General features: G+C 70.5%; 99 protein-coding genes, 2 tRNA genes and 1 pseudogene (2 of these 102 running past the window's edge). 42 read left to right on the forward strand and 60 right to left on the reverse strand.

Annotated features, from left to right (window positions below; translation table 11 throughout):
• The 4 genes from ACWCPY_RS08480 to ACWCPY_RS08495 form a co-directional block, all read right to left on the reverse strand.
• Positions 1-338: the 5' portion of an LCP family protein gene (locus ACWCPY_RS08480; RefSeq protein WP_451263579.1), read on the reverse strand. It extends 1420 nt beyond the left edge of the window; only the first 338 of its 1758 coding nucleotides appear in the window; the start codon lies at positions 336-338; its stop codon lies off the left edge, out of view.
• A gap of 19 nt (positions 339-357) precedes the next feature.
• Complete coding sequence (nadD, locus tag ACWCPY_RS08485) at positions 358-975, reverse strand: nicotinate-nucleotide adenylyltransferase (protein ID WP_124717753.1); 618 nt, start codon at positions 973-975, stop codon at positions 358-360.
• 38 nt (positions 976-1013) lie between these two features.
• The gene (locus tag ACWCPY_RS08490) at positions 1014-1178 is read right to left on the reverse strand and encodes a hypothetical protein (protein ID WP_329821051.1); all 165 of its coding nucleotides are present in this window, start codon (positions 1176-1178) and stop codon (positions 1014-1016) included.
• Between the two features lie 84 nt (positions 1179-1262).
• Positions 1263-1415 (reverse strand): hypothetical protein, encoded by a 153-nt coding sequence (locus ACWCPY_RS08495; protein ID WP_177328010.1) that lies wholly within the window; start codon positions 1413-1415, stop codon positions 1263-1265.
• A 111-nt stretch (positions 1416-1526) separates the two neighbouring features.
• Between ACWCPY_RS08495 and ACWCPY_RS08500 the strand changes: the two genes are divergently transcribed.
• Positions 1527-2672 (forward strand): M48 family metallopeptidase, encoded by a 1146-nt coding sequence (locus ACWCPY_RS08500; protein ID WP_451263580.1) that lies wholly within the window; start codon positions 1527-1529, stop codon positions 2670-2672.
• On the opposite strand, the gene ACWCPY_RS08505 is transcribed toward ACWCPY_RS08500, so the two are convergent.
• The 5 genes from ACWCPY_RS08505 to proB all read right to left on the reverse strand — a co-directional run bounded on the left by ACWCPY_RS08505 (position 2584) and on the right by proB (position 7885).
• Entirely contained in the window at positions 2584-3726 is a 1143-nt protein-coding gene (locus ACWCPY_RS08505; protein WP_451263581.1) for an SCO2583 family membrane protein, read from the reverse strand. The genes ACWCPY_RS08500 and ACWCPY_RS08505 overlap by 89 nt on opposite strands.
• 360 nt (positions 3727-4086) lie before the next feature.
• Positions 4087-4686 carry an SCO2584 family spore wall biosynthesis protein gene (locus ACWCPY_RS08510; protein ID WP_451263582.1) on the reverse strand — a complete coding sequence of 200 codons (600 nt, stop codon included), beginning with the start codon at positions 4684-4686 and terminating at the stop codon, positions 4087-4089.
• Between the two features lie 88 nt (positions 4687-4774).
• Entirely contained in the window at positions 4775-6058 is a 1284-nt protein-coding gene (locus ACWCPY_RS08515) for a glutamate-5-semialdehyde dehydrogenase (protein ID WP_451263583.1), read from the reverse strand.
• A gap of 97 nt (positions 6059-6155) precedes the next feature.
• A complete protein-coding gene (locus tag ACWCPY_RS08520; RefSeq protein ID WP_329821046.1) occupies positions 6156-6656 on the reverse strand; it encodes a hypothetical protein in 501 nt (166 codons plus the stop codon).
• Between the two features lie 143 nt (positions 6657-6799).
• A complete protein-coding gene (gene proB / locus ACWCPY_RS08525; RefSeq protein ID WP_451263724.1) occupies positions 6800-7885 on the reverse strand; it encodes a glutamate 5-kinase in 1086 nt (361 codons plus the stop codon).
• A gap of 392 nt (positions 7886-8277) precedes the next feature.
• Here proB and ACWCPY_RS08530 point away from each other — a divergent pair, with 392 nt between their 5' ends.
• Positions 8278-10317: a glycosyltransferase family 2 protein gene (locus tag ACWCPY_RS08530; protein WP_451263584.1), complete on the forward strand. Its 2040-nt coding sequence runs from the start codon at positions 8278-8280 to the stop codon at positions 10315-10317.
• 86 nt (positions 10318-10403) lie between these two features.
• Positions 10404-11003, forward strand: coding sequence for a dTDP-4-dehydrorhamnose 3,5-epimerase (gene rfbC / locus ACWCPY_RS08535; protein ID WP_329821044.1), 600 nt, complete (start codon positions 10404-10406; stop codon positions 11001-11003).
• Positions 11004-11070: 67 nt separating this feature from the next.
• On the opposite strand, the gene ACWCPY_RS08540 is transcribed toward rfbC, so the two are convergent.
• The 23 genes from ACWCPY_RS08540 to folC all read right to left on the reverse strand — a co-directional run bounded on the left by ACWCPY_RS08540 (position 11071) and on the right by folC (position 42002).
• Positions 11071-11865: a class I SAM-dependent methyltransferase gene (locus ACWCPY_RS08540; protein WP_451263585.1), complete on the reverse strand. Its 795-nt coding sequence runs from the start codon at positions 11863-11865 to the stop codon at positions 11071-11073.
• 156 nt (positions 11866-12021) lie between these two features.
• Positions 12022-12906, reverse strand: a complete 885-nt coding sequence (gene rfbD / locus ACWCPY_RS08545; RefSeq protein ID WP_451263586.1) for a dTDP-4-dehydrorhamnose reductase — start codon at positions 12904-12906, stop codon at positions 12022-12024.
• Positions 12903-13889: a dTDP-glucose 4,6-dehydratase gene (gene rfbB, locus ACWCPY_RS08550; protein WP_124717742.1), complete on the reverse strand. Its 987-nt coding sequence runs from the start codon at positions 13887-13889 to the stop codon at positions 12903-12905. Before rfbB ends, rfbD begins: the two co-directional genes overlap by 4 nt.
• The gene (locus tag ACWCPY_RS08555) at positions 13886-14956 is read right to left on the reverse strand and encodes a glucose-1-phosphate thymidylyltransferase (protein ID WP_397802757.1); all 1071 of its coding nucleotides are present in this window, start codon (positions 14954-14956) and stop codon (positions 13886-13888) included. The genes rfbB and ACWCPY_RS08555 overlap by 4 nt, the downstream gene beginning before the upstream one ends.
• 138 nt (positions 14957-15094) lie before the next feature.
• Complete coding sequence (locus ACWCPY_RS08560) at positions 15095-16321, reverse strand: glycosyltransferase family 2 protein (RefSeq protein ID WP_451263587.1); 1227 nt, start codon at positions 16319-16321, stop codon at positions 15095-15097.
• Between the two features lie 141 nt (positions 16322-16462).
• Positions 16463-18493: a hypothetical protein gene (locus tag ACWCPY_RS08565; RefSeq protein ID WP_451263588.1), complete on the reverse strand. Its 2031-nt coding sequence runs from the start codon at positions 18491-18493 to the stop codon at positions 16463-16465.
• A gap of 146 nt (positions 18494-18639) precedes the next feature.
• Entirely contained in the window at positions 18640-20139 is a 1500-nt protein-coding gene (locus ACWCPY_RS08570) for a D-ribitol-5-phosphate cytidylyltransferase (protein WP_451263590.1), read from the reverse strand.
• Positions 20140-20427: 288 nt separating this feature from the next.
• The gene (gene obgE / locus ACWCPY_RS08575) at positions 20428-21864 is read right to left on the reverse strand and encodes a GTPase ObgE (RefSeq protein ID WP_451263592.1); all 1437 of its coding nucleotides are present in this window, start codon (positions 21862-21864) and stop codon (positions 20428-20430) included.
• A gap of 178 nt (positions 21865-22042) precedes the next feature.
• Positions 22043-22300 (reverse strand): 50S ribosomal protein L27, encoded by a 258-nt coding sequence (gene rpmA / locus ACWCPY_RS08580; protein WP_018103204.1) that lies wholly within the window; start codon positions 22298-22300, stop codon positions 22043-22045.
• A 14-nt stretch (positions 22301-22314) separates the two neighbouring features.
• Positions 22315-22635, reverse strand: a complete 321-nt coding sequence (gene rplU / locus ACWCPY_RS08585; RefSeq protein WP_030921216.1) for a 50S ribosomal protein L21 — start codon at positions 22633-22635, stop codon at positions 22315-22317.
• A 362-nt stretch (positions 22636-22997) separates the two neighbouring features.
• Positions 22998-27053: an Rne/Rng family ribonuclease gene (locus tag ACWCPY_RS08590; protein WP_451263594.1), complete on the reverse strand. Its 4056-nt coding sequence runs from the start codon at positions 27051-27053 to the stop codon at positions 22998-23000.
• A gap of 231 nt (positions 27054-27284) precedes the next feature.
• A complete protein-coding gene (locus tag ACWCPY_RS08595) occupies positions 27285-28067 on the reverse strand; it encodes a TIGR03936 family radical SAM-associated protein (protein ID WP_451263595.1) in 783 nt (260 codons plus the stop codon).
• Between the two features lie 122 nt (positions 28068-28189).
• Positions 28190-29380, reverse strand: coding sequence for a hypothetical protein (locus ACWCPY_RS08600; protein WP_451263596.1), 1191 nt, complete (start codon positions 29378-29380; stop codon positions 28190-28192).
• A gap of 83 nt (positions 29381-29463) precedes the next feature.
• Positions 29464-31389 (reverse strand): TIGR03960 family B12-binding radical SAM protein, encoded by a 1926-nt coding sequence (locus tag ACWCPY_RS08605; protein ID WP_451263597.1) that lies wholly within the window; start codon positions 31387-31389, stop codon positions 29464-29466.
• A gap of 50 nt (positions 31390-31439) precedes the next feature.
• Positions 31440-32960 (reverse strand): CYTH and CHAD domain-containing protein, encoded by a 1521-nt coding sequence (locus tag ACWCPY_RS08610; RefSeq protein ID WP_451263598.1) that lies wholly within the window; start codon positions 32958-32960, stop codon positions 31440-31442.
• 51 nt (positions 32961-33011) lie between these two features.
• Positions 33012-34202 carry a rod shape-determining protein RodA gene (gene rodA, locus ACWCPY_RS08615; RefSeq protein WP_451263599.1) on the reverse strand — a complete coding sequence of 397 codons (1191 nt, stop codon included), beginning with the start codon at positions 34200-34202 and terminating at the stop codon, positions 33012-33014.
• The gene (mrdA, locus tag ACWCPY_RS08620; protein WP_451263601.1) at positions 34202-36367 is read right to left on the reverse strand and encodes a penicillin-binding protein 2; all 2166 of its coding nucleotides are present in this window, start codon (positions 36365-36367) and stop codon (positions 34202-34204) included. Before mrdA ends, rodA begins: the two co-directional genes overlap by 1 nt.
• A 61-nt stretch (positions 36368-36428) precedes the next feature.
• Entirely contained in the window at positions 36429-37091 is a 663-nt protein-coding gene (gene mreD / locus ACWCPY_RS08625; RefSeq protein WP_451263602.1) for a rod shape-determining protein MreD, read from the reverse strand.
• Positions 37092-37102: 11 nt separating this feature from the next.
• A complete protein-coding gene (mreC, locus tag ACWCPY_RS08630; RefSeq protein ID WP_451263604.1) occupies positions 37103-38155 on the reverse strand; it encodes a rod shape-determining protein MreC in 1053 nt (350 codons plus the stop codon).
• A gap of 132 nt (positions 38156-38287) precedes the next feature.
• The gene (locus tag ACWCPY_RS08635; protein WP_124717728.1) at positions 38288-39307 is read right to left on the reverse strand and encodes a rod shape-determining protein; all 1020 of its coding nucleotides are present in this window, start codon (positions 39305-39307) and stop codon (positions 38288-38290) included.
• A gap of 289 nt (positions 39308-39596) precedes the next feature.
• The gene (ndk, locus tag ACWCPY_RS08640; RefSeq protein WP_072483627.1) at positions 39597-40010 is read right to left on the reverse strand and encodes a nucleoside-diphosphate kinase; all 414 of its coding nucleotides are present in this window, start codon (positions 40008-40010) and stop codon (positions 39597-39599) included.
• Positions 40011-40106: 96 nt separating this feature from the next.
• Complete coding sequence (locus tag ACWCPY_RS08645; protein WP_451263605.1) at positions 40107-40466, reverse strand: DUF4233 domain-containing protein; 360 nt, start codon at positions 40464-40466, stop codon at positions 40107-40109.
• A gap of 3 nt (positions 40467-40469) precedes the next feature.
• On the reverse strand, positions 40470-42002 hold the full coding sequence (gene folC / locus ACWCPY_RS08650) for a bifunctional tetrahydrofolate synthase/dihydrofolate synthase (RefSeq protein WP_451263607.1): 1533 nt from the start codon (positions 42000-42002) through the stop codon (positions 40470-40472).
• Between the two features lie 116 nt (positions 42003-42118).
• On the opposite strand from folC, the gene ACWCPY_RS08655 reads away from it, so the two are divergent.
• From ACWCPY_RS08655 to ACWCPY_RS08665, 3 genes are all read left to right on the forward strand, one after another.
• Positions 42119-42838 (forward strand): response regulator transcription factor, encoded by a 720-nt coding sequence (locus ACWCPY_RS08655; RefSeq protein ID WP_451263608.1) that lies wholly within the window; start codon positions 42119-42121, stop codon positions 42836-42838.
• Positions 42839-43039: 201 nt separating this feature from the next.
• A complete protein-coding gene (gene wecB / locus ACWCPY_RS08660; protein WP_451263609.1) occupies positions 43040-44206 on the forward strand; it encodes a non-hydrolyzing UDP-N-acetylglucosamine 2-epimerase in 1167 nt (388 codons plus the stop codon).
• A gap of 39 nt (positions 44207-44245) precedes the next feature.
• Positions 44246-45616, forward strand: coding sequence for a glycosyltransferase family 2 protein (locus tag ACWCPY_RS08665; protein WP_451263610.1), 1371 nt, complete (start codon positions 44246-44248; stop codon positions 45614-45616).
• A gap of 72 nt (positions 45617-45688) precedes the next feature.
• Here the strand turns inward: ACWCPY_RS08665 and ACWCPY_RS08670 are convergent, their stop codons facing one another.
• The gene (locus ACWCPY_RS08670) at positions 45689-48310 is read right to left on the reverse strand and encodes a valine--tRNA ligase (RefSeq protein WP_451263611.1); all 2622 of its coding nucleotides are present in this window, start codon (positions 48308-48310) and stop codon (positions 45689-45691) included.
• Between the two features lie 140 nt (positions 48311-48450).
• On the opposite strand from ACWCPY_RS08670, the gene ACWCPY_RS08675 reads away from it, so the two are divergent.
• On the forward strand, positions 48451-49476 hold the full coding sequence (locus ACWCPY_RS08675) for a hypothetical protein (RefSeq protein WP_451263613.1): 1026 nt from the start codon (positions 48451-48453) through the stop codon (positions 49474-49476).
• 72 nt (positions 49477-49548) lie between these two features.
• Here the strand turns inward: ACWCPY_RS08675 and clpX are convergent, their stop codons facing one another.
• The 5 genes from clpX to ACWCPY_RS08700 form a co-directional block, all read right to left on the reverse strand.
• Positions 49549-50847 (reverse strand): ATP-dependent Clp protease ATP-binding subunit ClpX, encoded by a 1299-nt coding sequence (clpX, locus tag ACWCPY_RS08680; RefSeq protein WP_072483632.1) that lies wholly within the window; start codon positions 50845-50847, stop codon positions 49549-49551.
• Positions 50848-51004: 157 nt separating this feature from the next.
• Complete coding sequence (locus ACWCPY_RS08685) at positions 51005-51685, reverse strand: ATP-dependent Clp protease proteolytic subunit (RefSeq protein WP_403771998.1); 681 nt, start codon at positions 51683-51685, stop codon at positions 51005-51007.
• Positions 51686-51765: 80 nt separating this feature from the next.
• On the reverse strand, positions 51766-52371 hold the full coding sequence (locus tag ACWCPY_RS08690; RefSeq protein ID WP_177328013.1) for an ATP-dependent Clp protease proteolytic subunit: 606 nt from the start codon (positions 52369-52371) through the stop codon (positions 51766-51768).
• A 265-nt stretch (positions 52372-52636) separates the two neighbouring features.
• On the reverse strand, positions 52637-54034 hold the full coding sequence (gene tig, locus ACWCPY_RS08695) for a trigger factor (RefSeq protein ID WP_451263615.1): 1398 nt from the start codon (positions 54032-54034) through the stop codon (positions 52637-52639).
• Between the two features lie 150 nt (positions 54035-54184).
• Positions 54185-54261, reverse strand: a tRNA-Pro gene (locus ACWCPY_RS08700).
• 165 nt (positions 54262-54426) lie between these two features.
• Between ACWCPY_RS08700 and ACWCPY_RS08705 the strand changes: the two genes are divergently transcribed.
• Positions 54427-54500, forward strand: a tRNA-Gly gene (locus ACWCPY_RS08705).
• Between the two features lie 121 nt (positions 54501-54621).
• On the opposite strand, the gene ACWCPY_RS08710 is transcribed toward ACWCPY_RS08705, so the two are convergent.
• The gene (locus ACWCPY_RS08710; RefSeq protein ID WP_072483636.1) at positions 54622-54816 is read right to left on the reverse strand and encodes a hypothetical protein; all 195 of its coding nucleotides are present in this window, start codon (positions 54814-54816) and stop codon (positions 54622-54624) included.
• A 467-nt stretch (positions 54817-55283) separates the two neighbouring features.
• Here ACWCPY_RS08710 and ACWCPY_RS08715 point away from each other — a divergent pair, with 467 nt between their 5' ends.
• Entirely contained in the window at positions 55284-56435 is a 1152-nt protein-coding gene (locus ACWCPY_RS08715; RefSeq protein ID WP_451263616.1) for an acyltransferase family protein, read from the forward strand.
• 18 nt (positions 56436-56453) lie between these two features.
• Here the strand turns inward: ACWCPY_RS08715 and ACWCPY_RS08720 are convergent, their stop codons facing one another.
• From ACWCPY_RS08720 to ACWCPY_RS08730, 3 genes are read right to left on the reverse strand one after another with little or no spacing between them, the layout of a single operon-like run.
• Complete coding sequence (locus ACWCPY_RS08720; protein WP_451263617.1) at positions 56454-56960, reverse strand: HD domain-containing protein; 507 nt, start codon at positions 56958-56960, stop codon at positions 56454-56456.
• Positions 56961-56969: 9 nt separating this feature from the next.
• Positions 56970-59444: an ABC transporter permease gene (locus ACWCPY_RS08725; protein WP_451263618.1), complete on the reverse strand. Its 2475-nt coding sequence runs from the start codon at positions 59442-59444 to the stop codon at positions 56970-56972.
• Positions 59444-60289, reverse strand: a complete 846-nt coding sequence (locus ACWCPY_RS08730) for an ABC transporter ATP-binding protein (RefSeq protein ID WP_451263725.1) — start codon at positions 60287-60289, stop codon at positions 59444-59446. Before ACWCPY_RS08730 ends, ACWCPY_RS08725 begins: the two co-directional genes overlap by 1 nt.
• Before the next feature lie 293 nt (positions 60290-60582).
• On the opposite strand from ACWCPY_RS08730, the gene ACWCPY_RS08735 reads away from it, so the two are divergent.
• Complete coding sequence (locus ACWCPY_RS08735) at positions 60583-61779, forward strand: cation:proton antiporter (RefSeq protein ID WP_451263726.1); 1197 nt, start codon at positions 60583-60585, stop codon at positions 61777-61779.
• Positions 61780-61962: 183 nt separating this feature from the next.
• On the opposite strand, the gene ACWCPY_RS08740 is transcribed toward ACWCPY_RS08735, so the two are convergent.
• Positions 61963-63108, reverse strand: coding sequence for a PP2C family protein-serine/threonine phosphatase (locus tag ACWCPY_RS08740; RefSeq protein ID WP_451263619.1), 1146 nt, complete (start codon positions 63106-63108; stop codon positions 61963-61965).
• 105 nt (positions 63109-63213) lie between these two features.
• Here ACWCPY_RS08740 and ACWCPY_RS08745 point away from each other — a divergent pair, with 105 nt between their 5' ends.
• Positions 63214-64446: a GNAT family N-acetyltransferase gene (locus ACWCPY_RS08745; RefSeq protein WP_451263620.1), complete on the forward strand. Its 1233-nt coding sequence runs from the start codon at positions 63214-63216 to the stop codon at positions 64444-64446.
• A gap of 7 nt (positions 64447-64453) precedes the next feature.
• Here ACWCPY_RS08745 and ACWCPY_RS08750 read toward each other — a convergent pair whose 3' ends face one another.
• Positions 64454-65263, reverse strand: coding sequence for an Fpg/Nei family DNA glycosylase (locus tag ACWCPY_RS08750; RefSeq protein ID WP_451263622.1), 810 nt, complete (start codon positions 65261-65263; stop codon positions 64454-64456).
• A gap of 80 nt (positions 65264-65343) precedes the next feature.
• Complete coding sequence (locus ACWCPY_RS08755) at positions 65344-65832, reverse strand: ribose-5-phosphate isomerase (protein WP_072483643.1); 489 nt, start codon at positions 65830-65832, stop codon at positions 65344-65346.
• Between the two features lie 283 nt (positions 65833-66115).
• Here ACWCPY_RS08755 and ACWCPY_RS08760 point away from each other — a divergent pair, with 283 nt between their 5' ends.
• Positions 66116-67615 carry an amino acid permease gene (locus tag ACWCPY_RS08760; protein WP_451263623.1) on the forward strand — a complete coding sequence of 500 codons (1500 nt, stop codon included), beginning with the start codon at positions 66116-66118 and terminating at the stop codon, positions 67613-67615.
• A gap of 72 nt (positions 67616-67687) precedes the next feature.
• Positions 67688-68992, forward strand: coding sequence for an FAD-binding oxidoreductase (locus ACWCPY_RS08765; RefSeq protein ID WP_451263624.1), 1305 nt, complete (start codon positions 67688-67690; stop codon positions 68990-68992).
• On the opposite strand, the gene ACWCPY_RS08770 is transcribed toward ACWCPY_RS08765, so the two are convergent.
• Positions 68973-69569, reverse strand: coding sequence for a biotin transporter BioY (locus ACWCPY_RS08770; protein WP_362445302.1), 597 nt, complete (start codon positions 69567-69569; stop codon positions 68973-68975). The genes ACWCPY_RS08765 and ACWCPY_RS08770 overlap by 20 nt on opposite strands.
• Positions 69570-70024: 455 nt before the next feature.
• Here ACWCPY_RS08770 and ACWCPY_RS08775 point away from each other — a divergent pair, with 455 nt between their 5' ends.
• Positions 70025-71443: an amino acid permease gene (locus ACWCPY_RS08775; RefSeq protein ID WP_451263625.1), complete on the forward strand. Its 1419-nt coding sequence runs from the start codon at positions 70025-70027 to the stop codon at positions 71441-71443.
• On the opposite strand, the gene ACWCPY_RS08780 is transcribed toward ACWCPY_RS08775, so the two are convergent.
• Together ACWCPY_RS08780 and ACWCPY_RS08785 are read right to left on the reverse strand one after the other, a co-directional pair.
• Complete coding sequence (locus tag ACWCPY_RS08780) at positions 71433-72065, reverse strand: histidine phosphatase family protein (RefSeq protein ID WP_451263627.1); 633 nt, start codon at positions 72063-72065, stop codon at positions 71433-71435. The two genes, ACWCPY_RS08775 and ACWCPY_RS08780, sit on opposite strands and share 11 nt — an antisense overlap.
• Positions 72066-72100: 35 nt before the next feature.
• Positions 72101-73528 carry an FGGY-family carbohydrate kinase gene (locus ACWCPY_RS08785; RefSeq protein ID WP_451263628.1) on the reverse strand — a complete coding sequence of 476 codons (1428 nt, stop codon included), beginning with the start codon at positions 73526-73528 and terminating at the stop codon, positions 72101-72103.
• Between the two features lie 156 nt (positions 73529-73684).
• Between ACWCPY_RS08785 and ACWCPY_RS08790 the strand changes: the two genes are divergently transcribed.
• Genes ACWCPY_RS08790 through ACWCPY_RS08825 form a run of 8 tightly spaced genes read left to right on the forward strand, consistent with a single transcriptional unit; the run spans position 73685 to position 82451 of the window.
• Positions 73685-75112, forward strand: coding sequence for an ABC transporter substrate-binding protein (locus ACWCPY_RS08790; protein WP_451263629.1), 1428 nt, complete (start codon positions 73685-73687; stop codon positions 75110-75112).
• A 3-nt stretch (positions 75113-75115) separates the two neighbouring features.
• The gene (locus tag ACWCPY_RS08795; protein ID WP_451263630.1) at positions 75116-76090 is read left to right on the forward strand and encodes a carbohydrate ABC transporter permease; all 975 of its coding nucleotides are present in this window, start codon (positions 75116-75118) and stop codon (positions 76088-76090) included.
• On the forward strand, positions 76087-76917 hold the full coding sequence (locus ACWCPY_RS08800; protein WP_451263631.1) for a carbohydrate ABC transporter permease: 831 nt from the start codon (positions 76087-76089) through the stop codon (positions 76915-76917). The genes ACWCPY_RS08795 and ACWCPY_RS08800 overlap by 4 nt, the downstream gene beginning before the upstream one ends.
• Positions 76914-78035 (forward strand): ABC transporter ATP-binding protein, encoded by a 1122-nt coding sequence (locus tag ACWCPY_RS08805; protein ID WP_451263632.1) that lies wholly within the window; start codon positions 76914-76916, stop codon positions 78033-78035. The genes ACWCPY_RS08800 and ACWCPY_RS08805 overlap by 4 nt, the downstream gene beginning before the upstream one ends.
• Positions 78032-78850 carry a DeoR/GlpR family DNA-binding transcription regulator gene (locus tag ACWCPY_RS08810; protein WP_451263633.1) on the forward strand — a complete coding sequence of 273 codons (819 nt, stop codon included), beginning with the start codon at positions 78032-78034 and terminating at the stop codon, positions 78848-78850. The genes ACWCPY_RS08805 and ACWCPY_RS08810 overlap by 4 nt, the downstream gene beginning before the upstream one ends.
• Positions 78851-78886: 36 nt before the next feature.
• On the forward strand, positions 78887-79963 hold the full coding sequence (locus ACWCPY_RS08815) for an ABC transporter ATP-binding protein (protein ID WP_451263634.1): 1077 nt from the start codon (positions 78887-78889) through the stop codon (positions 79961-79963).
• Positions 79960-81021 (forward strand): NAD(P)-dependent oxidoreductase, encoded by a 1062-nt coding sequence (locus ACWCPY_RS08820; RefSeq protein WP_451263635.1) that lies wholly within the window; start codon positions 79960-79962, stop codon positions 81019-81021. Before ACWCPY_RS08815 ends, ACWCPY_RS08820 begins: the two co-directional genes overlap by 4 nt.
• Positions 81022-81035: 14 nt before the next feature.
• The gene (locus ACWCPY_RS08825; RefSeq protein WP_451263636.1) at positions 81036-82451 is read left to right on the forward strand and encodes an FGGY family carbohydrate kinase; all 1416 of its coding nucleotides are present in this window, start codon (positions 81036-81038) and stop codon (positions 82449-82451) included.
• Positions 82452-82453: 2 nt separating this feature from the next.
• Here the strand turns inward: ACWCPY_RS08825 and ACWCPY_RS08830 are convergent, their stop codons facing one another.
• Positions 82454-82786: a hypothetical protein gene (locus tag ACWCPY_RS08830; protein WP_451263637.1), complete on the reverse strand. Its 333-nt coding sequence runs from the start codon at positions 82784-82786 to the stop codon at positions 82454-82456.
• 124 nt (positions 82787-82910) lie between these two features.
• Here ACWCPY_RS08830 and ACWCPY_RS08835 point away from each other — a divergent pair, with 124 nt between their 5' ends.
• Positions 82911-83552 (forward strand): superoxide dismutase, encoded by a 642-nt coding sequence (locus tag ACWCPY_RS08835; protein WP_451263638.1) that lies wholly within the window; start codon positions 82911-82913, stop codon positions 83550-83552.
• Between the two features lie 123 nt (positions 83553-83675).
• Here the strand turns inward: ACWCPY_RS08835 and ACWCPY_RS08840 are convergent, their stop codons facing one another.
• Both ACWCPY_RS08840 and fabV read right to left on the reverse strand, forming a co-directional pair.
• Complete coding sequence (locus ACWCPY_RS08840; RefSeq protein ID WP_451263639.1) at positions 83676-84548, reverse strand: alpha/beta fold hydrolase; 873 nt, start codon at positions 84546-84548, stop codon at positions 83676-83678.
• Positions 84549-84615: 67 nt separating this feature from the next.
• Complete coding sequence (fabV, locus tag ACWCPY_RS08845; RefSeq protein ID WP_451263640.1) at positions 84616-85827, reverse strand: enoyl-[acyl-carrier-protein] reductase FabV; 1212 nt, start codon at positions 85825-85827, stop codon at positions 84616-84618.
• Positions 85828-86101: 274 nt separating this feature from the next.
• On the opposite strand from fabV, the gene ACWCPY_RS08850 reads away from it, so the two are divergent.
• Entirely contained in the window at positions 86102-87022 is a 921-nt protein-coding gene (locus tag ACWCPY_RS08850) for a hypothetical protein (protein ID WP_451263641.1), read from the forward strand.
• Positions 87023-87141: 119 nt separating this feature from the next.
• Here the strand turns inward: ACWCPY_RS08850 and ACWCPY_RS08855 are convergent, their stop codons facing one another.
• Positions 87142-87810 (reverse strand): O-methyltransferase, encoded by a 669-nt coding sequence (locus tag ACWCPY_RS08855; RefSeq protein WP_451263642.1) that lies wholly within the window; start codon positions 87808-87810, stop codon positions 87142-87144.
• A 76-nt stretch (positions 87811-87886) separates the two neighbouring features.
• Between ACWCPY_RS08855 and ACWCPY_RS08860 the strand changes: the two genes are divergently transcribed.
• From ACWCPY_RS08860 to ACWCPY_RS08880, 5 genes are all read left to right on the forward strand, one after another.
• Positions 87887-88546 carry a CatB-related O-acetyltransferase gene (locus ACWCPY_RS08860; RefSeq protein WP_451263643.1) on the forward strand — a complete coding sequence of 220 codons (660 nt, stop codon included), beginning with the start codon at positions 87887-87889 and terminating at the stop codon, positions 88544-88546.
• Positions 88543-89382, forward strand: coding sequence for an MOSC domain-containing protein (locus ACWCPY_RS08865; protein WP_451263644.1), 840 nt, complete (start codon positions 88543-88545; stop codon positions 89380-89382). Before ACWCPY_RS08860 ends, ACWCPY_RS08865 begins: the two co-directional genes overlap by 4 nt.
• Before the next feature lie 45 nt (positions 89383-89427).
• The gene (locus ACWCPY_RS08870; protein WP_451263645.1) at positions 89428-90048 is read left to right on the forward strand and encodes a DJ-1/PfpI family protein; all 621 of its coding nucleotides are present in this window, start codon (positions 89428-89430) and stop codon (positions 90046-90048) included.
• Between the two features lie 261 nt (positions 90049-90309).
• Positions 90310-91008 carry a tectonin domain-containing protein gene (locus ACWCPY_RS08875; RefSeq protein ID WP_451263646.1) on the forward strand — a complete coding sequence of 233 codons (699 nt, stop codon included), beginning with the start codon at positions 90310-90312 and terminating at the stop codon, positions 91006-91008.
• A 196-nt stretch (positions 91009-91204) separates the two neighbouring features.
• On the forward strand, positions 91205-91858 hold the full coding sequence (locus ACWCPY_RS08880) for a TOPRIM nucleotidyl transferase/hydrolase domain-containing protein (protein ID WP_451263647.1): 654 nt from the start codon (positions 91205-91207) through the stop codon (positions 91856-91858).
• 88 nt (positions 91859-91946) lie between these two features.
• Here the strand turns inward: ACWCPY_RS08880 and ACWCPY_RS08885 are convergent, their stop codons facing one another.
• Complete coding sequence (locus ACWCPY_RS08885; protein ID WP_451263648.1) at positions 91947-92858, reverse strand: hypothetical protein; 912 nt, start codon at positions 92856-92858, stop codon at positions 91947-91949.
• A gap of 225 nt (positions 92859-93083) precedes the next feature.
• Here ACWCPY_RS08885 and ACWCPY_RS08890 point away from each other — a divergent pair, with 225 nt between their 5' ends.
• Entirely contained in the window at positions 93084-93533 is a 450-nt protein-coding gene (locus tag ACWCPY_RS08890; RefSeq protein ID WP_451263649.1) for a nuclear transport factor 2 family protein, read from the forward strand.
• 322 nt (positions 93534-93855) lie between these two features.
• Positions 93856-94950 (forward strand): serine hydrolase domain-containing protein, encoded by a 1095-nt coding sequence (locus ACWCPY_RS08895; protein ID WP_451263727.1) that lies wholly within the window; start codon positions 93856-93858, stop codon positions 94948-94950.
• Between the two features lie 61 nt (positions 94951-95011).
• On the opposite strand, the gene ACWCPY_RS08900 is transcribed toward ACWCPY_RS08895, so the two are convergent.
• Positions 95012-95881 carry a LysR family transcriptional regulator gene (locus ACWCPY_RS08900; protein WP_451263650.1) on the reverse strand — a complete coding sequence of 290 codons (870 nt, stop codon included), beginning with the start codon at positions 95879-95881 and terminating at the stop codon, positions 95012-95014.
• Between the two features lie 117 nt (positions 95882-95998).
• Here ACWCPY_RS08900 and ACWCPY_RS08905 point away from each other — a divergent pair, with 117 nt between their 5' ends.
• Positions 95999-96598, forward strand: coding sequence for a short chain dehydrogenase (locus tag ACWCPY_RS08905; protein ID WP_451263651.1), 600 nt, complete (start codon positions 95999-96001; stop codon positions 96596-96598).
• A 44-nt stretch (positions 96599-96642) separates the two neighbouring features.
• On the opposite strand, the gene ACWCPY_RS08910 is transcribed toward ACWCPY_RS08905, so the two are convergent.
• Positions 96643-97287, reverse strand: a complete 645-nt coding sequence (locus ACWCPY_RS08910) for a hypothetical protein (RefSeq protein ID WP_451263652.1) — start codon at positions 97285-97287, stop codon at positions 96643-96645.
• Between the two features lie 347 nt (positions 97288-97634).
• Here ACWCPY_RS08910 and ACWCPY_RS08915 point away from each other — a divergent pair, with 347 nt between their 5' ends.
• Genes ACWCPY_RS08915 through ACWCPY_RS08925 form a run of 3 tightly spaced genes read left to right on the forward strand, consistent with a single transcriptional unit; the run spans position 97635 to position 101643 of the window.
• Complete coding sequence (locus tag ACWCPY_RS08915) at positions 97635-98060, forward strand: DUF6507 family protein (protein ID WP_451263653.1); 426 nt, start codon at positions 97635-97637, stop codon at positions 98058-98060.
• The gene (locus ACWCPY_RS08920) at positions 98057-100780 is read left to right on the forward strand and encodes a hypothetical protein (protein ID WP_451263654.1); all 2724 of its coding nucleotides are present in this window, start codon (positions 98057-98059) and stop codon (positions 100778-100780) included. The genes ACWCPY_RS08915 and ACWCPY_RS08920 overlap by 4 nt, the downstream gene beginning before the upstream one ends.
• Positions 100777-101643, forward strand: a complete 867-nt coding sequence (locus ACWCPY_RS08925; protein ID WP_451263655.1) for an immunity 49 family protein — start codon at positions 100777-100779, stop codon at positions 101641-101643. Before ACWCPY_RS08920 ends, ACWCPY_RS08925 begins: the two co-directional genes overlap by 4 nt.
• Positions 101644-101704: 61 nt before the next feature.
• Here ACWCPY_RS08925 and ACWCPY_RS08930 read toward each other — a convergent pair.
• Both ACWCPY_RS08930 and ACWCPY_RS08935 read right to left on the reverse strand, forming a co-directional pair.
• Positions 101705-101835 (reverse strand): annotated as a pseudogene (locus tag ACWCPY_RS08930) (DNA-binding response regulator); the annotation flags it as partial.
• Positions 101836-101846: 11 nt separating this feature from the next.
• Entirely contained in the window at positions 101847-102824 is a 978-nt protein-coding gene (locus ACWCPY_RS08935; protein ID WP_451263656.1) for a winged helix-turn-helix domain-containing protein, read from the reverse strand.
• 61 nt (positions 102825-102885) lie between these two features.
• Between ACWCPY_RS08935 and ACWCPY_RS08940 the strand changes: the two genes are divergently transcribed.
• On the forward strand, positions 102886-104136 hold the full coding sequence (locus ACWCPY_RS08940) for an MFS transporter (protein WP_451263657.1): 1251 nt from the start codon (positions 102886-102888) through the stop codon (positions 104134-104136).
• Positions 104084-104668 (forward strand): NUDIX hydrolase, encoded by a 585-nt coding sequence (locus tag ACWCPY_RS08945; protein WP_451263658.1) that lies wholly within the window; start codon positions 104084-104086, stop codon positions 104666-104668. The genes ACWCPY_RS08940 and ACWCPY_RS08945 overlap by 53 nt, the downstream gene beginning before the upstream one ends.
• Here ACWCPY_RS08945 and ACWCPY_RS08950 read toward each other — a convergent pair.
• Positions 104631-105278 (reverse strand): mycothiol-dependent nitroreductase Rv2466c family protein, encoded by a 648-nt coding sequence (locus ACWCPY_RS08950; protein WP_451263659.1) that lies wholly within the window; start codon positions 105276-105278, stop codon positions 104631-104633. The genes ACWCPY_RS08945 and ACWCPY_RS08950 overlap by 38 nt on opposite strands.
• 133 nt (positions 105279-105411) lie before the next feature.
• Here ACWCPY_RS08950 and pepN (ACWCPY_RS08955) point away from each other — a divergent pair, with 133 nt between their 5' ends.
• The 4 genes from pepN (ACWCPY_RS08955) to ACWCPY_RS08970 all read left to right on the forward strand — a co-directional run bounded on the left by pepN (ACWCPY_RS08955) (position 105412) and on the right by ACWCPY_RS08970 (position 113988).
• Complete coding sequence (gene pepN / locus ACWCPY_RS08955) at positions 105412-108027, forward strand: aminopeptidase N (RefSeq protein WP_451263660.1); 2616 nt, start codon at positions 105412-105414, stop codon at positions 108025-108027.
• Between the two features lie 207 nt (positions 108028-108234).
• On the forward strand, positions 108235-109260 hold the full coding sequence (locus ACWCPY_RS08960; RefSeq protein WP_451263661.1) for a hypothetical protein: 1026 nt from the start codon (positions 108235-108237) through the stop codon (positions 109258-109260).
• Between the two features lie 197 nt (positions 109261-109457).
• A complete protein-coding gene (locus ACWCPY_RS08965) occupies positions 109458-112769 on the forward strand; it encodes a S8 family serine peptidase (protein WP_451263662.1) in 3312 nt (1103 codons plus the stop codon).
• Positions 112770-112959: 190 nt separating this feature from the next.
• Complete coding sequence (locus ACWCPY_RS08970) at positions 112960-113988, forward strand: aspartate-semialdehyde dehydrogenase (protein WP_451263663.1); 1029 nt, start codon at positions 112960-112962, stop codon at positions 113986-113988.
• Positions 113989-114058: 70 nt separating this feature from the next.
• Here ACWCPY_RS08970 and ACWCPY_RS08975 read toward each other — a convergent pair whose 3' ends face one another.
• Positions 114059-114406 (reverse strand): type II toxin-antitoxin system PemK/MazF family toxin, encoded by a 348-nt coding sequence (locus ACWCPY_RS08975; protein ID WP_403771847.1) that lies wholly within the window; start codon positions 114404-114406, stop codon positions 114059-114061.
• Positions 114399-114623, reverse strand: coding sequence for a ribbon-helix-helix domain-containing protein (locus ACWCPY_RS08980; protein WP_403771844.1), 225 nt, complete (start codon positions 114621-114623; stop codon positions 114399-114401). The genes ACWCPY_RS08975 and ACWCPY_RS08980 overlap by 8 nt, the downstream gene beginning before the upstream one ends.
• Positions 114624-114722: 99 nt before the next feature.
• Between ACWCPY_RS08980 and pepN (ACWCPY_RS08985) the strand changes: the two genes are divergently transcribed.
• On the forward strand, positions 114723-115343 hold the 5' end (the start) of the coding sequence (gene pepN / locus ACWCPY_RS08985; protein ID WP_451263664.1) for an aminopeptidase N. It continues 1956 nt past the right edge of the window; 621 of the gene's 2577 nt are visible here — the first part of the coding sequence; it begins with the start codon at positions 114723-114725; its stop codon lies off the right edge, out of view.

The following is a 115343-nucleotide window of genomic DNA, read 5'->3' on the forward strand; positions in this document are numbered from 1 at the left end:
GGCTGCCCGCCGGTGTCGTAGCCGTATGCGTCGTAGCCGCCGTATGCCTGCTGCTGGGACTGCTGCGGCTGCTGGGCCTGCTGAGGCTGCTGCGCATACGGGTCGTACGCCTGCGGCTGCTGCGGATGGGTCCGGGGCTGGGCGTACGGGTCGTAGCCGTACTCCTGACCGGCCTGCTGAGGCTGCTGGGCCTGCTGAGGCTGCTGCGCATACGGGTCGTACGTCTGCGGCTGGGCCTGCTGCGGCTGCTGGTACACCGGCTGCCCGTACTCGTCGTAGCCGATGATCTGCGGCTGCTGCTGGTAGTACGGGTCGTACGGGTTCTGTCGGTCGTTCACCGGTGCCCCTCTGCGTCGCTCATTCGCCGCGGTACAGCTGGCGCTTGTCGATGTAGCGGACCACGCCGTCCGGCACCAAGTACCAGACCGGATCCCCCTGCGCGACCCTCTCACGGCAGTCCGTGGACGAGATCGCCAGCGCGGGAACCTCCACGAGGGAGACCCCGCCCTCCGGCAGCCCGGCGTCCGTGAGCACGTGCCCCGGGCGCGTCACACCGATGAAGTGGGAGAGCGAGAAGAGTTCGTCGGCGTCCCGCCAGGTGAGGATCTGGGAGAGCGCGTCGGCGCCGGTGATGAAGAAGAGGTCCGCGTCGCCATGGATCGCGCGCAGGTCCCGCAGCGTATCGATGGTGTACGTGGGCCCGCTGCGGTCGATGTCGCTCCGGCTGACCGAGAACTGGGGGTTGGACGCCGTCGCGATGACCGTCATCAGATAACGGTCCTCGGCCGGGGAGACGTGCTTGTGGCTCTTCTGCCACGGCTGCCCGGTCGGAACGAAGATCACCTCGTCGAGGTGGAACTGGGCGGCCACTTCGCTGGCCGCCACCAGGTGTCCATGATGAATCGGGTCAAAGGTCCCGCCCATCACGCCGAGTCGGCGCTTTCCGCGGCCGGTAGGCACTTCCTGCTCTCCCATGCGTGCAGAGCCTACTGGCACAGGTGTACGCCTTCGCCTCAGCGGTCGCGGTTGAAGCGAGTGGTGATCCAGAGCAGGAGCAGCAGCACGACGAACGCACCGCCCCCGGTCATGTACGGGCTGAGGCTTTCGTGGTTGCCACCGTGCTCGCCGCCCTCGGAGGCGAGAGTGACCAGCTGGTGTGCGGTGCTCGTGAGGCTCATCTTCGGCAGGACCTATCGATCGGGAGTCGGAAGGAAGACGTCGCGCACATCGTATGCGGGAGCCCTGGGCACGCTCACGCCGACTCAGTCGTTGTTGTCGTCGTTGCGGTATCCGCGGAGCAGGAACCAGCCGAGCAGCACGGCTCCGACGAGCGAGGCGAGCAGCACGATGCGAAGCGTGTTGCCGGGCCCCTGTTCCCCGGACGCGGCGGCGAGCAGAGCAACGGTATGCGGCATGTCGGGCGTCTCCTCAGTTGTCCACAGCCCCCCGCACACCGTAGCCCCAGCGCCTAGGCTGGGATTTGTCAGGGGGGCGAGCGACATCTCGTACGAACAGGGGGCCCATTCATGACCGAACGCAGCCACGAGAGCCACGAGAACGTGCCGAGCAGGCAGCGCAGGCGTTTCGCGGGCATCTCCTCCCGGGCCTACGAACACCCGGCGGACCGCTCGGCCCTGGTGGCCCTGCGCAAGCTGAGCGGTTTCGACACCGTGTTCAAGACGCTGAGCGGCCTGCTGCCCGAGCGCAGTCTGCGGCTGCTCTTCCTCTCCGACTCCGTCCGGGTGAGCGACGCCCAGTTCGCCCATCTCAACGACATGCTTCGGGACGCCTGTTACATCCTGGACCTGGAGAAGGTCCCGCCGATGTACGTCAACCAGGACCCGCAGCCCAACGCCATGTGCATCGGCCTCGACGAGCCGATCATCGTGGTCACGACCGGGCTGGTGGAACTGCTCGACGAGGAGGAGATGCGGGCCGTCATCGGCCACGAGGTGGGACACGCGCTCTCCGGCCACGCGGTGTACCGCACGATTTTGTTGTTCCTCACCAGTATCGCGTTGAAGGTCGCCTGGATCCCGCTCGGCAATGTCGCGATCATGGCGATCGTGACGGCGCTGCGCGAGTGGTTCCGCAAGTCCGAGCTGTCGGCCGACCGGGCCGGGCTGCTCGTCGGCCAGGATCTGCAGGCGTCGATGCGCGGTCTGATGAAGATCGCGGGCGGCAATCATCTGCACGAGATGAATGTGGACGCCTTCCTCGCCCAGGCCGACGAGTACGAGAAGGGCGGCGATCTGCGCGACTCGGTGCTCAAGATCCTCAACCTGCTGCCCCGCTCGCACCCGTTCACCACGGTGCGCGCGGCCGAGCTGAAGAAGTGGTCCGAGACCCGCGACTACCAGCGGATCATGGACGGTCACTACCCGCGGCGCGACGAGGACAAGGACACCTCGGTGACCGACTCCTTCCGGGAGTCCGCGGCCCACTACGCGGACACGGTGCGTTCCAGCAAGGACCCGCTGATGAAGCTGGTCGGCGACATAGCGGGGGGCGCCGGGGACCTGGGCGGCAAGCTCCGCGACAAGTTCACCGGCCAGGGCGGGAGCCCGGCCGGCAAGGGCGGCGCTACGGACGGCTCCGGGGACTCGGCGAGGCGGAATGAGCCGGGGGACCCTGAGGGGCCGGGGACTGAGCAGGGGCCGTCGGGGAGCTGATCGCCAGGGTCCCGCAGAGCGCCGCCGTGGGCCGGCCCGTCGCGTACGGGTCGGTGCCCGCGGGGCCCCGGGGGACGGCGCGCTGCCCGGCGAGCAGCGGCCGCAGCGCGCCGGTGCTGTCCGCCTGGCACGCCTGCGGCCCGGCCTGGACGTAGCTGGTGCGCAGCTCCAGCCGGTGCAGCCGCAGGTCATCCCGGTCGAAGCGGAAGTGCAGCTCGCGCCGTACGGTGAAGAGCGAGGCGTCGCCCGCCTGTTGGGGCCCTGCGACGGCCGGGCGGAGCGTGTAGGTGAAGGTGTGGTCCGACACCACCTCCAGCGTGTCGGACCCCTCCTCGGCGTAGCTCAGGGTGCCGCGGACCCTGATGTCCGAAGCGGCCAGCGCCACCTTCGCCGGGTCGAACCGCACCAGCCACCCGGTCGCGGCATGACGGCCGTCGTCCTGCGGCCGGTTCATGCTCTGCTCGAACTGGGCCGTCTGGTCCGGGTCCAGCAGCAGCTCCACCGGGCGCACCGCCGCACCGGTGAGTACGTCGGGGTCCAGCGAGGAGGCGACGAGATAGTCCTTGGCGGTGGTCAGGGCGGCCGCCACCTGGCTGTCCGAGAAGTTGTCCGTCCGTCTGATCGCCGGGAGATTGATGCCTGCGGCACCTGTTGCGAAGTGTGCGGCGGGGCTCTTCGCGAGGAGGGCCGCGGCCGTTCCGCCCGGCACGACACCCTGGGGAGCCAGGGGTATGACGGTGGACCTCAGCGGCTCGGCCCGTCCGCCGACGGGTGCCTCGTAGGGGTGGCGAAGGCCCATGTAGACGGCCATTCCGAAGGCCAGGGCGATCAGGAGCACCAGGGCCACGGCGGCTTTGGGCCCGTTGCGCAGGCGCCGGGAGGGCAGGCTGCGTACGGCAGGGGCGTGGTCACGCATGCGCTCCTGGGCGGAGAATTCCTGCAGCCGGGCAGCGCGCACGAACGACTCGTCGAAGACGAGTGAGCGGTACTCGTCCTCACCGCCGCCCGCCGGGCTCTCGGACGGGCCTTCTGGTGGTTCTCCGCGGTCTGCCATGACTTCTCCCGACTCCACGTCACCGACCGGGGCCGTAACGCTTCGCTCTGCTTCGGCCGAATGGCTTCGGACAGGGCCTGCCCGTCATGAGTTCGTATGACGTCGCACGACTGCGCATGTACGGACGAGTGAGAAGCCCCCTCGGGAAGAGGGGTCACACTTTCAGGGTAGGTCGATCGGGACCGGGGTAAACGCCCGGCCGCGAGAGAACCGAGGGAGAACTGCGGAAGAACCGGACGGAAGTTCCGCCACAGCCCGCTCGCACGCCTTCGGGGCGTGCGAGGAAGACGGTGCGAGGAATGCCGAGAGAGCGGGACGTACCCGGGCGTACGCAAGGAGTCCGGGAGCCCGGCTCGCTTCTCAGTCCGTGCGGGGGATCGCGGACACCGTGGGGCGCGGATAGCCGGTGGCGGCCGGTGGAGTGGCGTCGGGGACGGTGCCGGGAGCACTGTCCACGCCGGTCGTGGCGGGCGGCGGGACGGGGTCCTGACTGCTGCCCGAGGAGTTGCGGTAGACGGCGCTGAAGGCCAGCGCCACCATCCCGATGCCCATCAGCACCGCGAGCAGCCACGCCACCGGCCGGTGCCAGCGCGCGGCGCCCCGGTAGGGCCGCAGAGCGCCGCCGTGGCGCCCGTAGGGACTGCGGTCGTACCCGTCGTCGTCGAGGTCCAGCGGGTCGTCGAAGGCACCCTCACGGCCGTACGCGCCGGGGCCGTACCCCTCTTCGTAGAGGTCGTCGTCCAGGGGGCCGCCGCCCGATCGCGCCCGCGAGGCCTCGGCCTCGGCACGTGCCTGGGCGGCTGCCAGAAGCCGCTCGACGGCGGTCGGCTCATGGATCTCGGCGGCCCGTACGAAGTCCTCGTCGAACACCACGGAGGCGAAGTCCTCGTCCGCGCCCCCGCGGTCGTCGTCGGGCTCCCAGCCGTCCGGGAACGGCCTGCCCCCCACGTCGTCCGGCACCGTTCCAGACTAGCCCCGCCGGGACGTTCTGGGCAGGGAGCCCGCAACATTCACCGGCCCCCGAAGGTCACCGAAGGCCGTTCCGAGGTCACCGCACGTGGCCGTCGCCCGTGACGATGTACTTCGTCGAGGTGAGCTCCGGCAGGCCCATCGGGCCCCTGGCGTGCAGCTTCTGCGTGGAGATGCCGATCTCGGCGCCGAAGCCGAACTGACCGCCGTCGGTGAAGCGGGTGGACGCGTTCACGGCCACCGTCGTGGAGTCCACCAGCTGGGTGAAGCGGCGGGCCGCGGCCTGGGAGGTGGTCACGATCGCCTCGGTGTGGCCGGAGGACCAGAGCCGGATGTGCGCGACGGCCGCGTCCAGCGACTCCACCACGGCCGCGGCGATGTCGTAGGAGAGGTACTCGGTCTCCCAGTCCTCCGGCGTCGCCGCCACCACGGTGGCCTCGGACCCCTCGGCGTATGCGAGCACCCGCTCGTCGCCGTGCACGGTCACGCCCGCGTCGGCCAGCGCGTCCAGAGCGCGCGGCAGGAACCGCGCGGCGACGTCCTGGTGGACCAGGAGCGTCTCGGCGGCGTTGCAGACGCTCGGGCGCTGCGCCTTGGAGTTGATCAGGATGTCCACGGCCATGTCGAGGTCGGTCTGCGCGTCCACGTACACATGGCAGTTGCCGGTACCGGTCTCGATGACCGGCACGGTGGATTCCTCGACCACCGTACGGATCAGTGAGGCGCCGCCGCGCGGGATGAGGACGTCGACCAGGCCGCGGGCCCGCATCAGTTCCCGTACCGAGTCACGGCTCTCGCCCGGGACCAGCTGCACCGCGTCGGCCGGGAGTCCGGAACCGCCGACCGCGTCGCGCAGCACCCGTACGAGCGCGACATTGGAGGAGTGCGCCGAGGACGAGCCGCGCAGCAGGACGGCGTTGCCCGACTTCAGGCAGAGGGCCGCGGCGTCGACCGTCACATTGGGCCGGGCCTCGTAGATGATCCCGACCACGCCGAGCGGCACCCGGACCTGTCGCAGGTCGATGCCGTTGGGCAGGGTCGAGCCGCGGACGACCTCGCCGACCGGGTCGGGCAGCGCCGCCACGTCCCGCACATCGGCGGCGATGGCGCGGATCCGCTCCGGGGTGAGGGTGAGCCGGTCGATGATCGACTCGCTGGTCCCGGCCTCGCGGGCGCGGGCGACGTCCTCGGCGTTGGCGGTGACGATCTCGCTCGTCCGCACCTCCAGCGCGTCCGCGATCGCCAGCAGTGCGTCGTCCTTCGCCGCGCGCGGCAGCGGCGCGATGTCGGCCGCGGCGGAGCGTGCCCGGTAGGCGGCCTGGGCGACCGGGGACATGTTGTCGTACGGCGAGAGCGTGGTCATGCCCGCAGGGTAGTGCGCACACTGCGGGCATCCGTCACTTATCCCGTGATGCGAGACGACCGCGCCCGGGACGGCCGTCCCGGGCGCGGTCGCCCGCTCAGTACGGGTGCACTCCGACCGGAGCGGCCGGCGGCGGCCCGTACCCCTCGGCGACGCGCTGGTGGTACGTCTCGCGGTCGATGACCTCCAGGCCGACGATCTCCCAGGGCGGAAGCCTGGCCGTGGAGCGGTGCTCGCCCCACAGCCGCAGCGCGACAGCTGCCGCGTCGTGCAGATCGCGGGCCTCTTCCCAGTAGCGGATCTCCGCGTGGTCGTTGGCGTACCGGCTGGTCAGCAGGAAGGGATGGTCGTGCGCGAGCTGTTCGAGTCCGCGTCTGATCTCCTTCAGGGGAGTGTCGGCTCCCGAGACGCTGAGCGTGATGTGCCACAGCTTCGACGGGGTGCGTTCCTCCCTCACCGCCGTCTGCTCGGGCCGGGTGGTCCGGTCGTCCCCTCGCTCCGTGGTCCGGCTCCCGTCGAAGCCGGCACCTGCTCCGACACTGGTCAGGGCCCGGCCACCCGTTCCTCGGGGCGGCGCCCCCGGGCGCGCTCGTCTCACCGGCGGCCTCCTGTGAATGCGTTTACTGTGCTGTACCCCGCTGTTTCCCCGTTACAAAGTTGACCAGTCCGCGGCCGGGGATGGGGCGGTTTTCGTGAAGGTCTCTGCCCCGAGACTGGACTTTCAGCCGTTTCAGGGGTTTGTCAGGTGTGCAGTACGACCAGATCGTCCCTGTGTACGACCTCGCGCTCGTAGGCCGGACCGAGTTCCCGCGCCAGGTCGCGGGTGGAGCGGCCGAGCAGCTGCGGGATCTCCTTGGCATCGAAGTTGACGAGCCCGCGGGCCACGGGCCGGCCTTCGAGGTCGCGCAGTTCCACCGGGTCGCCGGCGGTGAACTCGCCCTGGACCGAGGCGATCCCGGCGGGCAGCAGCGAGCTGTGGCGGTCGACGACGGCCCGCACGGCCCCGTCGTCGAGGGTCAGTGAGCCCTGCGGGGTGGAGGCGTGGGCGAGCCAGAGCAGCCGGTCGGCCGAGCGGCGCCCGGTGCGGTGGAAGTACGTACCGGTGTCGCGTCCGGCCAGGGCGTCGGCGGCCCGGCTCGCCGAGGTGAGGACGACGGGGACGCCGGCGGCCGTGGCGATCCGGGCGGCCTCGACCTTGGTGACCATGCCGCCGGTGCCGACGCCCGCCTTCCCGGCGCTGCCGATGGTGACGCCCGCCAGATCCTCGGGGCCGGCCACCTCGGCGACCCGCGAGGTGCCCGGGGTGCTGGGGTCGCCGTCGTAGAGGCCGTCCACGTCCGAGAGGAGGACCAGCAGGTCCGCGCGGACGAGGTGGGCGACGAGCGCGGCGAGCCGGTCGTTGTCGCCGAAGCGGATCTCGTCGGTGGCGACGGTGTCGTTCTCGTTGACGACCGGGAGCGCGCCCATGTCCAGGAGCTGGTCGAGGGTGCGGCAGGCGTTGCGGTAGTGGGCGCGGCGGCTGGTGTCGTTGCTGGTGAGCAGCACCTGGCCGACGCGGACTCCGTACCGTGCGAAGGAGGCGGTGTAGCGGGCGACGAGCAGTCCCTGGCCGACGCTGGCGGCGGCCTGCTGCCGGGCCAGGTCCTTGGGGCGGCGCAGCAGTCCGAGCGGGGCGAGCCCGGCCGCGATGGCGCCGCTGGAGACGAGCACGATCTCGCGCTCCCCGCCGCTTCTCACCTTGGCCAGTACGTCGACGAGCGCGTCGACACGGTCCGCGTCGAGGCCGCCCGCGGCGGTGGTGAGGGACGAGGAACCGACCTTGACCACGATCCTGCGGGCCTCTGTGACGCCCTGCCTTGCCCCTGACACGTCCATCCCCAATGATTCGGCCTCGCCCAGCCCCCGCAATCTACGCGAGCCGCGGAAACGGCGCCCGTGCGTTCCGCCCTCTGGACCGGCGCCGCCCGGCGGCCGCGCCGCACCGGCCGTTCATCCGCGCGACCGCGCGCATATACCGAATGTCGTGGGACTCCTCGGGCAGTATCCGCACACTGTCGGCAGAATCACGCCGTGTCGGAGCACGCAACCATCGGGGCATCTCGACCATCTAACAGCCGATAGGGTGCACGGCGGGCGGCTTTCCATGCCCATTTCCAGCAGCGCAGGCCCTGCGTCCGCCGCCGGCCAGAGGGACTTCTCACAGACATGGGACAGCAGCAATGCCAGTCAAAGTAAGTGTCGTCATTCCTGTATACAACCCGGGCAAGTACATCGACCCCTGCATCGACTCGCTGCTGCGACAGACTCTCCCGGCAGGGGAATTCGAAGTTCTCTTCGTCAACGATGGCTCGACGGACGACACTCGTGAGCGACTCGAGAAGCTGGCCGGGGAGCACCCGCACTTCCGTGTGATCACCATCCCGAACTCCGGCTGGCCCGGAAAGCCCCGCAACATCGGTGTGGACGAGGCGAAGGGCGAGTACGTCCAGTTCGTCGACCAGGACGACTACCTCGCCTCCGGCGCCCTGCAGCGGCTGTACGACATGGGTCACCGCAACGGTTCGGACATCGTCATCGGCAAGGTGGCGAGCAACTTCCGCGGCGTCCCGCACGGTGTGTTCAAGAAGAACCGCGAGAAGTGCACCCTGCACGACGCGCCCCTGTACGACAGCCTCACGCCGCACAAGATGTTCCGTACGGAGTTCCTCCGCGAGAACGGCATCGCCTACCCCGAGGGCAAGCGCCGGCTCGAGGACCAGCTCTACATGATGCAGGCGTACTTCCCCGCCAAGGTCGTCTCGATCCTCGGCAACTACACCTGCTACTACTACTCCCGCCGGGACGACGGCCAGAACGCCGGTTCCGCGAAGATCATCCCGTCCGGCTACTACGGCAACCTCCGTGAGGTCCTCGACGTCGTCGTGGAGAACACGGAGCCCGGCGAGTTCCGGGACATGCTGCTGCGCCGCTTCTACCGCGTCGAGATGCTCGGCCGGCTCAGCGAGCCCGCCGTCCTCAAGTACGACCCCGAGTACCTGGACGAGATGTGCGACGCCGTCCAGGGCCTGGCCACGGACTTCATGGACGACGGGGTGCACGACGGGCTCGGTCCGGTGCTCCGGCTGCGCTCCTCGCTGCTGCGCAACAATGACCGCCAGGGCCTCGTCCGGATCTCCCGGTTCGCCGCGTCGGTCAAGGCGGCGGCCCGCCTGGAGAAGTTCGACTGGCGGCCGGACGGCAGGATCGACCTCACCATCAGCGGCCGTCTCGTCCACGGCGAGGACCAGGCCCCGCTGACGCTGCTGCGCCGCGACGGGCGCTACTTCCTGCACCCCGACATCACCGAGGGCCTGCTGCCGGACGGCGAGCTGCTGGACGTCACCGACGACATGTCCGGGTTCTCCGCCGAGGTGTCGCTGCGCAACCGCGAGACCGCCGTCGAGTGGTCCTGCCCCGCGACCTTCACCGCCCGTGTCGAGGAGCTCGGCGACGACGTCTGCGAGGTCGTCCTGCACGGCAGCGGCCAGATCGGTTCGGAGGCGGTCAAGGGCCGCGGCCGGGTGTCGCGCGGCTTCTGGGACGTCTGGGTGCCGCTGCGCGGTCTCGGTCTGGTCCGCAAGGCCCGGCTCGGCGCCGACCGCGCCCCGGAGGTGGACGCCGCCTGCCTGCCGGCCTCGCTGGGTTCACCGGCCCGTGCCGTCATCCCGTACTTCACCGACCCGCACGGCAACATCACCCTCGATGTGGCCCGCCGTTCCAAGAGGCTGGCCGAGTACCTCGAAGGCCGCCCGGTGCGCCGCTCCCCCGGCAGCCCCACCGAGCTGCGGCTGGACCTGTTCACCACGTCCGCCACCGCGCCCTCCGCGACCACGCTGGTCCTGAGCCCGGCGGACGGCTCCGACGGCCCGTCCCACCAGCTCCGCACCACGCTGCGCCCCACCGACGGCCGGGCCCACCTGACGGTGCCCGACCGCGCGCCGGGCGTCGCGCCCGGCACCTGGAAGCTCGCGGTCCGGCTGGACGGCGACAAGCATCCCGCGTTCCACCTCTGCGACGTCGCCGTCGGCAAGAGCGGCCGGATCACCGTCCCGCAGAGCCTGCCCGCGATCGAGGCCGAGATCATGCAGGGAATCGTCGGCAGGCGCCGGAAGGCGAAGCTGCGCCGCGCGCTGCGCGCGGTCGGCGGCCCCCTCGTGCGCCGGCTCCCGGCCAAGAGCCGCAAGCGGGCACGGCGCCTCGCCGCCCGGTTCACCGGCTGACCCCGCCCCGTACCTCCGTACGCTTCCCACCAGCACACACCGGCCGGATCCATCGGCCACGAGCGACAGAACAAGGACGTGATCGCATGCGGCAGCTCTCCATCGCAGGGGCCTGGGTGCATGAGCCCAAGGTCTTCCCGGACAGCCGCGGCAGCTTCCACGAGTGGTTCAAGGCGTCGGAGCTCAGCGAGGCCGTCGGGCACACGCTGCGGCTCGCCCAGGCCAACTTCTCCGTCTCCAGCCGGGGAACGCTGCGCGGCGTGCACTTCGCCGACGTGCCGCCGAGCCAGGCGAAGTACGTCAAGTGCGTGCGCGGCGCGGTGCTCGACGTCATCGTGGACATCCGGGTCGGCTCCCCCACGTACAAGCAGTGGGAGGCCGTCCGGCTCGACGACGTCGACCACCACTCCGTGTACCTCGCCGAGGGGCTCGGCCACGCCTTCATGGCGCTGACGGACGACGCCTCGGTCGCCTATCTGTGCTCCGAGGGCTACGCGCCCGGCCGCGAGCACGGCATCAATCCGCTCGACCCCGAGCTGGGCATCGAGTGGCCGCAGGGGATCACCCCGCTGCTGTCCGACAAGGACGCCGCGGCGCCCTCGCTGGCCGAGGCCGAGCAGCAGGGCCTGCTGCCCACGTACGAGGCGTGCCAGGAGTACTACGCGCAGCTGCGCGCCCGCGGCTGAGCCGCCGGTACGCCGAAGCCCCCGTGGTCCGTGCGGATCACGGGGGCTTCGTGCTGTCCGGACCGGGTCAGCCCGTCACGGCCTCGATGCGCGAGCGCAGCGGCGCGAACGCGGAGCGCGGGCGGCGCAGGTTGCGGGCGCGGGCCAGGGCCGGCCAGAAGTCGGCGCGGAGCAGGGTCTCGGGCCGGACGGCGTTCTTGCGCACCAGCACCTCTTCGGGCACGTCCTGCGGGTCGGGTACGACGAACTCCTCGATGATCTTGTCGTACGCGTTCTTCAGGATGTCGCTGCCGGGGTCGGCGCCGAACACGGCGACCACGCCGGTCGGTTCCGTGTCCACCTCGACGACCACCAGGTCGGGGCGGTAGCGGCGCAGTACCTGCACGACCTTGTACACGTCGCCGGTCCAGAACTTGGTGTGGCGGTCGCGGGCCGCCTCGTCGACGTCGCGCGGGAGCATGTCGTCCAGCACGATCACGCTCGACCAGCGGGAGTGCTTCTCCACGTTCATGAAGTCGCGCAGCGCGTACTCGAAGAGGTGCATGCCGTCGATGAAGGAGAGCTCCAGCTTCGGGTCCCCGCCGAGCACGTTGAGCGGATCGCGGCGGGCGAGGGCGCGGAACGGGTTCCGGCCGTTGCGCAGGTGCAGCAGCGGGTCCTTGCGGGCGAAGAAGTCGTCGCTCGTCGCCTTGACCAGGTGGACGTCACAGCTGATGTCCGTCACGACCCGGAAGGCGGGGTCGACGGCGACGGAAGGGACCCGTGAAAGGGCCAAACTTCTGCCGTCGTTGACCCCGATCTCCAGATAGTTCCGGGGGCGGTATACGCGGTGCAGATGACGCAGGAAGTCGTGGCGGTTCACTTGGAGCAGCCCTTCGCAGGTAACCAACTGGTCTGGTGCCCGGCGAAGTTACCTCATGACCGCACTGTGATGTAAGCGTTCTCCCCTATGTAAACCCTGGTTCTGAAAAACTCTGAAAATCGGCGAGATTTGACCGTCTGTACGATCAATTTATGATCATGGCCGCTCTGCCGCGAGAAGCGCCGGAAAGGCTTCCTCCAGCGCCGCCCGCCAGTCCCGGACCGGTTCGATCCCGGCCGCGGCCCAGCGGTCGTGGCCCAGCACGCTGAACGCGGGCCGGGGAGCCGGCCGCACGAAGGCCTCACTGCTCGTGGGGCGGACCCGCTCCGGGTCGGTGCCGAGCAGCCGGAAGATCTCCCGGGTGAAGCCGAACCAGGTGGTCTCGCCGCCGCTGGTGCCGTGGTACACACCGGCGGGGGCGGTGCCCGCGAGGGCGGCCTGCCCGAGCCGGACCAGCCGGTCGGCCAGATCGACGGTCCAGGTGGGCTGACCGCGCTGGTCGTCCACCACGTCGAGGGTGTCCTTGACGCCCTCCAGCTTGATCATCGTACGGACGAAGTTGCCGCCGCCCGCGCCGTACAGCCAGGCGGTACGGACCACGTAGCCGGTCTCCGGCAGGGTGGTCAGCACGGCCTGTTCGCCGGCCAGCTTGGTGCGGCCGTAGGCGCTGCGCGGCCCGGTCGGGTCGTCCTCGGCGTACGGCTTGACGCCGTCACCGGCGAAGACGTAGTCCGTGGAGACCTGGAGCAGCACGGCGCCGTGTTCGCGGCAGGCCTCGGCGAGGACCGCGGGGCCCGTGCCGTTGACCCGCAGCGCGGCGTCCTCCTGGGACTCGGCGTCGTCGACCGCGGTCCAGGCGGCGCAGTTCACCACCACGGCGGGGCGGTGCTTGCCGAAGGCCGCCCGCACCGACTCCGGGTCGGCGATGTCCACGGCCGCACGGTTCGCGGCGACGGCGGTGACGTCCTCGCCGGCGAGCCGGGCCAGGACGTCCTGGCCCAGCATCCCGGCGGCTCCGGTGACCAGCCAGACGGCGCTCACAGCGCGGCCCGGTCCTTCAGCGGCTCCCACCAGGCGCGGTTGTCGCGGTACCACTGCACGGTCTCGGCGAGGCCGGTACGGAAGTCCTTGCGGGGCTCGTAGCCGAGCTCCTCGCGGATCTTGGTGCAGTCGACCGAGTAGCGGCGGTCGTGGCCCTTGCGGTCCTCGACGTACGTGACGCTGGTGTCCCAGTCGGCGCCGCAGGCGTCCAGCAGCAGGCCCGTGAGCTCCTTGTTGGAGAGCTCGGTGCCACCGCCGATGTTGTAGACCTCGCCGGCCCGGCCCTTGGTGCGGACCAGCTCGATGCCCTGGACGTGGTCGTCGATGTGCAGCCAGTCGCGGACGTTGGCGCCGTCGCCGTAGAGCGGGACCGTCTTGCCGTCCAGCAGGTTGGTGACGAAGAGCGGGATGACCTTCTCGGGGAAGTGGTGGTGCCCGTAGTTGTTGGAGCAGCGGGTCACCCGCACGTCGAGGCCGTGGGTGCGGTGGTACGAGAGCGCGATCAGGTCGCTGGAGGCCTTGGCGGCGGAGTACGGCGAGTTGGGCGCGAGCGGGTGGGTCTCGGGCCAGGAGCCCTCGTCGATCGAGCCGTAGACCTCGTCCGTGGAGATGTGCACGAAGGTCTTGATGCCCGCCAGGTGCGCGGCGTGGATCAGGGTGTGGGTGCCCACGACGTTGGTGCGGACGAACTCGGCGCCGCCGTCGATGGAACGGTCCACGTGGGACTCGGCGGCGAAGTGCACCACCTGGTCGTGCTCGGCCATCAGCTTGGCGACCAGCTCCGGGTCGCAGATGTCACCCTGCACGAACCGGAAACCGGGGTGGTCGCGCACCTCGTCGAGGTTGGCCGGGTTGCCCGCGTAGGTGAGCTTGTCGAGCACGGTGACGGCGATGTCGCCGGGGCCCTCGGGACCGAGCACCGTACGGACGTAGTGCGAGCCGATGAAGCCGGCACCGCCGGTCACCAGGATGTTGGTGGTCATGAAGAGATCTGCACCTTGCTGTGGTCGCCGAGTACGAGTCGGTGGGCGGACGGGGAACGGGGCGCGGGGGTCACTTCGACGTCACGGCCGATGAGCGAGGCCTCGACGCGGCGGACACCGGCGATGGAGGCGCCCCGCAGAACGATGGAGTACTCGATCTCGCTGTCCTCGATGCGGACGTCCTCGGAGACCGAGGTGAACGGGCCCACGTACGCGCCGCTGATCACGGAACGCGCGCCGATGATCACGGGCCCGACGATGCGGCTGCCGCTGACCTTCGCGCCCGCCTCGATCCGCACCCGGCCGATGATCTCGCTGTCCTCGTCGACCTCGGCGTCCTCGTGGAACGGCTCGACGGCCTCCAGGACGGTCCTGTTGACCTCCAGCATGTCGGTGACGTTGCCGGTGTCCTTCCAGTAGCCGTGGATCGTGGTGGAGCGCACGTCGCGCTTCTGGTCGATCAGCCACTGGATGGCGTGCGTGATCTCCAGCTCGCCGCGCCAGGACGGCTCGATCGAGCGGACCGCCTCGTGGATCGCGGGGGTGAAGAGGTAGACGCCGACGAGCGCCAGGTCGCTCTTGGGCTCCTTCGGCTTCTCCTCCAGCGCCGCGACCCGGCCATTGGCGTCGAGCTCCGCGACACCGAAGGAGGTCGGGTTGGGCACCTGCGTCAGCAGGATCTGCGCATCGGGCTTGTCCGCGCGGAACTCCTCCACCAGACCGGTGATCCCACCGACGATGAAGTTGTCGCCGAGGTACATGACGAAGTCGTCGTCCCCCAGGAAGTCCCGGGCGATCAGCACCGCGTGGGCGAGGCCGAGCGGCTCGTCCTGCGGGATGTACGTGACCTCGATGCCGAGCGCGGAACCGTCGCCGACCGCCTCGCGGATCTCGGGCGCGGTGTCGCCGACGATGATGCCGACCTCGGTGATGCCCGCTTCCGCGATGGCTTCCAGACCGTAGAAGAGCACGGGCTTGTTGGCCACGGGCACCAGCTGCTTGGCCGAGGTGTGTGTGATGGGACGCAGGCGTGTGCCGGCCCCTCCGGATAGTACGAGAGCCTTCACGTGACCAGTCCCCATGGTGATCTGTCGGTCCTGTCGCGGGCGCGACGTCCGGACGATTTTACTGTTGCTTCTCGGTGTGATCTTCGGTGAATCGATCCTGCGGGTGCACTCGCGATCCACCCGGCGCACGAGCGGCCGTCACTCCACGGCCAGCCGAGCCTTCCAGCGCCTCATGTCCCGGCGCATCCTGCTGGCCACGCGCCGGGACAGCGAGGCCCGGCGGGCGGCGGCCCTCGGCTGCTCTATGCGCTTGCCGCCGTGCCAGTCCGGCACGGTCACCTCGTAGTTCGCATCGGCCAGACCGGCCGACGTGTCGCGGAAGTGCGGGTACGCGAGGTAGAGCGTGTCACCGTTGCGCGAGCGGACCACGTCCGGGACCGTCTTGGCCCGGATGTACCGCACCACCTCGATGAGCAGGTCCATCCTGCCCTGTGCCACACAGGCCAGACGCAGCCGCTCCGAGACCTTGATCAGCCGGGCCACGCCGTCGTTCCAGTACATCTCCATCAGCGGAGCCACGAGTTCCATCTTGTGCCGCCGGACTTCCTCGGAATCCTTCAGCACGACGGGGCCGAACTGCTGGAGCATGCCGACCGTGAAAGGCCGGACCATCAGGAAATCCCGTTTCGGACCCGCGGGCTCGATCCGGTGAATGAGCGACATCATGGCGCGCATCGAGTCGAAGCGCCATTCATAGGTGCCGCTCTTCGTGACGTGCTTCCCGTCGTCACGGCCCACCAGGTAATAGCAGACGTAATTGGAGATCACCGAGACCCCGGCGCCGCGCAGATACGCCTCCATCGTGAAGAGGGCGTCCTCACCGGTTCTGAGATTCTCGTCGAACCTCAGGGCAAGACGCTCCAGGAGTTCACGCCGGAAGAGCTTCTGGGCACTCAGGGTGTAAATGACCTTGGAGTTGTAGACGTCGACACGTTCCTTGGTGGCACCCCACATCGACTGCGGCGCTCCCCTGTTCACGCCGACCACCTTGCCGAGCACCACATCGGTGCCCGCACGGTCGGCCATGGCCACCATCCGCTCCAGCGCCTCGTCCCCGAAGTAGTCGTCCGCGTCCAGGAAGAACACGTAGCGGCCGCGGGCCAGACCGATACCCACATTGCGCGGCCCGCTGGGACCACCGGAGTTCTTCTGTCTGACCACCCGGGTCGGAACCTTCGACCGCGCGGCGAATTCCTCGAGGTACTCACCCGTGCCGTCGGTGGAACCGTCGTCGACCGCAACAATTTCGATGCGGTCGGCGCCGATGGTCTGCGCTTCCACCGATTCGAGACAACGAATGAGGTAGGGCATCGCCTCATATGCACCGACAACCACAGTCACGTCAGGAATTTGCGTCTCGTTCACACAATCAGAAGACAGTCGGTCCGGTCCGTTGGTTGTCCTACGCCACGCGACCAATTAGTGACACTCATCACAAAGGCCCGGCACAACCCTTTGCGGGGTGTGCCGGGCCTTGCCCGATCATGTAATGCAAATGGTTGACTTTCAGCCACCCACGGGTTCGCCCAGGCTCTTCGCCACTCCGGCGTTCCGCGCATCGGACTTGGCCGAGAGCGCCTTCACGGCCCTGTCGAACTGCACGATCGAGGTGGGCTCGTCCGGGCCGAGGAGGTACTGCTTCAGCTCGCTCCTGGCATCCGCCCGGGCGTCCGCGGCCGGATCCGTCACCGCGGCGAGCAGCTCGTCCAGCTCGGCCGCCGAGTTGGAGAGGATCACCGCGGCGCGCACCGCGGTGTTCTGCCGGCGGAACTCCTCCTCGCCCAGCTCGGCCGAGTCCGTGACCGCGTACGGCTTGCCGCTCGCGATGAAGTCGGAGACCACGCTGGAGATGTCCGAGACCATGGCGTCCGACTCGTTGAAGCAGTCGTACAGCCGCATCTGGGCGCCGGTGATGACCCGGTGCTCCCACCAGCCCTGAGCACGCCAGGACGCCGCGTTCCACTCGTCCTTGAGCTTCGCGGTCTCGGCCTCGCGCGCCGGGTCGGCCAGCGAGTCCCGGGACAGCTCCGCCTCGTCCCGCGCGGTGCGTCCGCCGCCGGCCAGCTCGGCCAGCCGTGCCTCGATACGGACCAGCTCGGCCCGCGCCTCGGCCTGCTCGCTCTGGAGCGCGGCCGACTGCTCCGCCCAGCGGGAGTCGGTGGCACGTTCGGCGGCGGCCTGCTCGATCATCGCCGTGATGCGCAGGTGCACCGCCTTGGCCTTGGCGCTGCGGGTGCCGGTGAAGGGGTGCGGCTTGTACAGCAGCCGGACCGGCTGCTGGGCCTCCAGCAGCCGCCTGACGATGTTCTCGCCGGCCAGCAGCAGGGAGGTGTTGCCCGGGTTGTCGTCCCAGCCCTCCCAGGTGGGGGCGTACAGCACGGTCGGGATCGGGTTCTTCTGCGTGCCCGACCAGGACTGGATGGTGGCCAGCTGCGGGCGGCCCACCTCCACGATGTCCTCGTCGCGCACCCCGACGTCGGCCAGCGCGTAACGGTCGCGGCCGGCCCGGCCCGCGGTCCACACCTCGTCGTACACCTTGCTGTACGGGTTGACGCTGGCGATCTTGTCGCTGTCGCCGTGGCCGATGAAGACGTGCTTCATCGTCGGCACCCGGAGCAGGTGGATGTTCTTGCCGACGTTGGCCGCGTACAGCGCGACCCGCACCGACGAGAGGTCCAGGTTCATCAGGTGGACACCGCCGGGCACGCAGAGCACCGGCACCGAGGTGGTGGCGAGCTGCGGCACGATGTTGCGCTCACGGAGCAGGATCATCGGCCGGCCGCCGAGCTGCGCCATGGTCTCCAGCCACATGTTGACCTGGTAGGCGGAGTCCTTGGAGCCGGAGAAGTACAGCATCACGGTCGGCCGGTACTCGGCGAGCCAGTCGCCCACCGCGTTGAGGACCTTGGTCTCCGGGGGTACGAGCCGGCTCGGCCGGACGTACGGCAGCAGCGCCGCCAGGTAGCAGACCGCGAGAACGAGCGTCAGGCCGAGGCCGATGTACGCGATGGCCTCCTTGCCGGTCTCGACCGCGACCAGCACACCCACCATCGAGAAGACGTCCAGGTGCAGCATCTTCTCGGCGGGCCGGTTCATCAGGCTCTGCGGCGGGGCGTCCGCGATCCGCACCGCGGCCAGGTCGATGTTGCGGGTGACCACCGGAAGCTTGCGGCGCAGCCGGATCAGGGTGACCATCGCGCTCTGCGGTGCCTGGAGCCCGTAGAACGCCAGCAGGCAGGCGACCGTGACGTAGAAGAGCGTCTGCTCGCCGTATCCCATGCGGGACAGCAGCAGGACGAGCAGGAGTTGCCGGACCAGGAAGCGGATGGAAAGCCCCGCCCGGACCGCGGCGAGCCGGTTGATCAGATAGCTGCCGCAGTGGTGCAGATACCGGTCCGCGAGATAGGTGACCGCGGTGGCCGCGGCGAAGAACCAGAGATTGGGGATTATTGCCGCGAGCATTATGCACGGGAACCCCAGAGCCACCAGGAGCGCGGCGGCCAGCTCCGAACCGCTGCCCACCCGAGCCAAGCGCATGGCTTTCGAAATCACGAAGTACCGCTCCCGAGGGTGCCGACTTTTACCTTACGTGGGGAATGTGAAGGCTGAGCTTCACGAATTCGGACCCCTGCGGTTCGCACATGGCGACTGCAGGGGTCCGAATAGTCGATTGTCAAGCAGTATTACACATCGGCCTGTCGGTCCAGGACAGCGGCAAGCGCCTGCTCGAAACCGGATGCCTCGGAGGCGCCACGCGTCGGGTCCTGCTGGCGTACGTCGATGACATGGCCGGTCATCTCCGAGAGCAGGACGTCGAGCGAGGTCCTGGCGACCGCCTCGGAGGAGAGCAGCGTGCCCGCGGGCTCCGCGCCGAACGCCTTGGTGCGCATCGGCGTGGCCGTGCGCTCGGGGTTCACGCAGTTCACCCGCACCCCGTCGGCCGCCCACTCGTCCGAGAGCGCCTGGGTGAGGTTCACCATGGCGGCCTTGGTCGACGAGTAGAGGCTGTACTCGGCGCGGCCCCGGGTGTAGCTGCTGGAGGTGTAGAGCAGCAGCTGACCCTTGGTCTCGGCGAGGTACTTGTACGAGGCGCGGGCGATCTGCACCGGTGCCAGGTAGTTGACGTTCAGCGCTTCCTGGATGGTCGCGTTGTCCGTCTCGGCCAGCTTGCCGATGCGGAGCACGCCCGCGGTGTTGATCACGTAGTCGACACGGCCGGTGTCGGCGTACGCCTTGGAGAGCGCCTCGTCGATGTGCTCGGGGTTCTCCACGTGCGTACCGGTGGTGGAGCGGCCCAGGGCGTAGACGGTGGCGCCGTAGGACTCGGCGAGCGTCGCGATGTCCGCGCCGATGCCGTAGGAGCCGCCGAAGACGACGAGGGTCTTGCCGGTGAGCAGTTCGCGGTAGGCGGCGTCGTCGGTCGGCTGCGGAACGGCCGTGGAGGCCAGCTGGAAGAGCTTGTCCGCGATGAAGACGTCGACCGGCTGGGTGACCTTCATGTTGTACTCGTCGCCCGCCACGACGTAGATCGGTACGTCGGGGAGGTACTTCAGCACGACCGAGCAGTCGTCGGTCGCCTGGAAGTTCGGGTCGCCCGCAGCGACCTCGTAGGCCCGGCGGATCGTGGAGAGCTTGAAGGCCTGCGGCGTCTGGCCCCGGCGCAGCCGGGAGCGGTCGGGCACATCGGTGATGAACTCGCCGTCGCCGCCGTGGGTGCGGGTCACGATGATCGTGTCCGCGGACGGGATGGCGACGTCGACGGCCTCGTAGCGGTCGAGGGCGTCGACGCAGTCCTTGATGACACGCTGCGAGAGCAGCGGGCGCACGGCGTCGTGGAAGAGGACATTGCGGTCCTCGCCCTCGGCCAGGCCCTCGCCGAGGGCCGCGATGGCGCGCTCGGTGGTCTCGTTGCGCGTGGAGCCGCCCTCGATCACCTTGGTGACCTTGGTGAGTCCGGCCTTGGCGACGATCTTCTCGATGTCGGGCACGTAGCCCGGGGCCATCAGCACGATGACGTCGTCGATGGAGTCGGCCTGCTGGAAGATCGACAGTGTGTGCTCGATGACAGCCTTGCCTGCGATCTTCAGCAGCTGCTTGGGAATGGACAGACCCACGCGCTGACCGGTACCGCCGGCGAGCACGACTGCTGTGGTTCGGGCTTTGACTATGTGCTGAGCAGACACAGACGACCTACCTTGCGAGGCTGGGAGATACCGCGATGGTTGCACTCTCCGTTACCGTCTCGCAAGGTGGACGTCGGCCGCCGCATGCCGTATCGAAACCTTTTGTTGCCTTGCGATCAGGGCGGATACCGGAATTAACGCGTCCCGGCCGGGTGACCGACGCCACACGAGTGAGCGGCATGATTCACCCTTGAGCGGGTTCGGTTCCCCCGGACGTATGACGCGGAGAGCGTGCACCACCGCCGGACGGGCCTGCGGAACAGGCCGGTCCGGCGGCCGGTGCCCGTTCTAGAACGGGTTGAACTCGTCGAACTCGCGCTGTGCCTCGTCGCGCTCCGTCTCGCGCTCGCGCCGGCGCTGCGCCGCGGGGCGCGGTGCTTCGAGCCGGTGGTCCTCGCCACGACGGCCGAGCATCTCCGCGCCCGCCGCCAGGGTCGGCTCCCAGTCGAAGACGACCGCGTTGTCCTCGGCGCCGATGGCGACGCCGTCGCCCGCCCGGGCTCCGGCCTTCACCAGTTCGTCCTCGACACCGAGGCGGTTGAGCCGGTCGGCCAGGTAGCCGACGGCCTCGTCGTTGTTGAAGTCGGTCTGGCGCACCCAGCGCTCCGGCTTCTCGCCGCGCACCCGGTAGATGCCGTCCTCTTCCAGGGTGACGGTGAAGCCCGCGTCGTCGACGGCCTTCGGGCGGATGACGATCCGGGTCGCCACCTCCACCGGCTTGGCCGCACGCGCCTCGGCGATGATGCCCGCGAGCGCGAAGGAGAGTTCCTTCAGACCGGTGTGGGCGACGGCGGACACCTCGAAGACGCGGTAGCCGCGCTCCTCCAGGTCCGGGCGGATCATGTCGGCGAGGTCCTGGCCGTCCGGGATGTCGACCTTGTTGAGGACGACGATGCGGGGCCGGTCCTCCAGACCGCCGTACTGCTTCAGCTCCTCCTCGATCACGTCGAGGTCGGAGACCGGGTCGCGGTCCGACTCCAGCGTCGCGGTGTCCAGCACGTGCACCAGCACGGAGCAGCGCTCCACGTGCCGCAGGAACTCCAGGCCGAGGCCACGGCCCTGGCTGGCGCCCGGGATCAGACCCGGGACGTCGGCGACGGTGTAGACGGTGCTGCCCGCGGTGACCACGCCGAGGTTCGGGACGAGGGTCGTGAACGGGTAGTCGGCGATCTTCGGCTTGGCCGCCGAGAGGACGGAGATCAGCGAGGACTTGCCGGCGCTCGGGTAGCCGACCAGTGCGACGTCGGCGACGGTCTTGAGCTCCAGGACGATGTCCCGGGCCTCGCCGGGCTCGCCGAGCAGCGCGAAGCCGGGGGCCTTGCGCCGGGCGGAGGCCAGCGCGGCGTTGCCGAGGCCGCCGCGGCCGCCCTGTCCGGCGACGAACGTGGTGCCCTGGCCGATCAGGTCGGCGAGCACATTGCCGTTCCGGTCGAGCACGACCGTGCCGTCCGGCACCGGCAGGACCAGGTCCTGGCCCTCCTTGCCGGAACGGTTGTCGCCCGCGCCGGGCTGACCGTTGGTGGCCTTGCGGTGGGGGTGGTGGTGGTAGTCGAGGAGCGTGGTGATCGCCTGGTCGACGACCAGGGTCACATCGCCGCCGCGGCCGCCGTTGCCGCCGTCCGGGCCGCCGAGCGGCTTGAACTTCTCACGGTGTACGGAGGCACAGCCGTGGCCCCCGTTACCCGCGGCGACGTGCAGCTCGACGCGGTCCACGAAGGTGGTCATGGTTGAAACCTCCAGTTACATGCATGCAGAAATATCTCACTCGTGCTGCCCCGCCGGCTCGTGCCGTACCGCTGGGAGACAGCTGTCCCTCATGGGAGAAACACGCGAAAGGCGGACCCGCTTCCCGTACGGGAAGTGAGGTCCGCCTCCGCAGAAACCGCTCGACGAGCGCCGAAAATCAGCCGGCGATCGGAACGATGTTCACGACCTTGCGGCCACGGTGCGTGCCGAACTCGACCGCACCGGCGGCGAGAGCGAACAGCGTGTCGTCGCCGCCACGGCCGACGCCCGTGCCCGGGTGGAAGTGCGTGCCGCGCTGGCGGACCAGGATCTCACCGGCGTTGACGGCCTGACCGCCGAAGCGCTTCACGCCGAGCCGCTGAGCATTGGAATCGCGCCCGTTCCGGGTGGACGATGCGCCCTTCTTGTGTGCCATGTCTCCTCAGTCCCTTACTTCGCAGCCGCGGGGATACCGGTGACCTTGATCGCCGTGTACTGCTGACGGTGACCCTGGCGACGGCGGTAGCCGGTCTTGTTCTTGTAGCGAAGGATGTCGATCTTCGCGCCCTTGTGGTGGTCCACGACCTCGGCCTGGACCTTGATCCCGGCCAGCACCCACGGGTCGCTGGTCACGGCGTCGCCGTCGACCACGAGCAGGGTCGAGAGCTCGACCGTGTCGCCAACCTGGGCAGTGGAAATCTTGTCAACCTCAACGATGTCACCGACAGCAACCTTGTGCTGGCGGCCACCGCTGCGCACGATGGCGTACACGCGGATCTCTCTCTCGCTCGGAACGGGGCCCCTGATGCCAGCCGCTCACACGGGCCGGGGCCCGGGGTGATCCGAATGGACGAGCGGCCTCTCACCTGTGAAGGGAGGGGGTTGCTCAGGGACAGGCGCATGGAAACACGCCGAAGGGCAAGGTTACGGGCCGCCGTCCGGAGGGTCAAACCGGGCCCTGTGTCCTTCCCCGCCACTCCCCCGTTCATGCCTGCCGGCACGACCGCGGGCTCCACGACGGGCCACGACGGCCGGTGGGCCACACCCCCGCGGGGAATGTGGCCCACCGGCCGTCGAACCGCGCCGTACGGCCGCGGAGGAGGCCTCCGTGGCCGTACGGGCCGCGCTGTCGCCTACACCTCGGCGTCGGCCGGGACTGCGGACTTCGACGGCTTCTCCGCGGCGACGGTCTTCTTGGCCGCCGCCTTCTTCGCCGTCGTCTTCTTCGCCGCGGTCTTCTTGGCGGCCGTCTTCTTGGTGGCCGCCTTCTTGGCCGTGGCCTTCTTGGCGGTCTTGCGGACCGCCTTCTTGGCCGGGGCCGCCGCCTCCGCGGTCTCGGCGTCGGGCGTCGGCTCGGCCTCGGGCTTCGGCTCGGCCGGGCCGGTCACCACGACGACCTCCGCACCGTCCGCACCTGCGGGCGAGCCCGCGGGGGCGGTGACCTTGCGGGTCACCCGGCGACGCGCACGCGGCGGGGCGGCCTCGGGGGCCACCTCCTCGGGTGCGGCCTCGGGCTGCGGGGCCTCGACGGCCTCGGCCGGCTGCTCGACCGGCTCGGCGACCCGGACCGGTTCCGGCTGCTCGGCCGGGGCCGGGGAGCCCGCCGGGGCGGTCGCCTTACGGGTCGCCCGACGGCGCGTACGGCCCTGCGGGGCCTCGGCCGCGGGTGCCTCCTCGACCACCGGGGCCGGGGTCTCGACGACCGGCTCCGGCTCGACGGCCGGCTCGGGCTCCGCGACCACGACCGGCTCCGGCTCGACGGCCGGGGCGGCAGCGGGTGCGGCCGCGGCCTTCGGGGCACCGGCCGGGGCCGTCGCCTTACGGGTCGCACGGCGACGCCCACGACCGCGCGTGGCGGCCGCCTCGGCCTCCGCCGGGCTGCTGTACAGCTCCTCGTCCGGGACGAACTCCGGCTCGGGCAGCGCCACCGGTGCGGCCACCTCGGCGGCCACCTCGGCCTCGGTCTCGGTCTCGGTCTCGACCTCTGCCACGGCTTCGGCCCCGGCCACGTGCTCGTGGTCCGCGCCGCCCCGGCCGCGCTTCTTGGAACGCTTGCCGCTGCCGCCGCCGCCGATCGAGGTCGGCTGCTCCATGTGCACGATCACGCCGCGCCCGTTGCAGTGGACACACGTCTCGGAGAAGGACTCCAGCAGGCCCTGGCCCACCCGCTTTCGGGTCATCTGGACCAGGCCCAGCGACGTGACCTCGGCGACCTGGTGCTTCGTACGGTCGCGTCCCAGGCACTCCAGCAGGCGCCGCAGCACCAGGTCCCGGTTGGACTCCAGCACCATGTCGATGAAGTCGACCACGACGATGCCGCCGAGGTCGCGCAGCCGCAGCTGGCGCACGATCTCCTCGGCCGCCTCCAGGTTGTTCTTGGTGACGGTCTCTTCGAGGTTGCCGCCCTGACCGGTGAACTTGCCGGTGTTGACGTCGACGACGACCATCGCCTCGGTCTTGTCGATCACCAGCGAGCCGCCGCTCGGCAGATAGACCTTCCGGTCCAGCGCCTTCATCAGCTGCTCGTCGATCCGGTACGTCGCGAAGATGTCGACCTCGGAGGTCCACCGCGACAGGCGGTCCGTCAGGTCGGGCGCCACCTGCGAGACGTAGCCGTGGATGGTCTCCCACGCGTCGTCGCCGCTGACGATGACCTTGGAGAAGTCCTCGTTGAAGATGTCGCGGACGACCCGGACGGTCATGTCCGGCTCGCCGTAGAGCAGGGTCGGCGCATTGGAGCTGCCGGTGCTCTTCGACTTCTTCTGGATGTCCTCCCACTGCTGCTGGAGCCGCTCGACATCGCGGCGCAGCTCGTCCTCGCTCGCGCCCTCCGCGGCGGTACGGACGATGACGCCCGCGTCCTCGGGGACGATCTTCTTGAGGATGGTCTTCAGCCGGGCCCGCTCGGTGTCGGGCAGCTTGCGGCTGATGCCGGTCATCGAGCCCTCGGGCACGTAGACCAGGTAGCGGCCGGGCAGCGAGACCTGGCTGGTCAGACGGGCGCCCTTGTGGCCGATCGGGTCCTTGGTCACCTGGACGAGGACGGACTGGCCGGACTTGAGCGCGGTCTCGATACGGCGCGGCCCGTGGGCCATGCCGAGTGCCTCGAAGTTCACCTCACCGGCGTAGAGCACCGCGTTGCGGCCCTTGCCGATGTCGACGAAGGCGGCCTCCATGGACGGCAGTACGTTCTGCACCTTGCCCAGGTAGACGTTGCCGACGTAGCTGGTGGCCTGCTCCTTGTTGACGTAGTGCTCGACGAGCACGTTGTCCTCGAGGACGCCGATCTGGGTGCGCTCGCCGTTCTGGCGGACGACCATGACCCGCTCCACGGCCTCGCGGCGGGCCAGGAACTCGGCCTCGGTGATGATCGGGACGCGGCGGCGGCCCTGCTCACGGCCCTCGCGGCGGCGCTGCTTCTTGGCCTCCATACGGGTCGAGCCCTTGATGGACTGGACCTCGTCGAAGCCGGTGCCGGGCTCCCGCTCTTCCTTCTTACGCGGCTCACGGACCTTGACGACCGTGCGCTCCGGGTCGTCCGTGCCGTTGTCGGCGTCGGCGGAGACGTCCCCGCTGCGGCGACGGCGACGGCGCCGACGGCGGCTGCTGCTCGACCCGGCGGCGGACGCCTCGTGCTCCTCGTCCTCCTCCTCGGACTCCTGAGCGTGCTCCTGCTCGTCCTCGGCGTGCTCGGCGGCGGCCTCGTCGGCGTTCTGCTCCGCGGCCTCCTCGCCCTCGCTGACCTCGCCACGACGACGGCGACGGCCTCCGCGACGGCGACGGCGCGAGGGCCGGTCCCCGTACTCGTCCGTCTCGTCGCCCTCGCGCTCGGCCTCGGCCTCGTGCTCCGGCTCGGGCTCCTCCTCGGCGGGCTCCTCCACCACGGGGGCGGCGGCCTGCTCGGGCTCGACGGCCTCACCGCGACGGCGGCGACGGCGACGCGAACCGGCCTGCGGCGCGGCCTCGGCGGCCGGGGCCTCGACGGCGGCCGTCGGCTCCTCGACCGTCTCGGCCTCTTCCTCGACCTCTTCGTAGCGCGACGCCGCAGCGGCGGCGGCCGCGGTCTCCGGGGTCTGGAACATCGGCTCGGCGAAGACCGGCGCCTGGAACACGGCCACGGCGGGGCGCTCGGCACGGCGGCTCTTGCGGACGGGCTCCTCCGCCTTGGCGGTGAACTCCGGCCGGCCCGCGGGGGCGGTGGCCCGGCGGCGCTGACGGCCGCGCGGCGCGGTGCCCTCGGCCTCGGCGGGCTCGGCGGCGGGCTCCTCGGCCACGGCCGGCGCTTCCTCGACGATCTCCACGGCTTCGGCGGCCTTCGGCGCACCCGCCGGCGAGGTCGCCTTACGGACCGCACGACGACGGCCGCGCGGAGCCTCGACGGGCTCGACGACCTGCTCCTCGGCGGCCTCTTCCTCGACGGCCTCTTCTTCGGCGGCCACGGCGGGTTCCGCAGGCGCGGCAGGCGCCTCGGCGGGCTGCGGCGCACCGGCAGGTGCCGATGCCCGGCGCCGGGTACGGCCGCGCGGCGCTGCGGGCTCGGGTTCGACGGCCTCGGCGGCCGGCTCGGGCTCGGCCACGGCCGGCGCTTCCTCGACGATCTCCACGGCTTCGGCGGCCTTCGGCGCACCCGCCGGGGCCGTCGCCTTGCGGACGGCGCGACGGCGCGGACGCGCGGGCGCCTCCTCCACCGGTGCCTCGGCCACGGGCTCGGCCTCGACGGCCGGCGCGGCGGACTCGGTGACCTCGGCGGCCTTCGGCGCACCGGCCGACGAGGTCGCCTTGCGGACCGCACGACGGCGCGGACGCGCGGGCGCCTCCTCCACCGGTGCCTCGGCCACGGGCTCGGCGGCCGTTGCGGCGGCCTCGACGACCTCCACGGCCTCTGCGGCCTGCGGCGCACCCGCCGGGGCCGTCGCCTTGCGGACGGCGCGACGACGCGTACGAGCGGGCGGCGCGGCTTCCGCCGACGCGGCGCTTCCGGCGTCGGCAGTGGTGCTGTCGGACACTGCGGCGTCAACGGCCGGTATGGCCGGCGCGGCCGCCTCGGCGGCTGCGCCCTGGGCCTCCGCCACCGGCGGACCGGCCGGGCGGGACGCTGCGCGGCGCCTGCGGCGCGGCGGCAGCTTGTCGCCGGGTGCGTTGTTCTCTTCGGCGTTCCCGGTCGTGCCGGGTTCGTTGGACTGGGGCATGCGGGCGGTTCTCCCGTCAGGCTCCCGGGCGCCGCGTCTGGTTCCGGTCCGGCACGGTCCGCGCGATGTACGCGGCTCCGCCGTCCGGGGCGCGGGCGCCGCACGGGAGCTCAATGTCTGGCTCGCCGGTTCCGTACGCGCTGTGCGTACGGCCTGGCGAAAGTCTTATGGGTCATCGCGCGGCCCGAACGGGATGGCTCCCGAGTCGGAGGCTGCGCTGCAACGACCGCCTTACGCGGAACCTGCACCTTCCGGCGCCGTCGCGACGGCGGTCCCGGTGGCCGTGGGTGGAGCGGCCGGGGCTGCCTCGCGGTCGGGCGCGAGCGGGTCGGTCACCGTGCCGGACTCCTCGTCGAAGAGCCCCTGCGCCAGCCTGGTCACCGCTGCGGGGACCGGCGGCGCCAGGTCGGCCACAACGCGGAGACCGGACAGGACGTCGTCAGGTCGCACGGCAGGTGTCACGTGCCGAACAACCAGCCGCAGTATCGCACAGGGCCTGTCCTCGGGCCTATCAGCCTGTGGATCAAGAGCCTGCAGTTCGACCACGGCGGCACGGGCGTCGAAGGTGCGCATGCCGTTCTTCGCGCGGCGCTGGACCTCGACGGTCTCCGCCTTGTTGAAGGCGGCCACGGCCTCGGCCGCCTCCGCCGCGGTGACACCGTCGAGACGAAGCTCCCAGACGGAGGCGGTCAGCCGGTCGGCGAGACCCGAGGTACGGGCCTCCACGGCGTCGGTGATGTCGAGACCGTCCGGCAGCGAGCCGTTGAGCAGCTCCCGCAGAACGGCCGGATCGCGGGCCTCGGTGAGGGCGATCTCCAGGAACTCGGCCTCGCTGCCCGTGCCGGTCGGGGCGGCGTTGGCGTACGACACCTTCGGGTGCGGGGTGAAGCCGGCCGAGTAGGCCATGGGCACCTCGGAGCGGCGCAGTGCCCGCTCGAAGGCGCGCTGGAAGTCACGGTGACTGGTGAACCGGAGGCGGCCGCGCTTGGTGTAGCGCAGTCGGATGCGCTGCACCGCCGGTGCGGGCGGCGGGCCTTCGGGCTGTCGCTTGCCCAGTGGTTCTTCTCCTCGGTGCGGGGCGGACGCGGTGGGGCGCCGCCCTCGAAATGCGGGTGGCCCGGGGTGTCCGGTCCGGCTCACCCCCGCTCGGCTCTTTTCCCTCCGGGCGAGGAGATCTCTGGTTCGGGCGCCACGCTGGGCACAGTCGTTGTACTACCCAGAGTACGCGTAACAGGCCTCCCCGGTTCCCGGGGCTCGGCCACCCCCGGCCCGCCGACCAGGGCCCGCCATGCGTCGCGGCGTGCCTGGCGTACGGTCTCGCGCGCCGAGCGCAGCGCCGAGCGGGCCGTGCGTCCGGCCTCGACGGCGGCGCGCCCGGCCGGGGCCCAGATCCGATCGCGCAGGAAATGACCCACGGGTGTGCAGACCGTGCGGTAGGCCCAGGCCACCGGCGCCCCGACCAGATGCCGGGCCAGCCAGGCGACGGCCCGGCCGACGGCCCGCGAGATGTACCCCGCGACCTGCCAGGCGATGCCGAACGCGGCGGCGATCTCCCGGCCCACCGGGGACAGGACCCGCCGGTACAGCCAGTGAAGCGGCGCGACCAGCAAGGTCCTGACCAGCCACACCACCGCCGCCCACAGCCCGGACCCGGTGGCCGAGATCCCGCGCGCCAGCCCGTCCAGCAGCCGGCCGACGCCGTGACCGAGCGGGGTGAGCACTTCCCGGTACAGCCACCCCAGGGACCGTACGACCAGGTGCTCGGCCAGCCAGGTCGCGCCGAGGGCGAGCGGCACCACGACGTACCGCCACAGTCCGGTCACCGGCCGGACGAGGACCACCGTGAGAAGCAGGCCGACGGCCCGGCGGATCCCGCGTCCGGCAGGCGTGAGCAACGCCTGGTACACCCACCGCAGCCCGCGCCCGAGCGGCGTGAGCACCGACCCGTACAGCCACACCATCGGCATCACCAGCCCGTGCCGCACCCCCGGCACCAGCACATACCGCCAGAGCGCGACCCACGGCCACACGAAGACCGCCCCGGCCACCCACCGCAGCGCATGCCCGAGCGGAGTGAGCACCGACTCGTACAGCCATCCGGCGGGTGCCACCACCAGCGTCCCGAACAGCCAGGAAAGGGCACGCCCCAGCGGGCGCAGCAGGCTCCGGTCGAGGGCACGGCCCGCCACCACCAGGGCGTCCCAGACCATCCGTACGGGCAGGACGACGACCAGCACCACGATCCGTACCGGGATCCGGATCAACGTGGTCAGACAGCCCTCACCGGCTTCGTACTCCGCCGGGGCCCTGTGTTCGCCGTAGTCCATGCCGTGAACGACGCGAAGGCCCGGCCGGGAGTTCACCGGGCCGGGCCTTCGTCACTCATCTGTCATCTGCGGGGACGCGGCGGCTACTTCACGACCGACAGCGGCAGCAGCTTCTTGCCGGTCGGGCCGATCTGGATGCTGGTGTCCATCTGCGGGCAGACGCCGCAGTCGAAGCACGGGGTCCAGCGGCAGTCCTCGACCTCGGTCTCGTCGAGCGAGTCCTGCCAGTCCTCCCAGAGCCAGTCCTTGTCCAGGCCGGAGTCCAGGTGGTCCCAGGGCAGGACCTCCTCGTAGGAACGCTCGCGGGTGGTGTACCAGTCGACGTCCACGCCGTACTCGGGCAGCGTCTTCTCGGCGGCGGTCATCCAGCGGTCGTAGCTGAAGTGCTCGCGCCACCCGTCGAAGCGGCCGCCGGACTCGTAGACCGCGCGGATGACGGAGCCGACGCGGCGGTCGCCGCGCGAGAGGAGGCCCTCGACGATGCCGGGCTTGCCGTCGTGGTAGCGGAAGCCGATGGAGCGGCCGTACTTCTTGTCGCCGCGGATCTTGTCGCGGAGCTTGGTGAGCCGGGCGTCGGTCTCCTCGGCGCTCAGCTGCGGGGCCCACTGGAACGGTGTGTGCGGCTTGGGCACGAAGCCGCCGATGGAGACGGTGCAGCGGATGTCGTTCTGGCCGGAGACCTCGCGGCCCTTGGCGATGACGTTGACCGCCATGTCGCCGATCTGGAGGACGTCCTCGTCGGTCTCGGTGGGCAGACCACACATGAAGTACAGCTTCACCTGGCGCCAGCCGTTGCCGTACGCGGTGGCGACGGTCCGGATGAGGTCCTCTTCCGAGACCATCTTGTTGATGACCTTGCGCATCCGCTCGGAGCCGCCCTCGGGGGCGAAGGTGAGCCCGGAGCGGCGGCCGTTGCGGGTCAGCTCGTTGGCCAGGTCCACGTTGAACGCGTCGACGCGGGTGGACGGCAGCGAGAGGCCGATCTTGTCCTCGGTGTACCGGTCGGCGAGGCCCTTGGCGATCTCACCGATCTCGGTGTGGTCCGCGGAGGAGAGCGAGAGCAGGCCGACCTCCTCGAAGCCGGTCGCCTTGAGTCCCTTCTCGACCATCTCGCCGATGCCGGTGATGCTTCGCTCCCGCACGGGGCGCGTGATCATGCCGGCCTGGCAGAAACGGCAGCCGCGGGTGCAGCCGCGGAAGATCTCGACGGACATCCGCTCGTGGACGGTCTCGGCGAGCGGTACGAGGGGCTGCTTCGGGTACGGCCACTCGTCGAGGTCCATCACGGTGTGCTTGGACACCCGCCACGGCACGCCCGACTTGTTGGGCACGACACGGCCGATCCGCCCGTCCGGGAGGTACTCGACGTCGTAGAAGCCCGGGACGTAGACACCGCCGGTCCTCGCGAGGCGGAAGAGCACCTCCTCGCGTCCGCCGGGGCGGCCCTCGGCCTTCCAGGCGCGGATGATCTCGGTGATCTCCAGGACGGCCTGCTCGCCGTCGCCGATGACCGCGCAGTCGATGAACTCGGCGATCGGCTCGGGGTTGAAGGCGGCGTGGCCGCCCGCGAGGACGATCGGGTCGTCGAGACCGCGGTCCCGGGCCTCCAGGGGGATGCCCGCGAGGTCCAGGGCGGTGAGCATGTTGGTGTAGCCGAGCTCGGTGGAGAAGCTGAGCCCGAAGACGTCGAACGCCTTGACCGGGCGGTGGCTGTCCACGGTGAACTGCGGGACCTGGTGCTCGCGCATCAGCTCTTCGAGGTCCGGCCACACGCTGTAGGTGCGCTCGGCGAGGACGCCCTGACGCTCGTTGAGTACCTCGTAGAGGATCATGACGCCCTGGTTGGGGAGCCCGACCTCGTACGCGTCCGGGTACATCAGTGCCCAGCGGACGTCGCATTCGTCCCACGGCTTGACGGTGGAGTTCAGCTCACCGCCGACGTACTGGATGGGCTTCTGCACATGCGGGAGCAGAGCTTCGAGCTGTGGGAAGACCGAATCGACAGACATCGCGAACTTTCGAGAGCCGGCAAGGGTGACCATCAAGCGTACCCCGATGCTCAGCCTTCCAGCGCCGTCCGCAGTTCCGCCCGCGAGGCCCGCTCCCACACCGCCGGCAGCTCCCGTTCGCCGGCCGCGGCGGCCGCCTCCTCCCGTCCGTACAGCAGTCCCCAGGTGAAGGCCGGCTCCCCCGCCGCGTGCGCCTGGACGGCCAGGGTGCGCAGCGCCTCGCGGGCCACCACGCTGTCCTGGTGGTCGCCGAGGAGGCTCTGGACGGCCTTCATCCGTCCGGCGAACCGCTTGGCGGGCCTGCCGAGCGCGGGCCGGGCCGCCTCCGCCGCGTACCGGGCACGTTTGGCGGCCTTGCGGGCCTCGTGCAGGGCCACGTCCCGGTCGTGGCCGGGCGGCAGCTCCAGGGCGTGCCCGACCCGGGCCGCGAGGCGCCGGTACTCCTTCAGCACGGCCCGGGGCAGCGCCCGCCCGGGTGCCCGGGAGGCGGCGGGCAGCAGGGGCGGGCCGGCGAGCAGGACATCGAGGCTCTCCAGGAGTGACAGGTACCGCTTCCCGTCGAGCACGGCCACGGTGCGGCGGCGGGAGCCGCCCAGCCGTGCCGCCGACCAGGTCCGGAGCCGGCCGCGCACCGGGCCGAGGACCAGGGTGCGGGGCAGGCCGTCGAGGAGGGCGCGCAGCCGGGCGTCGAGCACCTCCTGGTCGCGCTCGATGCCGAGTTCGGCCGCCAGCCACTTCAGCTCGTCGCCGACCGGGTCGGTGACCCCGCGGTCGAGGATCTTCCGGTACGTCCGCAGCGCGCTGCGCAGCCTGCGGGTGGCGACCCGCATCCGGTGCACGGAGTCGGGCAGGTCGCGGCGGACGGCGGGGTCGAGGGCGACGATCGCCTCGGCCTGGTGCCGGATGTAGCCGAGGACATGGTCGCCCGCGGTGGTCCGCCGGGCCCGCGCGGCGGGGCTCCCGCTCGGCTCGGGCGTGGTCTCGGCGAGTGCCCTGGCCAGTTTGGACGGGGACGCGGAAGGGCGGATCCCGGCCTTGCGCAGCCCGCGCTCCACGGCGTCGAGGAAGGCGGGGTCGCCGTCGTCGGCGAGTTCGGCCTCGATCTCGGTCCAGGCGGCCGTGGCGTCGCCGCCGGTCAGCCGCTCGGCCCGCACCCGGTCGACGCTGATCTCGGCGAGCAGAGCGCCGTCGGCGTCGAGCAGGTGGTGGACGTCGCGGGCGGAGACCAGCCGGACGACGGGGACGAGGCCGCGGTCGCGGACCCGGGAGCGCAGCAGCCCCGCGAAGGAGCGTGGCAGGGTGTCGGAGAGCGGCTCCCGCAGCTCGTCCCGGATGCCGGAGGCGACCGGGAACTTGAGGTGCCAGCCGGCGTCGCTCCCGCCGGTGCGGCGGCGCAGGGTGAGGGAGTCCGCCGCGAGCCGGAGGTCCTCGGTGTCGTAGTAGACGGCGTCCAGTTCGCTGACGCCCCGGTGGGCGACGGCCGAGACCCCGGCCACCCGGCTCAGGTCCGGGAGCCGGGTCTCCGTGGTGGCTTCGTACTTCCGCTCGATCTCACGCTTCGAGTCCGCCATGAACCGAATCTAGACGTGTTGTACGCGAATGGGCAGTGCTCGCGCACCGGCTCAGGCGCTTATCGGCCGCTGCAACCTGATCGACTGGAGCAGCCCGACGGCCACCCAGACGGCGAACATCGAGGACCCTCCGTACGAGACGAACGGCAGCGGCAGTCCGGCGACCGGCATGATGCCGAGCGTCATCCCGATGTTCTCGAAGGCCTGGAAGGCGAACCAGGCGATGATCCCCGCGGCGACGATCGTGCCGTACAGCTCGGTCGTCTCGCGGGCGATCCGGCAGGCCCGCCACAGGACGACGCCGAGCAGGACGAGGATCAGCCCGGCGCCGAGGAAGCCGAGCTCCTCTCCCGCGACGGTGAAGACGAAGTCGGTCTGCTGCTCGGGGACGAACTGGCCGGTGGTCTGGGTGCCGTGGAAGAGCCCCGTCCCGGAGAGGCCGCCGGAGCCGATCGCGATGCGGGCCTGGTTGGTGTTGTAGCCGACGCCCGCCGGGTCGAGCGCCGGGTTGGCGAAGGCGGCGAAGCGGGCGATCTGGTACTCGTCGAGCAGGCCGAGCTGCCAGATCGCGATGGCACCGGCCACGCCCGCGCCGAGCAGTCCGGCGATCCACCGGTTCGACGCGCCGGAGGCGAGGAGCACACCGAGCACGATGACGACCATGACCATCACGGAGCCGAGGTCCGGCATCCCCATGACGACGGCCATCGGGACGGCCGCCAGACCGAGGGCCTTGGCGACGGTCCGGTGGTCGGGATGGAGCTGGTCGCCCGCGTCGACGCGCTCGGCGAGCAGCATCGCCATGATCAGGATGATGGTGATCTTGGTGAACTCGGACGGCTGGAGCGAGAAGCCGCCGCCGATGATGATCCAGGCGTGGGCGCCGTTGACGGTGGCGCCGAGCGGGGTGAGCACGGCGAGCACCAGCAGCACCGAGAGGCCGTAGAGGATCGGGACGGCGCCGCGCAGCGTGCGGTGGCCGAGCCAGATCGTGCCGACCATCAGGGCGAAGCCGATGCCGGTGTTGAGGGCGTGGCGGAAGAGGAAGTAGTACGGGTCGCCGTGGGTGAGCGAGTCGCGTCCCCGGGTCGCCGAGTAGACCAGCAGCGAGCCGATGAAGGAGAGCGCGATCGCGGACCCGAGCAGCGGCCAGTCGAGTTTGCGTACGAGGGAGTCGCGGGCGGTGAGTTTGCCCCAGGCGGAGCGCTCGGGGGCGTACCGCTGGACGGAGAAGCCGGCCATCAGTCGCGCCTCCCCAGGGCCGCGGCGAGGGTCTGTTCCTCCGGGGTCTTCTGCGAGTCCGGGTTGTAGGGCTTGATCTCCGGGGCGTCGATCGAGCCGTCCTGCTGGATCTTGGGCAGGGACTTCTGCGGGGTGGGCAGCAGCGCCTTCTTCAGGTCCTGCTTGCCGGAGTCGTCGAGACCGTAGAGGGCGTCGTAGATGTTGCGCACGGCGGGCCCGGACGCACCGGAGCCCGTACCGCCCTGGGAGATCGTCATGACGATCGAGTAGTCCTTGGTGTACGTGGCGAACCAGGAGGTCGTCTGCTTGCCGTAGACCTCGGCCGTACCCGTCTTGGCGTGCATCGGGATCTTGTCCTGCGGCCAGCCGCCGAACCGCCAGGCGGCCGAACCGCGGGTCGCGACTCCCGCGAGGGCACCGTCTATCTCGTTGCGGGTCTTGCGCGAGAAGGGCAGCTTGCCGTGCGACTCGGGCTTGATCTCCTGGACGGTCCTGCCGTCGCCGCTGACGATCGCCTTGCCGACGGTGGGGTTGTACAGGGTGCCGCCGTTGGAGATCGCGGCGTAGATGGTGGCCATCTGGATCGGGGTGACGAGCGTGTCGCCCTGGCCGATCGAGTAGTTGACGGAGTCACCGGCGCGCATCTTGTCGCCTTCGAGGCAGTTCTCGTACGCGATCTGCTCGACGTACGTACCGCCCTTCTTGCCCTGCTTGCACCAGGCGTCCTTGTTCGCCTTGTAGAAGTCCTGCTTCCACTTGCGGTCGGGGACCCGGCCGCTGACCTCGTTGGGGAGGTCGATGCCGGTCTCCTTGCCGAGGCCGAACTGGTGGGCGGTCCTGTAGAACCAGTCCTTGGCGTTCTTCTTGGGGTTCATCCCGCCGTCCTTCAGCCACTCCTTGTGCGCGATGCCGTAGTAGACGGTGTCGCAGGAGACTTCGAGGGCGCGGCCGATGGTGATGTCGCCGTAGCCCTGGGACTCGAAGTTCTTGAAGGTCTGGCCGCCGACGTTGTACGAGCTGGGGCAGGGGTAGTGGCCGTCGAAGGGGTATCCGGCGTTGACCGCGGCGGTCGAGGAGATGACCTTGAAGATCGAGCCGGGGGCGGCCTGGCCCTGGATGGCCCGGTTCAGCAGCGGGAAGTTGGATTTCTTGCCGGTGAGCTTGGCGTAGTCCTTGGCGGAGATGCCGCCGACCCAGGAGTTGGGGTCGTAGTTGGGCAGGGAGGCCATCGCGACGACGCGGCCGGTCTTGGCCTCCATGACGACGACGGCGCCGGAGTCGGCCTTGTAGTTCTCCCCGGTGTTCTTGTCGAAGGACTGACGGGCCGTCTTCATGGCCTCGTTGAGCTCGTACTCGGCGACGGCCTGGACCCGGGCGTCGATGGAGGTGACGACGCTGGAGCCGGGCTCCGCCTTGTCGTTCTTCGCCTCGCCGATGACCCGGCCGAGGTTGTCGACCTCGTAACGGGTGACACCCGCCTTGCCGCGCAGCTCCTTGTCGTAGGTGCGCTCCAGGCCGGAGCGGCCGACCTGGTCGGAGCGGAGGTACGGCGAGTCGGTGTTCTGGGCCTTGGTGATCTCGCCGTCGGTGACCGGTGAGAGGTAGCCGAGCACCTGCGCGGTGTTGGCCTTGCCGGGTTCTCCGTACCGGCGTACGGCGGTGGGCTCGGCGGTGATGCCGGGGAAGTCCTCGGCGCGTTCACGGATCGTGAGGGCCTGCTGGGTGGTGGCCTCGTCGGTGACCGGGATCGGCTGGTACGGCGAGCCGTTCCAGCAGGGCTGCGGCGTCTTCGAGTCGCAGAGCCGGACCTTGTCGAGGACCTCCTTGGGCTTCATGCCGAGGACGCCGGCGAGCCGGGTCAGGACGCTCTTGCCGTCGTCCTCCATCTTCATCAGCTCGGTGCGGCTGGCGGAGACCACCAGCCGGGTCTCGTTGTCGGCGAGGGGCACGCCGCGCGCGTCGAGGATGGAGCCGCGGACGGCGGGCTGGACGACCTGCTGGACGTGGTTGTTCTTCGCCTCGTCGCTGTACTCCTGGCCGTTGCGGATCTGGAGGTACCAGAGGCGCCCGCCGAGGGTGAGCAGCAGGGAGAAGACGAGCACCTGGATGACGACGAGTCGGATCTGGACGCGTTGGGTCCGGCCGGTCTCGGGGATGTTGGTCACGGGGCGCCCCCGGTGGTGGTCGGGCCGCAGGTGTGCGGGGTGTCCTGGCTGCGGTGCGGCCTCACAGTCGCTTGACCCCCTTGATGCGTCCGGCGCGGGCCGCGCGGTTGCGGGCGGCCTTGACACGCAGTCCGCCGCGCTGGCCGCCGATCCGCAGTCCGGTGCCGGAGGCGAGCCAGCCCGCGGCCACGTCCCCGCCGCCGGAGGTCTCGGCGAGCGGGTCGTTCACCGTGCGTCTGGCGACGGCCATGATGAGCGGTACGACGAAGGGGGCCAGGAGCAGGTCGTAGACGGCGGCGGTGAACAGCAGGCTGCCGAGGCCGACATGGCGGGCCGCCGTGTCCCCGACGAGCGCGCCGACCAGCGCGTACAGCAGGGTCGATCCGATCGCCGCGGCGACCACCCCGATCATCGGGACCATCGCCGACTTCAGCTGCCCGTTCTCCGGCTTCACCAGTCCCGCGAGGTAGCCGATGACGCAGAGGACCAGCGCGTAGCGCCCGGCGGCGTGGTCGGCGGGCGGTGCCAGGTCGGCGAGGAGCCCCGCGCCGAAACCGATGAGGGCGCCGCTGACATGTCCGTACACGAAGGCGAGAGCGAGGACGACGAGGAGCAGCAGGTCGGGCACGGCGCCGGGGAGCTGGAGGCGGGCCAGCACGGAGACCTGGACGACGAGGGCGACGACGACCAGGACGGCGGAGAGCAGAATCCGGTTCAAACGCATGGGAATCAGCTCTACCTCTGCTCGTTGACCGCGGTGCCGGTGTTCGGTGTGGCGTCCGCAGTGCCGTTCGGGTCCGGGCTGTTGCTGGGGTCCGGGCTCTCGTGGATGTTCCCGACGACGTTTCCTTCGGTGTCGACGATGTCGCCGTTGGGCGAGATCGTGACGGTGACGGTGGGGGTCGGCTTCGGCTTGGCGGGCTTGGCCGGCTGCTTCGGCAGGACCATGTCACGGGGGTCCTCGCGCGGGGCCTGGACCACGACACCGACGATGTCGAGCTTGGTGAAGCCGACGTACGGGCGGACGTAGACGGTACGGGTCAGGCCGCCGCCGGACGGGTCGACCCGGACGACCTCGCCGACCGGGACGCCGGGCACGAAGGGCTTGTCCTTGCTGGAGCCGAAGGTGACGAGCCGGTCGCCCTTCTTCACCTTGGCCTTGCCGTTGAGGAACTGGACGGAGAGCGGCCGGGAGCCCTGGCCGGTGGCGAAGCCGAGTTCGTCGGTCTTCTCCATCCGGGTGCCGACGGTGAAGTCGGGGTCGTTGGCGAGGAGCACCGTGGAGGCGTCCGGGCCCACGGTGGTGACCCGGCCGACCAGTCCGTCGCCGTTGATGACGGTCATGTCGCGCTTGATTCCGTCGTTGGAACCCGCGTCGATGGTGACCGTCCAGGAGAAGCCCTGGGCCGCTCCTATGGCGATGACCTCGGCGCCCTTGATGCCGTACTGTCCGGCGGCCGACTTCTTCAGCATCCGGTCGAGCTCGCGGACCCTGTTGCGGTTGCGGTCGTCGCTGCCGAGCTTCGTCTTGAGCGCGGCGTTCTGCTGTTCCAGCTCGGCGATCCGGTTGTGCCGTTCCCCGGAGTCGCGTACCGCCCCTATGGCGTTGCCCACCGGGTCGACGGCTGCCGCGACGCCGTTCTCCACCGGCCCGAAGGCCGCTGCGGCGGCCCGCCGGGCGCCGTCCACCGGTGACTCCTCGCCCCCGCGGATGTCCACCGTGATCAAAGCGAACGCGATGGCGATCAGCAGCACCAGGAGCAGCCGGCTCTCTCGTGTGTCCCTCACGTGCGGCGGCCGTGCCTTCCTCGTCGGAATATTCGTGCCTGTATATCAACGATCAGCCGTACGGAGCGGCAGTGTTCCGTGCAGCGGACCGCTGTGTTGTTCACCCGCGGGGTGGTTCGCCCGCGGGGCTGTTCACCTGCGGGGCTGCGCGTCCAGCACCTGCTGGAGCGCCTCGAACTCCTCGACGCACTTGCCGGATCCGAGGGCCACCGAGTCCAGCGGGTCCTCCGCGATGTGGATCGGCATGCCGGTCTCGCGGCGCAGCCGCTCGTCCAGTCCGCGCAGCAGCGCGCCGCCGCCGGTCAGGACGATGCCGCGGTCCATGACGTCGCCGGAGAGCTCCGGCGGGCACTTGTCGAGCGTGGTCTTCACGGCGTCGACGATCGCGTTGACCGGCTCCTCGATGGCCTTGCGGACCTCGGCGGCCGAGATGACCACGGTCTTGGGCAGTCCGGAGACGAGGTCGCGGCCGCGGATCTCGGTGTGCTCGTCCTTGTCCATGTCGTAGGCCGAACCGATCGTGATCTTGATCTGTTCGGCGGTGCGCTCGCCGAGGAGGAGCGAGTACTCCTTCTTGACGTGCTGGATGATCGCGTTGTCCAGCTCGTCACCGGCGACCCGGATCGACTGGGCAGTGACGATTCCGCCCAGCGAGATGACCGCGACCTCGGTGGTGCCGCCACCGATGTCGACGACCATGTTGCCGGTGGCCTCGTGGACCGGCAGTCCGGAGCCGATGGCCGCCGCCATGGGCTCCTCGATGATGTGCACCTGGCGCGCGCCGGCCTGCGTCGACGCCTCGATCACGGCGCGTCGCTCGACCCCGGTGATGCCCGAGGGCACGCAGACGACGACCCGCGGGCGGGCCAGGTAGCGACGCTTGTGGATCTTCAGGATGAAGTAGCGGAGCATCCGCTCGGTGATCTCGAAGTCGGCGATCACGCCGTCCTTCAGGGGCCGTACGGCAACGATGTTGCCCGGTGTACGCCCGATCATCTTCTTGGCCTCGGAGCCGACCGCCAGGATGCCGCCGGTGTTGGTGTTGATGGCCACGACGGACGGCTCGTTCAGAACGATGCCGCGCCCCCTGACGTACACCAGCGTGTTGGCAGTCCCGAGGTCGATAGCCATGTCACGGCCGATGAACGACATTGAGTTCCCCTTGTTCCCCATGAGGATGCGTCGGGCCTTCCGAGAAAGCGATGTGGCTTGTTCTGGTCGGCGAGGTGAGCGCGGCGGGCGTGGAAGATTCCATCGTAGTGCCGCAATGACGGACACCGCGCGAGGGTCCTTCGCCATTGTGGGCGGAACGGGTGGCCGTTCCACTCATGGTGACGTTACGTCGGAGGGATGCGTTCCCGCGATCCCGGACCCTATACCGAAGGGCGACCGAATTAATTCGGTCGCCCCAGGTCTTGAGCGCTGTTCGGCTGATCGGTGATCAGGCGATTCCGGGGAAGAAGAGCTTCAGTTCCCGCTCCGCGGACTCCTCGGAGTCCGAGGCGTGGATGAGGTTCTCCCGGGTGATCGTGCCGAAGTCGCCGCGGATGGAACCGGGCGCGGCGGCGATCGGGTCGGTGGGGCCGGCCAGTGTACGGATGCCCTCGATGACCCGCTCGCCCTCGGCGACCAGCGCCACGATCGGACCGGACTGCATGAACTCGACGAGCGGCTCGTAGAACGGACGGCCGACGTGCTCGGCGTAGTGCTGCTCCAGCGTGGCACGGTCGAGGGTGCGCAGCTCCAGTGCGGTGATCCGCCAGCCTGCCTTGCGCTCGATCCGCCCGACGATCTCGCCGACCAGTCCGCGCCGGACAGCGTCGGGCTTGAGGAGAACGAGGGTGCGCTGGGTCATGGTGTGCGGCTCCTTGCAGGCATGCGGGTGCGGTGAACCGAGGCTACAGGGGTACGGGGACGGGCCGGCGGCCGGGTTTGGCCGACGGGCACCGCGTCAGCCGCCGGCCGGGGACTCGGCCGCCTCCTGCGCCGCCGCCCAGCGGGCCTTCGCCTCGTCGATCTTGCGGCCGTAGTGCACCGAGGCCCACCACAGACCGGCGAAGACCACGCCGAGGATGAACATCATCGGGACGACGAAGCCGCTCAGCACCAGGGCGATCTGCAGCGCCCAGCCGAGCTGTATGCCGCCACGGCGGGTGATCATTCCGCAGAGCAGCACGGAGAGCAGCATGCCGATGCCGCAGACCGTCCAGACCGTGGCACCGGTCAGGTCGTCGGACTTCATCGCGACGAGTCCGGCGAAGCCGATCACGAAGAACTCGCCGATCAGCGTGGATGCACAGAGCGTACGCATGGGTCAGCGCCTTCCCAGGAGCAGCCGGGCCTCGCCGACCGTGATCACGGAGCCGGTCACCAGAACACCGGCGCCCGCGTATTCGTCCTCCTCCTCGGCGAGGGTGATCGCCGCCTCCAGGGCGTCGTCCAGACGTGGCTCCACCTGGACGCGGTCCTCGCCGAAGACCTCGACCGCGACGGCGGCCAGCTCGTCGACGTCCATCGCGCGGGCGGTGGAGTTCTGTGTGACGACGACCTCGGCGAAGATCGGCTCGAAGGCTTCGAGGAGCCCCTTGACGTCCTTGTCGGAGCTGGTGCCGACCACGCCGATCAGCCGGGAGAAGCCGAAGGCCTCGGAGATGCCGTCGGCGGTGGCGCGGGCACCCGCCGGGTTGTGCGCCGCGTCCAGGACGACGGTGGGGCTGGAGCGGACGACTTCGAGGCGGCCCGGGGAGATCACCGAGGCGAAGGCCCGGCGGACCGTGTCGACGTCGAGCGAACCGGGCTGCTCGGCGCCGATCCCGAAGAAGGCCTCCACCGCGGAGAGCGCCACCGCCGCGTTGTGCGCCTGGTGGGCGCCGTACAGCGGGAGGAAGACCTCTGTGTACTCGGTGGCCGCACCACCGAGGCCGCGGAGCGTCAGCAGCTGCCCGCCGACCGCGATCTCGCGGGAGACGACGCCGAACTCCATGCCCTCGCGGGCCACCGTGGCGTCGACCTCGACGGCCTTCTTCAGCATGACCTGCGCGGCGTCCACCGGCTGCTGGGCGAGGATGACCGTGGCGCCCTGCTTGATGATCCCGGCCTTCTCGCCGGCGATCTCGGCGGGCGTGGTGCCCAGCCGGTCGGTGTGGTCCAGCGAGATGGGTGTGACGACGGCGACCGAGCCGTCGATGACGTTGGTCGCGTCCCAGCTGCCGCCCATGCCGACCTCGACCACCGCGACATCGACCGGCGCGTCGGCGAAGGCCGCGTAGGCCATGCCCGTCAGCACCTCGAAGAAGGAGAGCCGGTACGGCTGCTGGGCGTCGACCATCTCCACGTACGGCTTGATGTCCTGGTACGCCTCGATGAACCGCTCGGGGTCGATCGGGGAGCCGTCCAGGCTGATCCGCTCGGTGATCGACTGGACGTGCGGCGAGGTGTAGCGGCCGGTACGCAGGTCGAAGGCGCCGAGCAGCGCCTCGATCATGCGGGCCGTGCTCGTCTTGCCGTTGGTCCCGGTGATGTGGATCGAGGGGTAGGCACGCTGCGGGTCGCCGAGCACGTCCATCAGCGCGGCGATGCGCGTGACGGAGGGCTCCAGCTTGGTCTCGCCCCAGCGCCCGGCGAGCTCCTGCTCCACGGCGCGCAGCGCCTTGTCCACCTCGGGGTCGGCGGGGCGGGCCGGGACCTCGTCACCCTGCGGCGGTCCGGAGCGGGTGCGCAGCGTGCGGCTCCCGGCCTCGATCACCGCCAGGTCGGGGTCGCGCTGGGTCTCTTCGTCGACGATCTCCGCGAAGGCGTCGTCGGAATCGGAGTTGTCGTGCCGGTCGGAAGGGCGGGGCTCACTCACGGTGCCAGTCTACGGATGGCCACGGACATCGCACGCAGCGCCCGGTGGCGGGCCGGGATCACCCGCGCCGGGACCGCTGTCGGCATGTCGCGCCGAGCGGGCGCATGGTGGGAAGTGTGCGCCCCCGTCCCCTGATCCTGATCGCCGCGCCCGACGGCCTGCACCCGGCGCTCGTCCGGCTGGCCGCCGACCCGCGGTACGAGACGCTGGTCGTCCGGACCGGCGAGAGCGCGCTGCGCGCCCTGTACGAGTACCGCCCCGACGGCCTGATCCTCAGCCTCCGGCTGCCCGGCCTCGATCCGTGGGAGGTGCTGAGCCGGGTGCGGGACATGAGCGACCTGCCGATCGCGGTGGTCGACCGGACGTACCGGGAGGCGGACGCCGTCCGCGCACTGGAGGCCGGGGCCGACGACTACCTGACGCCCGAGCTGTCCGGCCGGCTGCACCTGCCGCTGCTGCGGGCCCGGCTGCGACGCGCCGCCGACGCCGGGCCCGGGGCCGCGTCCGTCGTCGAGGACGGTCTGCTCACCCTGGACCTGAGTACGCACGAGGCCGTCCTGTCGGGGCACCGGCTCGACCTCACCCCGATCGAGTTCGCCCTGCTGGCCGTGCTCGCCCGCCATCCCGGGCAGGTGCTCTCCGCGGACCGGCTGCTCCGGATGGTGTGGGACGTGCCGGTGGGCAGCGATGCCTCGCGGGTGAAGTACACGGTGCTGCGGCTGCGCCGGAAGATCACCGGCACGACCGGTGCGGCGGCGCCCATCGAGACCGTACGGGGCGTGGGGTACCGCTACCTCCCGGCGGCCGCCGGTCCGCGGCGGCCCGGCCGGGACTGAGGTCCGGCCGGGACCCGGGCAGGAGGACCCTTCGTCCGGTGCCCCTCGCGGGTCCAAGGTCCCGGACAGAGGTCCCCGCCGGCGCGGACCGGCCGCGCCGCAACCCGGCTGCAACCCGCGTACACCGGTTCCGCCACCGCTCTCGCCCACTCTGGTCCCTCCCCCACCGGGCCGGAGACGGCGAGAGGAAACGGAACACCCATGTACAGCGCACTGCCCGCCCGCTCCGTCGCCGTGGTTCTGGGCACCCGGCCCGAGCTGGTGAAGCTGGCGCCCGTCATCCACCGCCTCGGCGAGGCCACCCGGCTGATCCACACCGGCCAGCACTGGGACGACGCCATGTCGGGACGGTTCCTCCAGGAACTGGGGCTGCCCCGCCCCGAGGTGCTCAGCAGCATCGGCGGCACCTCGCGCGCCGTGCAGATCGGCCGCTCGCTGGAGCAACTGGACGCGCTGTTCACCGGGGACCGGCCCGCCGCCGTCGTCGTCCAGGGCGACACCAACGCCACCCTGGCGGGCGCGCTGGCCGCCAACGCGCGGGCGATCCCCCTCGTCCACGTCGAGGCCGGACTGCGCAGCCACGACCCGGCGATGCCGGAGGAGCACAACCGCGTCCTCGTCGACGCGGTCTCCGACGTGCTCTGTGCGGCGACCCCCGAGAACCGGGCGAATCTGCTCGCCGAGGGCATCGGCGCCGACCGGATCTCCGTCACCGGCAACACCGTCGTCGAGGCCGTCCGGCGCCACCTGCCCGGCGACGGACGGCGCACCGCGCTGCTGGCCCGGCACGGGCTCGTCCGCGACCGCTACGTGCTCGCCACCGTGCACCGCCCGGAGAACACCGACGGCTCGGCGACGCTGCGCACCGTCCTCACCGAGCTGGCCGCCCTCGCCACCGACGAGATCCCGGTCCTGCTCCCCCTCCACCCGCGCACCCGCGCCCGGATCGAGGCGGAGCGGCTGGACGGGCTGCTGGACGGCATCCGGGTGCTGGAACCGCTCGGGTACGGGGACTTCCTGGCGCTGGCCCGCCATGCCGCGCTGCTGGTCTCCGACTCGGGCGGCATCCAGGAGGAGTGCACGGTACTGGGCCGCCCGCTGGTCGTGGTCCGCCGTTCCACCGAGCGCCCCGAGTCGATGGCAGATTTCGCCGATCTCGTGGCTCCCGGCCCCGAGCTCGGGCGGCTGGCGCGCCTGCGGCTCGCGGAGGGCGACCGGGGGCTGCGGCGGCTGGCCGGGCTGCCCAGCCCGTACGGCGACGGTCTCGCCGCCGAGCGCATCGCACGGCTCGTCGCCTCGGCCGCCGAGTCCGCCGGGTCCGCCACGTCTGCCGAGTCCGCCGGGTCCTCGACGGCGCTCGCCGCCTGACCTGCCGTCCCGCCGTCGCGCCGTCGTAAGGAGGCAGCCATGCCCGACCCGTCCACCTCCGTCCTGGTCGTCCATCCCTTCGTCCTCCTGCTGGGCTTCCTGCTCTACTGGGCGGGGGCCCGCCGGTCGTATCTGCGCCGTTCCCCGGTCGTGCCCGGTGACGCCTCCCTGCTCGACTGGCACTTCTTCGTGCCGTGCCGGGACGAGGAGGCGGTCGTCGGCACGACCGTGACCCGGCTGCGCACCGGCTTCCCGGCGGCGGACGTCTGGGTGATCGACGACGACAGCGAGGACGGCACGGGCGCCGTCGTCGCGGCTCTCGCCGCCGACGACCCGCGGGTGCATCTGGTCCGGCGCCGACGTCCGGACGCCAGGACCGGGAAGGGCGCCGCACTCAACGCCGCGTACGACCGGCTCGGGGCGTTCCTGCCGGAGGGCACCGACCGTTCGAAGGTGGTCGTCTGTGTCGTGGACGCGGACGGGCAGCTCGACCCGCGCGCCCTGGAGCTGGTGTCGGGCCCCGCGGCGTTCGGCGATCCGGACGTCGGCGGTGTGCAGATCGGTGTGCGGATGCGCAATGCGGGCGAGAGCCGGCCCTTCCCGGAGCGCGGGCGCCTGGTGAACGCCGCGGCCCGGGTCCTGGTGCGGGTGCAGGACATGGAGTTCGCGGTCTCCAACGCCGGCATGCAGCTGCTGCGCAACCGCACGGGCTCCACCGGCCTCGGCGGCAACGGCCAGTTCACCCGGCTCGGCGCACTCGACCGGATCGGCGAGGCCGAACGCCGCCCGTGGCGCCGGGGGGCCCTCCTGGAGGACTACGAGCTGGGCCTCCACATGCTGCTGGCCGGGTACCGCACGACGCATGTCGCCGACACCTGGGTCTCCCAGGAGGCGCTGCCCAGCGCCCGCCGGCTGCTGACCCAGCGCACCCGATGGGCGCAGGGAAACCTGCAGTGCGTGCGCTACGCGCCCCGGATCGTCGCGTCCCGTCACATCCCGGGACGCGGAGTGCTGGAGACCCTGTACACCTTCGTCCAGCCGTTGGCCCATCTGGTGACCCTGGCACTGACCGTGCTCGTCCTCGGTGTGCTCGCCGTCGGCCTGGTCCGGGGGCAGGACGCGCACGGGGCGGCGGCCCTGCTGGACCAGTGGCCGCTGATGCTGGTGCTGGCGGCGGTGTCGATCGCGCCGTTCGTGCTGTGGGGCCCGGTCTACCGCCGGGACCACGCCCCCGATGCCTCGTTCGCCAGGTCGCTGCTGTGGGGCCTGGCGCTGTGGCTGTACGCGTACCACCTGTTCGTCGTCTCGGCGCGGGCCTTCGTACGCATGCTGCGCGGCCGCAACGGCTGGGCGAAGACCCGGCGCAACGCGGAGCCGGTGACCGCCGGCCCGGTGGCGCTGGAGTCCTGACCGTACGCGGAGAAGGGCGAAGCCCCCGTCCCCCTGGTCGGTCAGGGGAACGGGGGCTCCGTGCTCAGGTCATCAGCTCTGCGGCAGGTTCGCCAGCTGGCCGGAGATCCGCTCGATGTCGGCCTCCGCCTTGGCGAGCCGGCCACGGATCTTGTCGACGACATTGTCCGGGGCCTTGCCGAGGAACGCCTCGTTGGAGAGCTTGCCGACCGCCTGGGCCTTCTCCTTCTCGGCGGCGCCCAGGTCCTTCGTCAGGCGCTTGCGCTCGGCCTCGATGTCGATGGTGCCGGAGAGGTCGAGCGCGACCGTGGCGCCCGCGACGGGCAGCGAGGCGGTGGCGTGGAAGCCCTCCTCGGCCGACTGGAGCCGCAGCAGCTGGCGGATGGCCGCCTCGTGCGGGGCGAGCGGCGTGCCGGTCAGGGTGAGCTCGGCCGGGACCTTCTGGCCGGGCTGCAGGCCCTGGTCGGAGCGGAACCGGCGGACCTCGGTGACGACCTGCTGGACGAGCGCGATCTCCTGCTCGGCCGCGTCGTCGCGGAAGCCCGAGTCCTTCGGCCAGTCGGCGATGACGACGGACTCCCGGCCGGTGAGGGCCGTCCAGAGCGTCTCCGTGACGAACGGGACGACCGGGTGCAGCAGTCGCAGCATCACGTCCAGGACCTCGCCGAGGACCCGGCCCGAGACCTCGGCCGGCCGGCCGCCCGCGAAGAACGTGGTCTTGGACAGCTCGACGTACCAGTCGAAGACCTCGTCCCAGGCGAAGTGCCGCAGCGCCTCGCTGAGCTTGGAGAACTGGAAGTCGTCGTAGTACGCGTCGACTTCGGCGACGGTCTTGCCCAGCCGCGAGAGGATCCAGCGGTCGGTCACCGACATCTCGTCGGCGGACGGCAGTTCGCCCTCGATCGTCGCGCCGTTCATCAGCGCGAAGCGGGTGGCGTTCCAGATCTTGTTGGCGAACTTGGCGGAGCCCTGGACCCACTCCTCGCCGATCGGGACGTCGACACCGGGGTTGGCACCGCGCGCCAGGGTGAAGCGCAGCGCGTCGGAGCCGTACTTGTCCATCCAGTCCAGCGGGTTGACGACATTGCCGAAGGACTTCGACATCTTCTTGCCGTGCTCGTCGCGGACCATGCCGTGCAGGACGATGGTCTCGAACGGCGGGACGCCGTCGTTGACGTACAGGCCGAACATCATCATCCGGGCGACCCAGAAGAAGAGGATGTCGTAGCCGGTGACCAGGACGGAGTTCGGGTAGAACTTCGCGAGACTGTCGGTCTGTTCGGGCCAGCCGAGGGTGGAGAAGGGCCACAGGCCGGAGGAGAACCAGGTGTCCAGGACGTCGGGGTCCTGCGTCCAGCCCTCGCCGGTGGGGGGCTCGTCGTCCGGTCCGACGCAGACCATCTCTCCGTCGGGTCCGTGCCAGACGGGAATGCGGTGCCCCCACCACAGCTGGCGCGAGATGCACCAGTCGTGGAGGTTGTCGACCCAGTCGAAGTACCGCTTCTCCATCTCCTGCGGGTGGATCTTGACCTTGCCGTCGCGGACGGCGTCACCGGCCGCCTTGGCGAGCGGGGCGACCTTGACCCACCACTGCATGGACAGCCGGGGCTCGACGGTGGTCTTGCAGCGCGAGCAGTGGCCGACGGAGTGGACGTACGGACGCTTCTCGGCGACGATCCGGCCCTCGGCACGCAGCGCGGCGACGATCGCGGAGCGGGCCTCCAGGCGGTCCAGGCCCTCGAACGGACCGGGGACGGTGATGACGGCGCGCTCGTCCATGACCGTGAGGAACGGCAGGTCGTGGCGCGTACCGATCTCGAAGTCGTTCGGGTCGTGCGCGGGAGTGACCTTCACGGCGCCGGTGCCGAACTCCGGGTCGACGTGGTGGTCGGCGACGACGGGGATCGTGCGGTCGGTCAGCGGCAGCCTGATCTGCTTGCCGACGAGGTGCTTGTAGCGCTCGTCGTCGGGGTGGACGGCGACGGCGGTGTCACCGAGCATCGTCTCGGCGCGGGTCGTGGCGACGACGATGGTGTCGTCCCCGTCCCCGTACGTCATCGAGACCAGCTCGCCGTCGTCGTCCTGGTACTCGACCTCGATGTCCGAGATCGCGGTCAGACAGCGCGGGCACCAGTTGACGATGCGCTCTTTGCGGTAGATGAGCTCCTCGTCGTACATCCGCTTGAAGATGGTCTGGACGGCGGTGGACAGGCCCTCGTCCATGGTGAAGCGCTCACGGGACCAGGCGACGCCCTCGCCGAGGCGGCGCATCTGGCCGGAGATCTGGCCACCGGACTCGTTCTTCCACTTCCAGACGCGCTCGACGAAGGCCTCGCGGCCCAGGTCGTGGCGGGACTTGCCCTCCTTGCCGAGTTCGCGCTCGACGACGTTCTGGGTGGCGATGCCGGCGTGGTCCATGCCGGGCTGGTAGAGCGCCTCGAAGCCCTGCATGCGCTTGCGGCGGACGAGGGCGTCGATCAGCGTGTGCTCGAAGGCGTGCCCGAGGTGCAGGCTGCCCGTGACGTTCGGCGGCGGGATGACGATGGAGTACGGCGGCTTCTCGCTGTGCTCGTCGGCTTCGAAGTAACCCCGCTCTACCCAGCGCTCGTACAGCTTCCCCTCTACCTCGGCCGGTGCGTACTGGGTCGGCAGTTCAGGGTTGCTGGCTGGCGTCTGCTGAGTCTTCTCGGTCACGGGGGACAGTTTAGGGCCGTCACAGTCGTGCACTGAAACCGGTTTGTTGAGTAACGGAGTGACTCCCGGTGCTCCATATGAGGAGCCCTTCCGCCAGGATGTTCGGAACGCATAAGTATGACGAACAGGGGACACCGCAGATGAGCTACAACCAGCCGGGCCCGTACGGCGGCCAGCCGCCCCAGGGCCAGCCGGGTCCGTACGGCGGCCAGCCGCCCCAGGGTCAGCCCGGACCGTACGGGCAGCAGCCGCAGGGCCAGCCCGGCCCGTACGGCCAGCAGCCGGGGCCGTACGGCCAGCAGCCCCCGCAGGGCCAGCCCGGCTACGGCTACCCCCAGCAGGCTCCCCAGGGTGTCCCGCAGCAGCAGCCCCAGCCGGGCTACGGCTACCCCCAGGCCCAGCAGCCCGGCCCGTACGGCCAGCAGCCCCCCACTCCCCCGTACGGCGGCCAGCCGGCCTACGGCACGATGCCGATGCCCCCGGCCGAGCCGAAGAAGAAGACCGGCCTGATCATCGGCGGCGTCGTCGTGGCGCTGGCGGTCATCGCGGGCGGGGTGTACTTCCTGACCGGCGGCGGTGGCGGTCTCAGCGACGACGGACCGCACACGCTGACGACTCCGGCGACGGTGCTGAGCGAGTACAAGCGCGTCAGCAAGGACGGTGCGAGCCAGCAGCAGGACGACAAGACCACGAAGGAACTGACGGACAGCGGCATCGAGAACGGCAAGACCGTCACCGGGATCTACTCGACGGCGGATCTCACCAAGCTCGACCCCAGCAACCCCAACGACCCGAGCCTCCTGACCGCCAAGGGCATCACCTACATCGGCGCGTACGGCAAGATCAGCGATCCGGCCAAGGCGCTGGACAAGTTCTTCGCCTCTCTGCAGAAGGGCGCGTCCGAGAGCAAGGACAACAAGACCCAGCTCATCGGCAGCCCGGAGGAGGTGTCCCCGTCCGGCTTCGAGAACGGCATCATGAAGTGCCAGGCCGCCACGGGCACGGACGTCATGACCAAGAAGCCGAAGACCGACTGGTTCTGCGCCTGGTCGGACTACAGCACCATGGCGATGGTCTCCCCCGGAAACGTCGCGGGGAGCATGGACAAGGACGCCGCTGCCAAGATCACGACGGACCTCCGCAAGGAGATCCGCGTCAAGAAGTAGCCGTCACAACACGGAAGGGGCGCCCGCCAGTTCACCTGGCCGGGCGCCCCTTCCGTCTGTCTTCGCCTGCCGCTACGCGGACTTCTCGTGCCGCCCGCCGTCGCCCTTGCCGATCGTCCGCGGCTCGCGCGGGACCAGGGTCGGGTTCACGTTGTTGCGGACGACGTCCGCCGTGATGACGACGCGGGCGACGTCCTTGCGGGACGGCACCTCGTACATCACGGACTGGAGGACCTCCTCCATGATGGCCCGCAGACCGCGCGCGCCGGTGCCGCGGAGGATCGCCTGGTCGGCGATGGCCTCCAGGGCCGGGCGGTCGAAGTCCAGCTCGACGCCGTCGAGTTCGAAGAGGCGCTGGTACTGCTTCACCAGCGCGTTGCGCGGCTCGACGAGGATCTGCAGCAGCGCCTCGCGGTCCAGGTTGTGGACCGAGGTGAGGACGGGCAGCCGGCCGATGAACTCCGGGATCATCCCGAACTTCACCAGGTCCTCCGGCATGACCTCCTGGAACTGGTCGCTCGCCTCGATCTCCCGCTTCGAACGGATCGTCGCGCCGAAGCCGATGCCCTTGGCACCCGCCCGGGACTCGATGATCCGCTCCAGGCCGGAGAAGGCACCGCCCACGATGAACAGCACGTTCGTCGTGTCGATCTGGATGAACTCCTGGTGCGGGTGCTTCCGGCCGCCCTGCGGCGGTACGGAGGCGGTGGTGCCCTCCAGGATCTTCAGCAGGGCCTGCTGGACGCCCTCGCCGGAGACATCGCGGGTGATCGACGGGTTCTCGCTCTTGCGGGCGACCTTGTCGATCTCGTCGATGTAGATGATCCCGGTCTCGGCCTTCTTGACGTCGTAGTCCGCGGCCTGGATCAGCTTCAGCAGGATGTTCTCGACGTCCTCGCCGACATAGCCGGCCTCCGTCAGCGCCGTCGCGTCGGCGATGGCGAACGGGACGTTGAGCATGCGGGCCAGCGTCTGCGCGAGCAGCGTCTTGCCGGAGCCCGTGGGGCCCAGCAGCAGGATGTTGGACTTGGCCAGCTCGATGGCGTCGTCCCGGCCCTGCGCGCCGCCGTTCTCACCCGCCTGGACCCGCTTGTAGTGGTTGTACACAGCGACCGAGAGGGCCTTCTTCGCGGGCTCCTGCCCGACGACGTACCCCTCGAGGAACTCGTAGATCTCGCGCGGCTTGGGGAGTTCCTCCCACCGCACCTCGGAGGTCTCCGCGAGCTCCTCCTCGATGATCTCGTTGCAGAGATCGATGCACTCGTCGCAGATGTACACACCGGGACCCGCGATGAGCTTCTTCACCTGCTTCTGGCTCTTTCCGCAGAACGAGCACTTGAGCAGGTCGCCGCCATCACCGATGCGTGCCACGAGGTGCTTCCCCTTCGCCTGGGAGCAGCTTGGTTCAGCGGCTCCTGGTGCCTCTATCCGACGGTACCTTGCCTTGGCCCCCGTTCGGGCCCCCCTTGGCACGGTTCACACGGCAAGGACCGGGCGAATGTGGTGTGCCAAGGGGTGAAGGCCGACGTCAGACGGCCGTGGCCGCCTGCTTGCGGGTCGACACGATCTGGTCGACGAGACCGTAGGCGAGGGCGTCCTCGGCGGTCAGGATCTTGTCGCGCTCGATGTCGTCGCGGATCTTCTCCAGCGGAGTGGTGGAGTGCTTGGCCAGCATCTCCTCCAGCTGGGTGCGCATCCGCAGGATCTCGTTGGCCGCGATCTCCAGGTCGGAGAGCTGCTCGCGGCCGGTCTGCGAGGACGGCTGGTGGATCAGGATACGGGCGTTGGGCAGCGCCATCCGCTTGCCGGGCGTACCCGCCGCGAGCAGCACGGCCGCGGCGGAGGCCGCCTGGCCCATGCAGACCGTCTGGATGTCCGGCTTCACGAACTGCATCGTGTCGTAGATCGCGGTGAGCGCGGTGAACGAGCCGCCGGGGCTGTTGATGTAGATGGAGATGTCCCGGTCCGGGTCCATCGACTCCAGGCACAGCAGCTGCGCCATGACGTCATTGGCCGAGGCGTCGTCGATCTGCACGCCGAGGAAGATCACGCGCTCCTCGAAGAGCTTCGCGTACGGGTCGTACTCGCGCACGCCCTGCGAGGTGCGCTCCACGAAGCGCGGCACGATGTAGCGGTTGTCCACCTGCGGGCCGGTGTAGAGGCCGCTCGCGGAGGCGCCGGGGAAGTTGTTCATGTGGGTGTTCACCATCCTGGTGGCGTTCTGTGGCTGGGTGTCTCGGCGTACGAGAGGTGCGCGGGGCGGTGGAGCCGGATCCGGTGGGTACCGGATCAGGCGCCGGTGCCGCCGCCGCCCGGAACGCCCGATGCGATCGTGATGATCTCGTCGATGAGGCCGTACTCCTTGGCCTCCTCCGCGGTGTACCAGCGGTCGCGGTCGCCGTCGCGGATGATCGTCTCGACGGTCTGGCCGGAGTGACGGGCGGTGATCTCCGCCATCCGCTGCTTGGTGCGCAGCAGGTACTGGGCCTGGATCTTGATGTCCGAGGCCGTGCCGCCGATGCCGGCCGAACCCTGGTGCATGAGGATGTCGGTGTTCGGGAGCGCGAAGCGCTTGCCCGCGGTGCCGCCGGTGAGCAGGAACTGGCCCATCGAGGCCGCCATGCCCATACCGATGGTGACCACGTCGTTCGGGATGTACTGCATGGTGTCGTAGACCGCCATGCCGGCCGTCACCGAGCCGCCGGGGCTGTTGATGTAGAGGTAGATGTCCTTCTCGGGCTCCGCGGCGAGGAGGAGCAGCTGCGCGGTGATCTTGTTGGCGATCTCATCGTCCACCTGCTGACCGAGGAAGATGATGCGCTCGCCGAGCAGCCGGCTGTAGACCTGGTCACCGAGGCCTCCACCGAGGGACGGCTCACCGGCGGCGTAGGGCATCAGATTCGTCACGTATCCACCTGCTCGTCTCTGACGGCTCCGGCCGTCTCAGCGTCTTCGTACCGGGTGGGCGGGGACTCCCCTGCCCTTCCTATTCATGGACCCTAACGCGCAGGTGGGACAACGCCATCCCGCTTCCGCAACTGTTCGCTCGGAGCGCAAGCTCCGCAGTCCGCACAAGGGTTGTGGGGCACCGTACGCCATACGACGACGGGCTCCGGACGCAGCGGCGTCCGGAGCCCGTCGTTCGGGTTCAGCGCGAGGCTCAGGCCTCGTTCTTCTCCTCGGCGGCCTCGGCGGCGGCGTCGGTGGTGCCCTCGGCGGCCTCGACTGCCTCGATGGCCTCCTCCTCGTCGTCCTCCAGCTCGACGACCTCACCCTTGGTGTCGACGACCTTGGCGGCCTCGACGACCACGGCCAGCGCCTTGCCGCGGGCGACCTCGCCGACGAGCATCGGCACCTGGCCGCCCTCGACGACGGCCTGGGCGAACTGGTCGGGGCTCATGCCGGAGGAAGCAGCGCGCCGCATGAGGTGCTCGGTGAGCTCCTCCTGGTTGACGTTCAGCTTCTCCTTGTTGACGATCTCGTCCAGGATGAACTGGGTCTTGATGCCCTTGATCGCCTGCTCGGAGGTCTCGGCGTCGAACTCCTCGACCGTCTTGCCCTGGATCTCCAGGTACTTGTCGAGGGTCAGGCCCATCTGACCGAGCTGGTGGTGCTCCAGGTTGTGCTTGCGGGTCTGGACCTCGTCCGCGAGCAGCTTCTCCGGGATCGGGACCTCGGCGAGCTTCAGCAGCTCGTCCAGGACGCGCTCCTGGGCCTGGGTGGCCTGGTCGTACTGCTTGGTGTTCTCGAGGCGCTTGCGGCTGTCGGCCTTCAGCTCGTCGAGGGTGTCGAACTCGCTCGCCATCTGGGCGAACTCGTCGTCCAGTTCGGGGAGCTCACGGGCGGCGACGGCGGAGACCTTGACGGTGACCTCGGCCTCCTTGCCCTCGGCGGAGCCGCCCTTCAGCTCGGAGGTGAAGGTGGCCTCACCACCCGCCTCCAGGCCGGTGACGGCGGCGTCGATGCCGTCGAGGAGCTCGCCGGAACCGATGGTGTACGAGACACCCTCGGCGACGCCGTCCTCCAGGACCTCGCCGTCGACCTTGGCCTGCAGGTCGATCGTCACGACGTCGCCCTCGGCAGCGGCGCGCTCGACCGGGTTGGTGGAGGCGAAGCGCTCGCGGAGCTGCTCCACGGCCTTCTCGATGTCCTCGTCGCTGACCTCGAGGGCGTCGACGGTGACCTCGATGCCGGAGTAGTCCGGAATCTCGATCTCGGGGCGTACGTCAACCTCGGCGGTGAAGGCCAGCAGCTCGCCGTCCTTCAGCTCGGTGATGTCGACCTCGGGCTGGCCGAGGACGTTGAGCTCACCCTCGTTGACGGCCTCGGTGTAGAACTTCGGGAGGGCGTCGTTGACGGCCTCCTCCAGCACCGCACCGCGGCCGAAGCGCTGGTCGATGACCCGGGCAGGGATCTTGCCCTTGCGGAAGCCCTTCACCGTGACCTGCTGGTTGATCTTCTTGTACGCCGCGTCGAGGCTGTCCTTGAGCTCCTCGAAGGGCACCTCGACAGTGAGCCGAACCCGGGTCGGGTTCAGGGTCTCCACGGCGCTCTTCACGGTTCGGTCTCCTTGTGGCTGACTTCTTGGGGTTCTGCTCCGCCGCACGGGTGGCGGCTTCGCGGACCGAGCCCGGTACATCAGACACACGGGCACGCATTTTGCATAGTAACGGCAAGGAGTCGGACTCCCACAATGCGATCTTGCCGGTGGTCGGGGTGGCCGGATTCGAACCGACGACCTTCCGCTCCCAAAGCGGACGCGCTACCAAGCTGCGCCACACCCCGTCGGTGCGACACGTAGGGTACATGCAGTCAGGCAGTGCATCGGCCGCTTTGCGCGGGCGGCACCGAACGCGACACCGGGTGGCCGCAATCGGGTGTGCGGGCAGCGTCCGCGACCCGCTACGATGCTTCACGTGCCGACGGCCTCCGGGCCTGCGGTGCGGCTTTGCGGGCGTAGCTCAATGGTAGAGCCCTAGTCTTCCAAACTAGCTACGCGGGTTCGATTCCCGTCGCCCGCTCCATGCTTGGGCCCGGTCCGGCGAATTCCTCGCCGGACCGGGCCCTTTGCGTTCCGTGTGTGTGGCGCCGCACCGCCCGTGCCGGGCTGCCCGCGCCGGGGCGCGGGCGGCTGGACCGGCCGGTTCAGAAGGAGATCTGGTTGATGGTCTCCGCTATCGAGTTCATGAACCTCTGGATCGACGGCGCCATGCCGGTCGACGCCAGGAAGAAGCCGAAAAGTATCGCGACGATCGCCGGCCCGGGCTTGATCGAGCCTCCCCTGATCAGGACCACCAGGATGATCGCCAACATCAGCACCACAGACAGTGAAATGGCCACGACTGCTCACACCCTCGGTCGGTCCGCCTTGCCGGCCCGGAGAGGTGCGGCCGAGCACTCCTCCGTCCTGTCCATCGTGCCACCAACTCCCCTGTGGTCGCTGCCGCCTGACGGATCGATGCGACGGGATCGCGCCATCCTTGCGCCCCGCGTGCACTCGGGGCGCACGGCTGCACGAGGGGTCGCACAGGGCACCCCACACCTGTGAGTGAACTGTGAATCAGCCATTCGTAATAACTTGCGAATGTGACGGTTTCCATATCCACACACTTCATTCACATGCAATTCCAAGGTTTAAGTGCGATGAAATTCACGCTCCACAACAACCTGCCGATATGCCCCATTTAAGGTGGATGAATCGGTGCATAGCGGGCGGTTGACGGTGGTTTCACTTTCGATTGGGGAGGAGCATGTGATATCCCCGAGCGGTTTTACGAATTCCGATCGAGGCGTCTAAGGTGCATGAGATGTTCCACGCTCCGAACGAATTTCAGAGGGCCCCGCTCCCATCGGCGACCCGGGAGTCGGAGCCCAGACCCCGAGGGACGACCGTCACCGCGGCACCCCCCGCACCGGTGGCGAACAAGCCGTCGGCGGCCGCACCGGCGAAGCGGCGCGACGCCTACTTCGACAACGTCAAATACCTGGCCATCGTGCTCGTCGCGGTGGCGCACTCGTGGGAACCGGTGATGGACGGCAGCCGGACCGCCCGTGCGCTGTACATGGTGGCGTACACCTTTCACATGCCGGCGTTCATCATCGTCTCCGGCTACTTCTCCCGCTCGTTCGACATGTCCGCCGCCAAGGTGAAGCGCCTGATCACCGGCGTCGCCGTGCCCTATGTGGTGTTCGAGACGGCGTATTCCCTGTTCAAGCGGTACGCCGACGACCAGGCCGATCCGTCGATCAGCCTGCTCGACCCCTGGTACCTCACCTGGTTCCTGATCGCGCTGTTCATCTGGCGGATCACCACGCCGCTGTGGCAGGCGCTGCGCCATCCGCTGCCGGTCGCGCTCGTCATCGCCGTGCTCGCCTCCTTCTCCCCGACGATCGGCGACGACCTCGATCTCCAGCGCGTACTGCAGTTCCTGCCGTTCTTCGTGCTGGGGCTCCGGCTGCGGCCCGAGCATTTCCAGCTGGTGCGCCGGCGCGAGGTGCGGATGCTCGCGCTCCCGCTGTTCGCCGGGGCCCTGGCGTTCGCGTACTGGGCGGCGCCGCGGATGCAGCTGGGCTGGTTCTACCGCAGCAACAGCGCGCAGGAGATGGGCGCTCCGTGGTGGTCGGGTGCCGTGATGACCCTGGCCATGTTCGGCTGCGCGCTGCTGCTCACCATCGGGTTCCTGTCCTGGGTGCCGCGCCGCCACATGTGGTTCACGGTCCTCGGTACCGGGACGATCTGCGGCTATCTGCTGCACGGCTTCCTGATCAAGGGAGCCGGATACGCCGGGGTGTTCGACGTCTACGACTGGCTCGCGGCGCCCGTCGGCCTGGTCCTGGTCTCCCTGGTCGCGGCGGTCGCCGTGACGCTGCTGTGCACACCACCGGTCCGCAGGGCGCTGCGCCCGGTGACGGAGCCGGACATGGACTGGGCGTTCCGGCGGGACCCGGCCAGGCTCTGAGCCCCGTCGGCGCGCGGATCAGTCCTTCGCCGTGTTGGCTGGATCCGATTGCTCGGTGGGCGATTGGGCCGGGGTGAGTCCCAGCAGCCCCCGTACCAGCGCATACTTCTCGGTCAGCCGGGTACGGGTCGCCGGTTCCAGCACGGCGAGACGGGCCGGGTCCGTGTTGTGTGCCAGGTCGGACTCCTTGATCAGCAGCGCGCCCGGGGTCTCCAGGATGCGCCGGGTGTACGCACGAAGGTCCTCGCCGTCACGTTTGGTGACGGCGAGGACCATGTCCTTCACCTGCTGCGGCAGCGCGGCGCCGGCCAGCCACCGCTCCGGCAGCGCGTCGTCCTCGACCGCGTCGTGCAGCCAGGCCGCGGCTATCTGTTCCTCGCTGCCGCCCCTGGTCCGTACTCCCTCGGCGACGGCGGCGAGGTGTTCGGTGTACGGACGTCCCGCCTTGTCCCGCTGCTCGGCGTGGGCCTCGCGGGCGATCGCCTCGACTTCGGCCAGGGTCAGGTGTGCGTGCGGCTCGGTCATGGTCCGACTCTACGGACGGGCTTCCGATCTGCGCAGGGCCGCGCGGGCCGGGACCACCATGGCGAGCAGGCCGAGGCCGACGGTCGCGGCGACGAAGCTCCCGTACAGGACCGGCGGGACGTACGGCGACTCGCCGGTCAGGCCCCGCATCATCGGGAAGAGCGTCGCCATGGCGATGCCGGTGCCGAGCGCGGCGCCGGCCACCGTGACCAGCAGCGCCTCCCAGCGGATCATGCCCATGACCTGACTGTGGGTGGAGCCGACCAGGCGCAGCATGGTCAGTTCGCGGCGGCGGTCGAGGACGGTCATCACCAGGGTGTTGACGGCGGCGATCGCGGCGAATCCGCCGAGGACCGCGGCCATGACGGTGTTGGCCCAGGCGTTGAGCTCGCGGTCCTTGTCCTGGGCCGCGGCGTAGCCGGAGGAGTCGGTGACGGTGCCGAGCGCGGTGAGTTTCCGGGCGGCGGCGGGGGTGGCGCGTACCAGGACGTCGGTGGCGTACGGCGAGGTCATGTGGGTCTTCAGGTCGGCCGCGGGGAAGGTGAGGAGGCTGGTGCCGAGGCCTCGTCCGTAGACCGCGACGACCTTCGGGTTCGCCTTGGTGCCGTCCGGCAGCCGCAGGGCGAGCCGGTCGCCGGTGCGCAGGTCCGCCGTGTCGGCGAGGGTGGTGTCGACGGCGACGGTCCCGGGCCTCAGGCCGGTGAGGGAGCCGGTCCTGACGTCGAGGTCCTGGACCTCGGCGAGCTCCTTGCCGGAGCCGATGACGCCCTGGGCGGAGGCACTCTGCAGCTGCACGCCCCCGCCGCCGGGAACCAGGACGGAGCTGCGGAGCAGTCCGACCGCGGTGGAGACGCCGGGGGTGGCGGCGGCCCGTTCGGTCGCGTCGGAGCCGAGTCCCGCCGGGGCGGTGACGATGTGGTCGGCGGTGATCGCGTCGCGCTGCTGGTGTGCGGTCACCCGTTCCTGGCTGGTCTGCATGAAGACGAGCGTCGACGAGAAGGCCATGGCGAGCACGATCGGGGTGATCGCGGAGGCCAGCCGGCGGGAGTTGGTACGGGAGTTGGCGGCGGCCAGTGAGCCCGAGGCGCCGGCGGCGCGCAGCGGGAGGCCGATGACGGTGGCGCAGATCCGGGCGATCAGCGGGCCGAGCAGCCCGACCGCGACCATGAAGAGCATGACGACGCCGAGGGCGGCGTTCGCCGAGTCCTCGCCGGACGAGGAGGCCGCGACTCCGGCGAGGGCCGTGCCGCCGACGAGGGCGGCGATGCCGAGCGGGGTGCGGATCACGCCGAACGGGGCGCGTTCCACGGCCGTCTGGGCGAGGGCGAGTCCCGGCTTCAGCTTGGCGGGTCGCCGTGCGGCGAGGTAGCCGGCGCCCAGCGCGGTGAGCATGGTGGTGGCGGCCGCGATGGTCAGCGGCAGCCAGGAGATGTGCAGGGCGACGCCGTCGAGGACCGCTCCCCGGTCCTGGAGCTGCCCGAACCACCACGTGGCCAGGGCGGCCCCGGGCAGGCAGCCGAGCGCTCCGGCGAGCGGGGCGACGAGCAGGGACTCGGTGGCGATGGTGCGGCGCAGCTGGCGCGGGGTGGCCCCGATGGCTCGCAGCAGGGCGAACTCACGGCTGCGCTGGCCCACGGAGAGGGCGACCGTGCCGGCGGCGGTGAAGACGGCGACCATGGTGGCGACGCCGCCGAAGGAGAGGCCGAGTCCGAGGAGGAGTTCCTTGGTTCCCGCGAGGGCCGGGGCCTCGACGGCGCCCCGGTCGTCACCGGTGTGGACCCGGGCGGTCGCGGTGCGGCCGACGGCCTCGCGGACCTGGCCGGCGAGGGTGTCGGTGGCGGTGCCCCGGTCGGCGAGCACGGCGATGGCGTCGACCCGGCCGGGGTGGCCGGAGAGCTGTACGGCCTGCCGGTCGGCGAACCAGACGGTGGCGTCGGTGGCGGTGGTGCCCGACACCCGGAACTCCCGTACGCCGGCGGGTGTGTCGAGGGTGACGGTGTCGCCGACCCGGCTCCCGGCGCCGGCCGGGACGACGGCCTCGCCGGTCCGGGGGGCAGTACCGGTGACCAGCCGCGTGCCGGTGAGGGCGGTGGAGCCCCAGCCGTGCGCGGTGAGGGGGGTGTTGTCGTGCCGTACGGAGTAGCCGACGTCCCCGACAGCGGTGGCCGCGCCGGGGGCCGAGGCGGCCTTCGCCACCAGGGATTCGGGCAGCCGTGCGGTGTCCGGGAGGAGTACGTCGGTCTCCTCCGCGCTGTCGCCGCTGCCGGACTTCAGATGGATCTTCTGGTCGGCGGCGACCACCACGGGGGCCTTCGCGTAGCGGTCCGCGGGTACGGAGGCGCGCACGCCGCTCTCCGTCAGGATGCCGCAGGCGGAGACGACGGCCGCGGCCAGCAGGAGCGCGACGAAGGTCCCGACGAACGAGGAGGGTTTGAAGCGGACGGCCGCGCGGGCGAGGCCGTTCGGGACGTGCGGGGTGAACATCAGGCTGCTGCTCCTGCGTGGGCGGGGGCGGTGCGCGCGGTCAGCGCGGTCATCCGGGCGGCGATCTGTGCGGCGCCGGCGCGCGGCAGGCTGTCGGCGATCGCGCCGTCGGCGAGGAAGAGCACCTGGTCGGCGTAGGCGGCGGCGGCCGGGTCGTGGGTGACCATGACGACGGTGGCGCCGAGGCCGTCCACCGCGCTGCGGAGCAGGGCGAGGATCTCTGCGGCGGTGGTGGTGTCGAGGGCGCCGGTCGGCTCGTCGGCGAAGATCACATCGGGCCGGGTGACCAGGGCGCGGGCGACGGCGACGCGCTGCTGCTGGCCGCCGGAGAGCTGGCCGGGGCGGCGGGTGCCCTTGTCGCCGAGGCCGACCCGGGTGAGCATCTCGGTGGCTTCGCGGCGGGCGCGGGCGGAGCCGGTGCGCTGTCCGGCCAGGCGCATGGGCAGGACGACGTTCTGTTCGACCGTCAGGGACGGCAGCAGGTTGAAGGCCTGGAAGACGAAGCCGAGGCGGGTGCGGCGCAGTTCGGTGAGCCGGTTCTCGCTCATGCCGGTGATCTCGGTGCCGCCGAGGCGCACGGAGCCCTCGGTGGGGCGGTCGAGTCCGGCCGCGCACTGCAGGAAGGTCGATTTCCCGGAGCCGGACGGTCCCATGACGGCGGTGAAGGTGGAGCGCGGGAGCGCAAGGTCGATGCCCCGCAGCGCGTGGACGACAGAGCCGCCCCGGCCGTACTGCCTGCGGACGCCGCGCAGTTCGACGGCGAGGTCCGAGGGTCCGGACGCCTGGTGGGTGTCCGTCGTGTACTGCCCGTCCTGCGCGCGCTGCCTGGTGCGTCGCAGCCCCATGATGTCCGCCTTCCGTTGCTCATCGGCCGCTTCTTCGACCATGGCTCGAACCTACGGAGCGGGGGCGGGTGCGGAACATGGCGGCTGCTGGCGGATCGGGGGTGGGGGAAACCCCAGGTCCGATCGGGGGGAGGCGGGGCGCGGCGGTCGGAGCACCGGTGTTTCCCAGGTTTTCGCGAGGGGGGACAGTTGCAACGTCAATCGTTCGGTAAACTAATTACTGACGCTTCCTTGACGTTCTCTTGACCAAACGAAGGATCGGGCTCATCGGACACGCAGACACGCTCATCGCCATGGGCGGCGCCTTCCTCGCCGCCGCCGTTCTCGCCCGCGTCGGCAGCCGCATCGGACTGCCGACCATCCCCCTGTTCATCCTGGCCGGAATCCTGCTCGGCCCGCACACGCCCGGCATCGTGCTCGTCGCCGACCCGCACGAGCTGGAGATGCTCTCCGCACTCGGCCTGGTGCTGCTGCTCTTCTACCTCGGCCTCGAATTCCACCTCGACGACCTCAAGGCCGGCGGCCGCAAGATGGCCCTCGCCGGCGGCACCTATCTCGCCCTGAACGTCGGCGCCGGGCTCGGCTTCGGCTTCGCGCTGGGCTGGGGCACCTCCGAGGCGCTCGTGCTCGCCGGGGTGCTGGGCATCTCGTCGTCGGCCATCGTCACCAAGGTCCTGGTCGACCTGGGCCGCATCGGCAATCCGGAGACCAAGCCGATCCTCGGCATCATCGTGGTCGAGGACGTCTTCCTCGCCCTCTACCTGGCCGCCCTCCAGCCCATCCTGTCGGGCGCCGACAGCCTCTCCGCCGCGGCGGTCGACGGCGGCAAGGCCTTCGGCTTCCTGCTGCTGCTCGCGCTGGCCGCCCGGTTCGGCACCAGGGTCGTCGGCAAGCTGATCAACACCCGTGACGACGAACTCCTCGTCATCTCCTTCCTCGGCGCCGCGGTCTTCGTGGCGGGCGTCTCGGAGTGGTTCGGGGTCGCGGACGCGATCGGCGCGTTCATGGTCGGCCTGATGCTCGGCAGCACGACCTCCGGCGAGCGCATCCTCAAGCTGGTCCACCCGCTGCGGGACGCCTTCGGCGCGATCTTCTTCTTCGCCTTCGGGCTCTCGATCGACCCGGGCGACCTGCCGACCGTGCTGTGGCCGGTGCTGGCCGCCGTCGCGGTGACCCTGGCCATGAACGTCCTCGCCGGGCTCGCCGCCGCGAAGGTGTACGGCTTCGGCCCGCAGGCCACGGCGAACATCTCCACCACGCTGGTGGCGCGCGGCGAGTTCGCCCTGATCCTCGCCACGATGGCGGCGGCCGCGGGGCTGGACGAGCGGCTCTCCCCGTTCATCGCGGGCTATGTGCTCCTGCTCGCGGTCCTCGCACCACTGGCGGCCGGGCGCTCGCACTGGCTGGCCCGCGTCCTGCCGGGCGGCCGGGGCCGGGGTGAGGACAGTGACAGCGACGACGGGGCCGGAAAACTCGCGGTCCCGGCCTGAGCCGGCACCCGCGGCGTTCCGGGTACGGGAACGGTCCCAGGGTCTTTCGTCCGGCGCGGGCCCTGCCTCGTCCGAACAAGAGGCCCCCGGGCCCTCCCCGTACCCGGACAGATCGCTGTCCACGTTCCGGTGACGGGGCGACAGCTGTTGACTCGTGCCCGGTTCGAGCCGTTTGCGTATGGTTCAGGATGTGCGCGACAACAGCAGCAGCGCCCGGTCGTCGTTGACGTCCTTGGCGCACGCCTCGATCAGGTGCCAGGCCGCGCCCTCGAAGCCGGTGGCGACATAGCGGTCGGCCTCGCCGGTCAGCCGGTCGATGCCTTCCGCGATGTCGCGGTCCGACGCCTCGACCAGGCCGTCCGTGAACAGCATCAGCACGTCGCCGGGGGCCAGCGAGCCCTTCACGGCGTCGAACTGCGCCCCGTCGTAGACCCCCAGCAGCGGTCCCTCGGCCACCTTCTCCTCCCACTGGCCGCTGCCCGAGTGGAGCTGGAGGGCGGGCGGGTGTCCGGCCGACAGGAGTTCGTAGTCGCCCGATTCGAGGTCCAGGACCAGATGGATCGAGGTGGCGAACCCCTCGTCCCAGTCCTGGCGCAGCAGATAGCCGTTGGCCGCGGGCAGGAAGCCGTGCGGGGGCAGCGAGCCGAGGAGGCCGCCGAAGGCCCCGGACAGCAGGAGGGCGCGGGAGCCCGCGTCCATGCCCTTGCCGGAGACGTCGGTGAGCACGGCCTCCAGAGTCCGGCCGCCGTTGGTGCGGGCGGCGACGACGAAGTCCCCGGAGAAGGACTGCCCGCCCGCCGGGCGCAGCGCCATCTCGCGGTGCCAGCCCTGCGGCAGCCTGGGCAGGGCGCTCTGCACCCGGATGCGTTCGCGCAGGTCGAAGAGCATGGTGCCGCCGCGCCGCCACGGCACGCCCACCCTGGCCCGGAACTGGGCGAGGACCAGCCCGAAGAAGCCGCAGGCCGCGACCACCAGGACGATTCCGGGGGTCACCCGGGCCGGGCCGTCGTCGTACGGGCCCAGTCCGATCGACTCCACGATCAGGGCCGTGGCAGCGGTCGCGTACAGGCCCAGCAGGCTGGCCGGGCGCAGCAGCAGGCCCCCCGCGACGATCGGCAGGACGAGCGCGGCCGGTGAGCACCACATCGGGTAGAAGAGCGTGGCGCAGGTGATGGCGGGAATGGTCAGCAGCAGGCCGACCAGCGCGATCCAGTCCGAGCCGTCGCCGCGGAAGTAGTCGACACCGGATTTGCGCAGCGCGATGCGTGCCCGGTGCGCCGATTTCCGCAATCGGGCCGGGTACGAGTCTGCTCCTGTGCGACGGGCCATTGCCGGGACTTTATCCACCCGGCCGCCCGAGGTGCAGGGGGACCCCATGACAATGCGTTCGAAATCGGGTCGCCCGGCTGCCTCACCCCCTGGTAGGCATGGCCCATGACTACTGAGCTTCGCGTACTGCGTCCGTCCGAATGGAACCGATGGTTCGAGTGTCTGGAGCTGGCGTTCGGCGGGGCCCCGGAGACTCCCGAGGAGCGCGAGCTGTTCGAGCAGCTGACCGAGCACGAGCGGTCGCTCGGGATCTGGGACGGCGACGACGTGGTCGGCACGGCGGGGGCGTTCAGCTTCCGGGTCGCGGTGCCGGGCGGGGCGCTGGTGCCCGCCGCCGCGATCACGATGGTGAGCGTCGCCTCCACGCACCGCAGGCGCGGGCTGCTGACCTCGATGATGCGGCGGCAGCTGGACGACATCCGCGCGACGGGCGAGCCGTTCGCCGTACTGACGGCTTCGGAACCGGTGATCTACGGCCGGTTCGGCTACGGCGCCGCCTCGAAGCAGATGTCCCTGACGATCGAGAAGGACCGGATCCGGCTGGACGTGCCGCCGGGCACGGACGAGGTGCGGTTGCGCCACGCGAAGCCGGACGAGGCGATGGCTGCGTGCGAGGGCGTGTACGAGCAGCTGGTCTCCGGCCGCCCCGGCGTCCCGGCCCACGGGCCCGGCTGGGAGCGCAAGCCCATGATCGACCCGGTCGCGAGCCGGCAGGGCTCCTCGGCGCAGCAGTGCGTGCTGGCGGAGCGGGACGGGAAGATCGTCGGCAATGTGACGTACCACATCAAGCCGGAGTGGGAGCCGGCCGGCCCCAAGGGCACCGTCGTGGTCAACGACCTGGCCGCGCTGGACCCGACGGCGTACGCGGCGCTGTGGCGGTTCGTCTTCGACATCGACCTGATGACGACGATCGTGGCCCGCAACCGGCCGGTCGACGACGCGGTGCTGCACCTGGTGTCGGACGTGCGGCGGTGCAACATCCGGGTCCGCGATTCGCTCCATGTGCGTCTGGTGGAGCTGGGGGCGGCGCTGGAGGCCCGGACGTACCGGGGTCCGCTGGACGTGGTGTTCGAGGTGGAGGACGCGTTCTGCCCCTGGAACGCGGGGCGTTGGCGGCTCACCGCCGACGAGAAGGGCGTCGCGTCGTGCCGGCGTACCGAAGACCCGGCCGATCTCGCGCTCTCGGTACGGGAGTTGGGCTCCGCCTATCTGGGCGGGGAGTCGCTGAGCTCGCTGGGTCTGGCCGGGCGGGTACGGGAGCTGCGGGCGGGCGCGCTGGCGGAGACGTCGTCGGCGTTCCTGTCGGACACGGCCCCGTGGCTGCCCCGGGGGTTCTAGGGAGTCCCTAGGCCTTCTGGCACCCCGGGCACCAGAAGAGATTGCGGGCGGCGAGATCGGCGGTGCGGATCTCGCCGCCGCAGATGTGGCAGGCCTGACGGGCGCGGCGGTACACGTACACCTCGCCGCCGTGGTCGTCGACCCGCGGCGGGCGTCCCATCGCCTCCGGCAGGTGCTCGGGGCGGACCGTGTCGATCCGGTTGTTCCGCACGCCCTCGCGCATCAGCACCACCAGGTCCGCCCAGATCGTGTCCCACTGCGCGCGCGTGAGGTCCCTGCCGGTGCGGTACGGGTCGATCCCGTGCCGGAACAGCACCTCCGCGCGGTAGACGTTGCCGACCCCCGCGACGACCTTCTGGTCCATCAGCAGGGCCGCGACGGTGAGCCGGCTGCGCGAGATCCGCAGCCAGGCCCGCTCGCCGTCCTCGTCGCTCCGCAGCGGGTCCGGCCCGAGGCGGTCGTGTATCGCGCGCTTCTCCGGGCCGGTGATCAGGGCGCAGGCCGTCGGGCCGCGCAGATCCGCGTGGTGCTCCTCGTTCAGCAGACGCAGCCGGACCGTGTCGGTGGGCGGCGGGGCCGGGACCGTACCGAAGCCGAGCTTGCCGAACAGGCCCAGGTGGATGTGGACCCAGCCGGCGCCCTCGAAGCCGAGGAAGAGGTGCTTGCCGTGGGCGTCGACCCCGGTGAGGGGCCTGCCGTCGAGCAGTGCGGCGCCTTCGGAGAACCTGCCCTGCGGGCTGCTCACCCGCACCGGCCGCCCGGCGAACCTGTCCCGGTGGTCCGCCGCGAGGCGGTGGATGGTGTGGCCCTCGGGCACGGTGGCGGCTCTCCTCGGTGGGCCTGGGGGACGGACATGGCTGTGCCGCCGGGGGCACCGGCGGCACAGGTGGAGACCGGTCAGCCCTGCTGCGGGTGGTGGGCCGGGATCGGGGGGAGCTCGCCGGTCGTCTCGTACGCCGTCAGCATCTCGATGCGGCGGGTGTGACGCTCCTCGTTGGAGTACGGGGTGGCGAGGAAGATCTCGACGAACTTGGTGGACTCCTCCACCGAGTGCATCCGGCCGCCGATGGCGACCACGTTGGCGTTGTTGTGCTCGCGGCCCAGCGCGGCGGTCTGCTCGCTCCAGGCCAGTGCGGCGCGGACGCCCTTGACCTTGTTGGCGGCGATCTGCTCGCCGTTGCCGGAGCCGCCGATCACGATGCCGAGGCTGTCCGGGTCCGCGGCCGTCCGCTCGGCGGCACGCAGGCAGAACGGCGGGTAGTCGTCCTGGGCGTCGTAGATGTGGGGGCCGCAGTCGACAGCCTCGTGGCCCTGGGCCGTGAGCCATTCGACGAGGTGGTTCTTGAGTTCATAGCCGGCATGGTCCGAGCCGAGGTACACGCGCATGTTCCGAGTGTGGCACGTGCGACGCGGGGTAGCCGCCATCGGGGTCGGGGTCTTCCGTGCGGATCGGGCCGGTGCACGCGGCGGACCTCGGGTGATCGCGATGCGCGGGCCCGGTGTGAGCCAGGCCACCCGGGCAGACGTCCGGGCAACGATTCGGTCAACGATTCGGAGGAAGGGGTTCCGCTTTTCCGGTTCGCCGGGCTTCAATGCATCACTCGCTGCCGCACCCCACTGCGGCGGCCGGACACGCAGCGCGTGATCCGAGAACGTAAGGATTCGATCCATGACGTCGCAGACGACTACGGCAGGGCCGGGCCACCAGCCCCGCAGGCCGGACCGGTCGAACGGGCCGGACACCCCGGACACCCCCCACTCCCCGGACTCCCCGGGCTCCCCGGGCGGACTCCAGGCGGGACTCAAGAACCGCCATCTCTCGATGATCGCCATCGGAGGGGTGATCGGCGCGGGCCTCTTCGTGGGCTCCGGCGCCGGCATCGCCGCCGCGGGACCGGCCATCCTGCTGTCGTACGCCCTGGTCGGCCTGATGGTCGTCTTCGTGATGCGGATGCTCGGCGAGATGGCCGCGGCCCGCCCCAGCTCGGGCTCCTTCTCCGCCTACGCCGACCAGGCGCTGGGCCGCTGGGCCGGTTTCTCGATCGGCTGGCTGTACTGGTTCTTCTGGGTCGTGGTGCTCGCCGTCGAGGCCACGGCGGGTGCCAAGATCCTGGAGGGCTGGGTGCCGGGCGTCCCGCAGTGGGCGTGGGCGCTGATCGTGATGGTGGTGCTGACCGCGACGAACCTGGTCTCGGTCGGGTCGTACGGCGAGTTCGAGTTCTGGTTCGCCGGGATCAAGGTCGTGGCGATCGGTGCCTTCGTGGTCGTCGGACTGCTCGCCGTCTTCGGGGTGCTGCCCGGCTCGGACAACCCCGGCGCGGGCCTGGCGCATCTCACCGACTCCGGCGGGTTCTTCCCCGAGGGGCCGGGCGCGATCCTCACCGGTGTGCTGATGGTCGTCTTCTCCTTCATGGGCAGTGAGATCGTCACCCTCGCCGCCGGTGAGTCCGAGAACCCGCAGCGCGCCGTCCAGAAGGCCACCAACAGCGTGATCTGGCGGATCGCCGTCTTCTACCTGGGCTCGATCTTCGTCGTGCTCACCCTGCTGCCGTGGAACGACGCCTCGATCGTGAAGGAGGGCAGCTATGTCGCCGCCCTCAACTCCATCGGCATCCCGCACGCCGGACAGGTCATGAACGTCATCGTCCTGACCGCCGTGCTGTCGTGCCTGAACTCCGGCCTCTACACCGCCTCGCGGATGGCCTTCTCGCTCGGCGGCCGCGGGGACGCGCCGAAGGCCTTCGCCCGGACGAACAAGCGGGGTGTGCCGCAGGCCGCCATCCTGTCCTCGGTGGTCTTCGGCTTCGTCGCCGTGTTCTTCAACTACCAGTGGCCCGACACCGTCTTCCAGTTCCTGCTGAACTCCTCCGGTGCGGTCGCCCTGTTCGTCTGGCTGGTCATCTGCTTCACCCAGCTGCGGATGCGCGGCATGATCCTGCGCGAGTCGCCGGAGAAGCTGGTCGTACGGATGTGGCTCTTCCCGTATCTGACCTGGGCGACCATCGCGATGATCTCGTTCGTCCTGGTCTACATGCTGACCGACGACGGCGGACGCGAGCAGGTGCTGCTCTCGCTGCTCGTCGCGGCGCTGGTGGTGGCGATCTCCCTGGTCCGCGAGGCCAGGAACCGCAAGAACCGCACGGCCGTGGAAACGCCTGCCAATACCTGACGGCCGTTGTCAGGTTTACCGGAAAGGCTCTCCCCCGCAACGCCACCGAGCGAGCGATCGGAGAGCCTTTCCATGACCACCGCCCCCGCCGGCTTCCAGACCGGTTTCGCCGTCCGGCCCGACCTCGTCGTCGAGGCGGCCCACGCCGAGGACGTACGCGCCGCCGTGGCCGGCGCCGCCGCGCGCGGGCTCCCGGTCCGCGTCCACGCCACCGGCCACGGGCTGCCCGGGGCCGTCGAGGGCGGGGTCCTGATCAGCACCCGCCGGATGGACTCCGTCGCGATCGACCCGGTCCGCCGCACCGCGCGGATCGGCGCGGGCGTCACCTGGGGGCAGGTGATCGAGGCCGCCGCACCGCACGGGCTCGCCCCGCTGAACGGATCGTCCCCGTCGGTCGGCGCGGTCTCCTACACCCTCGGAGGCGGGCTGGGGGTGCTGGCCAGGGAGTTCGGCTACGCGGCCGACCATGTGCACGCGCTCGACGTGGTGACGGCCGACGGTGTGCTGCGCCGGGTCTCCCCGGACAGCGAGCCCGAGCTCTTCTGGGCGCTGCGCGGCGGCGGCCACCGGCTCGGCGTGGTGACCGCCATGGAGATCGGCCTGGTCCGGGCCGGGCGGCTGTACGGCGGTTCGGTCGCCTTCGACGGGGAGGCGGCCGGGACGGGCGCCGCCGAGGTGGCCGGCCGCTATCTGGAGTGGGCCGGGGCCCTGCCCGACACGCTGACGTCCTCGCTGGCGGCGCTCCGGTACCCCGACCTGCCGCAGCTGCCGGAGGCGCTGCGGGGGCGGTACGTGGTCTCGGTGCGGGTCGCGTACACCGGCGGTGCGGCCGAGGGCGAGCGGCTGGTCGCGCCGCTGCGGGCGATCGGGCCCGCGCTCGCGGATTCGCTGCGGGAGATGCCGTACACCGACAGCCACACCATTCACAGCGACCCGCCGTTCCCACACGCCTACTACGGCGACAGCGTGGTGCTGGGCGCACTGGACGGGAGCAGTGCCGGGCGGGTACTGGAGCTGGCCGGGCCGAAGGCCCCGATGATGACCGTGGTCCAGATCAACCACCTGGGCGGCGCGCTCGCCGCGCGGCCCGCCGTCGACAACGCGGTGCCCTACCGCGAGGCCGGTTTCCTGGTGCGGCTGCTCTCGCCGCTCGACGGTACGGACGTGGCGTCGGTACGGGCCCTGTACGCGGAGGTGGCCGAGGTGCTCGCCCCGGCCGCCCTGGGGCGCTCGCTGAACTTCTCCTTCGGCGGCGGGGACCGGACCGAGGGCTTCCACGACGCGCGGACACGACAGAGGCTCGCCGGTCTGGTGTCGCGTCACGACCCGGCGAGCCTCTTCGGGGGGAGTTACGGCATCAGCCCCGGCGGCCGATGAGCTTCCAGGCCGCGGGCAGCGCGCCCATGGCCAGCGCCGCCTTCAGCGCGTCGCCGAGCAGGAACGGCACCAGGCCGGCCGCGATCGCGGCGCTCGCCGACATGCCGGTGGCCAGCGCCAGGTACGGGACGCCGACGGCGTAGATGATCGCGGAGCCCAGCACCATCGTGCCCGCGGTGCGCAGCACGGAGCGGTCGCCGCCGCGGCGGGCGAGGCCGCCGACCACGGCGGCGGCGAGCAGCATGCCGAGGACGTAGCCGAACGAGGGGAAGCCCATTCCGGAGGTGCCCTCGGAGAACCACGGCATGCCCGCCATGCCCACCAGCGCGTACACCGCGAGGGAGAGGAAGCCGCGGCGGGCGCCGAGCGCGGTGCCGACGAGGAGCGCGGCGAAGGTCTGGCCGGTGACCGGGACCGGGGAGCCGGGGACCGGCACGGCGATCTGGGCGGCGATGCCGGTGAGCGCGGCGCCGCCCAGGACCAGGGCCGTATCGACGGCGTAACGGTTCCTGGCGGCGGGCAGCAGGTCGGCGAGGACCGCTCCGGTGCGGGCAGGGGCGGCGGCAGCAGTGCTCATCGGGACTCCGCGGGGTGAGGGCAGGTGGGGGACAGACTGAGCCCGACGTTAGCCCACGTGTTAACGCCCGATCACCATCAGTGGCCCACAAAGCGACGCCCGAGGCCTTGGTGGGGTTCACACAAAGGGCCGTACACAATCACGCAGCGGCGTGATGCTCGTCACTGAGGTGGGGGCGGAGCCGCTCGGATCCGGCGAGGAGCGGCCGGCGGGAGGGACTGTAGGGTCCCGCCAATTCCACGCCGATTCCACACCGGCTCCGGCTCGGAGCGGCCGGCGGTCGGGCAGGGCGGCGGGCCGTCCCCGGACGCGGCGGCCGTACCCCCGTGTCCGGGTGTGCACCTTGTGTGAGCATCGTGCCCGTATGGCGGACACCGGTTCCCCGACGGCGGTGCGCGTGCCCAGACTGTCCGCGCACCTCCCCCCACGTCTCACCTACCGAACAGAGCTTGTCCATGTCTCGGAATTCCGTGTCTCCCCCCACCGGATCCCCGGCCGCCGTCTCCGATGCCGGGGCCGACTCGGCTCTCACCCACGGGCTCAAGCAGCGCCATCTGTCGATGATCGCCCTCGGCGGTGTCATCGGCGCCGGGCTCTTCGTCGGCTCGGGCGCGGGCATCGCCGCGGCGGGCCCGTCGATCATCGTCGCGTACGCCGTCTCCGGGCTGCTGGTCATGCTCGTGATGCGCATGCTCGGCGAGATGTCGGCCGCGAACCCGGCCTCCGGTTCCTTCTCCGTGCACGCGGAGCGGGCGATCGGGCCCTGGGCGGGGTTCACCGCGGGCTGGGCCTTCTGGGTGCTGCTCTGTGTCGCCGTCGGCCTGGAGGGCATCGGCGCCGCGAAGATCGTCACCGGCTGGCTGCCCGGTACCCCGGAGTGGGCCTGGGTCGCGCTGTTCATGGTGGTCTTCCTGGGCAGCAACCTGGCCTCGGTGACGAAGTTCGGCGAGTTCGAGTTCTGGTTCGCCACCCTCAAGGTCGTGGCGATCACGCTCTTCCTGGTGCTCGGCGTACTGGCGATCCTGGGCGTGCTGCCCGGCACGGACGCCCCCGGCACCACCAACCTCAGCGGTGAGGGCGGCTTCATGCCGAACGGCACCGAGGGCCTGGTGATCGGGCTGCTCGCCTCCGTCTTCGCGTACGGCGGTCTGGAGACCGTCACCATCGCCGCGGCCGAGTCCGAGAACCCGGTCCAGGGTGTCGCCAAGGCCGTGCGGACGGCGATGTGGCGGATCGCGCTCTTCTACGTCGGCTCGATGGCGGTCGTCGTCACGCTGGTCCCGTGGAACGACCCGAAGGTCGTGGCGGTCGGCCCGTTCTACGCGGCCCTGGACCACCTCGGGATCGGCGGCGCGGCCGAGATCATGAACGTGGTCATCCTGGTCGCCCTGCTCTCCGCGATGAACGCCAACATCTACGGCGCCTCGCGCATGGCCTGCTCGCTGGTCGCCCGCGGCCAGGGCCCGAAGCGGCTCGGCCGGATCTCCTCGGGAGTCCCGCGCACCGCGGTCCTGGTCTCGTCCGTCTTCGGCTTCCTGTGCGTGCTGCTCAGCTACTGGCGTCCGGACGACGTGTTCCCGTGGCTGCTCAACATGATCGGCGCGGTGATCCTGGTCGTCTGGATCTTCATCGCCGTCTCCCAGCTGATCCTGCGCGTCCGGCTGGAGCGCGACGCCCCGGAGCTGCTCGTCGTACGGATGTGGTTCTTCCCCGTCCTGCCGGTGCTGGCGCTCCTGGCGATGGCCGGCATCTTCTTCCTGATGCTGCGCCAGCCGGACACCCGTGACCAACTGCTGGCGACCGGTGTCCTGACCCTGGTGCTCGGCGCCATCGGTCTCGTACGGCAGCGGCGGGCGGCGGCCGTCAAGGGCTGACGCCCGGTACGCAGGGCACGTTGAGGGAGAGCAGCGCGCCGCCCTGCTCCCCGATCCGCACCTCGCTCACCGCCGTGTTCCGCAGCTGCGGGAAGACCCGGCGGTAGGAGCCCAGCGGGATCGACAGCAGTTCGCACAGCACCAGCCGCAGCAGGGTGTTGTGCGCGACGACGAGCACCCGCTGCCCCGGGTGCCCGCGCGCGATCCGCCGCAGCGCCGCCGTCCCCCGGGCCGCCGCGGTCCGGGGGTCCTCGGCACCGGGAAAGGGGTGGGCCACCGGGTCGGCGCGGTACTCCCGGGCCCGCTCCGGCTGCTCGGCCGCGAACTCCGCCAGGGTGCGCCCCTCCACCTCGCCGAAGTCGCATTCGCGCAGCTCGTGTTCGCGCCGGGGGGTGATGCCCAGCGCCTCGCACGCGGGGCGCGCGGTCTCGATCGCGCGGCCGACCGTGGAGGTCCAGATCGCGTCGACCTCGCTCCGGGCCGCCCACTCGCCCAGCTGCCGGGCCTGGCGGCGGCCCTCGTCGGTGAGGGCGATGTCGCTGACCCCGGCGTAGCGGTTCTCCGCGTGCCAGACGGTCTGACCGTGGCGGGCGAGGAGCAGGGTGGCCGGGCTCCCGGTCATGGCTTCTCCGTTCGGGTTCGGGTGGTCGCGCAGGGTCACGGCCGCTGCGCCCGGGTGCGGGCGTGGGCGGCGACCGGGCCGGGGAGCCAGCCGCGTCGCTCCAGTTCGTCCACCAGCGTGAGGTAGGGCTCGGTGTACCACGCCGTGCGCACCGGGTGCGGGCGCAGCACGTGCCGCAGCCGCACCATCCGGCCCGCGGCCCCTTGCAGGGTCTGGGCCTCCCCCGCCCCGTACGCGGCCAGGACGGCCATGCCGAGGGCCGGCTCGCTGTACTGCGGGATGTACACGGGCCGGCCCAGGATGTCGGCGCGCAGCCGGCTCCAGTAGCCGCTGCGGGCCGCGCCGCCGGTGAAGGTGAGCCGGTCGTACTGCTGGGCGCCGAGCAGGTCGAGGTAGTCGAGGCAGAGCCGTTCGACCAGGCCCACCCCGGTCAGCAGGGCCAGCCAGTGCTCGGCGTCGGAGGCGGGCTCGCCGAGCAGGAAGCCGGTGGCCTCCGGCGCCACGAAGGGGAACCGCTCCCCCGTCGCCACCAGCGGATACGCCACCACCCGCGCCGGTTCGCGGTCGCGGGCCAGCGCGTCCATGCGGGCCGGGTCCACGGCCGGGAAGGCGGCGGTCAGCACCCCGCCGCCGACCCCGGAGGCCCCGCCCGGCAGCCAGCTCCCGTCCGGCGCCCGGTGGTTGTAGACGACCCCGGCCGGGTCCTCGACCGGGGACGAGGTGACCCCCTTGAGGACCAGCGTCGTGCCGAGCACCGAATTCCAGGAGCCGACGGTGAGCGAACCGGAGGCGAGCTGCGCCGCGCACCCGTCCGTCATCCCCGCCACGAGGGCGGTGCCCGCCGGAATCCCGGTCTCCTCGGCCGCCGCCCGCCCCACCTCGCCGATCCGCGTCCCCGGCCGCACCACGTCCGGAAACAGCCCGTCGGGCAGGCCCAGCTTCCCGAACCTCCGCCGCGGCCAGTCGTCCCGCTCCAGGTCGTAGCCGGTCTTCAGGGCATGGCTGGAATCGGTGGGCAGCGGCTTCCCGGCGAGCCGCGCCAGGACCAGATCGGCCTGGTGCATCACCCGTACGGCCCCGTCCGCCCCTGCCCCGTACTCCCGCAGCAGCCACATCGCCTTGGGCAGGGCCCAGCTCGGCGGGGCCCCCGCCCTGGCCGCCTCCGCGACGGCCCGCCCGTCGTCGTACATCACCCCCGGGGTCAGCGGCCGGCCCTCCCGGTCGCCGAGCAGCACGGTGCCGGAGGTGGCGCAGACGGCGAGGGCGCGCGGGGCGGGGCAGTCGTGCAGCGCCTGCCGGCTGGCCGCGCACAGGGCCGTCCACCAGTCGAGGGGCCGCTGCTCGTGCCGTACGCCGTCACGTCTGCCCGTGAGCGGTGCCGAGCCGCTGCCGAGGATCTCACCGCGGTCTCCTGCCACCACCGCCCGGACGCTCTGCGTGCCGAGATCGATGCCCATCCACATATCGGTCCCCTCTGTGAACTTCTCACTCTGCACCGAGAATTTCCGTTGCGCGAGGGATTGACGGCCAACTTCGGTTGTTCCAAGCTCTGTTAACCAGTCGATTCAACGTGTGAACGGGCCCCCCACCCATCTCCGGCCGGACCGTGGAGGTCACGGATGGACATGCACGCCCACGACCGGCGGCGGTTCCTCGCCATCGGCGCGGCCACGGCCGCGTCCGCCACCCCGCTGCTCGCCGCCTGCGGCGCGGGCTTCGGCGGCGACAAGGCGAGGAACGACGGCTCCGCGGCCGACGACGTCACCGGCCCCTTCGACTGGAAGCGGGCCAAGGGCAGAACGGTCAGGGCGCTGCTGAACAAGCACCCGTACACCGACGCGCTGATCGCCGATCTGAAGGCGTTCACCGAGAAGACCGGGATCAGGGTCGAGTACGACGTCTTCCCCGAGGACAACTACTTCGACAAGCTCACCGTCGACCTCTCCAGCGGACGCGCCTCCTACGACGTGTTCATGCTCGGCGCGTACATGGTGTGGCAGTACGGACCGCCGGGCTGGCTGGAGGACCTCGGCCCGTGGATGCGCAATTCCTCGGCCACCGGGGCCGAATGGGACCAGGAGGACTTCTTCCCCAATCTCCTCTCGGCCGACCAGTGGTCGCTGGAGGCGGGCGCGCCGCTCGGGCGGGGCGGGCAGTACGCGCTGCCGTGGGGCTGGGAGACCAATGTCGTCGCGTACAACACCGAGGTGTTCAGGAAGCTCGGTCTGAAGCCCGCCGAGACCTTCGACGAGCTGCGCGAGGTCGCCGGGGCGATCACCCGCCGGGCGCCGGGGGCGGGCTTCGACGGGATGTACGGGGTCGCGGTGCGCGGCTCGCGCAGCTGGGCGACGATCCACCCCGGCTTCATGACGATGTACGCCCGCAACGGCCTGAAGGACTTCACCGTCGAGGGCGGGAAGGTGAAGCCCGCGATGAACTCCCCGGAGGCGATCGCGTTCACCCGGGACTGGGCGGAGATGGTCAGGAAGGGCGGGCCGCCGTCCTGGACCTCGTACACCTGGTACCAGTGCTCCAGCGACCTCGGGGCGAAGAAGGCGGGGATGCTCTTCGACGCGGACACCGCCGCCTACTTCCAGGCGGTGAAGGGGGCCTCCCCCGCCTCCGGGAAGATCGCCTTCCATCCCGGGCCGAAGGGCCCCGGCGGCTCGCTCGCCACCAATATGTGGATCTGGTCGCTCGGCATGAACGCCAGGAGCCGCGAGAAGTCCGCCGCCTGGCTGTTCCTCCAGTGGGCGACCGGCAAGGAGCACCTGCGCAAGGGCGCGATCGAGCACAACCACATCGACCCGGTACGCAAGTCGGTCGGCCAGGACGCCGCGTACAAGGACAAGATGCGGGCCGTCCCGGGGTTCATCGAGACCTTCGAGACGGTCGTCGACCGGACGCGGATCCAGTTCACCCCGCAGGAACAGTTCTTCGACGCGACGACCTCCTGGGCCGCCGCGCTCCAGGAGATCTACGGCGGGAAGAACGCCTCCTCGGTGCTGAACGGCCTGGCCGGCGATCTGGCGTCGAAGGTCGGCTGACCGGTGCCGGGACGCACGGCCTCCGCTCCGACGGCCGGTCACGGGGCGGCCGCCGGAACGGAGGGGACCGGGGAGCGGGTGGTACGGGCGGTGCCGGCGTGGCGCCGCGCGCTGCGGCCGTATCTGCTGATCGTGCCCGCGCTGCTGCTGACGGGCGGCATCCTCTACCCGTTCGGCCTGGGCCTCTACTACACGGTGTTCGACTTCGCGGCGAGCAAACCGCAGCCCGACCTGGTGGGCATCGAGAACTACCGGCGGATCCTCACCCAGCCCGCGTTCTGGGACTCGGCGCGGGTGACGGTGGCGTACGCGGTCGGCGCGGCGGCGGCCGAGACGGTGCTCGGGGTGGCCGTGGCGCTGCTGCTGCACCGGTCGAGCCGGGTCGGGCGGGTGCTGGAGAAGATCCTGATCCTGCCGCTGATGATCGCGCCGGTGATCGCCGCGATCATGTGGAAGCTGATGCTCCAGCCCTCGGTCGGGGTCATCAACCATCTCCTGGAGCCGTTCGGCCTCGGCGGTGTGCAGTGGACGGACACGCCGGCGGGCGCGCTGCTCTCGTCGATCGCGGTGGACGTGTGGGTCTACACCCCGTTCGTCGCGATCCTCGCGCTGGCCGGTCTGCGCTCGCTGCCCGCCTCGCCGTTCGAGGCGGCGGCGGTCGACGGGGCGGGCTGGTGGTTCACCTTCCGGCGGCTGACCCTGCCGATGCTCTGGCCGTACGTCCTGGTCGCCGTGATCTTCCGGTTCATGGACTCGCTGAAGGTGTTCGACATCATCTACGCGCTGACCGAGGGCGGCCCCGGCGACTCGACGATGGTGCTCCAGATCCGGGCCTATCTGGAGGCGATCCGCTTCCAGCGCTACTCGTTCGGGATCAGCTACATGATCGTGCTGTGGGCCGTGGTCTACCTGGTCACGATGGTGCTGGTGCGCTATCTGGGCCGGATCCAGAACCGGGCGGCGGAGGTGCCACGATGAGGCGCGGACTGCTCGCCGTCGCCGCCGACCTGGCGCTGATCGCCTACTTCGTCTTCGCACTGTTCCCGGTCGCCTGGATGGTGATCCTGTCGCTGAAGCCGACGAACGAGCTGTTCAGCACGTACTTCTCGTTCACCCCGACCCTCGACTCGTACCGCACGGTGCTGGGCGCCGGGGACGACCAGGGCGTGCCGTTCCTCCGGTTCTTCGTGAACAGCCTCGTCGTGTCGCTGGGCGCCGTGGCACTGTCGCTGGTGATCGGGCTGCCCGCCGCGTACGCCGCCGCGCGCTGGCGGTTCCGCGGCTCGGAGAACCTGATGTTCACCCTGCTCTCGTTCCGCTTCGCGCCCGAACTCACCGTGATCATCCCGCTGTTCGTGCTCTACCAGCAGCTCGGGCTCTTCGACACCTACGTCGGCATGGTGTGGGTGCTGCAACTGGTGACGCTCCCGCTGATCGTCTGGATCATGCGGTCGTACTTCTCCGATCTCTCCCCCGAGCTGGAGCAGGCGGCGCTGCTGGACGGCTACACCCGCAAGCAGGCGTTCTTCAGGGTGGCGCTGCCGCTGGTGAAGCCGGGGATCGCGGCCGTCTCGCTGCTGGCGTTCATCTTCGCGTGGAACAACTTCGTCTTCCCGCTGATCCTCACCTCGTCGAACGCGCAGACGGTGACGGTGGGCGCGCTGTCCTTCCTCGGCGGCGACCGGCCCAAGTACAACCTGACGGCCGCGGCGGCCCTGGTCTCGGTGGTCCCGCCGCTGCTGCTGGCGCTCACCATCCAGCGGTATCTGGTGCGCGGTCTGTCGTTCGGGGCGGTGAAGTCATGAGCGGCCCGGCGGCCCTCGCGCTGCGCGGGATCAGCAAGCGGTACGGGAGGACCATCGCGCTCGACGGCCTGGACCTGGAGGTGGCGGAGGGCGAGTTCTTCTGTCTGCTCGGCCCGTCCGGTGCCGGGAAGACGACCACGCTCAAGACGATCGCGGGCCTGGAGCAGCCGCAGGCCGGGACGGTCGAGCTGGGCGGGGCGGACATGGCGGGCGTGGAGCCCTACGACCGGGGCGTGGCCATGTGCTTCGAGTCGTACGCGCTCTACCCGCACCTCACCGCGTACGACAATCTCGCTTCCCCGCTCCGCTCGCCGCGCCACCGCCTCCCCGCGCACGCGGCACACGAGCGGATCGGGGAGATCGCCGAACTCCTGGGCATCGGGGCCCTGCTGGACCGCCAGGTGGGCCGGCTCTCCAACGGACAGCGGCAGCGGGTGGCGCTCGGCCGGGTGCTGGTGCGGCCGGCCAGGGCGTTCCTGCTGGACGAGCCGCTGTCGCACCTGGACGCCAAGCTGCGGCAGACGATGCGCGCGGAGCTGCGGGCGATCGGCGCGGTGCGGCGCACCACCACGCTGTACGTCACCCATGACTCGGTGGAGGCGCTGGCCCTCGGCGACCGGATCGGGGTGATCAGGGAGGGCCGCATGGTGCAGACCGGCACCCGCGAGGAGCTGTGGCACCGCCCGTACGACACCTTCGTCGCCCGGTCCTTCGGCCGGCCGATGATCAATCTGCTGCCCGGGACGGTGACGCGCGAGGGGCACTTCCGGTCGCCGGACGGGGCGTACGAGCTGCCGCTGGCGGTGCCCGCGCCGCCCGGGACCGCCGTCCAACTGGGCGTACGGCCGAGGGACATCGGGCTTCGCGGACCGGCGGGAACCGGTGGCGGGGGTCCGGTCCTGGAGCTGACCGGCGCGGTCCATGTCACCGAGCTGCTGGGCCGGGCCACCGAGGTCACCGTCCGGATCGGCGGGCAGCGGCTCTCCCTCGTCGTCCCGCGCGCCGAGGCGGCCGGGCTGGGCCCCGACCATCCGGTCCGGCTCTCCGTGGCGCCTGAGAGTCTGCTGCTGTTCGAGGCCGACCGGCCGGCACGTCCAGGACGAAGGATCAGCACGTGAGCAACGTTCCGCAGCGGGGTCCCGCCCCGCGTCAGGCATCCATAGCCGAGTACGTCCTCGCCCAGGGCGAGGTGAGCGCCGCCGAACTGGCGGAGCGTTTCGACGTCAGTCTGATGACCATCCACCGCGATCTGGACGAGCTGGAACGGCAGGGCATCGTCCGCAAGTTCCGCGGCGGCGTCACCGCCCAGCCGTCCGGCGTGTTCGAGTCGAACGTCTCCTACCGGCTGAAGACGATGCGGGCCGAGAAGGCCGCCGTCGCCGAACGGGCCCTGAAGCTCATAGAGCCGGGCATGGCGGTGATGCTCGACGACTCGACGTCCACGCTGGAGATAGCGCGCCGGCTGCGTGCCATCACCCCGCTGACCGTCGTCACCAACTTCCTGGAGGCGATCAATCTGCTGTCCCAGGAGCGCGGCATCCATCTGATGGGCCTGGGCGGGGACTTCGACCCGCTGCACTCCTCGTTCCTCGGCGTCTCGTGCGTGGAGGCGGTGCAGTCGCTCCAGGTCGACATCTGTTTCACCTCCACCTCCGCCGTGTCCGGGGGCTTCGCCTACCACCAGGAGCAGCACATCATCTCCGTGAAGCGGGCGATGCTCGACTCGGCGAGCCGCAATGTGCTGCTGCTCGACCACTCGAAGCTGGGCCGGGTCGCCCTGCACCGGCTCGCTCCGCTCTCCCGCTTCGATCTGCTGCTGGTCGACGACGGGGCGTCCCCGCAGGCGCTGCGCGAGCTGGACGAGCACAAGGTGCCCTACGAGGTCTGCTCCACCGGACGGGACTCCGGGGCGGAGGACCGCGATGACGGGTGAGCGCGATGACGGGTGAGCGCGAGGCGGCGGTGACGGATGACTGAACTGGCCCTGAGAGCCCTGCGCAAGACCTACACCGGGCGGGGCCGGGCCGCCGTCGAGGCCGTCCGGTCCCTCGATGTCGAGCTGCGCTCCGGCGAGCTGCTGGGGCTGCTCGGCCCGTCCGGTTGCGGAAAGTCCACGACCCTGCGGATGATCGCGGGCCTGGAGACGGTCACCGGCGGCGACATCCTCATCGGCGGTTCGTCGGTGGTCGGGCTCCCGGCCCGGCGGCGCAACATCGGGGTGGCGTTCGAGAACTACGCGCTCTACCCGCCGCTGACGGTCGCGGAGAACCTGGGGTTCGGGCTCGCCGCCCGGGGCGGTTGCGGGCGGGCCGGGATCCGCCGCCGGGTCGCCGACATGGCGGAACGCATCGGGATCACCGAGCTGCTGGACGCCCGCCCGGCCGGGCTCTCCAGCGGCCAGAAGCAGCGGGTCGCACTGGCCCGCGCGTTGATCCGGGTCCCCGACGTCCTCCTCCTGGACGAACCGCTCTCCCATCTCGATGCCGCCCAACGCGACACCACGCGGCGGGAGTTGAAACGCATCCAGCGCGACAGCGGCCACACCGCGATCCTGGTCACCCACGACCAGGAGGAGGCGCTGTCGCTCGCCGACCGGATCGCGGTGATGCGGGACGGCGAGATCCAGCAGCTCGGCACGCCCGAGGAGATCTACGACTGCCCGGCGAATCTGTTCGTCGCCGACTTCGTCGGGGAACCGGCCATCAATCTGCTGCCGGGCACGGCCGACGGCGCGGGCGGGGTGCGCCTCTCGGACTCCGTGCGCGTTCCCGTGCCGCACCGGATCGCGGCGGGACGCGCGGTGGTGCTCGGCATCCGCCCTGAGGACCTCCGCCTGGACGACACTGGTGCACGGGCCCGGGTCACCGCCCATGAACCCCTGCTGGAATCCGGCATCGCCACGCTGTCGCTCGACGGGGTGGCGGAGCCGCTGGTCGTCGTGACCGGTCCGGAGGTACGGCTCGACCGGGACGACACCGTACGTATCACCGCCGATCCACAGCACGTCCATGTCTTCGACGCCCAGACAGGAGACGCTCTGCGATGAACCGCCCCGATACGGTCCGCCCCGATTCGGTCCGCCCCGTGACGAGGATTCTGCTCGCCGGTGACCACTTCGTCCGCAACTCCCTGCTCGCCGATGCCCTGCACCGGGCGCTCGGCCCGCTCGGCACGGAGCCGCGGCTCGGCGAACTCACCCTGCCCTGGCCGCTGGAACCCTTCGGCAAGGTCGCCGAGGTCGACGAGGCGAGCGACGCCGAGGACGCGCTGATCGCCGCCCTGGACGGGGTGGAGGTGTGCGTGACCCAGATGGGTCCGTTCACCGAGCGGGTGCTGGCCGCCGCGCCCGATCTGCGGCTGGTCGTGGTCTGCCGGGGCGGTCCGGTCAATGTGAACGCGGCCGCGGCCAGGGCCCGGAACGTGCGGGTGTGCTTCGCGCCGGGCCGCAACGCGGCGGCGACCGCCGAGTTCACCGTCGGGCTGATCCTCTCCGCCCTGCGCCGCATCCCCGACGCGCACCGTTCCCTCTCCGCCGACGGCCGCTGGGACGCCTCCCACTACACGTACGAGAACTGCGGCCTGGAGCTGGAGGACACCCCGGTCGGGCTGATCGGCTACGGCGCGGTGGGCAGCCGGGTGGCGCGGGTGCTCTCCGCGTTCGGCGCCGAGGTCGAGGTGTACGACCCGTATGTGCGCGGCGACGTCCACGGCATGCGGGCCGGCTCGCTGGAGGCGCTGCTGTCCCGCTCGCGCGTCCTCACCCTGCACGCCCGGCTCACCCCGGAGTCCCGGCATCTCATCGGCGCCCGCGAGCTGGCGCTGCTGCCGCGCGGTGCGGTGCTGGTGAACGCGGCCCGGGGCGGGCTGCTGGACACCGACGCGCTGTGCGACGCGCTGGACTCGGGGCAGTTGCGGGCCGCGGCGCTCGACACGTACGAGCAGGAGCCGCCCCCGCCCGGCTCGCGGCTCTTCCGTACCCCGCATCTGCTGATGACCCCGCATGTGGCGGGGGCCAGCCGGGCCGTCGCGGAGAAGGCGGCCCGGATCGCGGCGGCCGAGGTGGCGCGCTACGTACGGGGCGAGCCGCTCGCCCACGCACTGTGAGGGGAGCCGTGACGATGAACGCAGGCACGACGAGATACATCGGTGTCGACGTCGGTACGTCCGTGGTGAAGGCCGCCGCCTTCGACCCGGGCGGCCGCACACTGGCCGTCGAATCCCGCCCGGTGGGGCTGGCGATCCACGACGGCTCCGTGGAGCAGGACATGGACGAGGTGTACGGGGCGGTCCGCGAGGTGCTGGACGCGCTCGGCTCCGACGGGGTCGCGTTCGCCGGACTCACCGGCCAGGGCGACGGCGTCTGGCTGGTCGACGCGGCGGGCCGGCCGGTCCGCAAGGCGATCTCCTGGATGGACGGCCGGGCCCATGAACTGGTCGACGCCTGGCTGGCGTCCGGCGTCTTCGAGACCGTCTACCGGCGCACCGGCAGCGCGATGTTCCCGGGCTGCCCGGGCCCGGTGCTGGCCTGGCTCGACCGCCACGAACCCGCCGCGCTCGACGGAGCGACGACCGCCCTGTACTGCAAGGACATGGTGTTCCAGCGGCTCACCGGGGTCCGGGCCACCGATGTCTCCGACGCGTCGATGCCGTTCCTGGACCCGCTGACCCGTGCGTACGCCCCCGATGTCGTGGCCGCGCTCGGCCTCGCCCACCGGGCCCCGCTCCTCGCCCCGGTCAGCGACCCGGTCGCCACGGGGGTGCTCCCCTCCGGGTTACGGATCTCCAACGGCCCGTACGACCTGCCGGCCAGCGCGCTCGGCGCGGGCGTCACCCGTCCCGGCGACGGACTGCTGATCGTCGGCACCTGTCTGGCCGCGCTGGTGGCCACCGAACGGCTCGGCCTGGACGGCGAACCGGCCGGGCTGCACATCTCCACCGACCGTCCCGGCCACTGGCTGCGCGCCATGCCCGCGATGGTCGGCACCGCGGCCCTGGACTGGGTCCTGACCACCACCGGCGTGCGCCACGCGGAGGTCGACGCACTGCTCGCCGCCACCGCGCCCGGCGCGAACGGGGTCCGGGTGCTCCCCTACTTCGCCCCGTCCGGCGAACGCGCCCCGTTCGTCGAGCCGAGGCTGCGCGCCGAGTTCACCGGCGTCTCCCTGGAGACGACCCCCGCCGACCTGATCCGCGCCGTCTGCGAGGGCATCGGCTTCGCCGCGAGGCACTGCCTGGAGGCCGCGGGCCTCACCGGCACCCTCGCCCTGTGCGGCGGCGGCACCCGCTCCCCCGCCTGGATGCGGCTGTTCGCCGATGTGCTGGGCCGGCCGGTCCGGATCGTGGAGGGCGAGGTCGGCGCGCGCGGCGCGGTGCTGGCTGCGGCCCGGCGCTTCGGCACGGAGCTGGACGAGCCCGCGTGGACGGCCCCGACCGCGGTCGTCGAACCGGACCCGGCGCGGGCGGCGTACTACGCGAAGGCCTACGAGGATCACCTGAACCGGCTCACCGAGGCCCGCACGCGCGCACGGGCCTGAGCTCAGAGGCGGGCCGGGCCGAAGGAGGCGGTCGCGAGCACGGTGCCGTGCGCGTCGGTCAGGCGTACGCCGGTGACCGGCGACGTGCCGGGCGGGTAGGGCCCGCCCCAGGAGCCGTAGCCGTCCTGGTCGAGCATGAGGGAACCGGCCTCGGCGGTGGTGCCGTCGGCCCGCTGGACCAGGCAGTGGACGGTGCCGGAGTGCCCGTCGGCGTCCACCGCCATGTACAGCCAGGGCGAGACCCCGGCGTAGAGGTAGACATGCCCGAACGACTGGTTCCCGTGGGCGAGCCGGGCGGTGAGCAGCTGCGGCTGCGCCGAGGAGACGGCGGGCACGCCGCCGGTCCGGAGACACGTCCTAGGTCAAAGGGCTGATCACCTCCGCACCCTTCCTGCTGTTAGCCTGCTCCTGCATAGAGGTTGCAATAACAACAGGACAGCAGCTGGAGGGTTCGACCACATGGCCACGTACACGCTCCCGGAACTCCCGTACGACTACGCGGCGCTCGAACCGGTCATCAATCCGCAGATCATCGAGCTCCACCACGACAAGCACCACGCCGCCTACGTGAAGGGTGCGAACGACACCCTGGAGCAGCTGGCGGAGGCGCGCGACAAGGAGGCATGGGGAGCGATCAACGGGCTCCAGAAGAGCCTCGCGTTCCACCTCTCCGGCCACATCCTGCACTCGATCTACTGGCACAACATGACCGGCGACGGCGGCGGCGAGCCGCTCGCGGCGGACGGTGTCGGTGACCTGGCGGACGCGATCGCCGAGTCGTTCGGCTCCTTCGCCGGTTTCAAGGCCCAGCTGACGAAGGCCGCGGCCACCACGCAGGGCTCCGGCTGGGGCGTCCTGGCGTACGAGCCGGTCAGCGGCAAGCTGATCGTCGAGCAGGTCTACGACCACCAGGGCAATGTCGGCCAGGGCTCCGTCCCGATCCTGGTCTTCGACGCCTGGGAGCACGCCTTCTACCTCCAGTACAAGAACCAGAAGGTCGACTTCATCGACGCGATGTGGGCCGTCGTCAACTGGCAGGACGTGGCGAAGCGTTACGCGGCCGCCAAGGAGCGCGCCGACGTGCTGCTGCTCGCCCCCTGACCGGGAGGCGCACATACGTCCTGCCTCGTGATCGTCTTCTCAACCTTCACCGGGCAGGCGGATGAAGGAAGGGCCCTCGCCTGGACGTGACAGGCGAGGGCCCTTCTGTTCATGTCCGAGGAATCAGGGGGCCGCGACGCGCCCCAGCAGCGTGCTCAGCACCTGCTCCGCATGGGTCCACAGCACCGCCCCGCCGGCCTCCGGCACCAGATGCCGGACCGCACCCGGAATGCGCGAGGCCAGCCGGCCCCCCTGGTCGGGCGAGTGCCCGGTGTCCTTCCCCCCGTACCAGAGGTCGACGGGCACGGCGATGTCCGACAGCCCGATCCCCCAACGCCCCATGGCCAGCACGGTGTCCCGGGCATACCCGGCCGCCCCCTGCGCGAAGGCCTCGTCGAGAGCACGCCGGTACGCGGCGGCGAACTCGGGCTGCCGGTACACATCGAGGTCGCACTCCGAACTGCCGGACATGACCATGTCCCACATCCCCTGCGCGGAGAACCCGCCGAACACCCGCTCCGCGGCGACCGGGTCCGACACGGCCAGACCGACCAGCCGCCGCAACTCCTCCGGAAGCACGTCGGCGAAACCCGGCTCGGCGACCTCGTCCGCACCGGAGACCACCGCGAGCGCCCGGACCGCCCCGGCAGCGGCACACGCCAGCGCGAACGGCGCCCCCTGCGAGTTGCCGACCATCAGGGGCCGTCCCAGGCCACGCAGACCGGCGAAGGCGCGGACGTCGTCGACGAAGTCACCGAACGTACGCCCCGGCGCGGGCGAGGAGGCCCCCAGACCGGGGCGGTCCACGGAGATCAGCCGCACCCCGAGCCCGTCCAGCGCATCGGCACCGAAGCCGAGATGCCTGCTGGTGGCCGCACCGGGCGAGAACAGCACCGGCACCCCGTCCCCCGGCCCCCACTCGGCCCAGCCCAGCAGCCGCCCTCCCGGGAGCTGTTCCGTACCGGTGCGAACCGGGTCACTCACACGCAAACTCATGCGCCCGATCATGGACGGATCCGCTGCCCGTGTCGAAGGAATTTCCCGGAGCCCGGACCGGACCGCCTCAGGAAGCGGCGGTTTCCGGCCAGGGGACGTCGGTCTCGACCGGTGCGGCGTAGTCGATGCCGGGCACGGCGAATCCGTACAGGCGCTGCACTTCGGCGTGGAACCAGTCGAGGTCGGCGAGTCCGGTGATGTTCTCGGTGGTGGCGGCCTTCCACCGCTCGGTGACGGCCGTCTGGACGGCAGGGGCGAGTTCCCAGGTGTCCAGGCGCACCCGTCCTTCGTCGTCGAGGTCGAGCGGGCGGACTCCGGTGAGCTGGTCCCACAGGTCGGTGAGCTGCCCGATCGGCGGGACCATGGCACGGCCGAGGACGCCACGGAGCAGCCCGACGTACAGGGCGATGCCGGGGATCGCGGTCGAGGACTGGGTGACGGCTGCCGCATTGACCGAGGTGACCGCGCGCCCGTCGACCAGCTTGCCGAGCCGCTCGTCGAGGGTGCGGGCAGTCCGTTCGAGGTGGGACTTGGCAGCGCCGATGGTGCCCTGCCGGTAGATCGCGGCCGTCAGTGCGGAGCCGATGTAGGAGAGGGCGGCGGTGGTGAATCCGTCGGCGAGCAGCTCACGGTCGGCGAGGTGGTCGATCCACCGTTCCCAGTCGGTTCCGCCCATGACGGCGACGGTCTGCTCGATGTCGTCGCCGTCGGCCGGCTGCGTCCCGACCTCCCGCACCTCGCCGGTGCCACCGTCGTCGAAGACGAGGGTCTTGGTGCTGTGCGCCTCACCGATGGGCTTGAGGACGGACGCGTAGGTGGTCCCGGTGTCGGGGTCCGTACGGCGCGGGGCGGCCACCGAGTAGATCAGGTAGTCCAGACGGCCGCCGAAGCGCTCCTCCAGCACCCGCGCGACCTGGTTCTTCATCTCGTCGGAGAACGCGTCTCCGTTGAGGAACACCATGTCGTGACCGTGCCGGCGGGCGAGTTCGGCGGTCGCGGCCGTGCGGTACCAACCGGCCGTACCCGTGCGCCGCCCGGGTGCTTTCTCGAAGCAGACCCCGATCCCACGGATCCCGGCCCGGGCGAGACCTGCGATCGTCGCGGCCAGCCCGTACCCGGCGGAGGAGCCGATGATCAGCGCCACGGGTGCCCGGCCGGGCACGGGGTGAGCCGCGGGGACGGCCTGCCACATGTCCTCCACCAGGCGCTCGCACCCGGCCGGGTGGGAGTCGAGGAAGAGGAAGCCGCGGTTCTTGGGGGCGATGACGCGTTCGCTCACGTGCTCGGATCCTTCGGTTCGTCACGGACGAGGAAGCGGCGACCGCAAGGGCATGCACCGCGCCCTGCAAGTCTGCGACCGTACGAGCACGAGTGGTCACCTCGTCGGCGACAGCAATGTTCACCGCTCCTTGGAGGCTTTCCACCATTTCGGCCGGTACGAGAACGCCGGCTCCCGGCCCGTCCGGGGCGTGCTTCGGACTGCCCGCGCACTCGGTCGGGACGTCGAGGGAAATCCCGTCGACCGGTCCACCTCCGGCTCCTACGCTCTGCGCATGTACGAGGACGAGGCCGATGCCCGCGAGCTCTTCGGCGCCCTGGTCGACCACGAAGGGCCGGACGTCTTCGGCCAGGTGGTCGTACCCTGGCTGGCAAAGGCCGGACGGAGCTACCGCGAGGCGATCGCGCACGCCTCCACCGACGGCGTCTGGCGCACCGGCAAGGGGGTGCCCGAGCGGCAGGACCTGTACCTCCCCCACGAGCTCTACGCCCTCAGCCGCGTCAGCGACGCCCTGCTCCACCACTTCCAGCCCGCGCCGGACCCGGACGGAACCCGGCCGTGGGCCCGCGCGCTCAGCACGTACGACCGATGGCCGGTGGTCTCCCGCACCGAGTACCTGGAGTTGTTCACCGCCCTGGGCATGAGCCCGTTCGACGACACCGTCTTCGACCCGTTCCGCCACGAGATCGTCGAGGTGGAGCAGAGCGAGGATCCGGACGAGCCGATCCGGATCTCGCAAGTGGTGTGGCCGGGGCTGATGCTCGGCCGGCTGCTCTTCAGCAGGGCCGGGGTCCGGGTCCGGGCCGGGGCCCACCACGCCCGGCACGGCGTCGCCGACTGCTCCCCGCTGTACTGGACGTACCTGCGCCGGTACCGCCCGACCGTCGACCTGTCCCAGGGCTGGGGCAGCAACTCGCAGTGGAGGACCGGTCTCCGCCTCGACTACCGGACACCGGCATCCACGCGTCTCAATGTGGCCGAGTCCACGGATATCGACGACCCGGCGCATCTCGGCGACGACGAACAGCTGCTGACCCCGGCCGAACGGCGCGAACTCCTGCGCCACCGCTGCCTCCTGAGATCCCCGGACGCCGCGGACCGGCTGGGAGACCCGTCCCGATGGGGCGGGGACCTCTTCCCCTACGCATGGCGGCTGCCCGGTCCGGAGGAGGAGGGCACCGGACGGGCGGGATGAGGGACCCCTCGCCCGGCGTGACGGGCGGCGGCCCATCCGTCACGTTGCGCGTACGGGGCCGCGTCCCCCGCCGGCCCGGCACCGCTCCGCGCGAGCATCCCGGCCGATGACGGCGGATGTCAGCCGGTGACCAGTGCCATCATCAGCCCGTCGTACCCCTTGCTCCCGACGGTCTGCAGCGCGGTCGCGGTCAGCGTCGGCTCGGCCGCGACGAGTTCGGTGAACCGGCGCACCCCCTGCACCTTCGGGTCCTCGCTGGCACCGTCGACCACCTCTCCGTCGCGCACGACGTTGTCGGCGACGATCAGGCTGCCGGGCCGGGTCAGCTTCAGGGACCAGGCCAGGTAGTCGGGGTTGCTCGGCTTGTCGGCGTCGATGAACACGACGTCGAACGGCCCGTACCCCTGCGCCGCCAGCTCCGGCAGTGTGTCGAGGGCGCGGCCGACCCGGATCTCGACGACGTCCGCGAGCCCGGCCCGCTCGATGTTGGCCCGCGCGACCTCCGCGTACGCCGGATCGGCCTCCAGCGTGACGACCTTGCCGCCCTCCGGCAGCGCGCGGGCCAGCCAGATGGTGCTGTAGCCGCCCAGGGTGCCGATCTCCAGCACGGTGCGCGCGCCCTGGAGCCTGGCCAGCAGGTTCAGCAGCTTGCCCTGGTTGGCGGCGACCTGGATCGCCGGGAGCCCGGCCCCGTCACTGGCCTCCACGGCCGCGTCCAGGGCTTCGTCCGGGCCCACCAGCAGACCGTTGAAGTAGTCGTCGACCTCGGTCCATTGCGCCAGCGTCACGGCATGTTCCTCTCGATCCGTTGTGAGTTCCCAAAGAGAACTTACCCCACCCGGGGTCAATGCGATGATGAGCGCCATGAACGCCACGAGCCCGGCCCCCGCCGACCCGACCGTCCTGCACCCGATGCCGGGGCAGCCCCGGGTCGTCCTGCTGAAGCCCCTGGTGAAGTCCGAACTGATCGAGGTCGGGGACTTCACGTACTACGACGACCCCGATGACGCGACCGCGTTCGAGACCCGCAACGTGCTGTACCACTACGGCCCGGAGAAGCTCGTCATAGGGAAGTTCTGCGCGCTCGGGACCGGGGTGCGGTTCATCATGAACGGCGCCAACCACCGCATGGACGGCCCGTCCACCTTCCCGTTCCCCACCATGGGCGGCTCCTGGGCCGACCACTTCGACCTGCTGACCGGCCTGCCGGGCCGGGGCGACACGGTCGTGGGCAACGACGTCTGGTTCGGCTACGGCTCCACGGTGATGCCGGGCGTACGGATCGGGCACGGTGCGATCATCGGCGCCGGTTCCGTCGTCACCTCCGACGTACCCGACTACGGCATCGTCGGCGGCAACCCGGCCAAGCCGATCCGCACCCGGTACGACGAGGAGACCGTCGCCCGGCTCCTCGCCGTCGCCTGGTGGGACTGGCCCGCCGACCACCTCACCCGCCACATCCGCACCATCATGTCGGGCAGCGTCGACGCCCTCGAAGCGGCTGCCCCGGAGGGGACAGCATGACGATCACCGTCCGCGAACTGGCCTACTACCCGGTCAAGGGCTGCGCCGGGACCACGGTCGGCTCCGCGCAGGTCTTCGGCACCGGCCTCGAACACGACCGTACGTTCATGGTGGTGGACGCGGCGGACGGCGCCTTCCGCAGCCAGCGCACGCACCCCGCGATGGCCGCGATCAGCGTCGAAGTCCTGGACGCGGGCGCGTCGTTGACCCTGAAGTCCGCCGACGTCGAACCGCTCCGCCTCGACATCGACCCGCACGGCCCGCGCCTCGACGTCAGCATGTTCGACCGCCCGCTCGGCCCGGCCGTCGACCAGGGGGACGCGGTCGCGGAGTGGTTCTCCGAGGCTCTCGGCGTGAAGTCCCGTCTGGTACGGGTGGCTCCCGGCTTCGACCGGGACGGCTGGGGCGACACCCCGGGCAAGGTCAACTTCGCCGACGCGCACGCGGTGCTGGTCGCCTCGACGGCCTCCCTGGACGACCTCAACGCCCGCATCACCGCCCGGGGCGACGCGAAGCCCGTCCCCATGAACCGCTTCCGCCCCAACATCGTCCTGACCGGCGACGACGAACCCCACTTCGAGGACCGGGTCCGCCGGATGACCATCGGTTCGGTCGAACTCGCCCACTCCGTACGGGCGATGCGGTGCGCCGTCCCCATGGTCGACCAGACCACCGGCCACCGAGCGGGCCCGGAACCGATCCGCACCCTGTCGACGTACCGGCGCGAGCCGGAGTACGGGAACAGGGTCAGCTTCGGCGCGAAGAACGCCGTGGTCTGCGAGGGCACGGTGAGCGTCGGGGACGTGGTCGAGGTCGCGGAGTGGCTCGACGCGTGAGCACCCCGGACGTCACCGCACCCCGTGATGGCTAGGCTGCCGGGCATGGACATCGTGATCCCGCTCTTCGACCGCTTCGAACCGCTCGACGCGATCGGCCCGTACGAGATCCTCGCGTACGTGCCCGGCGCCACCGTCCGCTTCGTGACAGCCGAACCCGGCCTGGTCCAGGACGTGTTGGGCTCCATGCCGGTGCACGTCCCGACCAGGTACTCCGACGTGGAGCGCTGCGACGTCCTGCTGATCCCGGGCGGGGGCAGCTTCCTGACCATGGTGGACGACCCCGACTTCCTCGACTGGGTGCGCGGGATCCACACCGGCACCCGCTTCACCACCTCGGTCTGCACCGGCTCCCTGGTGCTCGGCGCGGCCGGCCTGCTGAACGGCCTGACCGCCACCACCCACTGGGACGCGGCCGCCGGCCTGGATTCGTACGGCGCGGTGTACACCCCCGAGCGGGTGGTCCGGCACGACCGGGTGATCACCTCGGCCGGGGTCTCCTCCGGCATCGACATGGCCGTCCGGCTGGCCGCCCTGCTCACCGACGACGTGACCGCCCAGGCGATCCAGCTCTACACCGAGTACGACCCGCAGCCCCCCTTCGACACCGGCTCGGTGGCCAAGGCCCCGGCCGAAGTCCTCGAACGGGCCCGCACCCTGGGCTGAGTCGTTTCGTTCGGATCACCGTTCGGATCATCCGGCGGACCGGAGTCCGGGCGCCGTTGCTGTTCCCTTGTGGGTTACAGCGGATTCGGCCTCCTCCCGGTGAGACGAGCAAGCCACCTGCCCCGGCAGACAAAGGAGCGAAGACAGCCAAACGGCGATTTTCGGTTCATCTCTGTAGCCAATCGGCATATCGGTCCGTTTGGGTGGCCTCTCGGAGCAGCAAGCTTCCCCTCGCAAGGTTCGAGGTAAGGGGACAGGAAAATGGCTGACTGGAAGAACGTCTCCGGTGGTCTCACTTCGATCTCGGTCGGGTCCAGGACTCACGTCTGGGGCGTGAACTCCCTGGGCCAGATGTACCGGTACACGGGCCACGACTCCAACCCGTGGGTCGGTATCCCCGGCAAGGCCGTCGACATCGGCGTGGCGGCCGACGGCACCGTATGGCACGTCAACTCAGCAGGCGGGATCTACCGGTACACCGGGGACCAGGGCTCCACGGACTGGGTCAACGTCTCCGGCGGCCTGACCCGCATCTCGGTCGGGTCCAGGACCCACGTCTGGGGCGTGAACTCCCTGGGCCAGATGTACCGGTACACGGGCCACGACTCCAACCCGTGGGTCGGTATCCCCGGCAAGGCCGTCGACATCGGCGTGGCGGCCGACGGCACCGTATGGCACGTCAACTCAGCAGGCGCGATCTACCGGTACACCGGGGACCAGGGCTCCACGGACTGGGTCAACGTCTCCGGCGGCCTGACCCGCATCTCGGCCGGGTCCAGGACCCACGTCTGGGGCGTGAACTCCCTGGGCCAGCTCTACCGGTACACCGGCTACGACTCCAACCCCTGGATCGGTATCCCCGGCAACGCCGTCGACATCGGCGTGGCAGCCGACGGCACCGTATGGCACGTCAACTCAGCAGGCGGAATCTACCGGTACACCGGGGACCAGCCGAGCTGATCCCGGAAACCGACGGAGGTGGGCCCACGCGCGGTGCGCGTGGGCCCGCGTTCGTTCCCGCCGGGGACTGTCGCCCGGTGATCCGGTCGGGCAATCACCGGCCGAGCGCCCCCGGGACGCCATGGACCGGGAAAACGTGTGTGCGTACGAGATCCCGGCCGGGCAGGATGGCGCTGGCACCGGAAAGCGAGGTCTCGTGGACGAGTTGAGGCGATTCAGCCGGGCGGCGGTCGCATGGGCGGCCGGCGGAGCGGAGTCGGACGCGGCAGCCGAGGAGGCGCGGGAACTGGCCGGCGGTGTGCGTACGGTCGTGCTCGTCGAGGGAAGCAGCGACCAGGTCGCGATCGAGGCCCTGGCCACGCGCCACGGCCGCGACCTGGGCGCGGAGGGCGTCGCGGTGGTACCGCTCGGCGGCGCGATGAGCATCGGACGCTTCCTGGACGTCTGCGGCCCGCCGGGGCTCGGCCTCCCGCTGGCGGGCCTCTGCGACATCGGCGAGGAGCGCCACTTCCGGCGCCACCTGGAACGGGTCGGGCTCGGCTCCGGCCTCACCCGCGCCGGACTGGAGGCCCTCGGGTTCCAGGTGTGCGTGGCCGACCTGGAGGACGAACTGATCCGCGCCCTGGGTGCCGAGGGCGTACAGCAGGTGATCGAGACCCAGGGCGAGATGCGCCCCTACCGTACGTTCCAGGGCCAGCCCGCGCAGCGGGAACGCCCCGTGGAACACCAGCTGCGCCGGTTCATGGGCACGCACAGCGGCCGCAAGGCGCTGTACGCGCAGGCGCTGGTCGCACACCTGGACCTCAAGCACGTACCCAGGCCACTGGAGCGGCTCCTCGCCCACGTCTAGCGCAGCCTGCCACGGGTCCGACAGGACGACCACGAACGCGTCGTCGATCGGTCCGCACGCCCCGTTTCGGTCCTGCCCCTGGCCACGGTCATCGGGGCTTCGTGTCGATGGACTCCGCGATGTCCGACAGGACGGACCAGATGATCGCCTTGCGGCAGTTGCTCAGGCCCTTGTCCTCGATGTACAGGGTGTTGTCCATGCCGACCAGGTAGTTCCCCCGGCGGCCGTCCGCCTTGAGTCCGAGGCCCTCCATGCGGCGTCGCAGGTGGGGAACGGTGATGGCGACACGGTTGGCGTCCACGGTCAGGCGGGTGACCTCGTCCCACGGGATCTCGTCGGCGGCGCCCTTGACGTACAGGTACGTACCGCCGAGTTCGAAGTGGTCGTACTGCACCGTGCCGCCCTCGGTGGCCAGCTCGCGCAGGTCGTGCCGCACACGCGCCTCGACGACGCGGTCGATGATGCCCGTGAACATCGGCGTCAGGTTCCCCGGGGAGCGCAGGAACGTGCGCAGGAGGCCCGCGCCGATGTCGGCCAGGAAGTAGTTGCCGGACAGTTGGCGGGCGCCCTGGCCGGTCCCCGTCCACAGCCGCGCGACGATCTTGTCCGATATCGGCCGGGAGGACCCGGCCACGTACGTGACCTCGTGAGAAAGGTCGACGTCCTTGAAATCCTCCCAGTGGTGCGCCCACCGCACCTTGCGCCGGCCCCGGTAGACGATTCCGTCCTCGTGGAGGATCAGCCAGGAGGCGAGGGAGCCGGTCAGCTCGTACACGCCCAGGACGAAAAGCAGGAGACAGATCACGTCGAATATGAGGTGGCCGGTGCCCGGCACGGAATCGGGTATGCCGCCGAACAGCAGGAAGGCGACGACCGGGATGACGGTCAGACCGAGTTTGCCCATCGTCGGGCGTTCCCGGTAGCGCGCGAGGACACCCCCCAGCTCCGCCGGATCGGCCTTTCGCCGCCGCCCGTCGCTCCCGTTGCCCTGATCCGCCATGGCCCCCATCCCTGTCCTCCGCCGTATCCCGTTGATTCCGGGACGAGTTCGGCCTTCCGACGGCCGCCCGTCGACGCCTTTCTCCGACGCCGTGCCGCAGCCTAACCCTGTCCCCGAGCGGGCCCGTGTCACATTCCGGAGGGCCGTGCCGTCGTACTGCCGGGACGGACGCGCCATCCAGTGGATGTCGCGTGCACCGGCTCCAAGGAGACGAGGAGGAGACCGATGACAGACTTTCGGACCATCGCGGACCGCGTGGAGATCGAGGCGCTGCGCGGCGAGTTCACCGACGGTGCGATGATGCGCGACTACGACCGCATCGCTTCGCTGTTCACACCGGACGGCGTCCTGCGGATGCCCAACATTCCCGTTGAACTCGAAGGGCGGGAGGCGATCCGCGCCTGGGGCAGGCGGGTTCCGGATGTCGTGGAATTTCTTGTGCAGAACACGCACCCGGGCGTGATCCGGCTCGACGGCGACACCGCGTCCGGCCGCGCCTACATATCGGAGGTGGGGCGCGGCCTCGACGGCCGCGGAGGGCTGAACCACGCGATCTATCACGACCGTTACCAGCGCACCGGCGACGGCTGGAAGTTCACGGAGCGCGTCTACGAGGTCCGCTACGAGGACACCTCACCCCTGGCCGGCTCAGCGCCCCGCCCGGCCGAGGCTTAGGCACAAGCGGTCTTCCAACCCGATCGGCGCGAGCATCCCACCCGTACCGGCCCGCTTCACCCCCTGACCACCGAATCGAGCTGAAGCGGTCTCAGGGGTCAATGCGGGTCCTCTCGGGGGTGTTCCCCGATGAGTCGCACAGCGGTTGTGCGGCACCGTCGCAGGCATGACTTCCAAGCCATGTCTTTCCGATACCGAGGCAACTACGACGAGGGTACGGCGCAGGCGGGTACCGGTGGCGGCGCTTGCCTGCGCGGTTCTTGCCGCGGTGGCGCCGGGCACGGCCCCTCCGGTGGCAGCGGCTCCTGCTGAGCGGCCCACGGTGGCGGTCGAGCGCGCCAGTGGCCAGTTGCCGGATCTGGATCCGCAGCTCCTGCAACGGGCACTCTCGAGTGCGCCTGACCGGGTCACAGGAGTACTTGCGCGGGTGAGCGGCCCGGACGGTCACTGGGTCGGCACGTACGGGACCGCCGACGTCGCGACCGGGGCGCCGGTCCCTCCAGACGGCAGGTTCCGCCTCGGCAGCGTCACCAAGACCTTCATCGCCACCGTGGTGCTGCAGCTCGCCTCCGAAGACCGCGTCGACCTCGATCAGCCCGTCCAGCGGTACCTGCCGAACGTACTGCCTGACAGCTACCCGCCGATCCCGGTTCGCACCCTGCTCAACTTCACCAGCAGCCTTCCCGAACTGACGCCGGACGACATCCCCACCACCCCGGACGGCATCGTCGAGCACCGCTTCGACGACCACCCGCTCGCGGAACTGATCACCAAGGCCGTTCAGCATGAGCGGCCGTTCGCCGTGCCCGGCTCCATGCAGGCGTACGGAGCCACCGGCTACTACGTCGCCGGGCTGCTCATCGAGAACGTCACGGGACACACCTACCAGCAGGAGATCAGCAACCGGATCCTGCGGCCGCTGCACCTGCGCGACACCACCGCCCCGGAGACCGACCCCACGATCCCGGGCCCTCACTCCCACGGCTACATTGCCGTGCCCCAGCCGGACGGCGGGACGCAACTGGTCGACATCACCGAACAGAACCCGGGCGCCGGGGGCATGATCTCCACCACGGCTGACCTCGACCGCTTCCTGACCGCCCTCTTCCGAGGACGACTCCTGCCACCGACCGAGCAAGCGGAACTCTTCACCGTCCCCAATGTCTCCTACCTCGACGGCAACGCCCACGACCCGGGTCACGGCCGCGCCCACTACAGCGCCGGACTGATGCGCGCGACCCTGTCCAACGGGGTGACCGTATGGGGCAAGACCGGCAGCACCTTCGGCTACACCGACGGCATGTTCACGACCCGTGACCTGCGTCGCCGCCTGGTGTACTCCTTCAACCCCACCAACGGCGGGGGAAATGATCTCGCCCTGGTCGACCGGATCCTCTCCGCGGCCTTCGCCTCATGAGGGGGAGCACAGCTCACGACCAGTGAGTCGGCAGCCAGGGTGATCTGCGCTGTCGGCTGGGCTAGCCGCCGCTCACCACGGCCCGGACCGCCGCGAGGAACTCCTCCGTCCGTGGATGCGTGGGGTGGGCGGGGCGGGCGAGGTAGACCGTGGCCGCAGGGGCGTCGGAGACCGGTACGAAGCGGACGCCCGGGTGGCCGTGGCTCTCCGCCGTGCCCGCCGCGCCCAGGCCGAACGCACCGCCGGCGGCGATGAGGTTCAGCCACTCGTCCACGTTGCCGACCTCGACCGTCCGGGCCGGGCGCTGCTCCGAGGGCCACAGGTCCGGCGAGGCGGTGCCGGTGTCCGGCCACAGGGCCAGCGGGAGGTCCTGGTCGGCGGTGAGCTCGGCCAGCAGCACCCGGTCCCGGCCCGCGAGCGGGTGGTCGTCGGGCAGGGTCGCGACCCGGTCCTCCGTGTAGAGGGCCTCGGTGCGGATGCGCGGGTCCGCGGGAACCGTGCGAACCACCGCCACGTCGGTGTCCCCGGTGGCGAGGCCCGCGGTGCTGTTGTCCTGCCGGACCACCTCCAGCGTGGTGTGTGGGTGCGTACGACGCCAGGACCGGAGCAGCGGGACGGTCTGCCGCCCGAGCACCGCGCAGGTGTAGCCGAGTCGCAGAGGGCGGGAAACCGCCCGGGTGTCCGCGAGGGCCGCGTCCAGGTGGGCGAGGATCGCCCGCCCGTGGCCGAGCAAGGTCGTCCCGGCGGCCGTGAGGGCGAGGTGTCGGGTGGAACGATCGACGAGCCGGACACCGACGCGTGCTTCCAACTGGACGAGCGTGCGGGAGAGCGCGGGCTGCGTCATGTGAAGCCGGGCCGCCGCGGCGGTGACGGTGCCCGCCTCGGCCACCGCGTTCAGAGCCCTGAGGTGGCGCAGTTCCACATCATCCATGCCTACGGAGCATAGTCCCTGACCAAACGGCATTTCCGGGCATGCGGGCGCGATCCGTAGCGTCGTGGATGCCCCGGTGGTTCCCGGGATTTCCCGACATGTGATGGACGGTGTGCTGTGAGGATTCTTCTGGTCGGCGCGGGCGGAACACTCGGCGGCGCGGTACGCCGGGCGCTCGCGGCCCGCGGGCACGAGGTGATCGGCGTGGGCCGTACGGGCGGAGACCTGGTGGCCGATGTCACCGACCCAAAGGCGGTGTCCCGGCTGTACACGGAAGCCGGTCCGCTGGACGCGGTCGCGATCGCGGCGGGCGACGCCGTGTTCAAGCCGCTGCGTGAGCTGACCGCCGACGATTTCGCGGCGACGTTCCGCGGCAAGGCGCTGAGTCAGGTGGAGTTGGTCCGCCAGGGCGCCCGGCACGTGGCCACGAACGGCTCGTTCACTCTGATCAGCGGGGTCCTCACCGAGGAGCCCATCGTGGCGGGAGCGGCCGCGTCCGCGGCGAACGGTGCGGTCGAGGCGTTCGTACGGGCCGCCGCGATCGAACTCCCGCCCCAGCGGATCAACGCGGTCAGCCCGACGGTGGTCGAGGAGTCCCTGCCCGCCTACGGGCCGTTCTTCTCCGGCATGGAGGCGGTCCCGGCAGCCCGTGTGGCGACGGCGTACGTCCGCTCGGTCGAGGGCGCGCAGACGGGCCGGATCTACAAGGTCCGCTAGCCGGTTCGCAGTTCAGAAGGCATGCGGGGCGCCGGCGGGGGCCGTCAGGTCGGCCCCTGCCCCGCCCGGTCGAGCAGAAGATCGACGGCCGCCTTCGCCTCCGTCACGGTCGCACCGGTCGCCTTGCGCCAGGTGCTGATCGCCCGGATGCGGTCGCCCGCCCGTGCGTGGGCGACGGCGAGCCTCGCGTGGAGCGGCTGGTCCGGCAACCGGGCAGGGATCGGGCGGCCGCGCGGCTCGCCGTGGCGGCCGCTGGGGTCGAGTTCGTCGAGTGAGGAGTGCAGCCCGTGGACCGGCACTCGTCCGGCCGGCTCGTCGTCGCGGACCGCCACGAGCTCCCAGCGGAACTCCTCGGGCCGGGACCCCTCGTGGTCCGTCCCGATGCCCAGCAGTCCGGGATCGTCGAGCAACTGGCAGACGTTGTAGAGGACTGCGTGCTGCACCTCCCGTACCACGTCGGTCAGATCGTCCGGGTCCACACCGCACGCCAGAACCCGCTGGAGCGCGCTTGTCCCGGGGCCGGCGGGATCGTTGCCCTGCTGGTCGCTCCTGAGCTCGGGTTCGAGCCAGGACGGGTGACCATCGGTGTAACCGTCCTCGTTGACGACCATGCTCCACAGCGTGGCGAGGAACGACTGGAGCGCCCGCGCCTGCCGGTCGTCAGAGTGGGAATCCTCGCGCTCGACCATCCGCCAACCCTGCCAGACGAGGCATTCGGGGATGCCCCCAACCCCAAGGTCGTGATCTGCGACCGGAATACAGGCCCCGTAACCCGCTCCGCCCTGGCGCCATACCTCCGCCAGCAAATCCGCCACGCAGATACGGACTCACGGAGCCGACCCCCAGCTCTCACACCAAGCGCATGTGGAAGCACGATCCTGGTCTCCCCATCAGGCACTGGCCACAGTTGGCCGATTGTTGATTTGCTGATTGCATCAGCGATGTTCGAGTTGATAAAGAAGAGCGTGCGAACGGTTGTTCAAACTTCCGGAACGTCCCTGACGTCGAGGGCAACCGGCAAGAGGGGGGGCTCTCCATGGTGGCGTGGGACATCAGACCGCAGGGTGTGCAGGGGCAGTTGAAGGTTGTCGGTACGCATGCCGGTGATCTGGAGAAGGCCCTGACGGCTTTGATGACGACGGTGTCGGAGGCGGCTCAGGCGGCGGGTACGGCGGTGCCGGGCCCGCAGGCGGTCACGCACCTTCAGGGGCCGGTGGCTCCGGGTCAGGCGCCGTTGTCCCGCCAGGCGATGGGGCCGGTGGCCGCGGCGCTGGGTGAGTATCTGGGTGAGCGCAAGAAGGACCTCAAGGCGGCGGCCGAGCGGATCGAGGCGTCCGTACTGGGTGTGGTCGAGGCCACCAACGCGTACTGCGAGGGTGATCTGGAGACGGCCCGGCACGCACAGGACGCGGCGAAGGCCGTACGTCTGGACGTCCTCAAGGGCATGCAGGGGCACCGGTGAGCGACACCGAGCCGGTCGACCCGGTGGGGATACCGGTCTTCACCGGTGACCTGGCCCTGCTCGACACGAAGGTGACGGCTCTGTCGGGCCACGGGGCCGCGATCGCGACGGCTGCCGGTGATGTGCACAGCAGCTTCGGCGGGCTGAGCGCCTTCTACAAGGCGCCCGAGGCGGAGCAGTTGTTCGCGACGACCGCTCCGGTGGCGGCGACCGGGCTGTCTCTGAGTTCGGACCTGTGCGTCATCGCCGGTGCACTGAGTACGTACTCGGACGATGCCTTCCCGCTGGTGGAGAAGCTCAAGGAGCTCAAGCGGGACGCGGTCGCCTTCCGGGTCAGGGCCGAAGGCGACGACAAGTGGCGCGAGGACGGTGACCTGGTCGAGGAGAACAACCGGCGCCGTGGCGAGATAGCCGAGGTCTGGACCGCCTTCCAGGAGGTGGAACGGGCCTGTCACGCCAAGATCGTCGCCCTGGTCGGCGGCAAGGCGCTGAAGACCGATGACGGCTCCGGCAAGAAGAGCACCTACGGGTACGACGCCGAGGCCCTCAAGCAGGCCGAGAGCCTGCCCTGGGGCGAGGCGGTCGAGGAGTCGACGCCCTGGTGGCAGGTGTGGGAGCACGCCTACGACTTCGGCAAGGGGTTCCTCGTCGACGGGGTCTGGGGCACTCTCAAGGGCCTGGGCACCCTGGTCGGTTTCGAGGGTGGGGACGCCGCGAAGGAGGCATGGACCGGTCTGGCCAAACTCGCCACCGGGCTCTCCCCCGCCGCGATGCTCGTCCTGCACGTCCTGCCCGGCGACCACTCCGCCTGGATACGCGACTCCCAGACCGCGGTGAAGGAGACCGGCAAGGCCCTGATCGCCTGGGACCAGTGGGGCAGCAACCCCTCCCGCGCCGCCGGAGCGGTCACCTTCAACGTCCTGACCACCGTCTTCACCGGCGGCACCGGCGGCGCCGCAGCAGGCGCGGGCAAAGCCGGCCTGGCCGCCAAGGCCCTCTCCCTCACCAGCAGGACCGCCCGTGCCGTGGACCCCATGACCTACGTCTTCAAGGGCGCAGGCGTCGGGCTGAGGAGGATCGGCGACGTCATGGCCGGCCTCAAGGGCCTGGGCCACGTCGAGTTCCCGCCCCTCCCCGACCACGTCATCACCCTCCCCGAAGGCACCCTCAGACTCCCCGACGGCACGCTCCACCTCCCCGAAGGCGCCGCCGTCCCCGAAGGCGTCACCACCCTCCCCGACGGCACCGTCAGACTCCCCGACAAAGCCGTGGCGCTCCCCGAAGGCACCGTCAGATCCCCCTTCGACGAGGGCGCTCCGTACCTGGACCGCGACGGCAACCTCTACAACGAGGACGGCTCCCTCGCCCAACGCGCCGACCAAGCCCACCGACAGCCCCGTGCACAGGCTTCGGAACCCATACGCGAACCGGCCCTGACCGGCGCAGGCGCTCGCACCGGCGACGACGCCATCCGTCTGGGCAACGACCTGGGCGACCTCGGCCGGCCCGGAAGCGACGCATCGGGCGGAAGTGCGGGCAACCATCTACCGGACAGCGGCCCCCACCACGCACCTGGCGGCGGCGTCGGCGACAACACACCCAGCAACCATCTGGACAGCAACGCCCCCAGCGGCAGATCAGGCGGAAACGGGCCTGCCCACCACACCGGGCCATCAGGCACAGGCCCCACCGTCGGCCACGACCTCACCACCGGCTCCGGCCACCCCGGCCCTCCGGCCACCGGTGGCCGCGGCGGCGGCACTCACATCGGCGACAGCGCGATCCCGCCGCAACGCCAGCCCGTGCCACGCCCCGGTTTCATGCGCGACGGCGCCAACCCCTATGGTCCTCGCGATTCACTCACCCGGGAGCAGATCGAGGAAATCCAGGTCCACCGCGCCAACGAAGAGCCGGGTTACTTCGAGCGTTACTACAGAAAAGACGGAACACGCATCAGGGTGGAGCGACACGACGCGAGCGGGTTCGCTCCGCCTCAGCTCACCCGTCTGTTGGATAGCGACCCGTGGATCCGCGCCAAGGACGTCCCTTCTCCCCCTACCCCTCACTACCTGGACGAGGGCTATATTTCTGTAAAAGCAGACACCCTCACAAGCAAGTTCAGATCAAAAATTCTGGAAGAGGCCGCACAGAAGCGCCATTTCGCCATCCAGTGGGACAACCTGGTAACAGACTGGAAGGCGGAAGCAACCAAGGCCCACGAAACTCACGGCACGTTCGAATCAGCCGGACTCCTGGGGGAAGCCAAGGGCACATACAAGGAATCCCATACCCAGATGGGACATGCCGCCGAAGAATTCGGAGAGACGGTGGCGGAGTACCATTACATGGCCGAGCAGCACCCGGGGTTCCAAAAAGAAGAACTTCTCGGCCCGAAGAGCGGGAACGATCAGTTCGATCAAGTATGGACACACGAAGACGGGCGTGTCGTTGTCATCGAGGCCAAGAGCAGCACGACGACAGAGCTCGGAAGAAGGACCCTGCCCAACGGTAAGCAAGTCTCCCAGGGAAGCCGCGAATATTTCCTTGACATTATCGAGAAAATGAAAGAGCGGGGCGAATACGAGACCGTGGAAGCCTTGGAAAAGGCAATCGAACATCGCAAGCTGGAGTATGTTGTCGTCAAAGGTACGAAAAATACCGGAACATACAATGGCTATCATTACAGGCGGTTCGACATCAGCAAGGAGACTCTTCGGTGACCGTAGCCTTTGCCCGACATGATATGCCTGACGGCCCCGATGCCGAGCGGTTCGCGGAGCGGACGGACGAGTACCTGTTCAAGAGCGTCGATCGTCTCGAAGCTTCGACGGAAGCGATCGACTCCGTACTCGGCACGGCTGCCCTTTCCCTGCGTGCCCACTGCGTCGTCGACCCGAGAGCGGCGGCGGTGGAGACATGGGAGGCCACGGTCAATGCCATGCAGCTGAGCTCGGCATTGTTCGCCGTGACAGGGATGGACGAAGGGACTGTCGAATGCCGCATCAACCGGAAGCTGCGGATTCTGCCGGCAGCTGCGGGTCCGCGGTCGTCCGCGGACGCGGGCAACTGGCTGACGGCCTTCTGGCTCGCCCTCATCTGCCGTGAGCAGCAACGAATGACGCAGTTGTGCGAGATCCCGCTGGAGCGGCTGCGCGCTCCGGAAGGGGCGTACGACGAGTACATCTACCACTGGGTCGACGCACTCCAGACCTACTGGCTGCGGCGCCCCGGCCTGGTGGAAAAGCTCACTGCCGCGCTCCAGATGTCGGACCCCTCAGTCGCACGGATCACTCCGCTCGATCTTCTCCAGGGGCAGCTCTATCCGCCGATCAATCTCTTCTACCACTTCGTCACCAGGGACACCGAAGGCTTCGCCCCCGCCCTGGTCGAAGCCCTGAAGCTGCACCAGGCGTACTGGACCCTGAACGAGGAACGGACCATCGACATCAAGGGCAGCATCGCCCTCGGGCCACTCGCCATCGCCTGCCTCGCATACGACGGAAAATTCCCCATCGGTGTCGAGTCCGATTACCTGCCCAAGCACCTTCTCCAGCACACCTGGCTCGGCGAATTCCCCACCTGAGCCCGGCCCGGCCCAAACGGAGCTGCCTACGGCCGGCCCTTCTCGCGCGCGATGCGGACCGGGTTCCCTGGGAGAGGTGGAGCGCGGCGGCGATCTCCGCGTGCGTAGAGCCGTGCGCAGCACGTCGCGTTCGCGGTCGGTGAGGGGGCTCGCTCCGTCGACGAGCGCCGCTGCCGCTTTGAAGGGGTGAACGGCCGCCCTCCTCAGCCGTCCCCCTGCGCCCCCACCAGCACGTCGCCCGCCTCCGTGCGGAAGTACAGGACCGAGCGGCCGGCTCTACGGCGGTCCGCCAGGCCCGCGTCCAGGAGGATCCTGAGGTGGCGGCCCACCGAGCCGAGGGCCTGGTCGGTCAGGGCTACCAGTTGGGTGGTGCTCTTCGGGCTGGAGAGGAGGACGAGGACCGACGCCCGCGCGGGGCCGAGCAGGCGGGAGAGGCTGTTCGGGACCCGGGCCCGGTCCGCGTCGGCCAGGGCGCCGGAGCAGGGGTAGACGAGCGCGTAGCGCTCGGCTGCGTCGTCCCAGGAGGCCCAGCCCGAGCGCTGGGTGACCGGCACGAACAGCAGCCGTACGCCGGAGAGTTGCTTCGGGGGATAGTCGTGCGCGTTGATCTGGAGACGGCTCCCGCCCAGCCACCGCATCCCCGGGCACAGACCGCCCAGGGCGGCCGCCCAGCCGCCCTGGCTCAGCTGGCCGGTCCGCGCGACGATGTCCGCCTCGATGATCCGGCGGCGGCGCGGCCAGTCCGGCAGGACGGTGTGCAGCCAGACCCAGTGCAGGACATCGGCGATCCGCCGGGCCAGGTCGTCGCGGTCCAGGAGCGGGGGGAGCGGGCCGCCGCCGAGCGAGAGCGTCAGGTCCGCCCGGGCGCGCTCGGGGGTGGTCGCCCGGACGGGGGCCAGCTCCTCCTCGAAGGTCGGGGCGCCCTCGCCCGTCGGTGTGGGGGTGATGAAGTCCGCGCTCCAGCTGCCGCCGAGCCCCGCCGGTACGAGAAGGGCCGCGACCGGGTCGGCGGCCTGCCGGGCGCGGTAGGCGGGCAGATGGGCGTCGAGCCAGGCCCGTTCGCCCGGGTGCTCGGGCCGGCCCCGCTCCAGGGAGTTCAGGGCGGAGACGGTCTCGGCGAGGGGTGAGACGACGAACCGGCTCCCCGCGAGCGTGTCCGTGTCGATCTGCCACATGCCCATGACGTTTCGCCTCCGCGCGAAACTTTAACGGTCGTCCCGGTCCGCCGCCGAGACTCCCCGGATGCGCACCTACCAGGACCTCTTCCGTACGCCGCAGTTCGGTCCGCTCTTCGCGACCAGCGCCGTCCAGGTCGCCGCGTCGACGACGAGCGGGCTGGCCCTCGGCACCCTCGTCTACGCCGCGACCGACTCGCCGCTCCTCGCCGCCCTGTCCATGTTCGGCTCCTCGCTCGCCCAGATGATCGGGGCGACCCTGCTGATGTCCGCGGCGGACCGGCTGCCGCCCCGGGCCGCGACGACCGGTCTGGCGCTCGCCTTCGCACTGACCACCGCCGTCCTCGCCGTGCCCGGGCTGCCGCTGCCGGTGGTCTTCGCGATCATCCTGGCCCAGGGGGTGGTCGCGGCCGTGGGCGGCGGGGTGCGGTACGGGCTGCTCAACGAGGTGCTGCCCAAGGACGGTTATCTGCTGGGGCGTTCCGTACTGAACATGTGCTCCGGCCTGATGCAGATCGGCGGGTTCGCGCTCGGCGGGCTGCTGGTGGCGACGTTCTCCGCGCGCGGCACGCTGCTGGTCGCCGCCGCCCTGTATCTGACGGGTGCGGCCGTCGCCCGGTTCGGGCTGGTGCGCAGGGCGCCGCGCGCCTCCGGCCGGCCGTCGGCCGCCGAGACCTGGCGGGTCAACGCCCTGCTGTGGTCTTCGGGCCCGCGCCGCCGGGTCTATCTCGCGCTCTGGGTGCCGAACGGACTGATCGTCGGCTGCGAGTCGCTCTTCGTCCCGTACGCCCCCGAGCAGGCCGGGCTCCTCTTCGCCTTCGCCGCGCTGGGGATGCTCATCGGGGACACCCTGGTGGGCCGGTTGTTCGCGCGGCAGTGGCGGGGACGGCTGGCCACTCCGATGCAACTGCTCCTGGCCGCCCCGTATCTGCTCTTCGTCATGCGCCCGGCGCTCCCCCTGGCGCTCGCCCTGGCGGTGCTCGCCTCGGTCGGGTTCTCGGCGAGTCTGCTGTTCCAGGAGCGGCTGATGGCCCTGGTCCCGGACGAGTTCACCGGTCAGGCGCTCGGCCTGCACTCCTCCGGGATGCTCACCATGCAGGGCGTCGCGGCGGCGCTGGCCGGCACCGTCGCCCAGTGGACCTCCCCCGCGACGGCGATGACCGTGATGGCGGCGGCCTCGATCACGGTCACCCTGGCCCTGACCGCGGCCGGGCGCCGTGCCGCGGGAGCAGTGGATAGCGTTGCACCCCATGGGACTTCGGGACATGGAGCTTCGGAAGCGGTGGACGTCACGGGTTCTGCTGATCGACGGGCATGACCGACTGCTGCTCTTGTGCGGCAGGGACCCGGGACGGGACGGTGCCCGCTGGTGGTTCACCGTCGGCGGCGGGGTCGAGGAGGGCGAGGACTATGTGCGGGCCGCGATGCGTGAGGTCCGGGAGGAGACCGCGCTGAGCCTGTCGGCCGACCGGATCGGGCCGGTGGTGTGGACCCGGCAAACGCTGTTCGGCGTGGACGGCCGGGGCTTCGACCAGTACGAGGAGTACCGCGTGGCCCGCGTCACCGCCGCCGAGGTGGCGGCGATGCGGGTGGAGACCGACGAGGCCCGGTACGGCCATCGCTGGTGGACGGTGGACGAACTGGCGACCACCCGGGAGACGGTCCGGCCGAAGGGGATGGGTGGGCTTCTTCCGGCGGTGCTCGGGCGGCAGGAACGCGGTCCGCGGCCCCCGCTGCATCTGGGAGATTTCGACGAGGACGAGGACGGTGCGGGCCCGGACAGCGGTCCGGACCCGCACCGCGCCCGGCAGGTCAGTCGAAGATCGGCCCCTGGGTCCGGGTCCGCTTGATCTCGTAGAAGCCGGGGATCGACGCCACCAGCAGCGTGCCGTCCCACAGCTTCGCCGCCTCCTCGCCCTTCGGGGCGGGGGTGACGACCGGGCCGAAGAAGGCGATCTGCTCGCCGTCCGCGCCCGGGACGGCGATGACCGGGGTGCCGACGTCCTGGCCGACCTTGTCGATGCCCTCCTTGTGGGAGGCGCGCAGCTCGGCGTCGTACACGTCCGAGTCGGCGAAGTCCGCCAGCTCGACGGGCAGGCCGACGTCCTGGAGCGCGCCCACGACCGCCTCGCGGGTGGGGCCCTCGCCCAGGTTGTGGAAGCGGGTGCCGAGCGCGGTGTACAGCGGGCCGACGACCTCGTCGCCGTGCTTCTGCTGGGCGGCGATGACCACGCGGACCGGGCCCCAGCCCTTCTCCAGCAGCTCGCGGTACTGCTCGGGCAGCTCGTCGATCCTGTCCTCGTTGAGGACGGACAGGCTCATCACGTGCCAGCGGACCTCGACGTCGCGGACCTTCTCCACCTCCAGCATCCAGCGGGAGGTCATCCAGGCCCAGGGGCAGAGCGGGTCGAACCAGAAGTCGACAGGGGTCTTGCCGGTCGCCGTGCTGTTCTCGGGCATCGTCTCTCCTCATAAGGGCGATCGCATCTGTGCGCAGAACGCCGCCGCAGGCGCCCGCCATTCCCGAGTTCCGGGCCGAGCAGCAGCATGGGAGGATCAAATCCATTCGAACGTGACACAAAGGAGTGTGCCCGTGCCCGGTGAGAACCTGTCCCGTGACGAGGCCCGCGTGAGGGCCGAGCTGCTGACCGTCGACGGATACGAGGTCGAGCTCGATCTGCGTTCCGCCGCCGGTGGGCCCGACGGGGACGGGGACGCCGCATCCGGTCCGCGCACCTTCCGCTCGGTGACCACGATCCGCTTCCGCAACGCGCGGGCCGGTGCCTCGACCTTCGCGGACCTGGTGGCACCCGCCGTGGACGCGGTGACGCTGAACGGGCAGCCGCTCGACCCCGCCGCGGTCTTCGACGGCACCCGGGTGGCGCTGGACGGGCTGCCCGAGGGCGAGAACGTCCTGGTCGTCGACGCGCAGTGCGCGTACAGCCGGACCGGCGAGGGCATGCACCGCTTCGTCGACCCGGAGGACGGCGAGGTCTACCTCTACACGCAGTACGAGCCGGCCGACGCGCGCCGCGTCTTCACCAACTTCGAGCAGCCCGACCTGAAGGCCCCCTACCGCTTCCAGGTGACGGCGCCGGAGGGCTGGACGGTGTGGAGCAACGGCGCCGAGGAGTCGCGGGAGGGCGGGGTCTGGCGGTTCGCCGAGACGAAGCCGATCTCCACGTACATCACGGCGGTCGTCGCCGGTCCGTACCACTACGTGACGGACTCCTACAGCCGTACGTTCGAGGACGGCACGACGCTGGAGATCCCGCTCGGCGCGATGTGCCGCAAGGGGCTCGCCCGGCACTTCGACGCGGACGACGTCTTCCTGATCACCAAGCAGGGCCTGGACTTCTTCCACGACAACTTCGACTACCCGTACCCGTTCGGGAAGTACGACCAGGCGTTCGTGCCGGAGTACAACCTCGGCGCGATGGAGAACCCGGGCTGTGTCACGTTCCGCGAGGAGTACATCTTCCGCGGCAAGGTGACGCAGGCCGCGTACGAGAGCCGGGCCAACGTCATCCTGCACGAGATGGCGCACATGTGGTTCGGCGACCTCGTCACCATGCAGTGGTGGGACGACCTGTGGCTGAAGGAGTCCTTCGCCGACTTCATGGGCGCGTTCTCCATGGTGGAGTCGACCCGCTTCGAGAACGGCTGGATCACCTTCGCCAACAACCGCAAGTCCTGGGCGTACCGCGCCGACCAGCTGCCGTCCACGCACCCGATCACGGCCGACATCCGTGACCTGGAGGACGCCAAGCTGAACTTCGACGGCATCACGTACGCCAAGGGCGCCTCGGTCCTGAAGCAGCTGGTGGCGTACGTGGGGCGGGAGGCGTTCCTGGAGGGCGCCCGGCGCTACTTCAAGAAGCACGCCTACGGCAACACTCAGCTGGGCGACCTGCTGTCGGTGCTGGCCGAGACGTCCGGGCGGGACATGACCGCCTGGTCGCGGTCGTGGCTGCAGACCGCGGGCGTCAACTCGCTGACCCCGGTCGTGACGTACGACGCGGCGGACCGGATCACGGAGCTGGCGGTCCTCCAGGAGGCGGCCGAGTCCCACCCGGAGCTGCGGCCGCACCGGGTCGCGGTCGGGCTGTACCGGCGCGCCGCCGACGGCGACCTGGTGCGCTACGCCCGCGCCGAGGTGGACGTGGCGGGGCCGCGCACGGTGGTCGGGGAGCTGGCGGGGGCCGAGCGGCCCGAGCTGATCCTGGTCAACGACGACGACCTCACGTACTGCAAGGTCCGCTTCGACGAGGTGTCGCTGGCCACGCTGCGGGAGCACCTGGGCGACATCACGGACCCCCTCGCCCGGGCGCTGTGCTGGTCGGCGCTGTGGAACCTGACCCGGGACGGGCTGATGCCCGCCCGTGACTTCGTCTCCCTCGTGCTGGCCTTCTCGGGCCGGGAGTCCGACATCGGTGTGCTCCAGATGCTGCACGCCTGGACCCGGACCGCGCTGGTGCAGTACGCGGCGCCCGGGTGGCGCGAGGAGGGCGGCCGGGCGCTGTCCGAGGGTGCGCTGCGGGAGCTTCGGGTCGCGGAGCCGGGCAGCGAGCACCAGCTGGCGTGGGCGCGGTTCTTCGCGTCGGCCGCCGACTCGGACACGGACTTCCAGCTGCTGACCGGGCTGCTGGACGGCTCGGCCAGGATCGACGGGCTCGACGTCGACCAGGAGCTGCGGTGGGCGTTCCTCTCCCCGCTGGCCTCGCACGGGGTGGCCGACGAGTCGGTGATCGACGCCGAACTGGCCCGCGACGACACGGCGTCCGGCAAGCGGCACCAGGTGCGGTGCCTGGCCTCGCGGCCCTCCGCGGCGGTCAAGGCGCAGGCCTGGGCGGCCGTCGTGGAGTCGGACGCGCTGTCCAACGCGCTGGTCGAGGCGACGATCTCGGGCTTCGCCCAGTCCTCGCAGCGGGAGCTGCTGGCGCCGTACACCGGCACGTACTTCGACGCGATCGAGCGGGTCTGGGCCGAGCGGTCGATCCAGATCGGGGTGATCGTGGTCAAGGGCCTGTTCCCGGCGCTCCAGGACGACCCGTCGACGCTGGCCGCGACGGACGCGTGGCTGGCCGCCCACGAGGACGCGGCGCCGGCGCTGCGGCGGCTGGTGCTGGAGGCCCGGGACGACCTGGCGCGGGCCCTGCGGGCGCAGGCGTGCGACACGGGCGCGGGTAAGGCCGCGGCGGGGATCTGACGGATGCGGGGCGGGGCGGGGCCGGTACGGCCGGCCCCGCCCCGGCTCGTCCGGCCCGGCTCTTCCGCCCCCGGCTCGTCCGGCTCCCGGAAATGCCGGGCCTTTTCGGTCGTCGAACATGCATGCTTTAGGGCGGCGTTGTACTGAATTGTCGACGAGCGTGTAACAGGGGTTAGCGCCGCGGCGGCATGCGGGATACCCCGGAACATGACCCAGAACACGCCGCTCTCCCCCTGCCACCCCCGCACCGACGGCGATGTCCGCCAACGCGTGCTGTCCGCAGCACAGTTGAGGGCGCGGGGGGTGTCTGCCCCGGAAACCGCCGCGCGCTGCCGGACCGGCGGGCCGTGGCAGCGGCCGCTGCCCGGCGTGTACGTCCTGCACCCGGAGCCGCCCACCGGCGAGGAGCTGCTGGTCTCCGCGCTGCTGTACGCCGGCCGGCCACCGGCCTCCGGCCGCGGGGACGTCCCGGCGCAGCCCGGAGCGGGAACGGACCCGGGCACCGGGTACGGCGAGGCGATGATCACGGGGCTCGCCGCACTCGCCCTGCACGGCTTCACCACCGCGCCGCCGCCCTCCCCGGCGGCCGGGATCGACGTACTGGTGCCGCGCACCCGGCGGCTGCGTTCGGTCGGATACGTGCGCGTGGTGCGCTCCTCCGCTCCACCCCGCGCCGGGCTGGTGGACGGTCTGCCCGTGGCCCCGGTGGAGCGGGCTCTCGCGGACGCGGTCGCCGGGCTCCAGGACCCCTTGGCCGTGCGCGGGCTGCTCATCGAGGCGGTGCGCGGCGGGTACTGCGAACCGGCCGCGGTGGTAGGCGAGTTGAGCCGCGCGAAGCTGCTGGGCCGGCCCCAGGTGGTGCAGGCCGTGGACTCGTTCCTCGCCGAGGGCCGGGCGCTGGCGGAGGGCCGGCTGTACGAGATGGTGCGGGTACACGGCCTGCCGGAGCCGCTGTGGAATGTGGAGCTGCGGCTTCCGGGCGGCCCCCGCCTCGGCGGCGTGGACGCCTACTGGCCCGAGCAGGCGGTCGCGGTGGAGCTGGACGCGCGGGCGCCGTGGTCCGGGTACGCCGCGGAGCGGGAGCATCTGGAGCGGCTCGGCGTCACCGTCGTACACCTCTCGCCGAGGGAGCTCCGCGACGCGGGCGAACAGCAGGCGGTCGTGGTGCGTACGGCGTTGATGGCGGCGGCCGACCGCGAACCGGCCGCGTATGTGATGATCCTGCCCCGCTGAGAGCGCAGGGAACGGCGGAGCGGGTCACAGGCGTCGCTTATCTATTGCTTCGTCCCTGGTGGCGCATCAGCACCAGTGGCGGGATTCCGCCATGTCCACATCTCGCCCCCTTCAACTCTCCACAAACCCCTGTCATTTACGAAAGGGTGAGCGGTCATCCGGTATCGAATTCCGGACTCTCTCTTTCATATCCAGGGATGCTGATGACCTCCGAATCCCCCAGTTCCATACCCGGGGCGAGACGCGTGGCCCGAGTCGCGGCTGCCGCCGGTCTGGTGGCCGCACTGGCCGCCACCGGCGTCGCCCCCGTCTTCGCCGCCGACGCGCCCGACACCACTCCCGTCAAGTCGGCCGCCGAGGGCGCCACGGCGGACAAGCTCGGCACCAACGACGAGCAGCTGCTGGCCAAGGCGAAGGCCAAGGGCCAGAAGAACATCACGATGATGGTCGCCACCGCTCCCGGTGCGACCGAGCAGGTCACCAAGCAGTTGGACGCCGTCAAGGGCTCCGTGCTGGGACGTGCGTACGACAAGCTCGGCTACGTACGGGCCACCGTGCCCACCGCAACCGCCGAGGCCACCATCAAGGCGGCGTCCAAGCTGTCGTCCGTCCACGGCATCGATCTCAAGCAGGAGATCAAGCTGGACGACCCGACGCCCGCGGCCGACCGCGCCGCCGGGTCCGGGGTGAAGGCGAAGGCCACCGGTTCGTACCCGGCGCCCGGCAAGAAGACCCCGGCGAAGAACCCGTACAACCCGTCCTTCGAGACGGGCGCGGTCGACTTCGTCCAGCAGCACCCGAAGGCCGACGGCCGCGGGGTGACCATCGGTGTCCTCGACTCGGGTGTCGACCTCGGCCACCCGGCGCTGCAGAAGACCACCACCGGTGCCCGCAAGATCGTCGACTGGGTGACCGCTACCGACCCGGTCAGCGACGGCGACGGCACCTGGCTGCCGATGACGGACGCCGTGTCCGGCCCGACGTTCACCTATGAGGGCCGTACGTACAAGGCGCCCGCGGGCGACTACCGGATCAGGCTGTTCGCCGAGGCCGCCACCAAGGGCGGCGACATGAAGGGCGACCTGAACCGCGACGGCGACACCACCGATGTCTGGGCCGTGCTCTACGACCCGGTCACCGGCACCACCCGCGTCGACCTGAACGACAACGCGGACTTCTCCGACGACGCCGTGCTCAAGCCGTACAAGGAGAAGCACCAGGTCTCCTACTTCGGCAAGGACGACCCGCGGACCGATGTCGCCGAGCGCGTCCCGTTCGTCGTCGAGACCCGCAAGAACGTCGTCTACAACGCCGCCGGTGACACCTCCGACTACGTCAACATCGGCGTCATCGAGAGCGAGCACGGCACCCACGTCGCGGGCATCACCGCCGCGAACGGCCTGTTCGGCGGCAAGATGAACGGCGCCGCGCCCGGCGCGCAGATCGTCTCCTCGCGGGCCTGCACCTGGGACGGCGGCTGCACCAACATCGCGCTCACCGAGGGCATGATCGACCTCGTCGTGAACCGCGGCGTCGATGTCGTCAACATGTCGATCGGCGGCCTGCCGCCGCTCAACGACGGCAACAACGCCCGCGCCGAGCTCTACAAGCGGCTCATCGACATCTACGGCGTCCAGCTGGTCATCTCGGCCGGCAACGACGGTCCGGGCGTCAACACCATCGGTGACCCCGGCCTCGCCGACCACGTCATCTCCGTCGGCGCGTCGATCTCCAAGGAGACCTGGGCCGCCAACTACGGCTCGAACGTCACCAAGAAGTACGACATGATGCCCTTCTCCTCGCGCGGTCCGCGTGAGGACGGCGGCTTCGCGCCGATCCTGACGGCCCCGGGCGCGGCCATCAACACCACCCAGACCTGGCTGCCCGGCGGCCCGGTCAAGGAGTCGGGCTACGACCTGCCGGCCGGCTACTCCATGCTGCAGGGCACCTCGATGGCCTCGCCGCAGGCCGCCGGCGCGACCGCGCTGCTGCTGTCCGCCGCGAAGCAGAAGCACATCGAGCTGCCCCCGGCCGATCTGCGCACCGCGCTGACCAGCACCGCCACCCACATCAAGGACGTGCCCGCGCACGCCCAGGGCTCCGGTCTGATCAACATCGTCGGCGCCTGGAAGCAGATCGAGAAGCAGGGTGCCCCGGCGCACGAGTACTCGGTGAAGGCCCCGGTCGACACCGCGATCGACTTCGCGCTGAAGACCCCCGGCTTCGGCACCGGCCTGTACGACCGCGAGGGCGGCCTGAAGGCCGGCCAGACCAAGTCGTACGACGTCACGGTCACCCGCACCACGGGCCCGGACAAGGCCGTCAAGCACAAGCTGTCGTGGAAGAACAACGACGGCACCTTCAAGCTGACCGGTTCGAGCACGGTCTCGCTGCCGCTGGGCAAGCCGGTGACCGTCAAGGTCCAGGCGAAGCCGGGCAGCGCGGGCGTGCACAGCGCCATCCTGAAGGTGGACGACAGCAAGACCGCCGGTGTGGACCAGCAGATCCTCACCACGGTCGTCGTCTCCACGAAGCTGGTGAAGCCCTCCTACGCGTTCAAGGCGTCCGACTCGGTGCAGCGCAACAGCAGCAAGTCGTACTTCCTGACCGTTCCGGAGGGCGCCAAGACCCTTGAGGTCGCGATGAGCGCGCTGCGCTCGGGCAGCCAGACCCGCTTCATCTCCATCCACCCGTACGGGGTGCAGATGGAGGACAGCTCCACGATCTTCTGCTACCCGAACTACGAGAACCCGGCCAACACCTGCCGTCCGGACGTGCGCTCGTACAAGGACCCGCAGCCGGGCGTCTGGGAGATCGAGGTCGAGGCACGGCGTACCTCGCCGCTGCTGGACAACCCGTACAAGCTGGACGTCTCGCTGCTCGGTGCCACCTTCGACCCGGCAGTGCAGACCATCGCCGAGGCGAAGATCGGCACGCCGGCCGCGGTGAACTGGAAGGTCACCAACAACGCGGGTGACCTGGCCGGCACGCTCAAGGGCGGCTCGCTGGGCACGGCCAAGGTCGCGAAGCCGTCGATCAGGACGGGCGACGAGCAGAAGTTCCAGGTCACCATCGGTGAGGGCGTCGAGAAGCTGGACGTCGCCATCGGCGGCACGTCGGACGCCAACGCGGACCTGGACCTGTACGTCTACCGAGGCGGCACCGAGGTCGGAAAGTCCACCACGGCGGGCTCCGAGGAGTCCGTCAGCCTGGCGAAGCCGGCCGCCGGTACGTACACCGTCGTGATCGACGGCTACGACGTCCCAGCCGGTACCACCACGTACGACTACCGCGACGTGTACTACGCACCGTCGCTCGGCACGATCAAGGTCGACGAGTCGAAGGCCGTGAACCTGGCCAACGGCGCCTCGGCGCAGATCGGTGCCGAGGTCTCCGTCGCCGGGGCCGCCCCCGAGGGCCGGCAGTTCTTCGGCGAGGTCCACCTGGTGAACAGCCGCGGCACCGCCGCGGGCACCGGCAGCGTCGTGATCGAGAAGGTCGCGCCGTAACGGTCACCATGTGATCCGTACGACAGGTACGACAGTGGGGCGGGCGCTCGGTGGAGCTCCCGCCCCACTGCTGTGCGCCCGGCCGTGCGGGCACTGTCCGCACCTCGGACAATGGATTGGACAAGAAAGCCGTGAACATACGCATCATGGAACGGCAACCGTCTCAGTTCGTACGTTCGAAGGAGTCCCTGTGAAGGTCGGAATCGTCGGCGCCACCGGTCAGGTCGGCACAGTCATGCGCAGGATCCTGGCCGAGCGGAAGTTCCCGGCCGACGAACTGCGGCTGTTCGCCTCCGCGCGTTCCGCGGGCTCGACGATCGAGTGGCAGGGCCGGGAGATCACCGTCGAGGACGCCTCGACGGCCGACTACACCGGGCTGGACATCGTGCTGTTCTCGGCCGGCGGCGCGACGTCGAAGGCGCTCGCCGAGAAGGTCGCCTCGCAGGGCGCCGTCGTGATCGACAACTCCTCCGCCTGGCGCAAGGACCCCGAGGTCCCGCTCGTCGTCTCCGAGGTCAACCCGCACGCGGTCGCGAACCGGCCCAAGGGCATCATCGCCAACCCGAACTGCACCACGATGGCCGCCATGCCCGTGCTGCGCCCCCTGCACGACGAGGCGGGCCTGCAGGCGCTGACGGTCGCCACCTACCAGGCGGTATCCGGCTCCGGTCTGGCCGGCGTCGCCGAGCTGCACGGCCAGGCGTCCAAGGTCGTCGCCGAGGCCGACAGGCTCACCCATGACGGCGAGGCCGTCGAGTTCCCCGAGCCGGGCGTCTACAAGCGTCCGATCGCCTTCAACGTGCTGCCGCTGGCCGGTTCGATCGTGGACGACGGCTCCTTCGAGACCGACGAGGAGCAGAAGCTGCGCAACGAGTCCCGCAAGATCCTGGAGATCCCGGAGCTGAAGGTGTCCGGCACCTGCGTCCGGGTGCCGGTCTTCACCGGCCACTCGCTCCAGGTCAACGCCCGTTTCGCCCGTCCGATCGGCGTCGAGCGCGCCTACGAGCTGCTGAAGGACGCGCCGGGCGTCGAGGTCTCCGAGATCCCCACCCCGCTCCAAGCGGCAGGCAAGGACGTCTCGTTCGTCGGCCGGATCCGGGCCGACGAGACCGTGGAGAACGGCCTCGCGCTCTTCGTCTCCGGCGACAACCTGCGCAAGGGCGCGGCGCTGAACGCGGTGCAGATCGCGGAGCTGGTCGCGGCGGAGCTGAACGGCTGAGGCCGGACGGACACGGAGAAGGGCGGCCACCGGGTGCGGTGGCCGCCCTTTCGCATGCGTTCGGTGTCCGTCAGAGTGCGAGGTGGCGTCGCAGGGCGGCGTCGATCTCGGCCATGCGCCGGCGGGGTACGGTGCCCACCCGCTTCAGGACGCGGTCCGGGGTGACTGCCCGGATCTGCTCGCACTGGGCCTTCGAATCCCTCGGCAGACGGCACTCACCGGCTCCGAGAAGGACCTGGAACGTGAGGACACGGGCGGTGTTCGACGTCAGGGGCACCACGGTGACAACGCCTCTGCCATTGAGCTCGACCGACTGGTTGGCGGCGTTGTTGGACACGATCACGGCCGGCCTGACCTTGTTGGCCTCGCTGCCCCTGGCCGGCTCCAGGTCGACCAGGTGGATGTCTCCCCTACGCATCGGCGATTCCGTCCCCGACCGTACGGTCCCAGAGCTCGGCGTCCTCACTCGCGTCCCACTCCTCGAACGCCTCCGTGTACTCCGCCTCCAGGCCGGCGGTACGCAACAGCTCGATCGCGGCGTGAATCACCGCGGACCGGGAGTCCGCGTCGGTCTTCAGGGCGTACTCGTCTACGAAGGCGACATCCTCCTGCGGCAGGCTCACACTGATCTTCATACCACCGATGCTACCGGGGTGGCGCACACAAGGCCACCCCACCGGAGCCTGTGACGTGGAAGGATGACCGGAAACGTCACATACCAAGGAGATGACCGCGTGCCTGGCACCAATCTGACCCGCGAAGAGGCACAGGAGCGGGCGCGCCTGCTGACCGTGGACGCGTACGAGATCGATCTCGACCTCTCCGGAGCGCAGGAGGGCGGCACCTACCGGTCCGTGACCACCGTGCGCTTCGACTCCGCCGAGGCCGGTGCGGAGACCTTCATCGACCTGGTCGCCCCGGCCGTGCACGAGGTCGAGCTGAACGGCAGGGCGCTGGACGTCGCGGCCGTCTTCCGCGACTCGCGCATCGCGCTCCCGCACCTGGTCGCGGGCTCCAACGAGCTGAAGGTCGTCGCCGACTGCGCGTACACCAACACGGGCGAGGGCCTGCACCGCTTCGTCGACCCGGTCGACCAGCAGGCGTACCTCTACACCCAGTTCGAGGTGCCGGACGCGCGTCGCGTCTTCGCCAGCTTCGAGCAGCCGGACCTGAAGGCGACGTTCCGGTTCACCGTGAAGGCCCCGGCGGGCTGGACGGTCATCTCGAACTCGCCGACGCCCGAGCCGCAGGACGACGTCTGGTCCTTCGAGCCGACGCCGCGCATCTCGTCGTACATCACCGCCCTGATCGCCGGCCCGTACCACTCGGTGCACAGCAGCTACGAGCGGGACGGC

Source organism: Streptomyces sp. NPDC002403 (assembly GCF_053593015.1).

Coding starts and splice junctions, on each gene's coding strand:
- nadD (WP_124717753.1), bottom strand. CDS start 975: ATGGGAGAGCAGGAAGTGCCTACCGGCCGCGGAAAGCGCCGACTCGGC.
- ACWCPY_RS08490 (WP_329821051.1), bottom strand. CDS start 1,178: ATGAGCCTCACGAGCACCGCACACCAGCTGGTCACTCTCGCCTCCGAG.
- ACWCPY_RS08495 (WP_177328010.1), bottom strand. CDS start 1,415: ATGCCGCATACCGTTGCTCTGCTCGCCGCCGCGTCCGGGGAACAGGGG.
- ACWCPY_RS08500 (WP_451263580.1), top strand. CDS start 1,527: ATGACCGAACGCAGCCACGAGAGCCACGAGAACGTGCCGAGCAGGCAG.
- ACWCPY_RS08505 (WP_451263581.1), bottom strand. CDS start 3,726: ATGGCAGACCGCGGAGAACCACCAGAAGGCCCGTCCGAGAGCCCGGCG.
- ACWCPY_RS08515 (WP_451263583.1), bottom strand. CDS start 6,058: ATGACCACGCTCTCGCCGTACGACAACATGTCCCCGGTCGCCCAGGCC.
- ACWCPY_RS08530 (WP_451263584.1), top strand. CDS start 8,278: ATGCCAGTCAAAGTAAGTGTCGTCATTCCTGTATACAACCCGGGCAAG.
- rfbC (WP_329821044.1), top strand. CDS start 10,404: ATGCGGCAGCTCTCCATCGCAGGGGCCTGGGTGCATGAGCCCAAGGTC.
- rfbB (WP_124717742.1), bottom strand. CDS start 13,889: ATGACCACCAACATCCTGGTGACCGGCGGTGCCGGCTTCATCGGCTCG.
- ACWCPY_RS08565 (WP_451263588.1), bottom strand. CDS start 18,493: ATGCGCTTGGCTCGGGTGGGCAGCGGTTCGGAGCTGGCCGCCGCGCTC.
- obgE (WP_451263592.1), bottom strand. CDS start 21,864: ATGACCACCTTCGTGGACCGCGTCGAGCTGCACGTCGCCGCGGGTAAC.
- rpmA (WP_018103204.1), bottom strand. CDS start 22,300: ATGGCACACAAGAAGGGCGCATCGTCCACCCGGAACGGGCGCGATTCC.
- ACWCPY_RS08590 (WP_451263594.1), bottom strand. CDS start 27,053: ATGCCCCAGTCCAACGAACCCGGCACGACCGGGAACGCCGAAGAGAAC.
- ACWCPY_RS08600 (WP_451263596.1), bottom strand. CDS start 29,380: ATGGACTACGGCGAACACAGGGCCCCGGCGGAGTACGAAGCCGGTGAG.
- ACWCPY_RS08605 (WP_451263597.1), bottom strand. CDS start 31,389: ATGTCTGTCGATTCGGTCTTCCCACAGCTCGAAGCTCTGCTCCCGCAT.
- ACWCPY_RS08610 (WP_451263598.1), bottom strand. CDS start 32,960: ATGGCGGACTCGAAGCGTGAGATCGAGCGGAAGTACGAAGCCACCACG.
- rodA (WP_451263599.1), bottom strand. CDS start 34,202: ATGGCCGGCTTCTCCGTCCAGCGGTACGCCCCCGAGCGCTCCGCCTGG.
- mreD (WP_451263602.1), bottom strand. CDS start 37,091: ATGCGTTTGAACCGGATTCTGCTCTCCGCCGTCCTGGTCGTCGTCGCC.
- ACWCPY_RS08635 (WP_124717728.1), bottom strand. CDS start 39,307: ATGTCGTTCATCGGCCGTGACATGGCTATCGACCTCGGGACTGCCAAC.
- ndk (WP_072483627.1), bottom strand. CDS start 40,010: ATGACCCAGCGCACCCTCGTTCTCCTCAAGCCCGACGCTGTCCGGCGC.
- ACWCPY_RS08645 (WP_451263605.1), bottom strand. CDS start 40,466: ATGCGTACGCTCTGTGCATCCACGCTGATCGGCGAGTTCTTCGTGATC.
- wecB (WP_451263609.1), top strand. CDS start 43,040: ATGTACAGCGCACTGCCCGCCCGCTCCGTCGCCGTGGTTCTGGGCACC.
- ACWCPY_RS08665 (WP_451263610.1), top strand. CDS start 44,246: ATGCCCGACCCGTCCACCTCCGTCCTGGTCGTCCATCCCTTCGTCCTC.
- ACWCPY_RS08675 (WP_451263613.1), top strand. CDS start 48,451: ATGAGCTACAACCAGCCGGGCCCGTACGGCGGCCAGCCGCCCCAGGGC.
- ACWCPY_RS08685 (WP_403771998.1), bottom strand. CDS start 51,685: ATGGTGAACACCCACATGAACAACTTCCCCGGCGCCTCCGCGAGCGGC.
- ACWCPY_RS08690 (WP_177328013.1), bottom strand. CDS start 52,371: ATGCCCTACGCCGCCGGTGAGCCGTCCCTCGGTGGAGGCCTCGGTGAC.
- ACWCPY_RS08715 (WP_451263616.1), top strand. CDS start 55,284: ATGTTCCACGCTCCGAACGAATTTCAGAGGGCCCCGCTCCCATCGGCG.
- ACWCPY_RS08720 (WP_451263617.1), bottom strand. CDS start 56,960: ATGACCGAGCCGCACGCACACCTGACCCTGGCCGAAGTCGAGGCGATC.
- ACWCPY_RS08725 (WP_451263618.1), bottom strand. CDS start 59,444: ATGTTCACCCCGCACGTCCCGAACGGCCTCGCCCGCGCGGCCGTCCGC.
- ACWCPY_RS08730 (WP_451263725.1), bottom strand. CDS start 60,289: ATGGGGCTGCGACGCACCAGGCAGCGCGCGCAGGACGGGCAGTACACG.
- ACWCPY_RS08735 (WP_451263726.1), top strand. CDS start 60,583: ATGGGCGGCGCCTTCCTCGCCGCCGCCGTTCTCGCCCGCGTCGGCAGC.
- ACWCPY_RS08740 (WP_451263619.1), bottom strand. CDS start 63,108: ATGGCCCGTCGCACAGGAGCAGACTCGTACCCGGCCCGATTGCGGAAA.
- ACWCPY_RS08745 (WP_451263620.1), top strand. CDS start 63,214: ATGACTACTGAGCTTCGCGTACTGCGTCCGTCCGAATGGAACCGATGG.
- ACWCPY_RS08755 (WP_072483643.1), bottom strand. CDS start 65,832: ATGCGCGTGTACCTCGGCTCGGACCATGCCGGCTATGAACTCAAGAAC.
- ACWCPY_RS08760 (WP_451263623.1), top strand. CDS start 66,116: ATGACGTCGCAGACGACTACGGCAGGGCCGGGCCACCAGCCCCGCAGG.
- ACWCPY_RS08765 (WP_451263624.1), top strand. CDS start 67,688: ATGACCACCGCCCCCGCCGGCTTCCAGACCGGTTTCGCCGTCCGGCCC.
- ACWCPY_RS08770 (WP_362445302.1), bottom strand. CDS start 69,569: ATGAGCACTGCTGCCGCCGCCCCTGCCCGCACCGGAGCGGTCCTCGCC.
- ACWCPY_RS08775 (WP_451263625.1), top strand. CDS start 70,025: ATGTCTCGGAATTCCGTGTCTCCCCCCACCGGATCCCCGGCCGCCGTC.
- ACWCPY_RS08780 (WP_451263627.1), bottom strand. CDS start 72,065: ATGACCGGGAGCCCGGCCACCCTGCTCCTCGCCCGCCACGGTCAGACC.
- ACWCPY_RS08785 (WP_451263628.1), bottom strand. CDS start 73,528: ATGTGGATGGGCATCGATCTCGGCACGCAGAGCGTCCGGGCGGTGGTG.
- ACWCPY_RS08790 (WP_451263629.1), top strand. CDS start 73,685: ATGGACATGCACGCCCACGACCGGCGGCGGTTCCTCGCCATCGGCGCG.
- ACWCPY_RS08800 (WP_451263631.1), top strand. CDS start 76,087: ATGAGGCGCGGACTGCTCGCCGTCGCCGCCGACCTGGCGCTGATCGCC.
- ACWCPY_RS08805 (WP_451263632.1), top strand. CDS start 76,914: ATGAGCGGCCCGGCGGCCCTCGCGCTGCGCGGGATCAGCAAGCGGTAC.
- ACWCPY_RS08815 (WP_451263634.1), top strand. CDS start 78,887: ATGACTGAACTGGCCCTGAGAGCCCTGCGCAAGACCTACACCGGGCGG.
- ACWCPY_RS08820 (WP_451263635.1), top strand. CDS start 79,960: ATGAACCGCCCCGATACGGTCCGCCCCGATTCGGTCCGCCCCGTGACG.
- ACWCPY_RS08825 (WP_451263636.1), top strand. CDS start 81,036: ATGAACGCAGGCACGACGAGATACATCGGTGTCGACGTCGGTACGTCC.
- ACWCPY_RS08835 (WP_451263638.1), top strand. CDS start 82,911: ATGGCCACGTACACGCTCCCGGAACTCCCGTACGACTACGCGGCGCTC.
- ACWCPY_RS08840 (WP_451263639.1), bottom strand. CDS start 84,548: ATGAGTTTGCGTGTGAGTGACCCGGTTCGCACCGGTACGGAACAGCTC.
- ACWCPY_RS08850 (WP_451263641.1), top strand. CDS start 86,102: ATGTACGAGGACGAGGCCGATGCCCGCGAGCTCTTCGGCGCCCTGGTC.
- ACWCPY_RS08860 (WP_451263643.1), top strand. CDS start 87,887: ATGAACGCCACGAGCCCGGCCCCCGCCGACCCGACCGTCCTGCACCCG.
- ACWCPY_RS08865 (WP_451263644.1), top strand. CDS start 88,543: ATGACGATCACCGTCCGCGAACTGGCCTACTACCCGGTCAAGGGCTGC.
- ACWCPY_RS08870 (WP_451263645.1), top strand. CDS start 89,428: ATGGACATCGTGATCCCGCTCTTCGACCGCTTCGAACCGCTCGACGCG.
- ACWCPY_RS08875 (WP_451263646.1), top strand. CDS start 90,310: ATGGCTGACTGGAAGAACGTCTCCGGTGGTCTCACTTCGATCTCGGTC.
- ACWCPY_RS08885 (WP_451263648.1), bottom strand. CDS start 92,858: ATGGCGGATCAGGGCAACGGGAGCGACGGGCGGCGGCGAAAGGCCGAT.
- ACWCPY_RS08890 (WP_451263649.1), top strand. CDS start 93,084: ATGACAGACTTTCGGACCATCGCGGACCGCGTGGAGATCGAGGCGCTG.
- ACWCPY_RS08900 (WP_451263650.1), bottom strand. CDS start 95,881: ATGGATGATGTGGAACTGCGCCACCTCAGGGCTCTGAACGCGGTGGCC.
- ACWCPY_RS08910 (WP_451263652.1), bottom strand. CDS start 97,287: ATGGTCGAGCGCGAGGATTCCCACTCTGACGACCGGCAGGCGCGGGCG.
- ACWCPY_RS08915 (WP_451263653.1), top strand. CDS start 97,635: ATGGTGGCGTGGGACATCAGACCGCAGGGTGTGCAGGGGCAGTTGAAG.
- ACWCPY_RS08935 (WP_451263656.1), bottom strand. CDS start 102,824: ATGGGCATGTGGCAGATCGACACGGACACGCTCGCGGGGAGCCGGTTC.
- ACWCPY_RS08940 (WP_451263657.1), top strand. CDS start 102,886: ATGCGCACCTACCAGGACCTCTTCCGTACGCCGCAGTTCGGTCCGCTC.
- ACWCPY_RS08945 (WP_451263658.1), top strand. CDS start 104,084: ATGGAGCTTCGGAAGCGGTGGACGTCACGGGTTCTGCTGATCGACGGG.
- ACWCPY_RS08950 (WP_451263659.1), bottom strand. CDS start 105,278: ATGCCCGAGAACAGCACGGCGACCGGCAAGACCCCTGTCGACTTCTGG.
- ACWCPY_RS08960 (WP_451263661.1), top strand. CDS start 108,235: ATGACCCAGAACACGCCGCTCTCCCCCTGCCACCCCCGCACCGACGGC.
- ACWCPY_RS08965 (WP_451263662.1), top strand. CDS start 109,458: ATGCTGATGACCTCCGAATCCCCCAGTTCCATACCCGGGGCGAGACGC.
- ACWCPY_RS08975 (WP_403771847.1), bottom strand. CDS start 114,406: ATGCGTAGGGGAGACATCCACCTGGTCGACCTGGAGCCGGCCAGGGGC.
- ACWCPY_RS08980 (WP_403771844.1), bottom strand. CDS start 114,623: ATGAAGATCAGTGTGAGCCTGCCGCAGGAGGATGTCGCCTTCGTAGAC.